The sequence below is a fragment of the Pseudomonas sp. R11F genome (assembly GCF_050312575.1).
In the GTDB taxonomy this organism is placed as follows: domain Bacteria; phylum Pseudomonadota; class Gammaproteobacteria; order Pseudomonadales; family Pseudomonadaceae; genus Aquipseudomonas; species Aquipseudomonas palleroniana.
On record NZ_JBNPJU010000044.1, the window covers coordinates 1 to 93,557 of the forward strand.

The following is a 93,557-nucleotide window of genomic DNA, read 5'->3' on the forward strand; positions in this document are numbered from 1 at the left end:
TTGACTGACACACCGCATTCGCGAGCAAGCCCGCTCCCACATTTGTCCTGCGTCATCCTGACGAACTTCTAAACTCCTTTAACAGTGGCAACACGCCGCACGCCCTGCCGTGCGTGTCGTTGATGCGTGTCATGACAAATGGCGCCTGGACGATGCTTGACAACCCCAGGTCGTAAACGTATGTTTCAAACACCTGTTTGACCGCCACAACAAATCCACGCGGTTGTTCATCCCAGATACATCAGCAGAGGTTTATCGCTATGCCTGACTACAAGGCCCCCTTGCGTGATATTCGCTTCGTTCGTGACGAACTGCTCGGTTATGAAGCGCACTATCAGAGCCTGCCGGCTTGCCAGGACGCTACCCCGGACATGGTTGACGCCATTCTCGAAGAAGGCGCCAAGTTCTGTGAGCAAGTACTGGCACCGTTGAACCGCGTGGGTGACATCGAAGGGTGTACCTGGAGCGAGTCAGGCGTTAAGACCCCTACTGGTTTCAAAGAAGCCTATAAACAGTTCGTCGAGGGCGGCTGGCCGAGCCTGGCTCACGATGTGGAGCACGGTGGCCAAGGCCTGCCGGAATCCCTGGGCCTGGCCGTGAGCGAAATGGTCGGTGAGGCCAACTGGTCGTGGGGCATGTACCCTGGCCTGTCCCACGGTGCAATGAACACCATCTCCGAACACGGCACGCCTGAGCAGCAAGAGGCTTACCTGACCAAGCTGGTTTCGGGCGAGTGGACCGGCACCATGTGCCTGACCGAACCGCACTGCGGCACCGACCTGGGCATGCTGCGCACCAAGGCCGAACCTCAGGCTGATGGTTCCTACAAAGTTTCCGGCACCAAGATCTTCATCTCGGCCGGTGAGCACGATATGGCCGATAACATCGTCCACATCGTCCTGGCGCGCCTGCCGGATGCACCGGCCGGGACCAAAGGTATCTCGCTGTTTATCGTGCCCAAGTTCCTGCCGAATGCAGACGGCTCGATCGGTGAGCGCAACGCCGTGACCTGTGGTTCCCTGGAACACAAGATGGGCATCCATGGCAACGCTACCTGCGTGATGAACTTCGACGCGGCCACCGGTTTCCTGATCGGCCCGGCGAACAAAGGCCTGAACTGCATGTTCACCTTCATGAACACCGCTCGCCTGGGTACCGCACTGCAGGGCCTGGCCCATGCTGAAATCGGCTTCCAGGGCGGCCTGAAATATGCGCGTGATCGCCTGCAAATGCGCTCCCTGACCGGCCCGAAAGCACCGGACAAAGCGGCCGACCCGATCATCGTGCACCCTGACGTGCGCCGCATGCTGCTGACCATGAAAGCCTTCGCCGAAGGCAACCGTGCGATGGTGTACTTCACCGCCAAGCAAGTGGACATCGTCAAGTACGGCACCGACGACGAAGCCAAGAAACAGGCCGATGGCCTGCTGGCTTTCATGACGCCGATCGCCAAGGCGTTCATGACCGAAGTCGGTTTTGAAGCGGCCAACCACGGCGTGCAGATCTACGGTGGCCACGGCTTCATCGCCGAGTGGGGCATGGAGCAGAACGTTCGCGACAGCCGCATCTCGATGCTGTACGAAGGCACCACCGGCATCCAGGCCCTGGACCTGCTCGGCCGTAAAGTGCTGATGACCCAAGGCGAAGCGCTCAAGGGTTTCACCAAGATCGTGCACAAGTTCTGCCAGGCCAACGAAGGCAACGAAGCCGTCAAAGAGTTCGTCGCACCGCTGGCTGCACTGAACAAAGAGTGGGGCGAGTTGACCATGAAGGTCGGCATGGCCGCGATGAAAGACCGTGAAGAAGTCGGTGCCGCCTCGGTGGACTACCTGATGTACTCCGGTTACGCGTGCCTGGCTTACTTCTGGGCCGACATGGCGCGCCTGGCCGCCGAAAAACTGGCTGCCGGCACCACCGAAGAGGCGTTCTACACCGCCAAGCTGCAGACTGCGCGCTTCTACTTCCAGCGCATCCTGCCGCGTACCCGCACTCACGTTGCAACCATGCTGTCGGGCGCCAACAACCTGATGGACATGAAAGAAGAGAACTTCGGCCTGGCTTACTAAGCCTTACCGGGTTCTGCTGAAAACCGCCGCTCCCTCGGGAGTGGCGGTTTTTTATTGGGTGCGATAAAAAACACAGCGCAGCACTCAGGGATTGGGGTTGGCTGCCGTTACAGTGATGGCAATGTGATACAGGTCACATTGAATGTGCTTAACTGTGCGCAGTGAAGGCACTGTGCCATCTTTATCGGCGGGTCGGAGCTTTACCCTTGTCACGCGTGTCCGCTGTACGTTTCAGCCATTTTCTCCCCTCGTTGCTGCTATTGCTGGCCGGGCTCTCGGCTGCGTATGTCAAAGACCTCAATGTCTTCTTCACTTCGCTGTTCAACGTGCTGCCGACCTTGGTGCTGTTGCTCGGTGGTTCGTATTGCGCGGTGTATCGGCGCCAGCGTGAACTGTTCCTGATGATCACGGTGTATATCACCTACTTCTTGCTGGACACCCAGACGGACTTTTACCGCGATAATGGCCGCGTGCGTGAAGATGCCGCCGTGGTGTTTCATCTGTGTTGCCTGCTGTTGCCGCTGTTGTTCAGCATCTACGCGCTGTGGCAGGAGAAGACCCACCTGTTTCGCGACTTCGTTGCCCGGTGTGCGGTGCTGATCGCCGTGGGCAGCGTTGCGCTGGCCCTGGAGCAGAGTTTCCCGCAGGCCTTGCTGAACTGGCTGGCAGAAATTCGTTGGCCGGCGCTGCATGGCAGCTGGATGAGCCTGATCCAACTCTCTTACCCGATGTTCCTGGTCGGCTTCCTGACCCTGGCCGCCCAGTACTGGTACCAGCCGCGTCCGTTGCACGCCGCGCAGTTGGTCGGGTTGTTGGGAATGTTCTGGATGTTGCCGCAAACCTTCATCCTGCCGTTCACCCTGAACATCATGTGCAGCCAGGTGATGTTGATGATTGCCGCCGGTGTGGCCCATGAGGCCTATCAAATGGCGTTTCGCGATGAGCTGACCGGCTTGCCCGGGCGGCGCGCGCTCAACGAACGCATGCAGCGACTGGGGCGCAACTATGTGTTGGCGATGAGCGACGTCGACCACTTCAAACGCTTCAACGACACCCATGGCCACGACGTGGGCGACCAGGTCCTGCGGCTGGTCGCCAGCAAGCTGTCCAAGGTCAATGGCGGCGGGCGTGCCTACCGTTATGGCGGTGAAGAATTTGCCGTGGTGTTTGCCGGCAAGACCCTGGATGAGTGCATGCCGCACCTGGAAGAGATCCGCGAGATCATTGCCAACTACGACATCAAGTTGCGCAACCCGGACCGTCCCCATGACGATCATCAGGGCCGTCAGCGTCGCACAGGCAGCGGGGCGTCCAGTGTGTCGGTGACCGTCAGCATCGGCGTGGCCGAGCGCCAGGCCGAGCAGCGCACGCCGGAAGAGGTGCTCAAATCCGCCGACGAAGCCCTGTACTCCGCCAAGGGGGCGGGGCGTAATTGCGTGGTCGCGGCCGGGCAGACCCGGCGTGGAGCGGTGCGTATGGAGCGCGCTGCCGGTTGAGTGATGGCGCTGTATTCAGCGGTTCTACAGTGATTGTTTGCAGTCTTGGCCGGCAGTAGGTTGAAAGTATCTGCTGCCGGAGACATCGCCATGCCTGACTACAAAGCTCCCCTGCGCGACATGCGCTTTCTGATCGACAACGTGTTTGATTTCCATGGCCACTATGCGGCGCTGGGGGCTACGGATGCCACGCCGGACATGGTCAGTGCGATCCTCGAAGAAGGCGCCAAATTCTGCGAAAACGTGCTCGCACCGCTCAACCGCAGCGGTGATGAAGAGGGATGCCATTTCGACAATGGCGTGGTCACCACCCCCAAGGGCTTCAAGGAAGCTTTCGCCCAGTATGTGGACGGCGGCTGGCACGGCGTGGCGGCCGATCCGGCCTACGGCGGCCAGGGCCTGCCGCCATCCTTGGGCCTGGTGCTGAGCGAAATGATCGGCTCCAGCAACACGTCCTGGGGCATGTACCCCGGCCTGACCCATGGTGCCATGACGGCGATCCACGCCCATGGCACCGACGAGCAGAAAGCCACTTACCTGAACAAACTCACCGCCGGCGAGTGGACCGGCACGATGTGCCTCACCGAAGCCCACTGCGGCACCGACCTGGGCCTGATCAAGACCCGCGCCGTGCCACAGGCGGACGGCAGCTATGCGGTTACCGGCAGCAAGATCTTCATCTCGGCCGGCGAGCACGACATGAGCGCCAATATCATCCATCTGGTGCTGGCCAAGCTGCCGGATGCGCCAGCGGGCACTAAAGGTATTTCGTTGTTTATCGTGCCCAAGTTCCATGCGGACTCGGGTGAGCGTAACGCGGTGCACTGCGGCTCCATCGAACACAAGATGGGGATCAAGGGCTCGGCCACGTGTGTGTTGAACTTCGACGGTGCCAGGGGCTTTTTGATTGGCGAGGCCAACAAAGGCCTCAACTGCATGTTCACCATGATGAACCACGCACGGCTGGGCACCGGCATGCAGGGCTTGTGCAACGGTGAAGCGAGTTTTCAGGGCGCGATCAAATACGCCAACGACCGCCTGCAAATGCGCTCGCTGACCGGCGCCAAGGCACCGGACAAGGCCGCCGACCCGATCATCGTGCACCCCGACGTGCGGCGCATGCTGCTGACCATGAAAGCCTTCAACGAGGGCAACCGCGCATTGACCTACTTCACCGCGCAATTGCTCGACACCGCGCATCTGAGTCACGACGCCGAGCAGCGCCAGGCCGCCGAAGACCTGTTGGCCTTCCTTACCCCGATCTGCAAAGCCTTCATGACCGAGACCGGGCTGGAGGTGACCAACCACGGTATGCAGGTGTTCGGCGGCCATGGCTACATCCGCGAGTGGGGTATGGAGCAATTGGCGCGGGATGCGCGGATTGCACCGATCTATGAAGGCACCAACGGCATCCAGGCGCTGGATTTGCTGGGGCGCAAGGTGCTCGGCAGCCAGGGCAAGTTATTGCGTGGCTTTACCCGGATCGTGCATCAGTTCTGCGCGGCGCATGCCGAACATCCGCAGCTCAAGGCCCATGTGGAGCAACTCGACCAGTTGAACCAGCAGTGGGGCGAGTTGACGATGAAGGTCGGTATGGCGGCGATGAAAAACCCGGATGAAGTGGGCGCTGCGGCCGTGGATTACCTGATGTACAGCGGTTACATCATTCTGGCGTACCTGTGGCTGCGTATGGCCATTGCCGCGCAAGCGCAAGACGACATCGAGTTCGCCAAGGCCAAGCTGGGCACCTGCGACTTCTACTTCAAGCGCCTGCTGCCCCGTACAACGGGCCACCGCGCCGCCGTGGAAGCCGGCAGTGAGTGCCTGATGAGTCTGTCTGCGCAAGCATTTGCATTGGAGTGACTTAAAAATACCAATCAGTCACAAGTGGACCCTATGTGTCTTAAAAGTTGTTCGGGTACACTCGGGGCTCATAAAACCGATCCCTATCGAATCACTTTTCACGTTCTCACGAGGTTTGCCATGGCTGATTACAAAGCGCCGCTGCGTGATATGCGCTTCGTCCTCAACGAAGTGTTTGAGGTCGCCAATACTTGGGCCCAATTGCCGGCATTGGCGGACACCGTGGATGCCGAAACCGTTGAGGCCATTCTCGAAGAGGCCGGCAAGGTGACCGCCAAGTCCATCGCGCCGCTCAGCCGGGGTGGCGACGAGCAAGGCTGCCGCTGGGCGGACAGTGCGGTCAGCACGCCGGATGGATTCCCACAGGCCTACAAAACCTACGCCGAAGGTGGCTGGGTGGGTGTCGGGGGTGACCCTGTCTTCGGCGGCATGGGCATGCCCAAAGCCGTGTCGGCGCAAGTCGAAGAAATGATCAACTCGTCGAGCCTGGCGTTCGGCCTGTATCCGATGCTGACTTCCGGCGCCTGCGTGTCGATCAATACCCATGCCAGTGAAGAGCTGAAAGCCGCTTACCTGCCGAAGATGTATTCCGGCGAGTGGGCCGGCTCCATGTGCCTGACCGAAGCCCATGCCGGTACGGACCTGGGGATGATCCGCACCAAGGCCGAGCCTCAGGCGGACGGTTCCTACAAGGTCAGCGGCACCAAGATCTTCATCACCGGTGGCGAGCACGATCTCACCGAAAACATCATCCATCTGGTACTGGCCAAGCTGCCGGATGCACCGGCGGGGCCCAAGGGGATTTCGCTGTTCCTGGTGCCGAAGTTCATGGTCAATGCCGACGGCAGCCTGGGCGCGCGTAACCCGGTGACTTGCGGCTCGATCGAACACAAGATGGGCATCCAGGCGTCTGCGACCTGCGTGATGAACTTCGACGAAGCCGTGGGCTACCTGGTCGGCGAGCCAAACCGTGGCTTGGCGGCGATGTTCACCATGATGAACTACGAGCGTCTGGGCGTGGGTATCCAGGGCCTGGCGTCCGGCGAGCGCTCCTACCAGAACGCGATTGAATACGCCCGCGATCGCCTGCAAAGCCGTGCACCGACTGGCGCCCAAGCCAAAGACAAGGCCGCCGACCCGATCATCGTGCACCCGGACGTGCGGCGCATGCTGCTGACCATGAAGGCCGCGAACGAAGGTGGCCGGGCGTTCTCCACCTATGTGGCGACGCAGTTGGATATCGCCAAATTCAGCGAAGATGCCGCCGCTCGCGAACGCGCCGATAACCTGGTGGCGTTGTTGACCCCGGTCGCCAAGGCGTTTCTCACCGACCTGGGCCTGGAAACTACCGTACTCGGCCAGCAAGTGTTCGGCGGCCATGGCTACATCCGCGAGTGGGGCCAGGAACAATTGGTGCGCGACGTACGCATCACCCAGATCTACGAAGGGACCAATGGCATTCAGGCTCTGGACCTGATGGGGCGCAAGATCGTGGGCAGCGGTGGCAAGTTCTACAGCCTGTTCGCCGACGAAGTCCGTCAGTTCATCGCCACGGCGAATGCCGAACTGGCCGAGTTCACCCGCCCACTCAGCGCAGCGGTGGATAACCTGGATGAATTGACCGCCTGGGTGCTGGACCGCGCCAAGACCAACCCGAATGAGATCGGCGCGGCGTCGGTGGAATATCTGCACGCGTTTGGGTACATGGCCTACGCCTACATGTGGGCACGCATGGCCAAGGCAGCGCTGGGCAAAGAGGCTGAAGAAGATTTCTACGCCAGCAAACTGGGCACGGCGCGCTTTTACTTTGCACGCCTGTTGCCGCGTATCCACTCATTGAGCGCGTCGGTAAAAGCGGGCAGCGAATCGCTGTATTTGCTGGATGAGGCACAGTTCTAAAGGCTTGGAGGGCGTGTAAGCAATCTCTTACATGACGTGCTGCTATTCGTCCTCTATCGCCAAATTGGATCCACCGATAATCTACTTCACATGGACGTCGCGCAGGAAGCGCAAAGCAACAACACGGACACGTAGGATTCTGCCAGGACGGCGGAGTGAAATGGATGTCAGGGAAACAGTCTGCAAAGCCCCGCTTCGGCGGGGTTTTCTTTTGCCCGCGAAAAAGTCAGGCGCTTGCCTGCGGGGCATTCATCACGCCTTCCAGCAGCGTGCGCAGCAAGGCCACGGTCGCCTGCTGTCGTTGTAGATCACGGCACACCAAGCCCACTTTCAGTGGCACCCTGGGTTCACTCAAGGGTTTCCACAACAAGGCCTTGCTGTTGTGCTCGTCCTGGGAGCGCCCTGGCAGCACCGTGGCCAATTTACTGTGGGGCAGGCTGTCGAGAATGCCCACCATGGTGTTGAGCTCTGCCTGCACTTGCGGGCGCCGCCCGAGGTTGGACAGTTGGCCTTGCCAGATCTGGCGCACTTGAAACTCTTCGCCCAACAGCAACATCGGTAATTCGGCCGCCTGTTTCAGCGAGACTTTCTTGAACTCGCGCAGGGGGTGGTCTTCGGGGATCACCACCTTCAATTCATCCTCATACAGCAGCGTGCCGTGCAGCCCCGGCTGGCGTGGCGGCAGATAGCTGATGCCAATGTCCAACGAACCGTTGAGCAGGCGCCGTTCAATTTCAAGCCCCGTCAGTTCGTAGATTTGCACGACCAAATGAGGCTGCGCCTTGCGCACACGCTCCAGCATTTGCGGAACCAGGCTGGTGTGCACCGTCTGCAGCACGCCGATGGCCAAGGTACGCATCGCCTGGCCCTTGAAGTTGCCCAAGGCTTCAACGGCTTGCTGCATGCCATCGATCAGCGGCAAGGCATGGTTGTACAACGTATGAGCGGCCAGGGTAGGTAACAGGCGCTTGCTGCTGCGCTCGAACAGGCCCACATCCAGGTTCTGTTCCAACTGGCGGATCTGTTGCGACAACGCCGGTTGAGAGATCGAAAGGCGTTCAGCGGCACGGCCTACGTGGCCTTCCTCATACACCGCGACGAAATAACGCAGTTGCTTGAAATCCATAAGACTTACTTATCGAAAAAGCTGGAAAATCGAAATGGCCGTCGGCCCTGCAGACGCCTAGTCTAGCGCCTATTCACAGGGCGTACAGGGCCGGATCGGGCAATGAACAGCGTTTATGTTGATAGCGTTTACATAGGCAAGACAAAAAACCGCAAGGCAGTGTCGGCACCCTGCACCGATCAAGGTCGGGTTGCTATTGGAGGTGAGCTGTGAATCTGTTCCGTCGCCCCGCGCCGAGCCTGGACGATCTGATTCTGGACACTGCCGGCAATGACCTTTCCAGCGCGCGCCTGATGCCCACCGTTGCGCGCCCGCCGCAGGTGTTCGTACGTGGCCAGGGCTCCTGGCTCTGGGACAGTGATGACCGCGCCTACCTCGATTTCAGCCAGGGCGGTGCCGCCAACAGCCTCGGCCACAGCCCGCAGGTATTGATCAAGGCGCTCTCGGATCAGGCTCAAGCACTGATCAACCCGGGTAATGGCCTGTACAACCGCCTGCAACTCAACCTCGTCGACCGCCTGTGCGAACACACCGGCAGCGACCAGGGCTACCTGCTCAACAGCGGCGCGCAAGCCTGCGAAGCGGCGATCAAGCTGGCGCGCAAATGGGGCCAACTGCATCGGGGTAGTGCTTATCGCATCATCACCGCGGGCAACGGCTGCCATGGCCGCAGCTTCGCGGCCATGTCGGCGTCGTCGGGCGGCTGTGACAACCGTTTCGAACCGCAGTTGCCTGGGTTCAGCCATGTGCCGTTCAACGATCTACCCGCCCTGCACGCCGCCGTGGATGCCGGTACTGTCGCCATCATGCTGGAACCTATCCAGGCCGAAGCCGGCGTGATTCCCGCCACCGAGCACTACCTCAAGGGGGTTGAGCGGTTATGCCGTGAGCTGGGCATCCTGCTGATTCTTGATGAAGTGCAGACCGGCATCGGTCGCTGTGGCGCCTTACTTGCCGAACAGCAGTACGGTATACGCGCCGATATCATCACCCTCGGCAAGGGCTTGGGCGGTGGCGTGCCGCTGGCGGCCTTGTTGGCGCGCGGCAAAGCCTGCTGCTTCGAAGTCGGCGAGCTGGAGGGCACGCATCATGGTAATGCGTTGATGGCATCGGCCGGTCTGGCGGTTCTCGATACGGTGCTGGAGCACGGTTTCCTGGAGCAGGTGCGTGAGTATGGCTGTTACCTCGGCGAAGGTCTCGCCCGCCTGGCCTACCGTTACGACCACGGCCAATTACGCGGCCAGGGTCTGATGTGGGGCCTGACGTTGTCGGATGATTCTGCGGATGCCGTCGTAAAGGCCGCCCTGCACGAAGGTCTGATCCTCAATGCCCCGCAACCCAACTGCCTGCGCTTCACTCCGGCGCTGACCGTGAGCAAAAGCAACATTGACGAAATGCTCCTGCGCCTGGCCCGCGCCTTCTCTCGCGTGCGTACCGCACAACTGCAATGCCGCAAGGGCATCGCCGTTTAATCCCTTATTCTTGAACCGTCTCGCGGCCTACGCGGCGCCTCCAGCCTGATTCTTTTGGCTGGGGGCGTTTTTTTGTCTGCGAAATTTTGGGACTGAAATTGTTGATTGAGCATCAGTGAAAACAATGGCTTTTTGGCAAGCGTCGGCAAGGACTGCTGACGAGGGGGCGGAGAGTTTTTGCATGCTCGCGTTTCTAGTCTATACCACTGAGTGGTATGTTTGTGGGAAGCTTTAAGCGCGGCACAAGTCCAGCAACTACTGGACCTCAAGGAGTTTGTGGAGATACGTCATGATCAAAAAGTATGAAAGTGAAGCGCTGGAATCTGTTTATAAATCGGCCCAGGCGCTGCACTCGATAGGGGCAATCAGCAAAACCACTCTACGTGAGTTCGACGAGATGTGCCTTGCAACGGTCCCGGCGCAAATTCCAGCCGAACAGATCAAGCAGCTGCGTGAAAGCAGCCATGTGAGCCAACCTGTTTTCGCGCGTTACTTGAACACCAGTGCCTCCACGGTCAAAAAATGGGAATCTGGTGAGAAACAGCCCAGCGGCATGGCGCTCAAGTTGCTGAGCATCGTAAAGAAGCACGGGTTGGAAATTCTGGCTTGAAGATGGCCCAATGCCAGAACCCACTGAACCCTCGCAAACCCCCACGGTCGATTAGCTACACGGCTCACACGAGCCGATTTCTTGGAGCTGACCCTATGGATTTCATTCGTATCATCATTGCCATCCTGTTGCCGCCACTGGGCGTGTTCCTGCAAGTGGGGTTCGGTGGCGCGTTCTGGCTGAATATCCTGCTGACCCTGTGCGGCTACATCCCGGGCATCGTGCATGCGGTGTACATCATCGCCAAGCGCTGAGGCCGTCAGCCTTTGGCGATGAGTCGTGAGTTGCGCTCGTTGCGAAAGGCCAGTTGCTCAATCGTCTGAGTAGCGTGTTCGGCCTCCTCCCGCGCCTGCAGGATGATGCCGTGCTGCTCGGACTTGCTGCACACCGGGTCGGCATTGCTCGCATCCCCGGTCAGCATAAAGGCCTGGCAGCGGCAGCCGCCGAAGTCCTTTTCCTTTTCGTCACACGAACGGCACGGTTCGGGCATCCAGTCGTAGCCGCGAAAGCGGTTGAAGCCGAACGAGTCGTACCAGATGTGCTGCATGCTGTGATCGCGCACATTCGGAAATTGCACCGGCATCTGTCGGGCGCCGTGGCAGGGTAGGGCGGTACCGTCCGGTGTCACCGTCAGAAAGAGACTGCCCCAGCCGTTCATGCAGGCTTTTGGGCGCTCCTCGTAGTAATCCGGGGTCACGAAGATCAGCTTGCAGGGGTGCCCTTGGGCTTCAAGCTTGGCACGGTATTCGTTAGTGATGCGTTCGGCGCGCACCAACTGCTCTTTAGTCGGCAGCAACCCCACGCGATTGAGCTGTGCCCAGCCATAGAACTGGCAGGTGGCGAGTTCGACGAAGTCGGCTTCCAGCGCGATGCACAGCTCGATGATACGGTCGATCTTGTCGATATTGTGCCGATGGGTGACAAAGTTCAGCACCATCGGATAGCCATGGGCCTTGACCGCACGGGCCATTTCCAGTTTTTGCGCGAAGGCTTTTTTGGAGCCGGCCAGCAGGTTGTTCACCTGTTCATCGCTGGCTTGGAAGCTGATCTGGATATGGTCCAGGCCGGCTTTTTTGAAGTCGCTGATTTTCTGTTCGGTGAGGCCGATGCCGGAGGTGATCAGGTTGGTGTAGAACCCCAACTGGCGTGCCTCGGCGATCAGCTCTGCGAGATCCTGGCGCACCAGCGGTTCACCGCCGGAAAACCCCAGTTGTGCCGCACCCATTTCCCGCGCTTCGCGAAACACCTTGATCCACTGCTCGGTGCTCAGCTCCTTGCCCTGCTCGGCAAAATCCAGCGGGTTGGAGCAATACGGGCATTGCAACGGGCAGCGGTAAGTCAGCTCGGCGAGCAACCATAGCGGCAGGCCGACAGCGGGTTTTTCAGGCAAGGTTGATCCAGTGCTCAGCACGGGCGACCTCCATGAATTGCTCGATGTCTTCACCGAGTTCAGGCACACCGGGAAATTGTTTTTCCAGCTCGGCGATGATGGCCGCGACGTCGCGCTCACCGTCGATCAAGCCACCGATCAAGGCGGCGCTGTCGTTGAGCTTGATCATGCCTTCAGGATAGAGCAACACATGGCCTTTTTGCGCAGGCTCGTACTGGTAGCGATAGCCTTGGCGCCAGGTCGGTTTTTTGCTGCGATCAAAGCTCATAGGGTGATCCCTTTATGCCACACCCGCTGCTCGGTCACGCTGTGATAGGGCGGGCGGTTGAGTTCATAGGCCATGCTCATGGCGTCCAGCATGCTCCACAAAATATCCAGTTTGAACTGGAGTATTTCCAGCATGCGCTCCTGGCCTTCGCGAGTCGTGTAGTGCTGCAGGGTGATCGCCAGCCCGTGCTCCACGTCGCGACGGGCCTGGCCCAGGCGCGTGCGAAAATATTCGTAGCCGGCTGGATCAATCCACGGGTAATGCTGCGGCCAACTGTCGAGGCGCGACTGGTGGATCTGCGGGGCGAACAGCTCGGTCAGCGAACTGCTGGCGGCTTCTTGCCAGCTGGCGCGACGGGCGAAGTTGACGTAGGCATCCACCGCAAAACGCACACCGGGCAGTACCAATTCCTGGGAGCGTAGTTGATCGGGGTCGAGACCGACCGCTTGGCCCAGGCGCAACCAGGCTTCGATCCCACCGTCTTCGCCGGGTGCGCCGTCGTGGTCCAGCAGGCGTTGAATCCACTCGCGGCGGATTTCACGGTCCGGGCAGTTGGCCAGGATCGCCGCGTCTTTCAGCGGGATATTCACCTGATAGTAGAAGCGGTTGGCGACCCAGCCCTGGATCTGCTCGCGGGTGGCGCGGCCTTCATACATCGCCACATGGTACGGGTGATGGATATGGTAGAAGGCGCCCTTGGCCCGCAGGGCCTTTTCAAATTCTGTGGTGCTCATCGGTCTTTCAGTCATAAGAGTTCTCCTGCAGGAGCGAGCTTGCTCACGAAGGTGGTTAACGATGACGGGGGCATTCTGAGTGAGCGCGGTGCCCTTGAGTTTTTTGCGGGCAAGCCCGCTCCTACAGTTCGATGCTCATGCCGTCGTAAGCCACTTCGACATTGCGCCGCACCAACTCGGCCCGCTCGGGGGAGTCTTCATCGAGAATCGGGTTGGTGTTGTTGATGTGGATAAGTACCTTGCGCTGTTCAGGCAACTGCGCAAGCACTTCGAGCATGCCGCCGGGGCCGTTCTGCGCCAGGTGGCCCATCTCGCGGCCGGTGCGGGTGCCGACGCCACGGCGTTGCATTTCATCGTCATCCCACATCGTGCCATCCACCAACAGGCAATCGCTACCGGCCATGATCTCCAGCAACGGCGCGTCGACCTTGCCCAGCCCCGGCGCGTAGAACAGTTTGCCGCCGGTGCGCAGGTCTTCGACGATCAGGCCGATGTTGTCGCCTGGGTGCGGGTCGAAGCGGTGTGGCGAGTAGGGCGGCGCAGCGCTGCGCAGTGGCAACGGGGTAAAACGCAGGTTTGGGCAGGCCGGGATGGTGAAGCCGGTGTCCAGCTCGATGCGGTTCCTGACCAGGCCGCCGTTCCAATGGGTGAGCATGGTGAACAACGGGAAACCGGTGCTCAGGTCCTCAAAGACCATGTCGGTGCACCACACCTGGTGCGGGCAGCCTTCACGCAGGCTCAGCAGGCCGGTGGTGTGGTCGATCTGGCTGTCCATCAGGATGATCGCGCTGATGCCGGTGTCACGCAGAGCACGGCCGGGTTGCATCGGGGCAAAGCCTTGCAGTTGCGCCCGGATATCCGGCGAGGCATTGCACAGTACCCAGTTCACGCCATCGTCGGAGATCGCGATGGACGACTGGGTGCGGGCCTGGGCCTTTAGACTGCCATCACGAAAACCTGCGCAGTTCACGCAGTTGCAGTTCCACTGTGGGAAACCACCGCCGGCGGCGGAACCTAGAATCTGGACAAACATGGTCGCTCCATCAAGCAAAGCTCAAACAAAAACGCCCCGGGCGAACCGAGGCGTTGTATTACCCAGCGGATTAACGGCTGGCGAAGTACATGGTGACTTCGAAACCGATGCGCAGATCAGTGTAAGCAGGTTTGGACCAGGTCATATTCATACTCCTACCAAAGGATGGGACGTTCACTACCAACTACTACATATAGTCCACCTCCTGTCGGAGATGTTCAGATACTGCGTATGAATATTACGCAATTCTTCTCAAGTTAGCGCTGTCTCGAAAGAAAAAGCCTTTTGCAGGCCTGGCAATGATCAGCCTGCGGCTTGCCAGTGATCGCTGATACGTGGGCCGTTGGCGACACAGCGCCAGCCGCCCGAGGCATTGTTGAGTTGCCGGGCGGCCTGCAGTAAATCTTCACGCGTGCGAGTTCGGATGAGTTGTTCAAGCTGCTCCAGATATCCCGACGAATGGCCGGCCAACTGCGCGTGCCAAAGCTGCTCGGCGGCTTGGGCGACAGAAAGTGCCGTGAGCTGCCGGGCCAGGTTCTGGCCCCCCAGGTCGGCGCTGCCCTCGATCAACGACGGCAGTTGTGTCAGAAAGGTTTGCAGGTGTTCGACGATGCCGGCGAGGGAAATGCTTGGGGACTGCACGCCAAACAGCAGCCCGGTTTGCCCGTTGATCTGTCGCACGCCGCTGAATACGGCGTAACCGACTTGCAGCTCGACGCGCAAGCGTTGGTAGAAGGGCCCCTGCAACAGATGCCCGAGCAGGCGCCACGCGGCCTCGTACTCCAGGGATTGTGTGGGTGCCGGGCAAAACAGCAGTAATGCCGCTTCGTCGGACGCCGTTGCCATCGCGTGCCAGAGATGTTGACCACCGATGGGCGGGTGTTGGTACTCGATGCTCGCGGGCTGCCCAGGCAAACGAGCGGCAGCGGTTTTGATCGCGGCTTCGCATGCGGCAGGCAACCCCAGGCCCAACCCTTGCCAGCGTGCGGTGTTCCACGCTGCCGGCGTCACGCGAGGTTCGCTGCGAGCACCGGCACAGCAAGCCGGGAGCGCCTTGAGCAGTGCTCGGATAGCAATCAGCGGCGCTGCGTTGGAGGGCGTCTCGTGGGCCACGGGCAGGTTCAGGTTATGCGCCAAGGCTTCGAGCACGGCCGGCATCGGTTCGTGCAGGCCGGTCATTTTCACCCACCAGTCATTGGCGAGGGTTTCGAACGATAACTCGACGCCCGCCTGATGGGCGTTGTCCCGCAACGGCTGCAATGCGCTTTCCAGCCCGGCAGGTACGCTTGAATCAAACTGCCAATGCAGATAGAGCGCACCTTCCTCGGTGTCATCAGCCAAGGCTTTGCTGAACGTCAGCGCGGAGGCTTCGCGTCGGCCTCGGGAACGATCCTGGGCAAAGGTGCGCAGGCCGCGATGGGCGCTGGTTTGGCCGCGAATCAGGCCGGCGCGTTCTTCTTTGACGGGCGGGCGCAGGAAGGGGTTGCCGGGTGGCAACTGCCAAGTGTGCTGGGCGGGCTTCAGCTGAAGTGAATCAAGCAGGGCCTTCAAGGCACTGACGCTGTGCTCCGACAGCGCTTGGCTTTCGTGCCGCGCCAACGCCAGGGCGCCTTGGACCTGAAGTTGACGCGCCGCCAGCAGGGCGAATTCTTCGCGCAGTGACGTCCAGTCACTGTGGGCGAAAAAGCTCAGCCAGTCGTGCAACAACATCTCTATCAGCGCCGCCGAATCAGCGTGGGTGTCGAGAGCAAAGTCGATATCCAGCAGTGCTTGCCCAGCGAACTGATAAAGCACCGAGGCCTGCAATGTGCTGGCCAGCTTTCGATTTTTCAGTTCAGCCAGCAACCCGCCGGGCGCTGCGCTGTTGAGCCAGGTACAGAGAAACTCCAGGGCTTCGCGTGGTACATCGCAGGCAATGACGTGGTGCAGGTGACCATTGGCAGTGTGCTGATAACTCGTGGCCCGGTCGCGCATCAGCGCCGGCGGAGCGGCCTGTGGGTGGCCAGCCCCGGCGGCCAGCTGTTCGCTGAACCGCCGCGCCAGCGCTTCGAGTTCGTCCCACGGCTGGGGGCCGGCAAGGCTCAGGGTCATCTGCCCACTCTGATAGAAGTCGGTGTGGAATGCCCTCAGCGCTTGCTGAAACAGCTCACTTTCCACGGGCAGGCTGTCGCGATTACCGGCATGAAAACCCCGCAGCGGATGATCATCGGCCAGACCTTCGAGCAGTGCGACCTGCCGTTGCGCTTGGGCATCCTGCGACCAGGCGACGAACTCCGCGTGCAGCACTTCACGTTCACGCAGTTGATCTTCAATTGCCAGGCGTGGATGAGCGAGCATCTCGGCCAGTCGCTCAAGCCCCTCGGCGAAGGTCGACACAGGCAACTCGAAAAAGAAGTCGGTGGTGCGCTCCCGGGTGCTGGCGTTGACCTGGCCGCCGTGACGCTGCACGTACGCCATCAAGGCGTCGCTCGCGGGAAAACGCTCGGTGCCCAGAAACAACAAATGCTCCAGAAAATGCGCCAATCCCGGCCACGCCAAAGGCACATCATGGCTGCCGACGGCCACCCGCAAGGCTGCGGCGCAACGCTTCAAGCGCGGTGCATGGCGTAGAGAAACCTGCAGGCCATTGGCCAGGGTCAGATGACGATGATGAGGGTGGGCCGGGGCAGGCATGGACACTTCCGAAACGTAGGGTGTGGCCATGTTAACAAACCGCCGGCAAACCGGCTGGCTCAGGGTTTGTTCAGCACGCCGTAGAGCTCCGGGCGACGGTCTTGCAGGTAGTGATTGGTGGCGCGGGCCTCCAGGATTGAGCGGCGATCCAGCTCGCCCACAATCAAGGCTTCATCCAGCCCGGCCTGGGCGATTCGCTGACCGTTCGGCGCCGCAATGCTGCTTTGCCCGCAATATTGAATCTCGTCTTCATGCCCGCAATAGTTGGCGTAAGCCACATAGCATTGGTTTTCGAAGGCCCGCGCCCGCACGGTGACGTCGGCGACAAAGTCGAATGGCACCATATTGGCGGTGGGCACCAGGATCAGCTCGGCGCCGGCCAGGGCCAGGCGCCGAGTGTTTTCCGGAAACTCCAGGTCGTAGCAGATCAGGAACCCCAGCTTCCAGCCATTCAACTCCACCACCGGGAAATCATCTTCCCCGGCACTGAACATCGAGTGGTCCAGATCACCGAACAGGTGAGTCTTGCGGTAGTTGCACAGGCGTTGGCCGTGGGTGTCGATCAACTGCACGGCATTGTAGATCTGCCCGTCATCGGCCCGTTCCGGGTAGCCATACAGAATCGCCAGCCCGGCGCTTTTGGCCAGTGCGGCGATTGCCTGTGCCGACGCGCCGTCCTGGGCTTCAGCCAGTGCGCCAACGGCTTCGGCGCCGATGTTGTAGCCGCTGAGAAACATCTCCGGCAACACCAGCACATCGGCGCCCGAGGCCTCGTGCGCCACTTGATGCAGGCGTTTGAGATTGGCGGCCACATCCAGCGGTCGTGGTGGGCATTGGTACAGGGCGACACGCATGCTTGACTCCTTAATCCGCTAAAGCAATCGGCCCGATTTCATCGAACACATCACCCGGGCCTGGGTTTTCCGGATGAGTGCGGCCGCCGAAGTGAGTCATGATGCCCCACACCGCGTTCAGCGAGGTCTGAACCGCGCCTTCCACCCAGGCCGGGGTCCAGGATACATCGTCGCCGGCGATAAAAATCCCACGTTGTTCGGCGGGCATGTCCTTCTGCATGAAGTGCGCATACATGCGCTGGTTGTAGCGATAGTGGCCGGGCAACGCGCCTTTGAAGGCCCCGAGGAAATGCGGGTCGGCTTCCCAGGACACGGTAATCGGGTCGCCGATGATGCGCGCCTTGATGTCGACTTTCGGGTAAATCTTCTTCAGGGCGTCGAGGGCCAGTTTTACGCGCTTATCGATGGGCTGCGGGAGCATTTTCAGCGCGTCGCTCATCCAGGAGTACGACAGGCAGATGACCCCCGGTTTATCGTCGCCATTATCGAACAGGTAAGTGCCGCGGGTCAGGCGGTCGGTCAGGGTCATGCTCATCAGGTCGCGGCCGGTTTCCGGGTCTTTGTCTTTCCAGAACGGGCGGTCGACCATGACAAAGGTTTTCGACGATTGCATGTAGCGGGTGCGGTCCAGGGCCATCCACATTTTTTGCGAGAACAGGCTTTCATCACACTCGATCTGGGTGGTCAACAGCCAGCTCTGGCAGGTGGTCAGCACCGCCGCGTATTCGCGGGTGTCGCCGTAGTTATCCGTGACGGCGAAACGGCCATCGGCGGCGTGGGCAATACGCTTCACCCCGGCCCGTGGCGCGCCCCGATGCAGCGAGCTGAGGCTGGTACCCGCCGGCCAGTGGGCGCAGCGCTCCGGTACATGACGCCAGATGCCCATGGGCACCTGCGCCACACCCCCGACCACCAAGTGTTGGTGATCGTCGCAGTTGGTCATGACCACACGGAAGATTTCCAGCATGGAGTTGGGAAAGTCCGAGTCCCAGCCGCCGGTGCCGAAGCCCACCTGGCCGAAGACTTCGCGATGCAGGAACGACAGCTTGGCGAAGGGCTTGGAGGTGGCGACGAAGTCGTAGAAAGTGCGGTCGTCCCACAGCGGCACGAGCTTATTCCACAGCTCCTTTAGACGCGGCACGTCGCGATCACGGATAGCTTGTTGGATATCACCGAACTGCGAGCCGGCTTCCAGGGCATCGGCCCAGGCGTCGGCAACTTCCTGGAACAGCACCGGCAGGTCGGAGAGTTTTTGCGCGTAGTGGGTCTGGCCTTCGAGGTCGATCACGGTGCTGCCGGAGGCCGGAGTCAGCGGGTTGGGGAAGGGTTTGGTTTCCAGGCCCAGCTTGTCCACATAGTGGTAGAACGCGGTGGAGGACACCGGGAAACGCATGCCGCCCAGTTCGGCGATGATGCCCTCGGCGCCTTCAAATGCTTGGGAGCGCAGGCGGCCGCCCATCTTCGAGGCTTCGTATACCACGGGTTTCAGGCCCAGCTTCATCAGCTCGTAAGCGGCCACCAGCCCGGCAATCCCGGCGCCGACAATGGCGACTTCAGCCCCATGCTGGGCGACGGGAATACTGCCCAGCCCGGCGGGGTGTTCGATCCAGTCGTCAAAGGCAAACGGGAAGTCCGGGCCGAAGATGGTGATGGGCTTTTTGCCGTCTGCAGGGTGGCGATTGGGCTTTTGGAAAGTCTTTTGGTTGGCTTCGTTCATGGCACACCTGGCTGGCGACTCGGCGGGGCACGTCCCGTGGAGTATAGGAAAAGATGGCAGCCAGTTTAGGGAGCTCAGTGTTCGTTAATAAGACGCAAAGTGTCGTCGGATTGAATTGTTTTTAGTCAAAGTGACGAAGCAAGTGGTCAGATTGGCTGGCCGCGGTCCAATTTACTGCTGAGGATGATGGAGGTGGTGGTTTTCTCGACCCCGTCGACGCTGCCGATCTGGTCCAGCAATTGATCCAGTTGTTCCGGCGAATCGGTACGCAGCCACGCCACGTAATCGAACTCACCGCTGACTGCACACAACTGCTGGACCTGCGCCATGGCACTCAGCCTGCGCAACACATCCTTGCCCGAGCGCGCTTGCACGGTAATCCCCACATAAGCCTGCAAACCGCCGTCCACTACCCGCTGGCCCAGGCGCACACCATATCCGGTAATCACTTGGGTCTTCTCCAGGCGTGCCAGGCGCGACGTCACCGTGGTGCGCGCGATACCCAGCTGCCGCGCAAGCATCGCCACGCTTTCACGAGCGTTGATCTGCAGGGCGGCGATCAGTTGGCGGTCGATTTCATCGAGGACGGGCAAAGTGGGCACTCCAGTGCTGAGGGCAGTGGGCTACATGTTACAGACTTCCAGACACACAAAAGCCGCGCAATGCGCGGCTTTTGGAGTTGGTGGGCCCACACGGACTTGAACCGTGGACCAAAGGATTATGAGTTGCCGGGCGAGCTGCTATGCCTAGAGAAATCGTTCGTAGGTGAACGTAGGTTGGCATAGCTGGAGGCCCCGTCGTTACTGGTGTTGAGCGTAATTCTGAGAAGGTTGCTCAAGCTGAGTACTGTACCGTGGTTGTACTGATTTTGCCGAGAGCTTGCCGTTGGCATATGCGTCTCTGACTCTCTGAGAGGTCTGATCCTCGAACCGCAGGAGTTCTGCATGGCTAGAGGCGACTAGCGTTCAGGTAGCTCCGTGCAAAAAAAGCTTAGCTGACCGTATGCTGACAGCCGGGAAGAGGAGATCCGACTGTTTCCAATCGAATCGGACAAAAGCAGTTGTCGGCCAAGCGGCACCTCGTACGGGCGGTTATTTTGGCCGAAACGTCTGTAGGGAAGCTGGGACTATTCAGTCTTCGATCGGTCGGTTGCCTCACCTAGACATCCTCAATGGGGCGATCAGGCTGCAAATCGTCAAGGTTGAAACTGCGCCTGAACTCGTCAGCTTGTGCTTCCTCGAACCTGAACATTTGGGTCACCGAGCCAACAATGTAATTCGGAGGTAGATACTCGACAAACCCGTCTCCATCCCTGAAGCAGTGTATCACCCGGTGGAATAGTTCTGGCTGAAGGGGGATCGCGGCATTTGGATTATGAAACATGTAAATACCGTCGTGCCAGGCTTCGTGGTAATCGGTGCCTTCAACGATGGACTTAAAAGGATGAGGGTTGCCCTCCGCATCCGTACGCACACCGTAGACTGCGGCAATCGATGTACTGCTCTGAACACCTGCAAGACGCCCCATACGGTTGAACTTTGGAATCGTCGCCCCGGTGGCCAGCATAACGGCGGAGATATGCCGGTTTCCTGGCTGAGCGAAGAAGTTTGAAGCGATCGTCCGGCCCTCGTATTCATGGCGCTCAACCGGCACCATCTTGCCGTCGACCAATTCCAGACCATAAAGGAATTTTTGTAGGGAGCCTTGTGAAGTCGCCATCGACATCCCTTTTGAGTAGTCATGGACAGCGATCACGAAGGGATGCCCCTTGGTGTGGGGTAACTCCCAGTAGGGCAGCGCCAGGGGCTCAGGCCGGTGGCGCACCTTCTTGGCCAGCGTTCTCTGGAACTTGAAGGGCATAACTTTTTCAACGTGCTCCAGCAAAGCGGACAGTTTCTCCTCTTCGAGAGGTCGGCCAAATTCTTCTTCTTCGCCTTCCAGCTCAGCGACCGTAGCCGCCTCTACCGAAACGACCATGCCTCCTTTGGAAAGCAGGTAATCCGGCTGAGGATGCGAGTGATCAATTATGAAATCGAGTTCATAGAAAGCAGCCTGAAGGTAAAGCTCGAACAGCCGTGAGTTGAACCCATTGCCTTGTAAGCCTCGGATGAAGATACCATCCGGATCCTCAAACCAATGAGCCAATTCCTCCATTGCAACTCTTGCTGGATAATAGACTGGGTCATTCAAAATCATTTTCAGGTATCGATTTTGCTTGTGAACGGGGACCCTTGAAGCAAAAATAGCGAACGGGCTTTCTGCTTCATCGCCCTGGGGAACCATCCCGTTCACAGCCCTTCCTACGATTCTTTGAATCGTCTTGGTAGCTTCCTGAATTGCCGCGTCGGCGGTGGGAAGTGATACCACTGTCTCCACAGCACGGAAACGCTTTGCTAGGTCTCGCGCCAAGACAATGGCGTTGAAATCATTGTCGATGTGACAGCGCAAAACCACTGCCAGCAGCGTTACCCCCTGTGCCTCACAGGTATACCAATTCACTTCTGTCGTGAAATCCTTTACATGCGGTGAGCGACCATAAAAATAGGTCTCGAACCTGCGCTTGCTGATGGGGGCAAACATCGTGAAATTACTCTTGAAGTGGATGCCAGACGTTTAGACTGGCAGAGGCCGGCTGAATTGGCCGAGCTATGCAGACATCTCTTGACCTCATAATGAAGTCTACGCCCTTCTCTGGCTAGGCCCTCCGCCAGTAGGTGTAGCTGTTGAGCAATACGATTAGGACGGACCTTCTGTTTCCTTCAACCAAATTTTTACAGACGGTCGGTTCGTTCGTAAGCAGCGCGGGCTTGGAAAGGACTGCGTATTAACGTAGTATCAACGGCGCTAGCGTTTTTAAGTTTGGGAACGCTTTGCCTTTTACAGTGGATTCCATCTGCTGTGTCAGGACTCAATGGGGTAGCATAATAAGGAATAATGCGTTCCACATGTATTTGTGGAAAGATGCGGGTTCGATTCCCGCCTCCCCCACCCGGAGTCCATCCAATGAACGACAGTGAAATTCTTGCCATCTATAAGGCACAAAGTCGGAATGTTAGATATCTAAAGCAAGTCATTCAGTCTTTTAAAAGAGACATTAATAGCGATATTCGAAAAAATAAAAATTTCCAGGTTGAAACAAAAACTAAGTTATTGGCTTTACTTTACTCTGCTTGGTCAGAAGCACAATTTGTACAAATTGCTTATACTGAGAAGGGGTTTTCCGGATCTGAGATTAAATCGCTCTTAAATGCTAAAAAAAATGGGATTACCAAAGGCTGGATTGAAATGATAAGTTTGGCTTTCGCAAAAGTAGGTGATCCCAATACTGATATTGAGCTTGGTAATAGGTTAAGTAAGCTCTTGGGGCTTGTTGCGAGTCAAATTACAAAGCCTAGTAGTATTAGAAATAAAATCGCACACGGACAATGGGTTGAGGCACTGAATGGCAGTTTGAATAAGGTTGATTCTGCTATGACAGGAGATTTGGATAGCCTGGACTCAGTCCAGATAATGCGTCAGATTGAAATTCACAACTATCTTGGAAAAGTAATAAGGGATTTGGTGCAGTCCCCAACACTTGGGTTTGGTCGAGATTATTTACGCCATATTACCGCGTTAGAAAAATATGCGATGGAAACACAAGGCTGGTCCGTTGCTACTAAATTAAGCTCATTGGATAAAAAGCCTGTCCGTTATAAACTTTGATGAGCCCTGTGTAGGGGGGGCGACGGAAGTTGGTGCTATTTCCCAATCTCATTTGGTGGTGCTGGCGAAGCCGTCAACGCTATAGTTGCGACGGGCGCAAGCATCCTTTGTCATGTGGCATCTTGCAAAGTGCGATCGCTCTTGTTTCTCACCTCAGTATATATCGATATTATAGTTGAGTTGCCGCGCTTGTTCGGTCGCGAATTAATTAGTCGTTTGCTTGCTGGCCTATTTCGTTAAAAAAAATATAGGCTTATATTTTGGGCCGTAAATATGGGGAGCTCCGTAAGTTCTTCTAAATTCTCGAACTGTGTCTCCAAGTTGTTCTAAAGATAACACCTGGGCCATCGAAAGCCGTCTTAGGATTTCTTCTTCATTCAGCAGTGCGGCTGATTTTTTTTCTAAGTTTATGTTGTTTAGATACTCGTCTAATGAGGGGTGGCTTATATCTATCCATACTATCTTGGGGTCGCTTGATAGCTCCCATATGGTCGATACTACGGGGCAACCCGCTATAGTAGGTATTCCTTTAGCTCTCATGAATTCTTCAAAGGAATAGAGCTCTTGATTTATGGTGATGTATATTTCTTGCGATAGAACTTCAGTTACTTTCGGTCTACGCGGGAAAAGTGCTAGTGCGCGGAAGGTATCACATTGAAAGTCGTATGATTTCTTGCTGAACTCTCTCATCATTGCTGGGTATACCGGTGTTACATACTCATAATGCTGTTTCAGAAGTGTTAGCATTCGCGGGACTAAGCAGTATTCTATGCTGTGTTCACTCATCAAGCTGGTCGCTTTGATTTTTTTTGATTGTTCTTCATGTTTATCCCAGCACAATAGTAGAGGTTTACGCTAGCGACCCATCCGGAAAGTTTTTACTTAGCCCGTCGGGGGCGCCCGTCATTAATCACTATTTCATGTTTTTAAAAAAACGCCATGCGCCGTATGGGGTTCACGACGGCGTCCAGTTCTGGATATTGCATAAATATATATTATCCAGTTCCTGCGTCTTTTTAGCCAATCGACTTGAGTATCTTCCCTATGGGCGTGCTTTGGCTAATTCGGTCGCGATGGCTCCCAGCGGGCCGAGTGGAGCGCGACGCTTGTCGTAAAGCAGCATGGACAAGGGGGTTGCGGTGAGAGTAGCATCAAATTGCTACCTGGCGATGATGCTGGCTCCAGGGCGTCCTGGCGTTGCTCAAGACGCTGGTCGCTCAGACGACCGACCTTTGATCAAGGATGAAGGCTGTGCAAACGAAGGACCTTCTTGCTTCGACCCTTCTCTCTACCGGCATCGCGTTGATGTTGGTGCTAGCTATTCTCCACTTTGCACCAATCAGCGAAATTCTGCTTAGTCACCATCAGTACGTTCCTACTAGAGATATAAAAGAACTAGAGCCGTATGAGCAGATAGTGATAGAAAGAATGATTAAAGAGAAGTCACTAATTTCAGTTGATACATTGTGGTCGCTACAAGTTTCTTTTTATCAAACTATGATTAGTGTTTTAATTGCTTTGAATGCCGTAATCGTTGGGGGAGCCTTTGTGGTTATAAGAAGCTCTTCTAAGGCTGAAGTGGTCAAGGAATCTAAAGCTCATTTTGATGAGTTTTCGAAGGCTGGAGAGCTGACAAGAATTATCGAGAAGAAAGCTAAAAAAGAGCTTCAGAAACTAAATGCTATATATGGAGATATGTTTGATGGGCTTTCTGCTCAAGAAGTTATAGTTTCCGAACATGAAAGTAGAATTAAACTGTCTGAGGATGCTATAATTACGGTAACTAGTCGTTTGGCGGAACTTGATAGGACTGAAAGCTCCGTTGGCGATGAGGGCAAGATTACTGAGTAGGTAGATATGGCCTTTATCCGAAAGAGCACGAAGCCGAAGTTGGTTGAGGATTTTTCACAGGGTGAAAATTTATCGACTGATGAAAGGTTTACTGTTACCCAGCTATTAGAGCTAGCGAGGAAGAATGGAGTAGAAACTTCTCCTCTTGATGTGAAAGCTCTACTTTTGGTTTTAGGTATTGCTTTAATCAGTATCCCTATGAGTGACGAAATTTCAGGGATGTTGACTCTCGCAGATAACGGCAAGGACTGGGTGGTTAAAGTTAATGCGTTGCACCACCCCAATAGACAACGATTTACTATTGCGCATGAAATAGCTCATTTTTCGAGGCATAGATTCCAACAAGTCAAGTTTGAGGATCTTAATTTTTTTCGGAATGGTGAAAGTAATCCAATGGAAGCTGAAGCCAATCGTTTTGCCAGCGAGCTTCTGATGCCGGAGTCGATTTTTAGAGATAAGGTTCGGACGTTTTCTGGCAGTATTGAGGAGGTCGCGCTGTACTTTATGGTGTCAACCTTAGCAGTGCGTGTTCGCGCTAAAAATTTAGGGATGAAAGGGCATGGATTGGAATAGCTTAGTTTATTTTCCCGTTTTAAAGACAAAGGACGCGGAGCTTCGTGCGATCTCGTCTGTAGACGAGTCATACCGGCGGAAAATGCTTCCGGTGTATGAAATAACAAAATCGAGAATTACAAAGAAAAACTCGGTTGGCGATATAATAAAGCGGTTGGATCAGATTAAGAATATCCAGGGTAAGCTGCCTTATATATTGGATGTTACCACAGATAGTAAGCAGAAAAATTCACAAATAGAAAGTATTCTTTCACCTGTGAACGGATATGAGTGTTGGAAGAATTGGCTTGAGATGAATTGTAGCGAGCAGATAGTGCCTATGATTCACGTGAACTTTGAGTTAGATGAAGATTTGGCTGAAGCTAAAGCTTTTGTTGCTGCTGTTACGAGCAAGTACAAAAGAATGGCATTGCGTTTGCCAGCTGATTTGCTAGGCGAAGAGTACGAGGAAATAATAAGTGCTATAGTATCTGAGCTGTATGATACTAGACTCTATGTGATCCTTGATGAAGGTTGTATTAGGGATAGAGTTAAGGTATCCGGCTTGGCTGAAATTACCGATCTCTACCATAAGGCGTTTACCACAATTTCAATGCTGCCGAATGCCGACAGCTGGCTAGAACGAATAGTTTGCTTGTCAGGGTCATTTCCTTACCTCGTTAAAGCGGAAGGCAAGGATGATAAGGGCTGCTTTGAGATTTTTGAACATTCGCTTTATCTTTCTTTGAAACACAATCGGCCTCTGTTGCAGTTTGGAGACTTTGCATCTATCAATGTAAAACAGATCGAAATGCGAGGGGGGACTTTTGTTCCTCGAATAGATTTCTGTACGGATGAGAAATTTTATTACTATCGCAAGCGTAGAGATGCTGGATCTTATGTTTTATGCGCTAAGCAGGTGGTAGTTGATCCAAATTATGTTTCCAACAAAAGCTGGGCGGATGAGGAAATTTCCTGTGCTGCATTGGGTACTCCGTCAGGGATAAGTCCATCCTTCTGGATTTCGGTTAGGGCCTGTAACTACATGATTCGCAGGGTTAAACTATTAAGTGCCTAATTTGTTTGGGGGTAGGCTCAGTGAATATACATCATCTAAAGTGAGAGTTTCGCTCAGCTCGTTTTTGAAATGAGCAGTTTGGGCACTGTATTTATGGATGATGTAGTTTCTGAATGTGTTTTTTATATCTTCGCGCTGTTTGCTTTTAGAGATCTTGTTGCAGATCTCCAGCTTCGAGTTGCCTCTTATTTTAAAGTCTCTGCGCAAGTGATCCATAGGCATGGCATCTAAGGTTGTAATGCTATCGAAATTTTTTATCTGCTTGGCTTTTCGTAGGCGGCTTAAACCGCTATATGCGCATTGATAGATGCCGACTCTTTCAGGGGTGATTTTTCTTATAGCCCCTATATGTTTGCTGTCACATATCACGTAAACATAATCAAATAATTGCGCATATGATTTCAATTGCTCCTCAAGCCTGTCTATACGGTCAAAAGCAGATTTTATCTCGTACCCTATAACCATTCCATCCTCCACAGATATTATGTCTGCACGGCGCCGTCCAAAATGAAATGCATATTCAAAAAAAACGACCTCAGTAGTTTTCTTTTTTAAAAGATAGTGCGCAAACATGCGCTTGATGTCAGTCTCTCTCATTTTATTCTAAGTCTGATCTGGTTGTGGTGGCATTTTAATCTCAAAATTTGCGTGGTGAATGCTTTGGTTTTAGAGCTTGCAATTTGCTTCATGATCTAATAATACAGCAATAAATCTGGTCAGTCAGTAGCTCCCTGCGCTGAAAGCTGATTACTATACAATAGACTAGTAGTCTGTTAGGCAAGATTGAGGGGGTATTGTTAAATCCTAAGTGCTAATCAGTTTGGTGCGCTAAGTGGTGGCGGGCCAGAAGAAATTGGCAGAGCTTATTGCATACATATTGAGTCCTGATTTCGCATAAGTGAAAGTTTATTTAATGCGAATGGCAGCGTCGGATGCACTGTAGTTGTAGAGTTTCACAAAATTATCTCTCGTACTGCGTCGCTTCAAACTTGGCTCTATAGCTCTATAGCTCTATAGCTCTATCGACTGTGGCTGTTTACTCATCAGCGATTCGGAGGCAGCGCTCTATTCGTTCGAAAGACAAGGACACCTGGGCGCCTTCCTTCAGTGACAAGGTATCTAGTTTAGATACAGCCGTCGTTCAGCATCTGGTAGGTCGGTTTGCCTTGTGCATCTCATCCTTTCCAAATCGCGGTCCATGAGCCAGCCCGTCCATACGTGACCTAGCGTGTTTACTGAGTAAAGCCCAGCAGGATAACCATAAGCTAATGGGGCAGTTTGCCTGCGGTCCCTATATGCACGAATCCATCACCTTAGTACTTTAGCCATGATCAAGATTTTGTCTTGAGCGGGTGTGGAAATCCACTTCTAAAGGCGTGTGCGCACATTAACCGGTGGTTGGCCTATCCTGCGGTAGCTCTCACATTTCCAATGGGTGTCGGTTTTTTCGTCATGACGAAATTCTTATTTTCTGCGTGAACCGCATGTCTGTATGACGGAGTTACGGTGCTCTGCCTATCCTGCAGTAGTCCTCCCCAAAGAATATAGTTTCGTCATGACGAAGAAATGGGATGTACGGCACGTCAGGAAATAAAGCCACAATGGGATAATGCGTTTTGCCGATGTATAATATTTTGGTTAATTGAATGAGCGCTGCAACCGCCTCGCTGATGCTTTGCGCATTATGGGCGCGGTCCCTAAAAGACGGGGCCTACACCGGGTAAGACTGGCGCATAGTCACCCCAAGAACGGTACAACCGTGCTGGGTGCGATTCCTAAACAGATCGACAGGCCGGACAGACGGCCCAGTGTTCACCATTTCCAATGGAGAGGTGACTATGGGTTCGTTAAAACGTTTTACGTTCAAAGGCGTCCGGCCATTTAGTTTCGCGACGATGCTCGTGCTAGGGGCCCAGCAGGGGTACGCTCAAATCCCCGTAACCGTTACTACCCAAGTGACGGATTCCCCCATGACTGTTGCCGAGTTCGCGTCTAACACGACTCGCTGGGCCCAACAGGTTCAGCAGATGACATCCCAAATTGATCAGATGAAGCAGCAGTACGGCGCGCTCACGGGGTCGCGTGGGCTCGGTCGAGTATTTGATGATCCGCAGCTGCGAGAGTATCTGCCTCAAGACTGGCAGGCTGTGTATGACGCAGTGAAGCATGGCGGCTATTCAGGCCTGAATGGTCGTGCTGGTTCTATCTATGCGGATAACAAGGTGTTCGATGCCTGCGAAAGTCTGGTTCAGGATCAGCAGCGCGATGTTTGCCGAGTACAGGCGGTGAAGCCGTCGCAAGATAAAGCGTTTGCTCTGCAGGCCTATGACCAGGCCGAGGCCCGATTACGGCAGATTGACCAGCTCATGGGGCAAATCAATCAAACGCAAGATCCCAAAGGGATCGCAGAGCTGCAAGGTCGCATCGCGGCAGAGCAAGCGATGATCCAGAATGAGCAGACCAAATTGCAGATGTTCCAAATGGTCGCTGAGGCTGAGGGCAAGATCCAGGAGCAGCGGCAACGGGAATTGAATGCCCAGGTGCTCGACAAGAGAGGCTACAAGAATCGCGAAGTGCTGAACCTGGGGGGCAACTGAAATGATCTCGTACGCTCATATCCTCCCCTTGGTCATGTGCTTCTTCATCCTCACTTCCTTACGGCGATTCTGGATTTGCATTGGCCGGTTCGGAGCTTTGAAAGAGGTGTCACGACGTGCACCTGAGTTGATCCAGAGCGATCTCCTGGCGGCATCAGCCGCGATCATGCCTTTTGTACTGGCGCTTGCCGATTGGTTGCAGATAGTGCCGCCCCGAGCAACTGGGCCAATCTCCTCAACGCTCGCCGTTTTGATCTCGTTCGCATGTGCACTGGGTTCGTCGCTATTGATTTCGAGGTCCGAATACCGCATCACGGGTAGTTGGGCAGGGACAAGGGAAAGCGCGTTGAGAACGCTTGCAGCACTCCAGATTATCAACGCCGCTGAGCTGGCCTATTCGCTGAAATTTGCTGGGGAATTCCGCACGGAGGCGGAGCATGTGCTGCCTCGTGAAGTGAATGGGGCGGATCAGAATCGGGAGGGCCGGAAATGACAGCCTCTCGTTTCTCAATTGTCGTTTTGTTTCTGCTCACGGGCTGCGGGGCGGATGAACCGGTCCATTCTGTCGATTGGTACAAAGCCCACAGCTCGGAAAGGGATATCCGTATATCGGAGTGTGAGCGACATGCCGGGACTCTGGCCCTTACGCCGAACTGCGTTAATGCCAAGCAGGCCAGGAATGAGCAGCAGCTTGATCAGCGCGGCTATCGGAAGCGTGAAATGCTGAATCTGGAGGGGCAATGACCATGGAGTCCAATTTTTACGAATGGGTAGGTGGCTCAATCGACTCGGTGTTGAACGGCTACGTGCAACTCATGGCACATAGTGTCATTGATAATTCCTCGGGCTTGTTCGTTGCTGGCGGCGGCCTTTTCTTCATGATCCTGGGCCTTTTGTCAGTCGGTGGCTTCATCGAGCATCCTCTCCCGCATGTCTTCAAGCTCATGTTGAAATGGGTATTCATCGGCGCATTGGCACTCAATGCTGATACGTACCTTGGTTGGGTCGTGGAAGCGATTCGAGGCCTGGAGGTTGGCTTGGCAGATGCGTTCTCACCAAACGGCAAAGGTGTAGCTGCAACGTCGGTGTATCAGGTGATTGATAGAGCCATGACCGACGGATTTGATATCGCTTCCGATCTGATTGCTCGCGCGGGACGTCGTGGCATGACCGAGGTAGGCATGATTCTTTATGACTGGCTTATCGCTGGAACGATGCTCATCGCAACATTCCTGATTACGCTACCCGCTGGAGCGATGATCATCACAGCCAAGGTGCTGTTGGCATTTTTGCTGGGGTGCGGCCCGCTCTTCATCGCACTATTGCTGTTCGGTCAGATGACCAGCAAGTGGTTCGATCAATGGTTCGCCCAGGTGATGACCTATATCATTCAATGCGCAGCGATCACGTCAGTGCTTACGCTGGGGATGAAGTTCTTCTCGACAATGCTGGCTGATGTGCAGCCCACTGCTGGAAACGGTCCAGCGACCGACATGCTGGAGATCCTCGCGTTGAGTGGCATCGTGCTCTACATGGTTTATCAGGCTTACTCATTGGGAAGCCAGCTTGCAGGTGGTCTGTCGTCCAGTGCGATCACATTGCGGCAGATGACTCAGGCTGCGTTAAACCCAGCCAAGGCGGTCTTCAATACCGTTAACCCGATGTCAACGCGCCGTGACTTGCAGTCGGGCATGATGACCACTGCAAGAGGTTTGAATCATGTGATCGCAGGAAACAGCGTTTGGAACCCAGCCTATCGGCAGCATGTCATGCAGAACCTGGGCAAGAACTGGGGTAGGGCGAGAGGAGGGAGGGTCGGTAGTTAGCGACCAGATCTCATAATCATGGACCCTGCTGCGCGCCCTGACGGGCTTGCCCAAAGGGGCTCTGCCCCTCTGGACTTCCCGCCCTCGCCGGTAGCAGGGGCTGCTGGGAAAGGCATCCAGCAGCCCCCGCATATAGGATTGGAGGTGCACAGCGTCAAGGGTCCGCTTCGCCGTCATCCTCGCCCGGTCCCGTTTCACGGGCTGCGGCCTCCGGTGACGCCCTTGACCCTTCAGCTTATCAGCGCTGAAATTGTCTTGTTCTACGTCGCGGAGTACTCATGAAACGGGTGAAGAATATGGATGTTGTGGAGTTCACGGATGCAGAGCGGGCGCGGCGGCAAGCTGCAGTCGATTACGCTCGTGCTTCGCTCGCGTTGGAAGGATTTACGATAACTCCTGAGATGGAGCGGTACACTCTCGCTTTCGTAAATGGCGAATTGACTTTGGTCGAGTTTATCTCATTTGGTGATTTCTCGGCCCTTCCTGCTGTTCGGTAGTACTCACTTATATCAGAATCCCCAGCGTTAATCCTTAGATCAGATTTAAGGTTGTGCAATGGGGGTAGTGATTATTTGCTCATTGATCACAAGGAGAGTTTTGGTGCAAAGTAAATGGGAAGAGGTTAAGAGGGCCTATGTTGAAAGTAATCGTGTTTTTGGTTACAAGCGCTTGAGGCTGCATGAGCGTAAGAGAGAGCTTATTCCTCTGTTACTGTCTCTGCTTGCCATGGTCGCCGTATCATCAGCTCTGTATATTTTCGACAACCCCGTTTGGTCTATGAGTGTTATGACGGGTACAGCTATATCTATGCTTGTCTTTTTCAGGTCTCTTGAACGTATGTTGTCAAGAGTTTATCCTGAAGAATACAAGAAATATCATATATCTAAGCAGCGTATCTCCGAGCGGGTTGACTACCTAGCTTATGCTTTTTTTATTGATAGAATTAGAGGTATGGGCTACGCACCAGAAGAGCTTAAAGTTATTTCGGATTACTCTGAAACTCTAAATCCTCCACCCAAACCATTTCTGATTAATCAGCACTTCGTTCCAGTTATTCTTGTATCAACTCTTGTAAGTCTTTTTGTTGCTTACCTTCAGAAAACCCCAGCATGGCCCGTCCAGGCCTCAGCTTATATTTTTGTGGTTGCCGCCCTCGCCGTTGTTGTTTCAATAGGGTTAGACGGTCTACGTGCTTCTAAAATGCGAGATGCTCGAATTCGTTGTTATATAAAAAGAGCGCAGATTGAACTTGAGCATGAAAGAAACTCATGAAATAAAGTGTAGGATGCTCCATCGTTCGTCCGACTCCGATTCTAATTGGGGCATGACTTAGCTGGAAGCTGGGTCAAGGGCATCACCGGAGGCCGCAGCGGAGCGCAGCCCAGAGGGCGAGCACTGAACGGGTGAGGATGATGGGCGTAGCCGAACCCTTGATGCAGCTGTAAGCGACCAAGCCTAGCGACAGGGGAAGGAACAAGGCGAAGCCGCCGGACCTGCCCCTGCCGCCCGTCCGGCAAGGATAGGACGCGGGATGCAACCGAAGGGGTTGCCCAAGCGAAGCGCGGAGTGCTGTGTTTAGTTGGCTACTGGTGACGGTAGCAATCCCTCGCCTTCTGATTCTTTAAGACCTACTGGTTAAGGTCCGACACCTAAGAAACCTCTTACCGACACTTAACGGTAACTGTTCAGAAAGGCCAGGCCACATGCCTGTGGATAACTTCGAAATCGGGTGAGTTATGGTGATAGCCAGATAGGAAAGGGGATGGTTCCGGCCGGAGAAAACTGTTTCGAGGCTGTTTCTTGCGTCTTTGACGCCTTACGAGCGTGGGGAGGCCTGCCGGTTAGGGCTAAGCGGTGAATCGTCCTGCTTTGGCTGTCTTGGCTGTGTAGCGTTGCCTGAGTATCTGGTCAGCTTCGGCGTTTACCTCTGCTGCTGTCTTACCTGGGTTCGCTTTCAAGATCGCTATCGCCAGTTCGGTGCGCGCTAGGGCATATGTTTGAGCGTCAGCACCCGCTGGTATCCGCTGGGGGATTTGTGGCGATCTGAAGGCCGCTGCAAGCCCCGTGGTGCTCTCGGCTACCGTTGGCTTATGGTGGTCACTTGCTGATGTCTTCAAAGGCTTCGGGGCGCTGATACTCCCGATTACCAGCCTGTTGCGGGCCCAGCTGGTCATGGTGCCGCCTGCCTTCTTGATCTTCTTGGCCAGCCGGTCTTTGGCGCGCTCCGTTTCCCTCTCCAAGCGCTTACCAAGGCCAAAGGCAGTGAATAACATCTTGTTCACCGCCTTTACTGCCGCCAGGCCGCGATAAGTGCCGTCTTCATTCAGCTTTCTCGGCTGGCTGCAGGTGATAAGGTTCGCACGCTTCAAGTCGGCCATGGCGCGTTCTGCGCGGCGCATGTGGAGGCCTGTGTATTCGACTAGATAGTCTAGGGTCAGTGACATAAAACCTTGCTTCGTTGGCACGCCGCAGCGTAGCGACACAAGGTCTGTATAAGAAACGATGACTGCCAGCATCAGAAGACAAGCTTCGCGGCGTTCGCTGCGCTGCTGACGGCCTCCGAGGCTGGGGTTTGCGTTGCGGAGTGAGGGCAGGACGGCGGGTTTGCTGTAGTAGCGTTTAACCCGCTCGTTGAGTTCGGTCAAAATGCCGGGCAGGGCTTTTCCAGGGCTCACAACGTCCTTCACCAGCCCCAGGCGCGGGTTCTCCGGCGAGTGGCCGCAGTAGTTACCGCCGTGATTCACACGATGGGTGTGGGGCCTGCTGCGTCTTCCTGGTTGAGCTACGGAGATTGAACCCATAATCCCGCCATTCGGCGGTGAGTGATATAAGCCACGTTCGTCGACTTGTGCGAAGCCGAAGCGCTAGCCATAATCGGCTCACCTTCTTATGTAAATCGAATAGGTTTGCGAACAGGTTTCTACCGTCGAAAGAGAAAACTTGTTCTGAAAGGTCCGAGAAGCCCGGTAACCAAACCGGGCTTCTTGGTTTCTACTGTCTGGTTGCTGTAGCCTGGATGAACATTGAGCCTGATATTGAGGAAGGCTTTATACCGTTCGGTTAGTGATAGTAATCTGGCGTAATATCCGTTGCTGTCATTTATGGTTCCACTAATGGAGCACTTTGCACGGTATTGGTCCAAAGCGATGGTCATCGCTGATTTCCATCTAGACCTAGTGCGTCGTTCACTTGAATTGTGCGGAAAAACACTCGGCGTCCAACTCGAACAACCGTCGGCTTTAGTTTTCGTGATAGGTCTGAATCGGTGTACATCGCGACTCTGAAGCCGTCCGGTGATCTATCCAGCAGGCTGGCCACTTGGGCCATGCTCATTAGAGGACCGAAGCGGTCCAGCAGATATTCTTCGGCAGTCATTTGCTTCTCCATGCTTACGTAAATTAGCGTGCGTTTGTAAGTACGGGTCGAAGCTATCAAGGAAGTTTGGTGACAGTAAAGATGGTACTTTTGGTTTGGGCTGTCACCAATCAGGAGATTTCGCCTTGTTGAAGCGGTTGAGAAAACATATTGGAAAACAAGGCGACAACAAATAGAAAACAAACTGACAACAAGCTAGAAAACAATAATCCGGTTATATCTTTTCGAGGCGGTCGAGCTTATATACGAGATCCTCTGCTCTTAAGTGAGTATAACGCTTGAGCATCTGCATGGATTTATGCCCGCTGATTGCCGAGACTTCTTGGTCAGAGAGACCGCGCTCAACCAGTCTACTCACGGCTTCGTGCCGCAGATCGTGAAAACGGAAGTCCGGCACACCAGCCTTTTTCTTGATGGCACCCCAGATCTTTGTGAAGGCATAGGGGCGACGCTTTCCATCACGCCCAGGCTCACCGAAAAAAACCAGATCGCAGTCAATCGGCCGCACGGAATTCGCCAAGGCTGCGCGGAAAACCTCGGTAGCGAGCTTCGTCAACGGAACGGTGCGAGCACTATCATTTTTTGTATCCGACAGCCGGACGATCCGTTTTTGGACGTCCACCTGTGATCGCCGCAGGCCTGCAATCTCTGATGCACGCATACCTGTCGCCAAGGCTATTTGGACGATCCAGCCCAACATGGGATTGCTGTGCTTGCCCACAGCGGCCATAAGACGCTTCTCTTCATCAACCATCAGGCGCCTGTTACGACCCTCACCAGGGCTCGGTTTTCGAATGTTGAGCACAGGGTTAAAGGTGAGGCCAAGTCCCCATTCCTGAATTGCGACTGTGAATAGGTGGCTGAGGAGGGCAAGCTCCAGCCGTACGGTGTTATTGCTGGTGGGTTGGCCGCGGTTGGTCAGGGAGCCCAAGCGTGTATCGCGATAGTTGGCAATCACCTCGGATGACAGAGCAGCCAGCGAGTATTTCCCCAGGTGCTGGATCAACTGCTGAGCCTTGGTCGCCTCAGCCTTCTGCGTGGTGGGTTTTTTGGTAGGGCTGACTTCGCGCAGATATCGCTGAAGCGCATTCTCGAGTGTCAGTCGCTCGGAACCACTGCGCTGGATATACACACCCCGCACCATTTCATCCTCAGTGCGTCGTGACCAATCCTCGGCGTCGCGTTTGGTACGGAAGGTTTTGGCGTTGGTCGGCCATCCGGTTTTGCGGATGACGGCCTTCCAAGTGCCGGCTGGGGTTTTGACGATTGTGGCCATCTGAAGGACTCCAAAGGCGTGCAAGCGAAGCCGCACTGTACCTAATTTGTACCTTTGGACCATAGGACTGTGTCTGAAGTGGTCCAGCCAGAAACGCGAAAGCCGCGCAATGCGCGGCTTTGAGTATGGTGGGCCCACACGGACTTGAACCGTGGACCAAAGGATTATGAGTCCTCTGCTCTGACCAACTGAGCTATAGGCCCTTAACAGGTCGCGGATTATAACGATGGATTCTCCGCTGTGCCATCCGAAAACTCTGAAACACGCAGGTGAAGGTGGCTTGCGGCAAAAAGCTCGGGCGGCAGGGGTAGGCTGACGATGTAGCCTTGCATTTGCTCACAGCCCTCGGCGGCCAGGAAGGCTTGCTGCGCGGGGTTCTCCACGCCTTCGGCGATGATGGTGAATTGCATGCTGTGGCCCAGGGCAATGATGGCGCGCACGATGGCGGCATCGTGAGGGTCATCGGGCAGGCCGCGCACGAAGGACTGGTCGATCTTCAGGAAGTCCAGCGGCAGGCGCTTGAGGTAGCTGAGCGACGAGTAGCCGGTGCCGAAGTCATCAATGGCCAACTGTACGCCCAGGCGCTTGAGTTGATGCAGGACCTCCAGCGCTTCTTCGGCCTGGCTCATGATGAAGTTCTCGGTGATCTCCAATTGCAGGCGCCCCGGCTCCAGGCGGTAGTCGCGTAGCAGCTGTTCAATGCGCCCTAGCAGGTTGGGATGACGCAACTGCGCGCCGGCGAGGTTGACCGAGAGTGGGCCGAAGTCTTCGAAAGCTTCTTTCCACAGATGCATCTGGCGGCAGGCTTGTTCCAGGACCCAATCGCCGATCTGCAGGATCATGCCGTTCTCTTCGGCCAGGGCGATGAAGTGTTCAGGCGGGACATCGCCAAAGGTCGGGTGGTGCCAGCGAATCAGCGCTTCGGCGCCGATCACTTCTTGCGTCGAAAGGCTGAGTTTTGGTTGGTAGTACAGGCTCAGTTCGTCGCGCTCCATGGCGCGGCGCAATTCGTGTTCCAGCGCCACACGTTCGTTGGCCTGGGCAGTCAGGTCGCGGGTATAGCTTTCGACCCGGTTGCGCCCCTTGGCTTTGGAGCGGTACATCGCAGCGTCGGCGTTCTTGACCAGGGTGGCGACATCAGTGCCGTCCTGGGGGTACAGGCTGGTGCCGATGCTGGCGGTAATAAAGAACTCGTGCTCACCGGCCTGGAACGGTGGGGTAAAGCAGGCCAGCAGCTTATTGGCCAGATGCTCGGCATCGCTGGCTTGCTGTAGGCCGGGCAGCAGGATGATGAATTCGTCACCGCCTAGCCGGGCGACGGTGTCGATATCGCGCAGTTGTTCCTTGAGGCGTACGGCGATGTCCTTGAGCAGCAGGTCGCCGATGGGGTGACCGAGGCTGTCATTGATGTGCTTGAAACGGTCCAGGTCGAGGAAAAGCACCGCGCCCTGGTTGCCGATTTCCTGTTGGGTATTGAGCGCCGCCTGCAGGCGGTTTTCAAACAATGTGCGGTTGGGCAGGCCGGTCAGCGGGTCGTGGTGCGCCTGGTAGTCGAGGCGGGCCTGGGCGTGCTTGAGGCTGGAAATGTCAGCAAACACCGCGACGAAATGCGTGATCAGTTGCTCGCGGTTGCGCACGGCACTGATGGTCAGCCAACTGGGGTACAGCTCGCCATTCTTACGGCGGTTGGAAATCTCGCCCTGCCAATGCCCATGTGCGGTCAACTGATGCCACATCGCCGCGTAGAACGCGCTGTCGTGCAGGCCGGAGGCGAGCAGGCGCGGAGTCTGGCCCAGGGCTTCGGCTTCGCTGTAGCCGGTGATTTCGCTGAAAGCACGGTTCACGGCGCTGATGTTCTGTCGGGTGTCGGTGATCAATACCCCTTCGGCGGTGCTTTCGAACACGGTGGCAGCCTGTTGCAGTTTTTCCTGCATCAACTGGCGCTCAGTGATGTCGCGGGCGATAGTCAGCATGCAGTCTTCACCGCCGATGGGCAGGGGCCGGCTGGATAATTCACATAGGCGAATCAAACCGTCGGCGCGGCGGATGTGGCAGATAAAGTCGCGCACAAACCCGTCACGCTGCATGAGCTCCAGCATGTGCTTGCGTTCGTTGAGGTCGACCCAGATGCCCAGGTCCAGGGATGACTGGTCAAGCGTCGCGCTGGTGAAGCCGGTCAGCCGGCTGAAGCCCTCGTTCACTTCAATCAACACACCATCGCGCTGGCGGCTCAACAGCAAGCCATCTGGAGAGGCATGGAATGCCTTGGCGAATTTCTCTTCAGAGGTTTGCAGTTGTTGTTGAGTTTCTTTGAGCTGGCTGATGTCACGCACCACCACCACCAGGGCTGCGGTGGTGTCGAGTTGGAAGGGTTCGGCCGAGATCAGCCCGGTAAACGCCTGGCCATTGCTGCGCAGGAAGGTCATCTCCAAGTTGCGGATGCTGGTGTTCTGCGCCCTTTGCAGCAGGTCGGGACCGACGCCTTGGACGCCCCAGATATTCAGTTCGGTGGCGGTTTTGCCCACGACCTCTTCGGCCGTCAGGCCAATTTGGTCCTCGAACGCCTTATTAACTTCCAGCAGGCAGCCATCGGACATCCGTGCGATCACCAGGATGTCCGGGCATTGCTGGAACACAGAGGCAAACTTCTGCTCAGACAGCTGCAGCGCTTCTTCGGTGCGCTTGGCTTCGCTGATGTCGATCATCAGGCCGCGCAGTACCGGCTCATGGCCGTGTTCGATCAGGCTGACAATGTCACGCACCCACAGGCAGCGGCCGTCGGCGGTGATCACGCGATAATCCACGCTATGGTCGCGGTTGGCACGGGTTTCGCGGTAGCAATAGGCTTCGGCGCGTGTCAGGTCGGCGGGGTGGATGATGTTGCGCCAGAAGCCGGGGATCAGCCAGTGGGCGCGGGGGTAACCCAGCAGGTCTTCGGCATGGGGCGATACGTAGCTGTAGGTGAAGTCGGTGATGCTGGCTTCCCAGGCAATGGCGGACAGGCTCTCCACCAGGCCACGATAGTGGTATTCGCTGCTGCGTAGTTCCTGTTCAAGGGCGACTCGCCGGGAAATTTCCGAACTGAGCCGACGATTGATCCGAATCACGATGGCCAGGACTGTGCTCAGCAGCAGCACGGCGGGTAGGCCGTACGTCAGCAAGTCGACCCAGAAAGTCCGGTGATCGGCGACGCTGCCTACCCAATGTTGCTGGATCGCGTCGGTTTCATCGGGGCTCAAGTCGGCGAGCACCTTGTCGAGTATGCCCACCAGTATTTTTTCATCCCGTGGTACGCCCATCGCCAGTTGATAGCGGTAGGGCGTTTCGCCGCTGACGTACAAGCCATCAAGCTTGAGCTGGCGCAGGCTCCAGACGCTGGAAGCCAGATCGCCGACCACGGCATCCACTTCGTCGGTGGCCAGGGCCTGCAGTGTCGAGCTGACGTTGGGCATCGCCACCAGGTTGAGGTCGGGGTGGTGGGTACGCAGCAGTTCGTGGGGCGCATAGTTTTCCACCACGGCAATCTTCAGCCCGTACAGACCCTTGAGGTCGCGTGGTTTGGCACCCCCTACATGGGCGAGGATGACGATGGGGAAATCCAGATAGGGGCGCGTAAAGGCCATGTAGCTTTGCCGCTCCGGGGTGGACATGATGCCGGGCAGCAGGTCGAGCTGGTTGTGTTTGGCCTGTTCAAGCACGGCGGTCCAGTTCGCCGGCTCAATCAGATTGATCCGCACGCCCAGGCGGTCCTGGATCAGGCGCACATAGTCGGCAGCCAGTCCCTGGTAGCGACCGTTTTCGTCGCGATATTCGAAGGGGGGCCAAGAGGCATCCACCCCAAGGCGCAGCTCCTGATGGTCCGCCAGCCAGCTACGCTCATCATCAGAAAGAGTCAACGCGCCAGCCGTTGCGGTCCAGGTCAGCAGCGACAGCAGTAACACAGTCGGCAGTCTGGGCATAACGGTCTCGTTATGGCACGGGGAATGTTTCGAGTGTAGACGGGCATTGCGGGGGAGGGAGGAGACAGAGCGTTTTATCTGTAGAAAGCAAAACCCCCGGCCTGGGCCGGGGGTTCTGGTATCACTCGTCGAGGAAGGAGCGCAGATGCTCGCTTCGCGTCGGGTGGCGCAGCTTGCGCAGCGCCTTGGCTTCGATCTGACGGATCCGCTCACGGGTCACGTCAAATTGCTTACCGACTTCCTCAAGGGTGTGGTCGGTATTCATGTCGATGCCGAAACGCATGCGCAGTACCTTGGCTTCACGTGCAGTAAGGCCGGACAGTACGTCGCGAGTCGCTTCTTTGAGGCTCTCAACGGTGGCGACATCGATTGGCGACTGCATGGTCGAGTCTTCGATGAAGTCACCCAGATGGGAGTCTTCGTCATCACCAATCGGCGTTTCCATGGAGATCGGCTCTTTAGCGATCTTCAATACCTTGCGGATTTTATCCTCAGGCATTTCCATGCGTTCGCCCAGCTCTTCCGGGGTCGGTTCGCGACCCATTTCCTGCAACATCTGCCGGGAAATGCGGTTGAGCTTGTTGATGGTCTCGATCATGTGCACCGGAATACGGATGGTGCGGGCCTGGTCGGCGATCGAGCGAGTGATCGCCTGACGGATCCACCAGGTGGCATAAGTCGAGAACTTGTAGCCGCGACGGTATTCGAACTTGTCCACAGCCTTCATCAGGCCGATGTTGCCTTCCTGGATCAAGTCGAGGAATTGCAGGCCGCGGTTGGTGTACTTCTTGGCGATCGAGATCACCAGACGCAAGTTCGCTTCAACCATCTCTTTCTTCGCGCGGCGGGCCTTGGCCTCGCCGATCGACATGCGACGGTTGATGTCCTTGATTTCAGCAATGGTCAGGCCGGTTTCGGTCTCAAGCGCGGTCAGCTTCTGCTGGCAGCGAATGATGTCCGGTTGCACGCGACCAATGGCTTCAGCGTATTTCGCCTTGCCTTTGGCCAGTGCGTCGGACCAGCTTTCGTCAACTTCGTTGCCTGGGAACTGGCGCAGGAAGTCGGCGCGCGGCATGCGTGCATCACGTACACACAGTTGCATGATTGCGCGTTCTTGAGCACGCAGACGCTCAAGTGCACTGCGAACACGTTCAACCAGGCCTTCGAATTGCTTCGGTACCAGCTTGATCGGCATGAACAGCTCAGCCAACGCCAGCAGCTCGGCAATTGCCTGCTTGTTGGTGCGACCGTGCTTCTTCAGGGCCTTGCGGGTGATTTCCATTTGATCGGAAACCGCACCGAAACGCTGGGCAGCGATGATCGGGTCTGGACCGCTTTCGGCTTCTTCTTCGTCGTCGCTGGATTCAGCTTCGTCGTCGTCGGAGTCGTCGTCCGCTTTTGCAACCTTGGCATCGACAGGCGGCGGTACTTCGGCAGCCGGCGGCGCAATGCCGTCGTCCGGGTCGATATAACCGCTCAGGACGTCCGACAGGCGGCCACCTTCGCTGGTAACGCGGTTGTACTCGGAGAGAATGTGGTCAACCGTGCCAGGGAAGTGCGCGATTGCGCCCATCACTTCACGGATACCCTCTTCGATACGCTTGGCGATTTCGATTTCGCCTTCGCGTGTCAGCAGCTCGACGGTACCCATTTCACGCATATACATGCGCACAGGGTCGGTGGTACGACCGATATCGGTCTCCACAGCAGCCAGCGCGGCAGCCGCTTCTTCAGCGGCAGCCTCGTCGGTATCGGCGTCGGCCAACATAAGGGCGTCCGCATCCGGAGCACTCTCGTGTACGGGGATCCCCATGTCGTTAATCATGCGGATGATGTCTTCCACCTGCTCAGGATCTGAAATATCCTCGGGCAGGTGGTCGTTGACCTCGGCGTAAGTCAGATACTTCTGCTCACGACCCAGTTTGATCAACTCAATAATACGAGACTGCTGTTGCGCTTTTCCGGACATAACACCCTATCCACTGAAGGTCTTGGCGGGCAAAAAACAAGCCGAGGATTATACCCGAGCTATGACCTCACACGCCAGCTGAGGTCGGGTTTGATGCGCAAACGTTCTGTTTTAAGAGGTCGCGCATCTGTTTTGCTATCTGAATTTGCTCTTCAGCCGACAATCCCGGCTGCCTTGCTCTTTTGATGAGGTCATCGAGGGTCTGCGTGTGCTGACCCGCAGATAACCTAGTAATGGTGTCTAAAAATTGTTGTTCAAGGTTATCGCCGTCAATTAGCCACTCCTTTTCCGCGAGTGCTCTCAAGAGGCGCCCCTGTTCGGTGCCATGCCAACGAGCCATCAATTGAATTGAGTTTAGCTTGGGATTTTTCTGCACCGCCTCGATCAAGGCGATCAGTACCTGAGCATAGCTGTTGCTTTCATTGGCAAAGTGGTCGGCGCTTTCAACCTTTCCCGCCAGTTGCGGGTGATGAATAAGCGTGCGCAATGCGATAAGCATGGGCGCTTCAACCGCTACCGGAGTACGTGGCGCATAGGCTTCATCGCGGTCGCCGCGCTTGCCGTTCTTGCTCCAGGGTTTCTTGTTGTCCCATTTCTTGCCGCCGGCGCTGGGTTTCTTCGCTGTCCACTCCTGCTGGGGCGTGTAGGCCTCCTGCGGTTGGTGGAAGTCGGAATAATCCGGCATGGCGTCGTAATCCATGCCTGGGTCATAGGCCGGCGGTGCGTCCGGTGGCGCGCTGTGCACCAGCTGGCTGACGGCATCCCCGCTCAATCCGGTGATTTCCAGCAGGCGCATGCGCATCAGTGATTTCAGGTTGGCGCCTGGGACTTTGTCGATCAGCGGTGCCGCGAGGGTGGCCATGTGCGCCTTGCCTTCGAGGGAGCGCGGGTCGGCTTCTTCGGTCAGTTGCTGGAAGAAATAATCCGCCAGTGGCTGGGCGTGCTGATTGATGCGTGCGCGAAACGCGTCGGTGCCTTCGGAGCGAACCAGTGTGTCCGGGTCTTCGCCTTCGGGCAGGAACAGAAAGCGCGCCCTACGCCCATCCTGCAAGCTCGACAGCGTGGCTTCGAGTGCGCGCCAGGCGGCATTGCGCCCGGCTTGGTCGCCGTCGAAGCAGAACAGCACGCTGGGCACGACGCGAAACAGGCGTTTCATATGTTCTTCGCTGGTGGCGGTGCCCAGCGTCGCCACGGCATTGCGCAGGCCTTGCTGGGCCAGGGCGATGACGTCCATGTAGCCTTCAACCACGATGATTTCATCAAGGTTGCGGTTGTGCTTGCGCGCCTCGAACAGGCCGTACAGCTCCTGGCCTTTGTGGAATACCGGCGTTTCCGGCGAGTTCAGGTACTTGGGTTTGTCGTCCCCCAGTACCCGGCCACCAAAGGCGATGATCCGGCCGCGGCTGTCGCGGATCGGAAACATCACGCGGTCGCGGAAACGGTCGTAACGTTTGCCGGTCTCGGCGTTTTCCACCAGCAGGCCAGCATCAATCATGGCCTTTTGCTGCAGCGTATCGCTGCTCAGGTGCTTGTACAGATTGTCCCAGCCGGGAGGGGCAAAGCCCAAGCCGAAATCGCGGGCGATCTCGCCGGTGAGGCCGCGCCCCTTGAGGTAATCGACGGCGGCCTTGCGCTGCGGATGGCTTTTAAGTGCCTGGCGATAGAAGTCGGCAGCGGCGGTCAGCAGCGGGTAGAGCGGTGAGTCGGTGGGCTGTCGGGGTTTGTGCGCGCGGCCACTTTCTTCACGGGGGATTTCCATGCCGGCGGCTTTCGCCAGTTCCTCGACGGCCTGGGGGAAGTCCAGGTTGTCGTGGTCCATGATGAAGCCGAGGGCGTTGCCGCCTGCGCCGCAACCGAAACAGTAGTAGAACTGTTTGTCGGGGCTGACGCTGAACGACGGAGTCTTTTCTTTGTGGAACGGGCAGCAGGCGGTGTAGTTTTTACCGGCCTTCTTCATTTGCAGGCGCGAGCTGACAACATCGACGATGTCGGTGCGGTTCAGAAGGTCGTCAATAAAGCTCTGGGGAATTAGCCCGGCCATGGCGTTCTCGTCATCACTGCGTGTAAATGAGGGTCCATCAAGCGCTCAAGCACAGGGATTCACGGCTTGATCAACAATTGTCTGCTTGGGCTGTCAGGAAGTGTATCTGCCGAGCATTCACTGACGTTAATTTCTATCAGTCTTCGGCTTGGAAATGTTGCCCGGGTTTCCGGTCTTGGCCAATGGTGGGCCTCGGAAAAGGGGCGCAGCCGATACGATTGATCGTCTGTTGAAAAATAAGTGTGCTCGTCAGTAGCCTTGTTAGGCTCGTCAGAAGAGACGTGCACCGCTGGCAAAAGAGCCAGTCCTGACGTGTGAAGCTGTGTATCGGTCGCGTGTGCGGCGTCAACAGTGAAGCATCAAGCGATATCCGCAAATGCCAGCAGCCCGGCTGAAGGCCGGGCTTTGGCAGAAGCTTGCTACGATCGTCTGTGTATTAGTACAGACGAACGGCGCGGCGCTGTTCGCGCTGAACTTTCTTGGCGTGACGCTTAACAGCGGCTGCTGCTTTGCGCTTACGCTCAGAAGTTGGCTTCTCGTAAAATTCGCGGCTACGAACTTCAGCCAGTACACCGGCTTTTTCGCAGGAGCGCTTGAAACGACGCAGAGCTACGTCGAAGGGTTCGTTCTCTTTAACTTTGACGGCTGGCATCCAGAGCTACCTTCTTTCATTACCGGGATCAACGTTCTCGTCGCAAAACATTCGCGGCTGAGGTCGTCGGTTTTTAAGGGTTGCGGATGTTAACCCCTCATTGCCCGGAATGCAAAGCCTCTGATCGAAAACCGCTAGTCGGGAGGGGGAGTGGCGACTATTATGCGCGCCTTCGAATTCAGCCTCTACAAGGCGCAAACCCATGCTAGTACTGGGACTTGAAACCTCCTGCGACGAAACCGGCGTCGCACTTTACGACAGTGAACGCGGGCTTTTGGCCGATGCACTGTTCAGTCAGATCGACCTGCATCGTGCCTATGGCGGCGTGGTGCCGGAGCTGGCCAGCCGCGATCACGTCAAACGCATGCTGCCGTTGATTCGCCAGGTGTTGGATGAGGCCGGCTGTGTGCCGACCGAGATCGACGCAATTGCTTACACCGCAGGCCCCGGATTGGTTGGAGCCCTGCTGGTTGGGGCGTCTTGCGCTCAGGCGCTGGCCTTTGCCTGGGGCATTCCTGCCCTCGGTGTGCACCACATGGAGGGCCATTTATTGGCCCCCATGCTGGAAAAAACACCGCCAGAGTTTCCGTTCGTCGCTTTGTTGGTTTCCGGCGGCCATACGCAGCTGGTTCAGGTCGATGGCATCGGCCAATACACGCTTCTGGGCGAATCGCTGGATGATGCCGCTGGTGAGGCTTTCGACAAGACCGCGAAGATGATGGGCCTCAACTATCCCGGTGGCCCTGAAATTGCGCGTCTGGCCGAAAAGGGCGTACCGGGTCGTCATACGTTCCCGCGCCCGATGTGCGATCGCCCTGGCTTGATGTTCAGCTTCAGCGGCTTGAAAACCTCTGCGCTCAATACCTGGCAGCAAAGCGTCAGCGCCGGGGACGACAGTGAACAAGCCCGTTGCGACATTGCGCTGGCGTTCCAGCAGGCCGTGGTGGAGACTTTGACCATCAAGTGCAAGCGCGCCCTGAAACAGGCAGGGATGAAGCGCCTGGTGATTGCAGGCGGCGTCAGCGCCAACAAGGCATTGCGTATCTCGCTGGAAAAAATGCTCGGCGACATGCTGGGCGACGTGTTCTATGCGCGGCCAGAGTTCTGCACCGACAACGGCGCGATGATCGCCTATGCCGGTTGCCAGCGTCTGCAGGCCGGGCAGCATGAAAGCCTGGCCATCAGTGTGCAGGCGCGTTGGCCGATGGAGCAGCTTTCACCGTTGTAAGGGGGCGGTGCGAGCCGGGTTCATCGACGGCATTTAAAAATGCCGTTCGCGCCCGGCAAACAGGTCGCGTAAATTGCCGCGGTGACGCCAGACAATCAGCAGCGTCAACACGCTCATCGGCAACAGCGCCGCAGGCTCCTGCCATGCGAGCAGGGGCAGGGTGAGCGGTGTGGCGATCAGCGCGGCCAGCGAGCTGGTGCGGGTCAGGTAGAAGGTCAGTAGCCAGGCCAGTACGGCCAGCAACGCAGCCGGCGGGTAGATCCCCAGCAGCATGCCGGCCGCCGTGGCAACACCTTTACCGCCGCGAAAACGAAAGTACAGTGGAAACAGATGGCCCAGCACGGCACACACGCCTACCCAGGCTTGCTGTTGCAGGGAAAGACCGACAAGGCTGGCGATCAGCACGGGCAACAGGCCCTTGCAGAGATCGCCGAGCAACGTCAGCACGGCGAGTTTCTTGCCGGCCAGGCGCAACATATTGGTGGCACCGGCATTGCCTGAGCCACTCATTCGCGGGTCGGGATTTCCCGTCAGGCGGCTGAGCAAAATGGCAAAGGACAGCGAGCCGAGCAGGTAGGCGAGAATCGCCAGTGACCAAAACATGCTAACTATTCCGGGCGAGGACGCCCTGATTCTAACGGGGCATCGCGCCCTTGTCGTGCTGCGGAGAAGAGTGCTTGGACAGAGTGTTTATCGAAGGCCTGGAAGTCGACACCGTGATCGGGGCCTACGACTGGGAGCGCGGCATCAAGCAATGCCTGCGCCTGGACCTGAGCTTCGCCTGGGATAACCGCCCGGCTGCGGCCGGCGACGACCTGACCCTGGCGCTGGATTACGCCAGCGTATCCGCACGTATCCAGGCGTTTGCCGAGCAGGCTCAATTCCAGCTGGTGGAAACCTTTGCCGAGCGCTTGGCCGAAGTGCTGATGAGCGAGTTCCAGATTCCCTGGCTGCACCTCAAACTGACCAAGCCGGGTGCCGTGCCGGCCGCCAAGGGCGTGGGTGTGGAGATCGAGCGCGGATGTCGCTAACTCAGGTTTACCTTGGCCTTGGCAGCAATATCGAGCGCGAAGCCCACTTATGCGCCGGCCTGGACGCGCTGGCGGGTTTGCTGGTCGATATGCGTTGTTCGGCGGTGTTCGAAAGCCAGCCGGTGGGTATCAAGAGCGGGCCGTTCTTCAATCTGGTGGTGTCGGGCTACACCGATCTGCCATTGATGGAGCTGGACCGTCGTTTGAAATTCATCGAGGCCGACAATGGCCGCTATGCGCCTGATCGCAAGGGCTTGCCGTTGGATATTGACGTGCTGCTGTATGGCGAGTTGGTGGGCAATTTCGATGGTTTGATCCTGCCGCGGGCAGAAATACTGAAGAACGCCTTTGTATTGTGGCCATTGTCGTTGATGGCCCCCGATCGTGTGCATCCGGAGGCGGGCAAGCCGTTGGCTGAGCTGTGGCGTGATGCGCGGATCGACCAGGTACTGGCGCCTGTCGGGTTTGAATGGCAGGGCCAGCAACTCACTTCGGACGCTCTTCTGTAAGCGCCGAGCTTGCTCGCGCAAGAGGCGAGTTAATCCAGGCAGTCCGTGTGACGATCCTCACGGGCAAGCTCGCTTCTACACTGAATATTGCTCTTTGTAGTGCTTCAACGCCTTGAGCCGCTCGCGCTTGAGGGCTTCGCCCAGCTCCGGGCCCTTGAAACCTTTCTCCAGCAGGGGCGCTACCGCCACTTCGCGCGCTGCCGTTGCCGCGCCGCGTAAGTAGTCGGCCTGTGGATAACTACGCTGCTCGAAACCCTTGCGGCCGCGCGCATCCATTTCACATGCCACCACAAACTCCTCGAAGCGCTGGGGTCGACGGTACACATCGAAACTTTGCAGCAACTCCAATAACGTCGAGGCTTTCAGCTCAAGTGCACGATGTCCGTGAGTGTGGTACTGGCCAACCAGCAGCGCCAAATCCTGGCAATCCTTCGGCACTTTGAAACGCTCGTTGACCGCCTTGATCAACTTCAGGCCCTTGTGCTCGTGAGCGATATGCTGTGGCAACTTATCCACAGGCGTCAGGCCCTTGCCCAGGTCATGCAGCAGGCAGGCCCAGCGCACCGTCAGGGGTTGTTGATGCCGGGCGGCCTGTGCCAGCACGCTCAAGGTGTGTACGCCGGTGTCAATTTCGGGGTGATGGGCTTCAGGCTGTGGTACGCCGAACAACGCGTTCACTTCCGGCATCAGGATTTTCAGCGCATCACAGTCGCGCAGTACCTGGATAAACACTTCTGGCTGATCCTCCATCAGCGCCCGGGATATTTCCTTCCAGCTACGCTCTGGGGTCAGCGCTTGCAGTTCGCCGGACTCGCTGAGCTGACGCATCAGTGCCAGTGTGTGCGGTGCCACGGTAAAACCCAAATGAGCGTAACGCGCGGCAAAGCGTGCAACACGCAGCACACGGAGGGGATCTTCAGCAAAAGCAGGGGAAACATGACGCAGGATGCGCGCAACGAGATCGCTTTGGCCGCCGTAGGGGTCGGTCAGGTTGCCTTCATCGTCCTCTGCCATGGCATTGATGGTCAGGTCGCGCCGAATCAGGTCTTCTTCCAGCGTGACCTCGGGGCTGGCGTGAAACACAAAGCCGCCGTAGCCCCGGCCGCTTTTGCGCTCGGTGCGAGCGAGGGCATATTCGTCACCGTTTTTCGGGTCCAGGAACACCGGAAAGTCAGCGCCCACAGGCTTATAACCCTTGGCGAGCATTTCTTCGGCGGTTGCGCCCACCACAACGCGGTCGATGTCGGTGACCGATATGCCCAGCAAGCGGTCACGTACCGCACCGCCGACTTTGTAGATTTTCATGAAAAAGCCTCCATTAGCCGCACAGGATACCGCCTGTGCCGGACCAATGGAGGCTTTGCCGTTTCAGAGGTGAACGACGGCCAGGTCCAGGCGGCCGTAGTCGTTGTCGTTGTGATCGGTGCGCGGTGGCACATGGTGAGTCTTCATCACTTGATCGCCCTGCAGGGTTTCCAGGTGAATGTCGAAGCCCCACAGCCGATGCAGATGCTTGAGCACTTCTTCGGTGGACTCGCCCAAGGGTTTGCGATCGTGCTGCTGGTGACGCAGCGTCAGCGAGCGGTCACCGCGCACGTCGATGCTGTAGATCTGCACGTTAGGTTCGCGATTGCCCAGGTTGTACTGCGCCGCCAGGGTTTCGCGGATGGTGCGGTAACCCGGTTCATCATGGATGGCCGGGACTACCAGGTCATCCTTGAGGTCGTCATCGAGAATGCTGAACAATTTGAGGTCACGAATCACCTTGGGTGACAGGTACTGCAGGATGAAGCTCTCATCCTTGAAGCTGCTCATGGCGAACTTGATGGTCGACAGCCAGTCGCTGCCGGCGATTTCCGGGAACCAGCGGCGGTCCTCCTCGGTGGGGTGCTCGCACATGCGGCGGATGTCGCGGTACATGGCAAAACCCAGCGCATAGGGGTTGATACCGTTGTAATACGGGCTGTCGAAGCCCGGCTGGAACACCACGCTGGTGTGCGAGGTGAGGAACTCCATCATGAAGCCGTCAGTGACCAGCCCCTCGTCGTACAGGTCGTTCATCAAGGTGTAGTGCCAGAACGTTGCCCAGCCCTCGTTCATCACCTGGGTCTGGCGCTGTGGATAAAAATACTGGGCGATCTTGCGCACGATGCGCACGATTTCTCGCTGCCACGGCTCCAGTAGCGGCGCATGTTTTTCCAGGAAATACAGGATGTTTTCCTGAGGTTCGGCGGGGAAGCGCGCATTGTCTTTGTCGCTGTTTTTACCGGCACGTTTGGGAATGGTGCGCCACAGGTCGTTGATTTGCTTCTGCAGGTGCTCCTCGCGCTCCTTCTGGCGCAGGCGTTCTTCTTCGGCGGAGATCGGATACGGGCGTTTGTAGCGATCAACGCCGTAGTTCATCAGGGCATGGCAGGAGTCGAGCAAATCCTCTACCGCATCGATGCCATGGCGTTCCTCGCACTGCATGATGTACTGCTTGGCGAACACCAGGTAATCGATGATCGAGCTGGCATCGGTCCAGGTGCGGAACAGGTAGTTGCCCTTGAAGAAGCTGTTGTGCCCGTAGCAGGCGTGAGCCACCACCAGCGCCTGCATGCAGATGGTGTTTTCCTCCATCAGGTAGGCGATGCACGGGTCGGAGTTGATGACGATCTCGTAGGCCAGCCCCATCTGGCCACGGGTGTAGGATTTCTCGGTGCTAAGGAAGTGCTTGCCGTAGGACCAATGGTGATAGCCCAAGGGCATGCCCACCGAGGCATAGGCATCCATCATCTGTTCGGCGGTGATCACTTCGATCTGGTTGGGGTAGGTGTCCAGGGCATAGCCCGCCGCGATACGGCTGATTTCCCGGTCATAGGCCTGGATCAGTTCAAAGGTCCACTCGGAGCCCGTGGATATGGGTTGGCGTTTTTGCTCTTTTTTGGCGGTCATGTCACTAACCTGCGCTGGAAGAGTTCACGGAAGACCGGGTAGATATCGCCGGCCGAGACCAGTTGCTGCTGGGCGAAAGTGTCGGCAAAGGCTTCGCCGATGCGTTCGTATTCGAACCACAGGGCCTGATGCTCACGGGGAGTGATTTCAACATAAGTGTAGTACTGCACGAACGGCATGATCTGGTTGATCAGGATGTCGCGGCAGATTGGCGAGTCGTCATTCCAGTTGTCACCGTCGGAGGCTTGGGCGGCGTAGATGTTCCACTCATTGGCTGGATAGCGCTCGGCCATGATCTCCTGCATCAGTTTCAAGGCGCTGGACACGATGGTGCCGCCGGTTTCCCGTGAGTAGAAAAACTCTTCTTCGTCCACTTCCCGCGCGCTGGTGTGATGTCGAATGAACACTACGTCGATCTTGTCGTAGTTCCGCTTGAGAAACAGGTACAGCAGGATGAAGAAACGTTTGGCGATGTCCTTGGTGGCCTGGGTCATGGAGCCGGACACGTCCATCAGGCAGAACATCACGGCCTTGGAACTGGGGTTGGGCTGCTTCACCAGCAGGTTGTATTTGAGGTCGAAGGTATCGAGAAACGGCACACGGTGAATACGCGCGCTGAGTTTCTCGATTTCCGCCTCGATTTCCTGAATATCGCCGAAGTTGTCTGGCTCTTCACGTTTAAGACGGGCCAGTTCTTCCTTGGCTTCCTTCAGTTTTGCGCGACTGCTGCCCGACAGGGCAATACGCCGGGCATGCGCCGAGCGCAGGGTGCGAATGATATTGATGCGGGACGGGTTACCTTCGTTACTGACGCCGGCGCGCACGGTCTTGAAGGTGTCGGTGCCGGTCAGGTTGCGTTTGACCAGGTTAGGCAGTTCCAGGTCTTCGAACATGAATTCGAGGAATTCTTCCTGGGTGATCTGGAACACGAACTCATCCATGCCTTCGCCGGAGTTACCGGCTTTGCCCGGCCCCTTGCCGCCGCCTCCGCCCTGGGGGCGCTGGATATGTTCGCCGGTGGTGAATTCCTTGTTGCCGGGGTGAACCACGGTCTGCTTGCCGCCACGACCGTGGTGCAGCACCGGTTCGTCGATGTCCCGTCCGGGAATGCTGATTTGTTCACCATGCTCCATGTCGGTGATGGAGCGACGGCTGACGGCCTCTTCAACGGCCTTTTTGATGTGGTCACGGTAACGCCGCAGGAAACGTTGGCGGTTTACCGTGCTTTTGTTCTTGCCATTGAGGCGTCGGTCGATCACATAGCTCATGGGGAGCCCTCCGGGCAGCTTCACGTTACAAGCTTCAAGCCGCGAGCTGGAAGCTTAGAGACAAGCGGTCAGCTGCCAGGCCAAAGGCCTGGCAGTGTGCGCCCGTCGCTGCCTTACTGCGATTTGCGAACCCGCAGGTACCACTCGGAGAGCAGTCGCACCTGTTTGTCGGTGTAGCCACGCTCGACCATTCGTGTGACGAAATCGTTGTGTTTTTGCTGATCCTCCTTGCTGGCCTTGGCATTGAAGCTGATGACCGGCAGCAGATCCTCGGTGTTGGAGAACATTTTCTTCTCGATGACCACCCGCAGCTTCTCGTAGCTGAGCCAGGTTGGGTTCTTGCCATTGTTGTTGGCGCGGGCGCGCAGCACGAAGTTGACGATTTCGTTGCGGAAATCCTTCGGATTGCTGATGCCTGCCGGTTTTTCGATCTTCTCCAGTTCTTCGTTGAGAGCCACGCGGTTGAGGATCTCGCCGGTTTCCGGGTCGCGGTATTCCTGGTCCTGGATCCAGAAGTCGGCGTACAGCACGTAGCGGTCGAAGATGTTCTGGCCATATTCGCTGTAGGACTCCAGATAGGCGGTCTGGATTTCCTTGCCGATGAACTCGATGTAGCGCGGCGCCAGGTATTCCTTGAGGAAGCGCAGGTAGCGTTCGCGGGTTTCCGCCTGGAATTGTTCCTGTTCGATCTGCTGTTCGAGAACGTAGAGCAGGTGCACCGGGTTGGCGGCGATCTCGTGAGGGTCGAAGTTGAAGACCTTGGAGAGGATCTTGAACGCAAAGCGTGTCGACAGGCCGTTCATGCCTTCGTCCACGCCTGCAGTATCGCGGTACTCCTGGATCGACTTGGCCTTGGGGTCGGTGTCCTTGAGGTTTTCGCCGTCGTACACGCGCATCTTCGAATAGATATTCGAGTTTTCCGGCTCCTTGAGGCGTGACAGTACGGTGAACTGCGCCAGCATCTTCAAGGTGTCGGGCGCGCAGTGGGCCTTGGCCAGCGAACTGTTGAACAGCAGCTTGTCGTAAATCTTGATTTCATCGCTGACCCGCAGGCAGTAAGGCACCTTGACGATATAGATACGGTCGATGAAGGCTTCGTTGTTCTTGTTGTTGCGGAAGGTGTGCCATTCCGATTCGTTGGAGTGGGCCAGCAGGATACCGTTGAACGGAATCGCGCCCAGGCCTTCGGTGCTGTTGTAGTTGCCTTCCTGGGTGGCGGTCAGCAGTGGGTGCAGCACCTTGATCGGTGCCTTGAACATCTCCACGAACTCCATCAGGCCCTGGTTGGCCCGGCACAGGGCGCCCGAGTAGCTGTAGGCGTCGGCGTCGTTCTGCGGGAATTCTTCGAGTTTACGGATATCGACTTTACCCACCAGCGCGGAAATGTCCTGGTTGTTCTCATCCCCTGGCTCGGTTTTCGCTACGCCGATCTGGTTGAGGATCGACGGGTAGAGTTTCACCACGCGGAACTGGCTGATGTCCCCGCCAAACTCGGACAGGCGCTTGGTGGCCCAAGGCGACATGATGGTGTTGAGATAGCGACGTGGGATGCCAAAGTCCTCTTCGAGGATCGCGCCATCTTCCGTGGCGTTGAACAGGCCCAAAGGCGACTCGAAGACCGGCGAACCCTTGATGGCGTAGAAGGGCACCTTCTCGATCAGTTGTTTGAGTTTTTCCGCCAGGGAAGACTTGCCGCCGCCGACGGGACCCAGCAGATAGAGGATCTGTTTCTTCTCTTCCAGGCCTTGGGCGGCATGGCGGAAGTAAGAGACGATCTGGTCGATGCATTCTTCCATGCCATGGAAGTCTTCAAAGGCCGGGTAGCGCCGGATCACCTTGTTGGAGAATATTCGCGACAGACGTGAATTGCTTGAGGTGTCTATCAATTGCGGCTCGCCAATCGCCAAGAGCAGGCGCTCGGAGGCGGATGCATAGGCACTGCGGTCCTGTTTGCACAGCTCGAGATACTCTTGCAGCGTGAGTTCTTCTTGCCGTGTGGACTCGAAGCGTTGTTGGAAGTGGCTAAAAATACTCATGACGTCGTCACCTCGCTCGATACGTGGAGCCGACGCCGGATCAATCAGTCGATGCTGGCAGACATTGGCGGACGCCAATGACTGTTTCCCCCCAGAACACCCTGAAACGCTACCGATGACCCGCACGCCGGTGTACCGGCTCTCCCCTGATTTGGATGGCCTGCGCTTAAGGATAGTTCGGAATCCGGGAGGTCAAGGTGAGATGCGCAATTAGTTTGGCTGCGCCGTTCGTCAGAAACGGCGCGAGCCCAAGCGTCACGCGGGGTAGCGGGGTGTGAAAAAAATTATTGCGAATCGCCTGAGGAAATTTCCGCAGGATAGGTCGTACGCCACAGCTCGAAGCCACCGTCCAGGCTATAGACGTCGGAGAAGCCCTGGCTGATCAGGTAGGCGGCGGCACTCTGGCTGGAATTGCCGTGGTAGCAGGCCACGATCACCGGCGCGTCGAGGTCGGCCGCACGGATGAAATCGGCGATGTTGTGGTTGTCCAGGTGCTGGGCGCCCTTGATATGACCCGCGGCGTACGCCTGGGGATCACGGATATCCACGACCACTGCGGCCAGCTCGCGCAACGCCTGGGCTTGTTCGGGGGGGATACGTTTGAATTCGCTCATGGCGGGCTCCTATGGCTTGGCGGCGGTCGGCTGTGTGACGGGCACGGGGGGTGGGCACTGGCAGCTCAGGCGCTCGCCGGTGTCGATGTTCATCAGGGTCATGGCGCCGCCCCACACGCAACCGGTGTCGAGGGCATACACGCCAGGTTCTTCGCACTTGCCTTCCAGGGCTGCCCAGTGACCGAAGACGATCTTCGTGTCGCGGGTCTTGCGCTCCTTATGGGCAAACCAGGGCTTGTACCCAGGCAGCGCGGTATCGACGCCTTCCTTGCTTTTGAGGTCCAGCTTGCCCTCGGCGGTGCAGAAGCGCATGCGCGTGAAGTAGTTGGTGATCACTCGCAGGCGGGTGACGCCGCTGAGGTCGTTGTCCCACTTCACCGGCTCGTTGCCGTACATGCCATCGAGATAGGCGGTGTAGAGGTTGTCATCGGCCAGCGCCGCTTCTACTTCGGCGGCACACTTGAGGGCTTTCTTCAGTGACCACTGCGGCGCGATGCCAGCGTGGACCAAGGCCGTGTTGCGGGCTTCGTCATAATGCATGAGCTTTTGTCGGCGGAGCCAGTCGAGCAGTTCGGCACGATCGGGCGCTTCGAGAATTTCCCGCAGGGTGTCGCTCTTTTTCAGGCGCTCGATGTTATTGCCCGCCGCCAGCAGGTGCAGGTCGTGGTTGCCCAGTACGCATACCAGTGAGTCGCGCAAACGATAGAGGTAGCGCAGGGTTTCCAGTGACTGTGGGCCACGGTTGACCAGATCACCCACCAACCACAGGCGATCATTCACCGGGTCGAAGCCCACTTGTTCAAGCAGGCACTTGAGAGGCTCCAGGCAGCCTTGCAGGTCGCCGACCGCGTAGGTCGCCATCAGTGCAGGGCTCCCGGCACCGCGAGGCGAAAGGGCGCGATGATGGCGTCGAACAATTTCCCATCGGTGGCCTTCATTTGATACGAGCCTTGCATGGTGCCGACCTTGGAGGTCATGACCGTGCCGCTGCTATAAGTGTGGCTGGCGCCGCTGTCGATCAATGGCTGTTGGCCGACAACGCCCGCGCCGCGTACTTCCTCTACCTGGCCGTCACCGTCGGTGATGACCCAGTGGCGCGACAGCAGCTTGGCCGGCACCAGCCCGTTGTTCTTCACCGTGACGGTATAGGCGAAGGCGAAACGGTTGTGTTCAGGTTGCGATTGGTCCGCGAGGAAGCGGGTGACGACGCTGACGTCGATCTGGTAGCGAGGATCGGACATGCGAGAGGCCTTACCTTAAAAGCAAAAGCGGAGGACAGCAGATACGGATCAGTCTAGGCCATGAGGCGGGCACTAGGCCAGACTCGCTGTCTGCGGGAGCGGGTAAACCGGCTCCCACAGAGGCAGGCTTCAGTCTGCGGCGAGCGGCGGTTGGATGGCAAGCTGGTCGGCCAGGCGCACGAACGCAGCCAGGTCCAGTTGCTCCGGGCGCAGGCCGCCATCGACGCCGGCGGCTTCGATCTCGGCGTTGCTCAGCAGCGCCTTGAGCGTGTTACGCAAGGTCTTGCGACGTTGGTTGAATGCTTCACGCACCACGCGCTCCAGCAACCGATGGTCCTTGGCGGGATGCGGCAGTACGGCGTGAGGCACCAGCCGTACAATGGCCGAGTCAACCTTCGGCGGCGGATTGAACGCCCCAGGGCCGACGTTGAACAAGTGCTCCACGCGGCAGTGATACTGGACCATGATCGACAGGCGACCCCAATCACCCCCACCCGGACCTGCTGCCAGACGCTCAACCACTTCCTTTTGCAGCATGAAGTGCATGTCGCGGATGATCCCCGCGTTGTTCAGCAGATGGAAAATCAGCGGTGTGGAAATGTTGTACGGCAGGTTGCCGACCACGCGTAGGCTGTTAGGCGCGGCATTGAGGCTGTTGAAGTCGAACTTGAGCGCGTCGCCCTGGTGCAGGTTGAAGTTGGACTTGCCGGCAAACTGCTGGTTGAGGATCGGGATCAGGTCTTTGTCCAGCTCAACCACGTCCAGTTGAGCGCCGCTGGCCAACAGGCCCTGGGTCAGTGCGCCCTGGCCCGGGCCGATTTCCAGCAGGCGGTCTTCGGGCTTGGCATGGATGGAGCGCAGGATGCGGTCGATTACACCCGCATCGTGCAGGAAGTTTTGCCCGAAGCGCTTGCGCGCCCGGTGTTGGTAGTGCTCAGTCATATACGGGTCTCGGCCATCTGGTAGGCGGTTTCCAGGGCCACGTGCAGGCTGCCGGTATCGATCTTGCCGCTGCCCGCCAGGTCCAGGGCAGTGCCATGGTCGACGGAGGTACGGATTATCGGCAGGCCCAATGTCACGTTGACTGCGGCGCCGAAGCCTTTGTATTTCAGCACGGGCAGCCCCTGGTCATGGTACATCGCCAGCACTGCATCGCAGTGCTCCAGATATTTGGGGGTAAACAGAGTGTCCGCAGGCAGTGGACCACGCAGATCCATGCCTTCTTGGCGCAGGCGCTCTAATGTCGGTTCAATGATGTCGATTTCTTCATGGCCCAAGTGGCCGCCTTCACCGGCGTGGGGGTTGAGCCCGCAGACCAGGATGCGCGGTTGGGCGATGCCGAATTTCTGTTGCAGGTCGGCGTGCAGGATGCGTGTGACACGCTCCACCCGTTCGGCGGTGATGGCGTCTGCAATCTCACGCAGCGGCAGATGCGTCGTCACCAAGGCAACGCGTAGGCCGCGAGTCGCCAGCATCATCACAACTTGAGCGGTATGGGTCAGTTCGGCGAGGAATTCGGTATGGCCGGAGAAGGCGATGCCGGACTCGTTGATCACACCCTTGTGTACAGGGGCGGTGATCATGCCGGCGAAGTCACCGTTCATGCAGCCTTGCCCGGCGCGGGTCAGTGTTTCCAGTACAAAGGCCGCGTTGGCCTTGTTCAGTTGCCCGGCAACCACCTTGGCCGGCAACGGGGTATCCCATACATACAGGCTGTCTTTGGGGGCCGGCACATCAGGCCAGTTGCCCGGCGCCACGTCCAGCAGGTTGACGGCCACACCCAACTGCGCAGCCCGCTCAAGGAGCAGGTCGCGGTTGGTAATGGCAATCAGGGGGTGTGGCTGGGGCTGCGAGGCGAGCAGCAGGCAGAGGTCTGGACCAATGCCGGCCGGCTCGCCGGGTGTGACTGCAAAACGTTGGGGTTTCACTGGCTTGCCTGGTTGGTGCCTGTTTGATCGGCGCCTGGCAGCTTGTTCTCAACGTAGGCTTCGTCACGGATCTGGCGCAACCAGGTTTGCAGCTCTTCGTCGTATTTGCGGTTACGCAGCACGGTCAGGGCTTGTTGCTCGCGAGCCTGGGTGGTGTTGTCGGTGGCGCGACGGCCCAGGACTTCCAGTACATGCCAGCCATATTGGGTCTTGAACGGCTTGGACAGCACGCCTTGCGGGGTCTTGGCCATCACGTCCTGGAACTCCGGCACCAGGGCTTTCGGGTCGATCCAGTTCAGGTCGCCGCCGTTGAGCGCCGAACCCGGGTCTTCCGAGAAGCTCTTGGCCAGGGTGGCGAAGTCTTCACCGCCTTCGATGCGGTCATAGATCTTCTGCGCCAGCTCCTTGGTTTGTGCCTCGGTGCGGATTTCACTTGGCTTGACCAGGATGTGACGAACATGGACTTCGTCTTTCAGCGAGGTCTCGCCGCCACGCTTGCCCAACAGCTTGAGGATGATGAAGCCGCCTGGCGTACGGGCAGGCTGGGTGATATCACCCACTTGCATTGCGCTGAGTTCGCGGTCGAACGGCGGCGGCAACTGAGCGGCTTTACGCCAGCCCATGTCACCACCGTCCAGGGCGTTATCGCTGCCGGATACGGCGATGGCGGTCTGGGAAAAGTCAGCGCCAGCCTTCAGGCGGTCGTAAACGGCCTGGGTTTTTGCCGCGGCGGCATTGAGTTGCTCAGCGTTGGCGCTGTCCGGCGTCGGGATCAGGATATTGGCCAGGTGCAGTTCCTCGGAGAGCTGCATCTTGCCCAGGTCCGAAGCCAGGAAGTTCTTCACTTCCTGTTCGGAAACCTGGACCCGCTCCGCCACACGACGCTGACGCACACGGCTGATGATCATTTCACGCTTGATCTGGTCACGAGCGTCCTCATAGGACAGGCCATCGTGAGCCAGGGCGGCGCGAAACTGATCGATGCTCATGTTGTTGCGCTGAGCGATGGTGCCGACGGCCTGGTTCAACTCTTCATCCGAAATACGGATGCCGGAACGTTCGCCGATCTGCAGTTGCAGGTTTTCGACGATCAGGCGCTCCAGCACCTGAGGCTCCAGAACGCTGGTCGGTGGCACACCGCCGCCACGCTTGGCGATGGTTTGCTGCACTTCCTTGACCCGTTGGTCCAGCTGGCTCTGCATGATCACGTCGTTATCGACAATGGCCGCAACTTTGTCCAGCTGTTGAACGGCCGCGTGTGCCGATACGGTACCCAGGAACAGCGCGCCCAGCACGAGCGGGCGCAGACAATCAGAAAGCTTGATCTTCACGTTCACGATAACCTTGAATGCCTTTGTCGAGGAAGCTCTCTACCTTGGAGCCGGTCAGGCCGCCGAGTCCTTTAAGGACGATCTGGAAGAAGAGCCCGTGGTCACCCTTTTCGTTAAGGGGGGCGATCTGGGTATATTCGTCGTTGGAAACCCAGTAACGATTGATAACGCGCAGTTTCCAGCAGCAGTTGTCGTACTCGAAACCACCGAAGGCTTCCAAGGTACGGTTGCGGGCGTAGTCATACTGCCAGCGGGTGATCAGGTTCCACTGCGGAACGATCGGCCACATCATCGAGAAGTCGTGTTGCTGGATTTTGTAGTAATCCTTCACGAAATTCGGGTCGCCTGGCTGCCCGTAGTCACCACCGAACTGCCATTTGCCGGTCAGCTGGTTGTACACCACCTGGTCGTTGCGATAGCGATAACCCAGGTTGACGACCTTGTTCGGGTTGTCTTCCGGCTGGTAGTGGAACATGGCGCTGCCGGAGCGAGGGCTGTGGCTGTCAGGGTCCCAGTTGTAGTCGGCAGTCGCACGCCAATCGCGATTGAAGCGGAACTCATAGTCCAGAGCGATAGGCGATACGTTCGACTGTGCGTCGGCACGGTCGGCAGCCAAGACGCCGGGCAGTTGGACTTCACGGTCCTTGAAATACAACGCCTGGCCCACGGACACACGTTGACGTTCGAAGCCGTTTTCTTCGATCCAGCGGCTGGTCACACCCAGGGAGAGCTTGTTCTCATCGCCGACCCGATCATTGCCGCTGAAGCGGTTGTCGCGGAACAGCGAGGCATAGCTGAACGAGTATTCGCTGGTATCGAATACTGGGATATCGCTCTGGTCCTTGTTGGGAACATAAAGGTAGTACGCACGCGGTTCCAGGGTCTGGCGATAATCTTTGCCGAACCAATTGGTATTGCGATCGAAGTACAGGCCACTGTCGATACTTGCGACCGGAATTGCACGGTCCTGGGAGCTCTTGTATTCGCCACCGGCATATTGGGTGCCAGTAGCCGCTGCGGCAGCTTGCGCAGCGATGATCTGGTTTTTACCCGTGCCATCCAGATCAAGATCGTACTTGGTATAAACGTACTTGAGCTTCGGCGTAATGAAACCGTAGGTCCAGTTCATTGGGTACTCTACGGCTGGCGCAACGTTCAGGCGTGTGCCGTTAGCACGGGTCAGGCCTGTAACATAAGTATCCAGTCGCGGTGATACGACGCCGTTTTCATCGGTGAACGTGCCATTTTCAAGGCTCCGCTCAAACCGGGCAGCTTCCGTCTCATAGGTGAAATTCAATCCGCCCGGATGATACGGCAACATACCGTTGAAGGTGATTTGCGGTAGTCGATCATACGGCGTGATCTGGGAAATCGTCGCCAATTGGTAGGCTTGAACGTTCAGGCGGGCCTGGTACGAGTCGCCCCGGTACGTCAGGGAGCCTTGCTGGTTAAGGAAGTCACGGTTCTGAACCCCTTCTTCATAGGTCTTGAGATCCTGGAAGTAGTAAGGGTCGCTGATCTTCGTGTAGTCGACCTGGGACGTCAGGCGTGAATCCAACCCACCTTTATGCTGCCAATTGAGCATATAGCGAGTTTTTTCGTAGTCGGTCTGATTTTTCCGCTCGTCGCTGTCATCGTTCAGGTACGCGCCGCCGAACTGACCTTCACTGGACTTGGTGAGGTAGCGGAATTCGCCTTCCATCAACAGGCCGCGCTTGGTCATGTATTGCGGGTACAACGTGGCGTCGTAGTTCGGTGCCAGGTTGAAGTAGTACGGCGTAACCAGGGTAAAGCCAGTCTCGCCACCCGTGCTGAAGCTCGGCGGCAGGAAGCCGGATTGACGACGGTTGTCGATCGGGAAATAAATGTAAGGGGTGTAGAGGATCGGGATGTTCTTGATCCGCAACGTCGCGTTGGTTGCCGTACCGAAACCGGTGGCAGGGTTCAACGTGATGTTGTTGCCCTTGAGCTGCCAGGCGTTGCTGTCTGGCTCGCAGGTGGTGTACGTACCGTCCTTGAGACGGATGATCGCGTTTTCGGCACGCTTGGCGTACAGGGCGTTACCGCGGATGCGCGACTTGTGCATCACGTATTCGGCGTTGTCGATCTGCGCCGCACCGGTATCGAGCTGTACTTGGGCATGGTCACCCACGATCAGGGCGCCGTTGTCGCGCAGGCGAACGTTGCCGTTCAGCTCGCCACGGTTCTCCGCCTGATACAGGCTGGCTTCCTGGGCTTCCATCTGCATGCTGCCCTGGCGCATGACGACGTCACCGGCCAAGGTCGCGATCTGTTGTTCCTGCTCGTAACGAGAAGCCTTGGCGCCAATGAACGTCGGCGCGTCGCTCTTGGCCGTCTTGTCGTTCATGCCAGGACGCATCGGCTCGATGTACGCACCACCGCAATAAGGGCCGGTTTCGGCCAGCTGGGCTGCGGTCAGCTTCTCGCGAGGCACCCAGTCCAGGTGGCTGTAGTCGGCGCTGCGCGAACGCAGGCCACGGCCCTTGGCTTCGGTGACCAGCATGGTCTTGGGTTCGGCGTCGGCGCTGCTGCCGGTTTCGCCTTGTGGCGTACCGTTTGCCGAGCTGACGGCAGAGCCATCATGCACCGGGCGTGGCGGCAATGGGGCTGCGGCGGTTTTCGGCGCGCAATCCCAGGCACCCGAAGCAGAGACTGAGCAGTCATACTGTTCCGCGGCGACCACGAATGAGGTGGCGAAAGGTTGCATGGCCAGCAGACTGCCGGTTACCAGCAACGGAAATTTTCTACGAAACGCGGGGGATTTCAATGCCATCTTATTAGTCCGGGCTTCCTGCGTGCCATCTGCCCGCGGTTTGGGCCGCACGCCTCTCGATGGTCTGAAAAAGATGCGTGATAATAAAGCATGCCCCGCTTGACGGCTAGCGCCGTCGGAGACCCTTGTAATGCCCGAGCAAGATCTACGTTTACAACAGCTGGAAGTCTGGCTGGATGAGCAATTGCCAATCCTTTTCAACGCCCAGGGTTGGGGTGCCGTACCCCCGGCCACATTGACCGCGGCCAGTAGCGACGCGAGTTTCAGGCGTTATTTCCGCTGGGAGGGAGGGGCACATACGTTCGTGGTCATGGACGCGCCACCGCCCCAGGAAAACTGCAAACCTTTCGTCGAAATTGCGCATCTACTGGCGAAATCGGGGATAAACGTACCCAAAATTTATGCAGAAGATTTGCCACGCGGCTTCCTTTTGCTCAATGACCTGGGCAGAAAAACCTATCTGGACGTGATTGACGCCGACAACGCCGATCAATTGTTTGCCGATGCCATCGATGCGCTGCTGGCTTTTCAGCAGTTGCCGATGGATGCGCCACTGCCCAGCTATGACGTTGCCTTGCTGCGTCGCGAGCTGGAATTGTTTCCTGAGTGGTACGTTCGCCGGCACCTGGGTATCGAGTTCGATACTCGCCAGCGCGATCTCTGGCAACGCGTCAGCGAGCAACTGATCGACAGCGCCCTGGCCCAGCCGAAGGTGCTGGTACACCGCGACTACATGCCGCGCAACCTGATGATCAGCGAGCCCAACCCTGGCGTGCTGGATTTCCAGGATGCGGTCTACGGCCCGGTGACCTACGACATCACCTGTCTGTTCAAGGATGCATTCCTCAGTTGGCCCCAGGCGCGTGTGCGCGAATGGCAGCGCGGCTACTGGGAGCTTGCCGTGCAGTTGGGCATTCCCGTGCACGCCGACTTCGAGGCTTTCCTGCGTGCCAGCGACCTGATGGGCGTGCAGCGCCACCTCAAGGTCATCGGCATCTTTGCGCGCATTTGCCACCGCGACGGCAAGCCGCGCTATCTGGCGGATGTGCCGCGCTTCTTTGCTTATATAGAAGCGGTGCTTGCAGACCGGCCCGAACTGCGCGAACTGGGTGAGTTGCTTGCCAGCCTGCGCGAGCCGGTCGAGGCGAGCCTATGAAGGCGATGATCCTGGCCGCCGGCAAAGGCGAGCGCATGCGCCCGCTGACGCTGCATACGCCCAAGCCGCTGGTGCAAGCGGGCGGCAAGCGACTGATCGAGTATCACCTGGAGGCACTGGCGAAGGCCGGTTTCACCGAGATTGTGATCAACCATGCGTGGCTCGGTCAGCAGATCGAAAGTTATCTGGGTGACGGCGCGCAGTTTGGCCTGCGCATCCAGTATTCGGCCGAAGGTGAACCGCTGGAAACCGGAGGCGGGATTTTCCAGGCCTTGCCGTTGCTGGGGGATAAGCCGTTCCTGGTGGTCAATGGTGATATCTGGACCGATTACGACTTCACCCGGCTACGTCAGCCGCTTCAGGGCCTGGCTCACCTGGTGATGGTGGATAACCCGGCGCACCACCCATCGGGTGGTGATTTCTACCTGGACCAGGGTTTGCTTCATGATGCCGCGCCCGGTGCCGATAACCTGACCTTCAGTGGCATTTCGGTACTCGACCCCCAGCTGTTCGCGGGTTGCAGTGCCGGTGCCTTCAAATTGGCGCCGCTGCTGCGGGCGGCCATGAGCAAAGGTCTGGTAACGGGGGAGCACATGGCGGGACGCTGGATTGATGTGGGGACATTGGAGCGCCTGGCGCAGGTCGAAACCCTGCTGACTGCGGAGCGATAAGATGTTGTGGCCAGGGACGCTGATCGGCGCCGGGGCTGGCTTTGCCATTGCCAGCATTCCGGGGGCTTTGTTGGGGGCATTGTTGGGGCAGGCGCTGGATCGCCGCTTGCAACTGCAGAGTTGGGCGCAATTGCGCGAACGCCTGGGTGGCCGGCCGGCGCTGCGCAATGACGAATTGCTGTTTGTGCTGCTGGGCCGACTGGCCAAAAGCAATGGCCGGGTGGTGGATGGGCATATCCAGCAGGCGCGCCTGGAAATGCGTGCACTGGATATGAACGAACCCGCCCAGCGCCGCGCTATCACGGCGTTCAACCGGGGCAAGTCCGGTAGCGATCGGGTGCGTAGCTATCTGCGCGTGCTCAAGGCGCAGCCCCATGCGGCAGAGGGCGTGCTGCGCGCCTGCTGGCGCATGGCCTGGGCCGATGGCAGAGCGGATGACGCCGAGCGCGACCTGATAGACCAGTGGGGCAAGTGGCTGGGTTGGACACCGCAACAACTGCACGCACTGGCGTCCGATTACACCCCCGAGCGCAAGCCGCTGGTGAACCGAGGGGGGGCCTATCAGGAGGCGTTGCGAATCCTGGGGGTCACCGCAACTACGGAGCCGTCAGTGATCAAGCGTGCCTATCGCCGCCTGCTCAGCCGTCACCATCCGGACAAGATTGCCGGCACCGGCGCCAGCCCCGCGCAAGTGCGCGAGGCAACCGAGCGAACCCGCGAGTTGCACAACGCCTATGCGTTGATTCGCGAACGGCGCGATTTCCGGTAAGCCTCAGTCGACGGTTTGCGGGCTCAACCAGCCGCGAACCCGCCGATACAACTGCTCCTGCTCGGCCGAGCTGTTGCCGGGCAGGGTCTTGAGTGACACCTGCTTATAGCCTTCATTCTTCCCACGCTTGGCCGCCTGAAGCCGCGCCAGGGCGTTTTTACGGTCCAGGGCATTGTCCTGATAGAAGATATCCGCCGTCGGCACTTTCAAGGCCGGGGCCACTTGTTGCAGATCCGGTTGGCGGCCCACCGGGGTTTTGCCGGCCACCAGCACCAGCTTCTGAACCTGCGCCGGTTGCTTTTCGCTCAGGTAACGTGCGGCCCACCAGGCGCCAGTGCCGTGGCCCAGCAGCACCACACTGCGCGCGCTCTGTGTCTGGGCAAAGGCCACGGCTGCGTCAATCCGGTCGAAAATACGCTTGGCGTCGGTCTTGTCCTGTTCATCGGCACCCGGCACTACCGCTGGGTCTGTGCCTTCGGCTTCGGCGCTGGCGGCTTGTTCGATGGGCTTGGCGGCCGTGCTGCCGTCTTTGCTGCTGGTGTCGACGGTTGCCTTGGGCGCTTCGATCACCCGTGGCGGCAGGGTGTCCATGCTCACGTCCGGCAGCGACAGGCTGAGGCTGCCCCAGTTGGCATCCGGCAATTTGCGGCGCAACGGGCCGATTGCTTGCGGCCAGTCAGCATTTTCGCCGGCGCCGGGGACGATAATCACCACCCCCTCCGGTTCTGCACTGTTGGCGGGTTTCCATAAGGCCAGGAACGAATCGGTGCCGGCCTGCAATTGTTGCTGTTCGTGTTGTGGGATATTGCGCTCCAGCGCACTGGCCTCTTCCTGGCTGCGCTCGGGCAGCGCTTGGCGCTCCGCAGGTTTTTCGGCGGCGGGCGCGGGGGCGTCAGCGGCCTGAACAGAAAAGGCGCTGGTAAATAGCAGCGACAGGCACAATGCTGGCAGTGCCGAACGGTGGTGAAAGGGCATCGTTAATTCCCGGCCAGAAGTGATTCCAGCAGCCTAATGGGTTGGTCAGTATTTGTCAGTGATGTGAGACGTGGATCATGGGTTTTCGCTGTCTGCTGATTATCGGCGGTTTGTGCTGTGCCTTGATGGCAACGGCCGCGCCTGCGCCCGTTGCGCCGAAGGCACAGCTCAATGCGCAGCAGCGTGAGTGGCTGAGCCAGCATCCGGAGTTGCGCGTGGGGCTGGTGTTGCAGGCACCTTACGCGCAATACGATCGGCGCCTGCAACGCTTGTCCGGGGCCAATGTGGAGTTGATGCAGTGGCTGGCCAAGGCGCTGAATATCGAACTGTTGTGGCGCAATTTTCCCGATCAGGAGCAGTTGGAGGCCGCCGTGCGCGACGGCGAAGTGGATATTGCGCCCGGCCTGCAGCAAACCCCGGCGGGTTTGCGCCTGTGGTTATTCACCGACCCTTACATGCGTGTGCCTCAGCATATTGTCGGCGTCCGCGAAGGCGGCGGCGCAGTGGAGCTGGAGAAACTCGACGAACGATCGCGCATTGCCGTGCGCATGCCCAGCGCCGTGGCCGATTACCTGCGCAGCACCTATCCCAACCTCAACTTGCAAGGGGTGCCCATGGAGCGCCAGGCCCTGCAGTTGCTGGTAAGCCAACAAGCGCGGTATGCCGTGGTGGATGAGGCGCAACTGAGCCGCTTGTCCGGCGAAGCAGAATTTGCGGGGCTGGCGGTGGTCGGTGATATCGGCTTGCCACAGTTGCTGCGGGTGGGCACACGTCGCGATTGGCCGGAACTGGCAACCCTCATGCAGAGCGCCTTGCGGGCGATACCCGCGCGAGACTTGGACCAGTTGCACAATCGCTGGCTGCAACCCCAGTACCCGCGATTGTCGGAATTCCCGGGTTTCTGGAAGAACCTCAGCCTGTTGCTGGGAATCTGCTTGCTGGCCTGCCTCGCGATGGTCGCCTGGCAGCGTCGCCAGCAACGCGGCCTGGAACACGACTTGCTGGCGGCACGGGAAGAAAGCGCCGCCCGCGCTGCCGGTGCCGAAGCCTTGCGGTTGACGCAGTTTTCCATCGATCAAAGTACGGTCGGCATCCTGTGGGTCAATTGGGACAGCCATGTGCGTTACGCCAATCGTGCGGCAGAAAGCATGCTCGGCTACGCTCCGGGCGCGCTGATCGAGCGGCCGCTGGTCGAGGTCGACCCGACCTTGAACATGGATCGCTGGCTCAACCTGTGGCGACGCGCCCGCGCCAGCGAGGAGGGCGGGCAAACCTTCGCCACCGATTGCGTACGCGCCGACGGCAGTATCCTGCCCGCCGATGTGTCTTTGAGTTTCCTGCGTTTTGCTCAGGGCGAATACCTGGTGGTGTACCTCAACGATGTCACCGAACGCCGCCGTTACGTGGCCGCCTTGCTGCAAAGCGAAGCGCAGTTGCGCGAATTGTCCGCCCACCTGGAAACCGTACGCGAAGAAGAGAAAGCCCGCATCGCCCGCGAGGTACACGATGAGTTGGGCCAGATGCTCACGGTGCTCAAGCTGGAAACCTCGATGTGCGAATTGGCCTATGCGCAGCTCGACCCCGGCCTGAATGAACGGCTCAACAGCATGAAGCGCCTGATCGCCCAGCTGTTCCAACTGGTGCGCGATGTGGCCACCGCGCTGCGCCCGCCGATCCTCGACGCCGGCATCGCCTCGGCCATCGAATGGCAGGCCCGGCGCTTCGAAGCCCGCACGCAAATTCCCTGCCTGGTACAGGTTCCGGATAACCTGCCGGCCCTGAGCGACGCCAAGGCCATTGGTTTGTTCAGGGTCCTGCAGGAGGCACTGACCAATGTGATGCGCCATGCCCAGGCGCATACCGTTGAGCTGACCCTGGTGATTGAGGGGGCAGACCTGCGGTTGACCATCAGCGATGATGGCGTCGGTTTCGTCGAAACCCCCGGCCGCCCTGTTTCTTTCGGCGTGGTCGGTATGCGCGAGCGAGTGCTGATGATGGGCGGGCAACTGAGCCTGCAGAGCGAAGTGGGGGAAGGCACCACCCTGAGCGTCACGGTGCCGTTGGATGCCTGACAACAAGAGGAAAAACCTGTGATTCGCGTATTGGTAGCCGAAGACCACACCATCGTCCGAGAGGGCATCAAGCAATTGATCGGCCTGGCCAAAGACCTGCAGGTGGTCGGTGAAGCCAGTAATGGCGAGCAGTTGCTGGAAACCTTGCGCCATGTGGCGTGCGAGGTGGTGCTGCTGGATATCTCGATGCCGGGCGTGAACGGCCTGGAGGCCATTGCGCGCATCCGGGCGTTGGGCAATCCGCCGGCGATTCTGGTGTTGTCGATGCATGATGAAGCGCAAATGGCCGCCCGCGCCCTCAAGGTCGGCGCGGCGGGTTATGCCACCAAGGACAGCGACCCGGCGCTGTTGCTGACCGCTATTCGCAAGGTCGCAGCCGGTGGGCGATACATCGATCCCGACCTGGCCGACCGTATGGTCTTCGAAGTCGGCCTGACCGATACGCGGCCGCTGCATTCGTTGCTGTCGGAGCGCGAGTTCTCGGTGTTCGAACGCCTGGCCCAGGGGGCCAACGTCAATGATATTGCCCAGCAACTGGCGCTGAGCAGCAAGACCATCAGCACGCATAAGGCGCGGTTGATGCAAAAGCTCAATATCACTTCGCTGGCGGAACTGGTGAAGTACGCCATGGAGCACAGGCTGCTCTGACGACATGCCCATTAGCGACACCCTGTAAAACATCACCGAGCCCATTCTTGCCGCTTGCAGCTCACCCCTTGTAGTTGCACCGTCCTGTGCCCGCCATCGCTGTAGGGCGATCCCTACCCCCAACCTTCCAACCGGCTTATGCAATTCTCTCCCAGCCCCCGATTTCCGGGGGCTTGCGGCTGGACTACGCTTGTTCCATTGCGGTCCAAAACACAAAGGTGCGGGTATGAGCGAGGCGGATACAAATGATGTGCTGGTCAGCTTTCGTGGCGTGCAGAAGAGCTACGACGGCGAGAACCTGATCGTCAAAGACCTCAACCTGGAGATTCGCAAGGGCGAGTTCCTCACACTGCTTGGGCCGTCGGGTTCCGGCAAGACGACCAGCCTGATGATGCTCGCCGGCTTCGAGACACCGACCGCCGGTGAAATCCTCCTGGCCGGGCGTTCCATCAATAACGTGCCGCCGCACAAGCGCGATATCGGCATGGTGTTCCAGAACTACGCGCTGTTCCCGCACATGACGGTTGCCGAGAACCTGGCGTTCCCACTCTCGGTGCGCTCGTTAAGCAAGACCGACATCAGTGAGCGGGTCAAACGCGTGCTGAGCATGGTCCAGCTCGACGCCTTCGCCCAACGCTACCCGGCGCAACTTTCCGGTGGTCAGCAACAGCGCGTGGCCCTGGCCCGTGCGCTGGTGTTCGAACCGCAACTGGTGTTGATGGACGAACCCCTCGGTGCTCTCGACAAGCAACTGCGTGAACACATGCAGATGGAAATCAAGCACCTGCATCAGCGTCTCGGCGTGACCGTGGTGTACGTGACCCACGATCAGGGCGAGGCCTTGACCATGTCCGACCGCGTAGCGGTGTTTCATCAGGGCGAGATCCAGCAGATTGCTGCGCCGCGGACCTTGTATGAAGAACCGAAAAATACCTTCGTCGCCAACTTCATCGGCGAGAACAACCGTCTCAACGGCCGCTTGCACAGCCACACCGGCGAGCGCTGCGTCGTGGAGCTGGCGCGCGGCGAGAAGGTCGAGGCGCTGGCGGTGAACGTGGGTCAGGTCGGCGGGCCGGTCACGCTGTCGGTGCGTCCGGAGCGGGTCAGCCTCAATGGTTCCAGCGAAAGCTGCATCAATCGTTTTTCGGGGCGGGTGGCGGAATTCATCTACCTGGGCGACCACGTGCGCGTGCGTCTGGAAGTTTGCGGCAAGACCGATTTTTTTGTGAAACAACCGATCGCCGAGCTGGACCCGGCCCTGGCGGTCGGCGACGTGGTACCGATTGGCTGGCAAGTCGAGCACGTTCGCGCACTCGACCCACTTCTAGAGGCGAATTGATCGCCCCATGGCTTCACCAACCCTGCACGTGGAGAGCACAACAATGTTGAGATCCCTTAAGTATTCAGCGCTGGTTATCGGCTTGTTCGGCGCGACCCAGGCCATGGCCGGCCCGGACCTGACCGTCGTGTCCTTTGGTGGCGCGAACAAGGCCGCTCAGGTCAAGGCGTTTTACGCACCGTGGGAAAGCGCGGGCAACGGCAAGATCGTCGCCGGCGAGTACAACGGTGAAATGGCCAAGGTCAAGGCCATGGTCGATACCAAGAGTGTGTCCTGGGACCTGGTGGAAGTGGAATCGCCGGAGTTGTCCCGGGGGTGTGACGAAGATATGTTCGAACCTCTGGACCCCAAGCTGTTCGGTAATGCTGCGGACTACGTAAAAGGCGCGATCCAGCCGTGCGGCGTGGGTTTCTTCGTGTGGTCCACGGTGTTGGCCTACAACGCCGACAAATTGGCTTCCGCGCCAACCAGCTGGGCGGATTTCTGGGATACCAAGAAATTCCCCGGCAAACGCGGCCTGCGTAAAGGTGCCAAGTACACCCTGGAATTCGCCCTGATGGCCGACGGCGTAGCGCCCAAGGACGTTTACAAAGTGTTGGCCGGCAAAGATGGCCAGGACCGTGCATTCAAGAAGCTCGACGAACTCAAGCCGTCGATCCAGTGGTGGGAAGCGGGCGCCCAACCGCCACAGTACCTGGCCTCGGGTGATGTCGTGATGAGTTCGGCCTACAACGGCCGTATCGCCGCCGTGCAGAAAGAAAGCAACCTCAAGGTGGTGTGGAACGGCGGCATCTACGACTTTGACGCATGGGCCATTCCTAAAGGCCTGGCGAAAGACCGTGCCGAAGCCGCGAAGAAATTCATCGCCTTCTCGGTACAGCCGCAGCAGCAGAAGACCTACTCGGAAAACATCGCCTACGGCCCGGCCAACACCCAAGCGGTCCCGTTGCTGGCCAAGGACATCCTCAAGGATATGCCGACCACCCCGGAAAACATCGCCAACCAGGTGCAGATCGATGTGAGCTTCTGGGCGGATAACGGCGAGCAGTTGGAGCAGCGCTTCAATTCCTGGGCTGCCAAATAACACCGCTTACCCAGTGGGAGAGGCGTTGCTCTCTCCCACCAGGGTTCTGCATTTCCTTTCAAGATCCGGAGTCAGCCATGGCTATCGCCATTCCCAGCCCCACCCTCAAGCAGCGCCTGGCGCGTGCCGAACGGCTCAACCGCTGGAAGGCCCAGGCATTGATTGCACCGCTGGTGCTGTTTTTGCTGCTGGTGTTCCTGGTGCCAATCATTGCGCTGCTCTACAAAAGCGTCGGCAACGAGGAAGTGGTGGGCGGTTTGCCGCGTACCGTGGTGGCGGTCAAGGCCTGGGATGGCCGTGGCCTGCCCGGCGAACCGGTGTATCAGGCGCTGAGCGAAGACTTGGGCGAAGCGCGCAAAAACCAGACGCTGGGCGACTTGTCCAAGCGCTTGAACATGGAGTTGGCCGGCTATCGCAGCCTGCTGACCAAAACCGCGCGGGCGCTGCCCTTTACCGAGGCGCCCGGCTCTTATAAAGAAGCGTTGGAAAGCCTCGATGAACGTTGGGGCGACCCGGCGTACTGGCAGGCGATCCGGCGCAATACCAGCAGCCTCACACCGTTCTACCTGCTGGCGGCTGTCGACCACCGTATCAATGACCTGGGCGAACTGGCCCCGGCTACGCCGGACCAGGCCATTTACCTGGACATTTTCGCGCGTACCTTCTGGATGGGCCTGGTGATTACCTTCATCTGCCTGCTGCTGGCGTATCCCTTGGCGTACCTGCTGGCCAACCTGCCGGCGCGCAAAAGCAACCTGCTGATGATTCTGGTGCTGCTGCCGTTCTGGACCTCTATCCTGGTGCGGGTCGCCGCGTGGATCGTGCTGCTGCAATCCGGTGGCCTGATCAACAGCGCCTTGATGGGCATGGGCTTGATCGACAAACCCCTGGAGCTGGTGTTCAACCGCACCGGGGTCTACATCTCCATGGTGCACATCCTGTTGCCGTTCATGATTCTGCCGATCTACAGCGTGATGAAAGGCATCTCACCCACCTATATGCGTGCAGCGATTTCCCTGGGCTGCCACCCGTTCGCCAGCTTCTGGCGCGTGTATTTCCCGCAGACCTACGCCGGCGTCGGCGCCGGCTGCCTGTTGGTGTTCATCCTGGCGATTGGTTACTACATCACCCCGGCGCTGCTCGGCAGCCCGAACGACCAGATGGTCAGCTACTTCGTGGCGTTCTACACCAACACCAGCATCAACTGGGGCATGGCCACGGCGCTGGGCGGCTTGCTGCTGCTGGCGACGGTGTTGCTGTACCTGATCTACAACCGGCTGGTAGGCGCCAGCCGCCTGCGCCTGAGCTGAGGAGACCTTGCGATGCTGAGCCCTTATATGTCGCCCGTCGAACGCCTGTGGTTCTACAGCCTGCGGATCCTGTGCGGCTTGATCCTGTTGTTCCTGATATTGCCTGTGCTGGTGATCATCCCGCTGTCGTTCAACAGCGGCAGTTTCCTGGTGTACCCGCTGCAAGGTTTTTCGCTGCATTGGTACCAGGATTTCTTCGCCTCGGCCGAATGGATGCGTGCGTTGAAGAACAGCATTATCGTCGCGCCGGCCGCCACGGTGCTGGCCATGGTGTTCGGCACATTGGCCGCGATAGGCCTCACGCGCGGCAATTTCCCCGGCAAGGCGCTGGTGATGGCCCTGGTGATTTCGCCGATGGTGGTGCCGGTGGTGATTATCGGCGTGGCGAGTTACCTGTTTTTTGCGCCACTGGGCCTGGGCAACAGCTTCTTCTCGCTGATCGTTGTGCATGCGGTGCTGGGTGTGCCGTTTGTGATCATTACCGTGTCGGCGACCTTGCAGGGTTTCAACCATAACCTGGTGCGGGCGGCGGCGAGCCTGGGCGCTTCGCCATTGATCGCGTTTCGCCGGGTGACCTTGCCGTTGATCGCGCCGGGGGTGATTTCCGGGGCGCTGTTTGCCTTTGCCACCTCGTTCGATGAAGTGGTGGTGACGCTGTTCCTCGCCGGCCCCGAGCAAGCGACCCTGCCGCGCCAGATGTTCAGCGGCATCCGCGAGAACCTCAGCCCGACCATTGCCGCTGCCGCCACCTTGCTGATTGCCTTCTCGGTGCTGCTGTTGCTCACCCTGGAATGGTTGCGCGGGCGTAGCGAGAAGCTGCGCACTGCGCAGGTATGATGACCATTCAGCTGCTGAATGGCTGACAACCCCGTATAGAGAGCTACTCTTGTGCCAGCCCATCCTTCAATAAGAGGCCGCGCACATGAGTACTTCCTCATTCAAGATCGCCCACAAGTTGCTCACCGGCGCAGGTGCCATCGAGCAACTGGCCGCCGAACTCACACGCCTCGATGTGGATAACCCGCTGATCGTCACCGATGCGGCGTTGGTCAAGTCCGGCACCGTGGCGCTGGCGCTCGAGCATTTGGGCGAGCGCGACTATGAAATCTTCGACCGAGTGCAGCCCGACCCGGAAATTGCCATCGTCGAAGACTGCATGCAGGCCTACCGCGACGGCGGGCATGATGGCTTGATTGGTGTCGGCGGGGGCAGTTCCATCGATATCGCGAAATGCGTCGGCGCGTATGCCGGCTACCACGGTGCGCTGGCCGATCTGTTCGGCATCGACCAGGTGCCACGCAAGGGGCCGCCGTTGATCGCGATACCGACCACGGCCGGTACCGGCTCGGAGGTGACCAATGTGGCGATCCTTTCCGACAAGGTCGCGCAATTGAAAAAAGGCATCGTCAGCGATTACTTGCTGCCGGATGTTGCACTGATGAGCCCGCAAATGACCCTCACGTGCCCGCGCAGCGTGACAGCCGCCAGCGGTGTGGATGCGTTGGTGCATGCCATTGAAGCCTACCTGTCGCTGAATGCGTCGCCGATTACCGATGCCCTGGCGATAGGCGCGGTCAAGTTGATAGCCAACGCATTGCCCAAGGCGTACGCCAACCCGGGGCATCTGCAGGCCCGTGACGACATGGCCACCGCCAGCCTGATGGCGGGCATGGCGTTCGGTAACGCCGGGGTGGGCGCCGTGCATGCGTTGGCGTATCCGCTGGGCGGTCGTTTTCATATCGGGCATGGCGTGAGCAACTCTCTGTTGCTGCCCTATGTGATGCAGTGGAACAAGCTGGCGTGTGTCGAACGCATGCGCGACATCGCCGAGGCCATGGGCGTGAATGTCACCGGCTTGAGTCTGGTTGACGCGGCCGATCAGGCCGTCGCGGCGATGACGCGGCTGTGCGCGGCCGTGGAAATCCCCACGGGCCTGCGCAGCTTCGGGATTCCCGAAGACGCAATTCCGGCCATGGCTGCCGAAGCTGCAGGCATTGAACGCCTGATGCGCAATAACCCGCGCCAGCTCAGCACAGCGGATATCGAGAAAATCTACCGCGCAGCGTACTAGCCATTGAGCCAGGTCACGGTGCGCGCGGCAAAGCATGAGGTATACAATGCGCGCCATCGTGATTTAGCTCAAAAAGGTGCGTCATGCAGCCCTTCGTCATTGCTCCATCGATTCTCTCCGCCGACTTTGCCCGCCTGGGTGAGGAAGTGGACAAGGTATTGGCCGCCGGTGCGGACTTCGTGCACTTCGATGTCATGGATAACCACTACGTACCCAATCTGACTATCGGGCCGATGGTCTGCGCGGCGTTGCGCAAGTACGGCATCACCGCGCCGATCGATGCGCACCTGATGGTCAGCCCGGTGGATCGCATCATCGGCGACTTCGTCGAGGCTGGCGCGACCTACATTACCTTCCATCCGGAAGCCTCGCTGCACGTCGACCGTACCCTGCAACTGATCCGCGAAGGCGGCTGCAAGGCCGGCCTGGTGTTCAACCCGGCCACCCCGCTGAGCGTGCTTGAGTATGTGATGGACAAGGTCGACATGATCTTGCTGATGAGCGTCAACCCAGGCTTTGGCGGGCAGAAGTTCATCCCCGGCACGCTGAACAAGCTGCGCGAAGCCCGTGCGCTGATCGATGCGTCCGGCCGTGATATCCGCCTGGAAATCGACGGCGGGGTCAACGTCAACAATATCCGCGAAATCGCTGCTGCAGGTGCCGATACCTTTGTGGCCGGCTCGGCGATCTTCAACGCTCCGGACTACCAGGAAGTCATCGACAAGATGCGTGCCGAACTGGCGCTGGCGCGTCCATGAGCGGCTTTGAGCGGCTGTTCCCCGGCAAACTGCCACGGCTGGTGATGTTCGATCTGGACGGTACCTTGATCGACTCGGTGCCTGACCTGGCGGCGGCGGTGGACGAGATGCTGCTCAAGCTGGGGCGCAAGCCGGCGGGCATTGATTCGGTGCGCGAATGGGTGGGTAACGGCGCACAGATGCTGGTGCGCCGGGCCCTGGCCAATCATCTCGACGCCGACGGTGTGGACGATGTCGAGGCCGAACACGCCTTGGAGCTGTTTAACGCCGCCTATGAGAGCAGCCACGAACTGACCGTGGTTTACCCAGGCGTGCGCGACACCCTCAAGTGGCTGAGCAAGCAGGGTGTGGAAATGGCGCTGATCACCAACAAGCCGGAGCGTTTCGTCGCGCCGCTGCTGGACGAGATGAAGATCGGCCGCTATTTCCGCTGGATCATCGGTGGCGATACCCTGCCGCAGAAGAAACCTGACCCGGCGGCGCTGTTCTTCGTGATGAAAATGGCCAACATCCCCGCGTCCCAGTCGTTGTTCGTCGGCGATTCGCGCAGTGATGTGCTGGCGGCGAAAGCGGCGGGGGTGCAGTGCGTGGCCCTGAGCTACGGCTACAACCATGGCCGGCCGATTGCCGAAGAGTCGCCGGCGCTGGTGATTGATGACCTGCGCCAGTTAATCCCCGGTTGCTTGGGAGCGGGCGCTGAGATAACGTTGCCCGACGTTGATTCAAACCCTTCTGGAAATCCCATCGTGGTGGTCACTCGCAAACTCTGGATGAAAGTCATCAAGGCCCTGGCCCGCTGGCGTTGGCGCGCCTGACTGATCCTGGCCGCGCTGCGGCACGTTTGCCTATCTGACCGTTTGACCCTCAAGCCACGAGGCACCTCATGATCCGCGAAGAATTCCTGCGTTTGGCCGCTGCCGGCTATAACCGTATTCCCATGGCCTGCGAAACCCTGGCCGACTTCGATACGCCGCTGTCGATCTACTTGAAACTGGCCGACCAGCCCAATTCCTATTTGCTGGAATCGGTACAGGGCGGTGAGAAATGGGGCCGTTACTCGATCATCGGCCTGCCGTGCCGTACCGTGCTGCGGGTACACGACCATCGGGTGAGTATCACGCATGATGGCGTCGAGATCGAAAGCCATGATGTGGAAGACCCGCTGGCCTTCGTCGAGACCTTCAAGGCGCGCTATAACGTACCGACCATTCCCGGCCTGCCGCGTTTCAACGGCGGCCTGGTGGGTTACTTCGGCTACGACTGCGTGCGCTACGTGGAAAAACGTCTGGGCAAATGCCCGAACCCCGACCCATTGGGCGTGCCGGACATTCTGCTGATGGTCTCCGATGCCGTGGTGGTGTTCGACAACCTCGCCGGCAAGATGCATGCGATCGTGTTGGCCGACCCGTCCCAGGCGGACGCGTTCGAACAAGGCCAGGCCAGTCTCGAAGCCCTGCTGGATAAACTGCGCCAGCCGATCACTCCGCGGCGCGGGCTGGACCTCAGCCGTCCGCCTGCCGCTGACCCGGTATTCCGCTCCAGTTTTACCCAGGATGACTACGAGCGCGCAGTCGACACCATCAAGGAATACATCCTCGCCGGTGATTGCATGCAAGTCGTGCCGTCGCAACGCATGTCCATCGACTTCAAGGCGGCGCCGATCGATCTGTACCGTGCACTGCGTTGTTTCAACCCGACGCCCTACATGTACTTCTTCAACTTTGGCGACTTCCACGTGGTGGGCAGTTCGCCGGAAGTGCTGGTGCGTGTCGAGGACAACCTGATCACCGTGCGCCCGATCGCCGGTACTCGCCCGCGTGGCGCGACCGAAGAGGCGGATCTGGCGCTGGAAGAAGACCTGCTGAGCGACGACAAGGAAATCGCCGAGCACTTGATGCTGATCGATCTGGGCCGCAACGATACCGGGCGTGTCTCGGAAATCGGCTCGGTGAAACTCACTGAGAAGATGGTGATCGAGCGCTATTCCAACGTCATGCACATCGTCTCCAACGTGACCGGCGAGCTGAAGGCCGGCTTGACCGCGATGGACGCGCTACGGGCGATTTTGCCGGCGGGCACTTTGTCGGGTGCGCCGAAGATTCGTGCGATGGAAATCATCGATGAGCTGGAGCCCGTCAAGCGCGGCGTCTACGGCGGCGCGGTGGGCTATTTCGCCTGGAACGGGAACATGGACACCGCCATCGCGATCCGCACCGCGGTGATCAAGGACGGCGAGCTGCATGTGCAGGCCGGTGGCGGCATTGTGGCGGACTCGGTGCCGGCCCTTGAATGGGAAGAAACCCTGAACAAGCGCCGCGCCATGTTCCGCGCGGTGGCGTTGGCTGAGCAAACCCCGCAGGGTTGAAGCCAGCTGTAGATCAAAGTGTGGGAGGGGGCTTGCTCCCGATTGCAGAGTGCCAGTTACCAATGAGCTGGCTGATCCACCGCAATCGGGAGCAAGCCCCCTTCCACTTTGGTTTTGCGCCATTTCAAGACTTGATCAGAAGTCCAGGCTCACACCCACACTCACCCCTTGCTGGGTCAGGTTGTCATCCTTTCTTACGTTATACGAAGCTCTCAGCGCCAGCTCTTGTGTCAGCTTGTGGCTGACTCCCAGGCTCAAACGGTCCGAGTTGCTGCGGGGCGTGTAGCCATCCAGTTTGAAGTCGATGCCCGGCACGCTGTTGAGTGAAATCTTCACCTTCTGGGTGTCGTTTTCGAACTCGTGCTCGTGGGCGACCTCGCCAAATACCTGGGTTTGCGGCGTCACGCGGTAGCTGCCCTGCAGGCCGACGCCGAGGCGCTTGGAGTCGCGTTGTTGATCGGCGAAGGTCAGTGCGGTGGAGCGGCTGTCTTTTTCCGAGTAACCCTCTACTTCGACCCGCGAGTAATCGGCGCTGACAAAGGGCGACAGGTGCCAGTCGCTGCCTGGAGCGGCAATGTCATAGCCTGCGCGGCCGCTCAAGGCCCATAGCCAGCCGTCGGTGTCACCTTTCTCCGAGCCTTCGCTGACGCCCAGGGCGAACTTGCGCTTGAGGCTGTCGAAGTCCAGTTTGCCGCCGGTCAGTGCGGCATCGGCCCACCAGTGGTTTTGCTGGTACTGCGCGAAAGCACTGCCCATGTAGCTGTTGAGTTTGTAGTCCGAATCGCGGGCGCCGGCTTCGAGAGTCTGTCGATACAACCCGGCTGCAACGCCTACACGCCAGCTCTCGTTGAGCCGGTAGCTGCCGCCGACATTCACGTTGTAGCCATTGCCGTCACCGCTGGCCGAGCTGCCTTGACGATCGAAGTCCAAGTGCTGGCCTCCCCCCGCCACAATCGCTCGCCATTGGCCCACCGCCTGCCAGTGGCCGTTGTCGGCCTGCCACTGATTGCGCAGTTCATCCTGGTGCGCACGCAGGGTGCCTTGGGCCATCTCCGGCAGCAGGCTCAATTCCCATGGGGCCGCGAGCAGCGAATAGGCGTAGTCGGCGATCAGCTGTTGCCCAGTGATGGTGGGGTGTACCGAATCGTTGTAGATCAGCTTGGTCGGATCGGGGTTGGTGCCGCCAAGCCCATAGGTCGGGTTGGCGCAGCTGGGGTCGGTGAAGCAGGTGCCCGTGAGGTTCTGTCCGGTGGCCAGGCCGAAGCGGGCAGGGTCGGCGAAGGTTTCCTTCAACAGCAACGGGATGTTCAGTGGGATGATCTGGGCGTCGATCTGCGACAGGCGCTGGACCAGCGCCTGGTTGAAAAGGTTACTCAGGGCAGTACTCGCCCCTTGTGCCGGCGTACCGTTAATCGCCGGTGTCAGCCCCAGGTCGGGCAACATCCACACCATGATGTAGCGCGCCCCCGCTTGTTGCAGAGCTTGTGCGCTGTCGGCCAGACGCCCGCCTGCGGCAACGGCTTGGCCGGGGCTGAGTACACGGCCTTGCAAAAAGTCATTGCCGCCCCCGGAGAGGAAATACAGCGCATTGGGGTCGGCTCGCCCGCCGTTGGCCGGTAGATAACCCTGGCGGCTGCGCAGTACGGTACCGCCACCGGCGTTGCCGGGTGGAATCGCCGCGTTGGAGACGGAGGTGATGGAATCCAGAATATTGTCGGTACGGTAGCCGCCGACCGCCCAGTTGTTCCCGTCAGGCAGACCTTGTGCTGCACGAACCGGTGAGGTGGAGGCATTCAGGTCGTTAGGCGCGACACCCAGCCTGGTACCCAACAAGGTCGATGAAACCAGGCCGTAGCCGCCCTGGAACGTCGGCCCGGTGCGGTTGGTAAAGCGCAAGGTGGCGCCGGCGTTGCCATCGGGGAACTGGCCGGCGTCGGCGAGGCTGTCGCCAAAAACCACCATGGTTGAGTAGGGAGAGGAGGCTGCAAACGCCTGCGCGCAGGCCAGTGACAGGAGGCAGCCGGCCAATGGAGCGAAGAAAGTCGGTCTGAACATGCAAAATTCCATTTAGTTATTTTTGTATCGCAGGTGAAACACTAGCAATGTTTTCCGGCTTTTCTTCGACGATTACGGTTTTTTCCTACAAGGAGGCGGTGGTGATGCCCCCGTATTCGTTGCTCCATATTGCACCGCTGGCGAGGCTACGTTACTGTGCCTGAACGTATGAATGAGACCCTCCCCGTGTTGATCATCAGCAAACTCTTGATGCGAGTAGTCAAGGCACACGCCCGTTGGCGTTGGCGCGCCTGACATTTTTCTCTGCCGGCCTGGCCGGACCTGTACCGATTTGCCTTCTGCACCCTCTGTTTGACGCCCTTGCCGGCTCACCCCGGCAACCGGAACGTGCGTCTGGCAGCGGGACACTCTTTTGGAAGGCGGTCATTCGAAATCAGTGAATTCAAGAGGTTTGAACCCACATGTTGCTGATGATTGATAACTACGACTCCTTTACCTACAACGTTGTGCAGTACCTGGGGGAACTCGGCGCCGAGGTCAAAGTGGTGCGCAACGATGAACTGACCGTGGCCGAAATCGCCGCCTTGAATCCGGAACGCATTGTGGTTTCGCCGGGGCCCTGCACGCCGACCGAAGCCGGCGTCTCCCTGGAAGCGATCAAGTACTTCGCCGGCAAATTGCCGATTTTGGGCGTATGCCTGGGCCATCAGTCCATCGGCCAGGCGTTTGGCGGTGACGTAGTGCGTGCGCGCCAGGTGATGCACGGCAAGACCAGCCCGGTGTTCCATAAGAACCTGGGGGTGTTCCACGGGCTTAACTTGCCGGTGACCGTGACCCGTTACCACTCGCTCGTGGTCAAGCGCGAGACGCTGCCCGAATGCCTGGAGTTGACCGCCTGGACCCAGTTGGAAGACGGCTCGGTCGACGAGATCATGGGCCTGCGCCACAAGACGCTGAATATCGAAGGGGTGCAGTTTCACCCCGAATCAATCCTGACCGAGCAGGGCTACGAGCTGTTCGCCAACTTTCTCAAGCAGAGCGGCGGCACGCGCTAAGGACTTTCCATGGATATCAAGACTGCCCTGAGCCGTATCGTCGGCCATCTGGACCTGAGCACCGCTGAAATGAGCGATGTGATGCGCGAAATCATGACCGGTCAATGCACCGATGCGCAGATTGGCGCTTTCATGATGGCGATGCGCATGAAGAGCGAGAGCATCGACGAAATCGTGGGCGCCGTGTCGGTCATGCGTGAGCTGGCGGACAAGGTCGAACTCAATACCCTCGACGGTGTGGTCGACGTGGTAGGCACCGGCGGTGACGGCGCCAATATCTTCAACGTGTCGACGGCTTCATCCTTTGTCGTCGCCGCCGCCGGCTGCACCGTGGCCAAGCACGGCAACCGTGCGGTTTCCGGCAAGAGCGGCAGTGCCGATTTGCTGGAAGCGGCCGGGATCTACCTGAACCTGACACCGGTGCAAGTGGCGCGCTGTATCGACAGCGTGGGCATTGGCTTCATGTTCGCCCAGTCCCATCACGGTGCGATGAAACACGCAGCCGGCCCGCGCAAGGATCTTGGCCTGCGTACCCTGTTCAACATGCTCGGCCCGCTTACGAATCCGGCCGGTGTGAAACATCAGGTGGTGGGCGTATTCAGCCAGGCGCTGTGCCGGCCGTTGGCCGAAGTGCTGCAGCGTCTGGGCAGCAAGCACGTGCTGGTGGTGCATTCCAAGGATGGACTGGATGAGTTCAGCCTGGCGGCACCGACCTTTGTCGCGGAGCTGAAGAATGACCAGGTCAGCGAATATTGGGTCGAGCCCGAAGATCTCGGCATGAAGAGCCAGAGTTTGCACGGCCTTTCGGTTGAGAGCCCGGCGGCGTCGCTGGAGCTGATTCGTGATGCCTTGGGGCGTCGCAAGACTGAAAATGGCCAAAAAGCTGCGGAAATGATTGTCCTGAATGCTGGCGCGGCACTTTACGCAGCGGACCATGCCTATAGTCTTAAAGAGGGTGTCGCTTTGGCCCACGATGCGTTGCACACCGGTCTGGCTCGCGAGAAGCTCGAAGAGCTGGGAGCATTCACCGCAGTGTTCAAGATGGAGAATGAAGGATGAGTGTCCCGACCGTGCTGGAAAAAATCCTCGCGCGCAAAGCCGAAGAAGTCGCCGAGCGCCGCGCGCGCGTGAGCCTGGCGGAGCTTGAGGCTCAGGCGAAAGTCGCCGATGCCCCGCGTGGTTTTGCCAATGCCTTGATCACCCAGGCCAAGCTCAAGCAACCGGCGGTGATTGCCGAAATCAAGAAGGCTTCTCCAAGCAAAGGCGTGATCCGCGAACATTTCGTGCCGGCGGAAATCGCCGGCAGCTATGAGAAGGGCGGGGCGACGTGCCTGTCCGTGCTGACCGATATCGACTACTTCCAGGGTTCCGACTTGTATCTGCAGCAGGCGCGCGCCGCGTGCAAGCTGCCGGTGATCCGCAAGGATTTCATGGTCGACCCTTACCAGATCGTCGAAGCCCGTGCCCTCGGCGCCGACTGTGTGCTGTTGATCGTTTCCGCCCTGGATGACGTGAAGATGGCCGAGCTGGCTGCCGTGGCCAAAAGCGTCGGGCTGGATGTGTTGGTCGAAGTGCACGATGGCGACGAGCTGGAACGCGCTCTGAAAACCCTCGACACACCGCTGGTGGGGGTCAACAACCGTAACCTGCACACCTTCGAAGTCAGCCTGGAAAACACCCTCGACCTGTTGCCGCGTATTCCACGGGACCGCCTGGTGGTTACCGAGAGCGGCATCGTCAACCGAGCTGACGTTGAACTGATGGAAATCAGCGGCGTGTATTCGTTCCTGGTCGGCGAGACATTCATGCGCGCCGAGAACCCGGGGGCGGAGCTGCAACGCCTGTTCTTCCCGGAGCGTGGCGTGACGATCAGCGGTTCGACCCTGGACTGATGATGACCCTGCCCGCAAGGATGACCGTTGAGGCAGGGCTTGCCGCCGAGCAGGCGTTGTTGGCGGCCGTGTGTGCGGGTGAGCAGGCGTTCGGGCTGTTTTTTTGGCAGCCCAGCGATCAAGCCTTGGTCATGCCGCGCCGTTTGAGCCGGCTGCCGGCTTTCGCAACCGCCAGCCAGGTTTCAGCGGATGCCGGTTGGCCGGTACTGCTGCGTGAAACCGGCGGAGAACCGGTGCCGCAGTCGAGTGCGACGGTCAATATCGCCCTGGTCTATGCACCGCCGCGCAGCGAAGGTGACCAGAATCGTATTGAAACCGGTTACTTGCGTTTGTGCCAGCCGATCTGCGATTTACTCAGCGAGTTGGGGGGCGATGCTTCTGTCGGTGAAATCGACGGCGCGTTTTGTGACGGTCGCTACAACGTCAATCTGAACGGCCGCAAAATGGTCGGCACCGCCCAGCGCTGGCGACAAAGTGCTGGCCGCCCGGTGGGGTTGGTGCATGGTGCATTGCTGCTGGATAACGACCGTGAGGAACTGATCGCGGCGGTCAATCGCTTCAATCAAGCCTGCGGTCTCGACCAGCGGGTGCGTGCCGACAGCCATATTGCCCTGCACGAAGCTTTTCCCGCGCCGGATGCGATCGCTCGGCTGGACGCGCTGTACCGTCAAATGTTGGCCAGTTTCCTGCCGGGTTAACGGGTACCGAACACCACCATTGTTTTGCCTTTGACGTGCACCAGGTTGCGCTCTTCCAGGTCCTTGAGCACGCGGCCGACCATTTCCCGTGAACACCCGACAATGCGCCCGATTTCCTGGCGTGTGACCTTGATCTGCATGCCGTCGGGGTGGGTCATCGCGTCAGGCTGTTTGCACAGCTCAAGCAGGCAGCGAGCCACGCGGCCGGTGACATCAAAGAATGCCAGGTCGCCCACTTTACGCGTGGTGTCACGCAGGCGCTGGGCGATCTGACCACTCAGCGCGTACAGAATGTCGGGGTCATGCTGGGCCAGTTCGCGGAATTTTGTATAGCTGATCTCGGCCACTTCACATTCGACCTTGGTCCGCACCCACGCGCTGCGTTTCTGCTCTTTACCCGCCTGTTCGAACAGCCCGAGTTCCCCAAAGAAATCCCCGGTATTGAGGTACGCGATGATCATTTCGCGACCGTCGTCATCCTCGATCAAGATGGTGACTGAGCCCTTCACAATGAAGAACAACGTTTCCGAGCGTTCGCCTGCGCAGATGATGTTGTGTTTGGCCGGATAGCGACGGCGCTGGCAATGCATCAACAACTTGTCGAGATTCTTGATCTTGGGTGTGGGAGTAAGAGCAACCATGGTTGTATCCCGAAAGAACTGCAGGGTGTGATTGGATTTGTTTTTATCCAGCGGTGTCGGCATTGATACACGCTGCACAAAAGATGGCAATGCGCCATTGAATTGGCGCCAGCTTACCAGACGCATTCTGATTCGATTGATGATTTTGCCTGGCAAATGCTGTCATTGATCGCTTTCATGCGGGGCGCTGCTGTTTCGAGGCCCTGTGCTAAGCTGATGACCCTTTTTTAGCAGTGGAGTCTGGATGATGAAGGCACGCATCCAATGGGCGGGCGAAGCCATGTTCCTCGGTGAGTCGGGCAGTGGCCATGTCGTGGTCATGGACGGCCCGCCGGAGGCCGGTGGCCGTAACCTGGGTGTACGCCCGATGGAAATGCTCCTGCTCGGCGTAGGCGGTTGCAGCAATTTCGACGTGGTCAGCATTCTGAAGAAATCCCGCCAGGCCGTGGAGAGCTGCGAAGCCTTCCTGGAGGCCGAGCGTGCCACTGAAGATCCCAAGGTGTTTACCAAGATCCATATGCATTTCGTGGTGAAGGGGCGAGCGCTGAAAGAGGCTCAGGTCAAACGTGCCATCGAGCTGTCGGCCGAGAAGTATTGCTCGGCGTCGATCATGCTCGGCGCGGCCGGTGTGGCGATCACCCACGACTACGAAATCATCGAGCTGGGCTGACGGGACACGCAAAAGAAAAAGGGCGCTTCTATAGCGCCCTTTTTTGTGGGTCAGGCTCTTGGTACTTATAGGCGGTAGGTGCTTTTGGTCATGACCTTGGCCAAAAGGCTCATGCCGAACCTCACCGGCGCCGGGAAGCGGAAACCGCCGGCATCCAGTGCGCTTTCTGCGTGGTGTTCTTCATCGATGCGCATTTGCTCAAGAATGGCTCGGGACTTTTCGTCCTCCGCCGGCAATTGCTCCAGGTGTTCATCCAGGTGTTTGCATACCTGATGTTCTGTCGCTGCGACAAACCCCAGGCTGACCTTGTCGCTGATCAAGCCGGCAGCGGCGCCGATGCCGAACGACAAACCGTAGAACAATGGGTTGAGCACGCTGGGGTGGCTGCCCAGTTGGCGAATGCGCTGTTCGCACCAGGCCAGGTGGTCGATTTCTTCTTCGGCCGCATGTTCCATCGCCGCGCGTACTTGCGGCAGCTTGGCGGTCAGCGCCTGGCCCTGGTACAGCGCCTGGGCACACACTTCACCGGTATGGTTGATACGCATCAGGCCGGCAACGTGGCGGGTGTCGGTCTCGCTCATCTGTGCTTCAGGTTGCACGATGGCGGGCGATGGACGGTAAGGTTGGCCGCTGAATGGCAGCAGCGTGCGCATGGCCATGTCGGCTTGCAGCAACAAACGGTCAATCGGCGAGTAGTGACGTTGGGTAGTCATGCTGACCTCCGGGAGGAATCTCGGCGGCCAGTTTACCGCAAGAGAGGACAAAGCGTTTGTGCTGAGTCAGGGGCATGGGGTCGCAGCCTTGGGCCGCGACCTGTACCGCGAGGCTGATCAGCCCGGTGGCCAGTTCATCTGGCGCTGGCCGAGTACATGCATATGGATGTGATAGACGGTCTGCCCGCCATCTTCATTGCAGTTCATCACCACGCGAAAGCCTTTTTCGCAGCCTTGCTCTACCGCCAGGCGCTGGGCAGTGAACAGGATATGGCCGGCCAGGCTCTTGTCTTCTTCCGTCAGGTCATTGAGCGTACGGATCGGCTTCTTCGGGATTACCAGGAAATGCACCGGTGCCTGAGGCGCGATATCGTGGAAGGCGAGGACCTGGTCATCCTCGTAGATGATCTTCGCGGGTATTTCTCTGTTGATGATCTTGGTGAACAGAGTATCCACAGCTGTTTCTCCATTATGAAAGTGCGAGGTGAGTGTACCCAGGCGGTCAGCGCGGGCAATAGGCCTTGTTGATCGCGCCGGCGATCTTGCGGGTCAGCCAGCGTGGGCTGAAACGCGGGCTGAAGGCCAGCCAGCGGTTGCGTCGTCCGGGAATGATGATGGCTTTGTTCTTTTCCAGTGCTCGCACGGTATAGAGCGCCACTTCCTCAGGGCTCATCAATTGTCCGCTGCGGTCGAGCTTTGCGGCGTCCATTTGCGCGGTGCCGAAGAACGCCGTGCGTGTAGGTCCGGGGCACAAGACTGAAACTTTGATGCCGCAGGTTTTCAACTCTTCGCGCAACCCTTCGGAAAAGTGCAGTACATAAGCCTTGCTGGCGTAGTAGCTGCTCATCCACGGGCCGGGCTGGAAGGCGGCGACTGAGGCGACGTTGAGAATCTGCCCGCCCCCGTGCAGGGCCATCGCGTTGCCAAGGGCATGGCACATGCGGGTCAGGGCCAGGATGTTGACTTCGATCAGGTCTTGTTCGGTCATCCAGTCCTGGGCCAGAAATGGCCCGCTGGTGCCGATGCCGGCGCAGTTCACCAGCAAGTCGATCTGACGTTCGCCTTCTTCCAGTTCCAGCAGGAACCCGGACAAACGCAGGGGCTCGCCCAGGTCACAGGCACGAAACAGCACCTCGACGCCAAAGCGTTGAGTCAATTCGATTGCAATGCTTTCCAACTGATCACGCTGACGGGCCACCAGAATCAGGCTGCGGCCGCGCCGGGCCAGGGCTTCGGCCAAAGCCAGGCCGATGCCGCTGGAGGCGCCGGTGATCAGAGCGTAACGGGTCATGCCTTTCTCCATCGCAACGCCGCCGAGCCTGTGACAGGGACATCACAGGCGGGCGGGCGTTTCTTCACTGTTCTGGAGAGTCTACAGGTTCGGCTGCTTCATCAGCACTTTGCGCGTCTTCTTCATCAACGATAACGCTTTGATCGGCAGCGTCATCGGAGGTGATCGAGCTGTTTTCGTAGCCGCTGTCCATGTTGGCTTCGAGTTGATTCAGGTAACCGTTCATACCCAGCGTAACCACGATAGCCAGCATCACTGGAATAAACGCCAGCCACAGGGTGGCCAGGACTTTTACCGCAGTGGAGTTGCGCGGTGGTGGCGCACCGTATTGGTTGGCGCCAGCGTTCCCCGGCAATACCAGCAACAAGATCGGGAAGACGCTGTTCACCAGCGGCACCAGGTTGAGGAACCATAACCAGCCGGACCAACCCAGGTCGTGCAGCCGCTGCACGGCGATTTGCACGCTGACCCAGAGCATGGCCACGAACAACGCAAAGCCCAGCAGCGAGCCCAGAATGATACCCGCGGTCGGCGAAGCGGTTGCCACGGCAAAGCCGGCAGTGGCGATGATGCCGGAGGCGACGAGCATCGCAACGGTCAACACCAGTGTCCAGGCCAGGTACCGCAGGCGGCCGATACGTCCATGGATGGTGAACACGTTGAGGGGGGCGTATTCCGGCAACTCATCGCCTACGGCTGCGCGCGGAGGGGCATAGGGCGAGGCGGCTGGTTGCGAGAAGTCGGAGGTGTGGGACGATGTTTCGTGGGTTTCTGCAAGACTGAAGGCTACCGGCTGTTCGGCTTCGATACGTGCGTCGACGCCGGCGTTTTTCAGTGCGTTGAGATAGGTTTCTGCGTCCGGGCGGGACAGGTCACGTTTCAGCGCAACGGGGCGGCCGGTGAAGAGTTTCTCGATGGCCTCGACTTCACTCTTGAACAGCTCGGCGAGGTTCAGCTTGGCAGTGGTGCTTTCGACACCCGGGAGCAATGCTCCATCAAACACTATCTTGAAACGGTTGTCGCTCATGCGGGCATCCTTGTCATTTGTAGTGGGAGGGTTGCAGGCCGGCTGCTGCCAGCCGGTCCGGCAATTGTATCAGCGTGGCCAGCGTAACTGTGTCACCTGCTCGCGGGCCTTGCGGTATTCGGCATCCAGGCGAGCAACGAGTTCGTCCACAGTGGGCAAATCATTGATTTCCCCGACACCTTGGCCGGCAGACCATACGGTTTTCCAGGCTTTGGCCTCGTCATTCAACGGCTTGAGCTTGGAGCCGAAATTGACGTCCGCCTTGCCTTGAAGGGCTGCGAGGTCGAAGCCGGCGTTTTCCAGGCTCTGGCGCATGAAACTGGCGGGTACGCCGGAGACTGCTGGAGTGTGCACGATGTCGGCGGCCCGCGATGTGAGCAGCATCTCTTTATAGGCATCCGGCGCATGACTTTCGGTGGTGCCGATAAAGCGCGTGCCGAAATACGCAAGGTCGGCTCCCAACAGCTGGGCGGCGAGGATCTCGTGCCCATGATTCAGGCAGCCGGCCAGCAGCAGCGTTTTATCGAAGAACTGGCGTATTTCAGCGATCAGCGAGAATGGGCTCCAGGTGCCTGCATGGCCTCCGGCGCCGGCCGCCACGGCGATCAGGCCGTCAACACCCGCTTCTGCGGCTTTCTCGGCATGGCGCCGCGTGGTGACGTCGTGAAACACCAGTCCGCCATAGCTGTGCACGGCGTCGACCAGTTCCTTCACCGCGCCGAGGCTGGTAATGACGATGGGGACCTTGTGTTCGATACAGATCGCCAGGTCGGCCTGCAGACGTGGGTTGCTGTTGTGCACGATCAGGTTGACGGCATATGGCGCGGGGTTGTCCAACTGTGCCAGGCCCGCTTCGATTTCCTCCAGCCAGGCCTTGAAGCCACTGCTTTCGCGCTGGTTGAGCGCCGGGAAGCTCCCGACCACCCCGTTGCGGCAACACGCCAGGACCAGTTGCGGGTTGGAAATCAGGAACATCGGCGCAGCCACTACCGGCAGGCGCAGACGTTGTTCAAGCAGAGCGGGCAGCGACATTGGAGGTACCCCGTGTGATGTGAAGTTAGAACGGTTTGACCACGACCAAAATTACGATAGCCAGCAATATCAGAACCGGCACTTCATTGAACCAGCGATAAAAGACATGGCTGCGGGTGTTTTCGCCACGGGCAAAACGCTTCACCTGTGCGCCGCACATGTGGTGGTAGCCGATCAACAGTACGACAAGCGTGAGCTTGGCGTGGATCCAGGCACCCGATTGAAAGATGCCGGGGTTAAGCGCCAGCATCCAGACACCGAATATCAATGTGGCGAGCATCGCCGGCCCCATGATGCCGCGGTAAAGCTTGCGTTCCATCACGCTGAAGCGTTCCTTGCTGACGGTGTCCTCACTTTGAGCGTGGTAGACGAAGAGGCGGGGGAGGTAGAACAGCCCGGCAAACCAGCAGACGATGCTGACGATATGAAAGGCTTTGACCCATAGATAAAGCATTTTTAATTATTCCCAGGTTCACGGTAGCCAAGATAGTAGTGGCTGACGCGCCCGTACGTCACGTTGGCGGTTGTCGCAGGACGATACGGCCCCTATTATCGACGCCTTTCCAGTGGGTTCGTTGAGGGCAGGTTTATGGTCAAGGTCGGTATCGTCGGCGGCACGGGTTACACCGGTGTCGAATTGCTGCGTCTGTTGGCCCAGCATCCGCAGGCAGAGGTGGTCGTCATCACTTCCCGATCAGAGGCCGGGCTGGCCGTGGCCGATATGTACCCGAACCTGCGAGGCCACTATGACGGCCTGGCATTCAGTGTTCCGGATATCAAGACCCTGGGCGCCTGTGATGTGGTGTTTTTCGCCACGCCCCACGGTGTGGCCCATGCGTTGGCTGGGGAACTGCTGGCGGCCGGTACCAAGGTGATCGACCTGTCCGCAGACTTCCGCCTGCAGGATGCCGATGAGTGGGCCAAGTGGTACGGCCAGCCGCACGGTGCACCGCAATTGCTGGAGGAGGCGGTGTATGGCCTGCCGGAAGTCAATCGCGAGCAGATCAAACAAGCGCGCCTGATTGCCGTGCCGGGCTGCTATCCGACTGCGACCCAGCTGGGTTTCCTGCCATTGCTGGAGGCCGGGCTGGCAGATGCTTCGCGTTTGATCGCGGACTGCAAGTCGGGCGTGAGTGGCGCCGGTCGTGGCGCGGCAGTAGGTTCGCTGTACTCCGAGACTTCGGAAAGCATGAAAGCCTACGCAGTCAAAGGGCATCGCCACCTGCCGGAAATCCGCCAAGGGCTGCGCCGTGCTGCCGGTAAGGATGTGGGCCTGACTTTTGTGCCACATCTGACGCCAATGATCCGTGGTATTCACTCCACGCTCTACGCCACCGTGGTCGATCGCTCGGTTGATCTGCAGGCGCTGTTTGAAAAGCGTTACGCCAACGAGCCGTTCGTCGACGTGATGCCCGCCGGCAGCCACCCGGAAACCCGCAGCGTGCGTGGTGCCAATGTATGCCGTATTGCCGTGCACCGTCCGCAGGATGGCGACTTGGTGGTGGTGCTGTCGGTGATCGACAACTTGGTCAAGGGCGCGTCGGGCCAGGCGGTGCAGAACATGAATATCCTGTTTGGCCTGGATGAAAAGCTGGGCTTGTCTCACGCAGGCATGCTGCCTTAAGACGGCTTTGTCGCTGTGCAAAAGGCCCGTTGATCGGGCCTTTTGCGTTTTTAATGGCGCTTGAGCAGATTGATATACCGTAACAATAGTTGACCGCTTTTCTAGGAGAAGCGGATAATGCCGTCCATTACGCATAGGGCGGCGCTACGCCGGGAGATTATCAGCATGAGCGTTGAATCCTTCACCCCCACGGCTTTGCAATTCACCCACGGTGCTGCGCACAAGGTGAAGAGCCTGGTCGATGAAGAGGGTAATGATCGCTTGAAGCTGCGCGTATTCGTTACGGGCGGCGGTTGTTCAGGGTTTCAGTACGGTTTTACCTTCGATGAAGATGTGGCCGACGACGATACGATCGTCGAGCGCGAGGGCGTCAGCCTGGTCGTTGACCCGATGAGCTTCCAATACCTGGCAGGTGCCGAGGTGGATTATCAGGAAGGTCTGGAAGGTTCGCGTTTTGTGATCAAGAACCCCAATGCCACGACTACCTGTGGTTGCGGGTCTTCGTTCTCGATCTGATTGATAGCGCATAAAAAACGCCGCTTGGCCTTGATTGGCCAAGCGGCGTTTTGCTGTCTGCGATTCTCAGTGTCGTCAGGCGGGGTAGATCGCGCCCAGGACCCGAAGCCCGCGTGCACCGGTGACACTCGGGCGGTTGGCGGCGATGCCTTCGAGGCAGCAATGGGCCAGCCAAGCGAAGGCCATGGCCTCAACCCAGTCGGGGCTTACACCGTAAGAAGCGGTGCTATCGACCTGGGTGTTGGGCAGCAGTGCGGCCAATCGCTTCATCAGCGTAGCGTTATGGGCGCCGCCGCCGCAGATCAGCAGGGTCTGCGTTCCGGATTGTGCCGCTTGTAGAGATTCGACGACGGTCAGGGCGGTCAGCTCAAGCAGGGTGGCTTGCACATCCTGAGGCTGGAACGCAGGCAATTGACCGAGATGCTGTTGCAGCCATTTCAGGTTGAACACTTCGCGTCCGGTACTTTTCGGGCCTTTGGTCTGGAAGAAGGGGTCGCTGAGCAGCGCGTTGAGTAACTGCGGCTGGACCTTGCCACTGGCCGCCCATTGGCCGTCTCGGTCAAAGTGGTCGCCGCGTTGGTGATGAATCCAGGCGTCCAGCAATACGTTGCCCGGGCCGCAGTCGAAGCCCGCTACGGGCTTGCCGGTTTCAATCAGGCTGAGATTGCTGAACCCGCCGACATTCAATACGGCGCGCTGACCGGTCTGCTCGCCGAACAACGCTTCATGAAAGGCGGGTACCAAGGGGGCGCCCTGGCCGCCGGCCGCTACATCACGGCTGCGAAAGTCGCTGACCACGGTGATACCGGTCAGCTCGGTGAGCAGGGCGGGGTTGCCGATCTGAACGGTGAAGCCCCGTGCAGGTTCATGGCGGATGGTCTGGCCATGGCTGCCAATCGCACGGATATCCTGAGGCTTGAGATTTTGCTGGTCCAGCAAGGCGTGGATGCCCTGAGCGGCCAGTGTTACCCAGTGTTGCTGGGCAATGGCCGAGCGGGCTATCTCGTCCGGGCCGCTGGCGCACAGGTCAAGAAGCTCGGTGCGCAGCGTGTCCGGCATGGGAATATAGTGGTTGGCGATCAATTTGATCGTCGGGTCTTGTTCGATCAGGGCGATATCCAGGCCATCGAGACTGGTCCCGGACATCACGCCTATATAGAGCGACATACCTTAACGCTTCGCCGAAGCCAGCAAGGTGGACCGTTCCTGATCCATGCGCGCCATCAGCGGCTGGCTCTGTTGCAGGAAGCGTGCGCGCTCGGCCTTGGCGATAGGGTCGGCCATTGGCAGCTTCTGGCCCAGCGGATCTACGTGAACGCCGTTGACCTGAAACTCATAGTGCAAGTGCGGTCCAGTCGACAGGCCAGTGGTACCGATATAACCGATCACCTGGCCCTGCTTCACGTTACTGCCTGTCGATACGCCCTTGGCGAAACCTTGCATATGACCATAAAGGGTACGGTAAGTGTTGCCGTGCTGGATGATCACGGTGTTGCCGTAACCGCCACGACGGCCGGCCAGCAGGACTTTACCGTCACCGGCTGCCTTGATAGGCGTGCCGCGAGGGGCTGCGTAATCGACGCCTTTGTGGGCGCGGATTTTGTTCAGAATTGGATGCTTGCGACCCATGGAGAAACGCGAGCTAATACGAGCGAAGTCGACGGGCGTACGAATGAAGGCCTTGCGCATGCTATTGCCGTCGGCCGTGTAGTAGCTGCTATTGCCCTGTTTGTTGGTATAGCGAACGGCGGTGTAGGTCTTGCCGCGGTTGGTAAAGCGTGCGGAAAGAATGTTGCCGGTGCCGACGACTTTACCGTTGGCGACTTTCTGTTCGTAGATCACGTCGAATTCGTCACCCTGGCGGATGTCCTGGGCGAAGTCGATGTCGTAGCCGAACACCTTGGCCATGTCCATGGTCATGCTGTGGGACAAGCCGGCGCGCGCGGCTGATTGAGACAAGGAACTATTGATTACGCCGTGTACGTAGGCTGAGCGCATTACGGGCTTGGCGGTTATGCGGTTGAAGGTGAAGCCTTTGGCGCCCCGGGTCAGGGCAATGCTTTCCAGGTCGCTGGTGCTGCTGTGCAGGTTGTTCAGTTGGCCGTTTGGCGCCATTTCGAACTCAAGCTTCTGGCCGTGCTTTAGCTGGGTGAATTGCTTGGCTTGTTTATCGCTGGCCAACACCTCATTAACGGTGGCGGCGGGCAAGCCGACCTTCTCGAACAGGGTTGATAGCGTGTCGCCTTTCGCCACGATCACTTCGCGATGCAGTGGGTTCTTGGCAGGGGCGGCTGCAGGCGGCTCCTGTTCGGCCTGTTGAGTCTCTTCAGGCGTGTTTTCTATCTGTGCGAAGGGTGATTCAACTGGTGCATTTGTGGCTTGTTGGGCGTCGGAAGCGTCTTGATCTTGTGTCAGTTGTTCAACTGGGCTTTCCAGGTCAAGGCTCAGGGATGTTCGTTTGGCTTCTACGTCACTGGAAGGGAATACCAGGAGTGCCAGGCTGAGAAGAGCGGCGATGCCACTTGCGGCGAGCAAGTGGGTCTTCGGGTAAAGCGGCGGCGCTTTAGACGGTTCAGTGGTCATAAGTAATTTTGACTTTGAAGATGAAATGGAAAAGATGAATGACATGATGAAGATGAAATAACTGTATAAAATATAACCAAATCATCTGTGGCGCAAGCTCGCGAACGCTGGGCTTGCTGAGTGGTGTCCGTACGTAGGGCAAAACTTGTAATTAGTCACTGATCTTGTATGGTTGGTTCCCTTTTGAATTCGAGCCTTGCGGGTCTGTTATGAAGTCGGTTGAAGAGCAGCTAGCGCTGATAAAACGTGGTGCGGAAGAATTGTTGGTCGAGGCCGAGCTGATTGAAAAGCTCAAGCGTGGCCAGCCCCTGCGTATCAAGGCTGGCTTTGATCCGACAGCACCGGATCTGCACTTGGGGCATACCGTGCTTATTAACAAGTTGCGTCAGTTCCAGGAACTGGGGCATCAGGTCATTTTTCTGATCGGTGATTTCACCGGGATGATCGGTGATCCGAGCGGCAAGAGCGCAACGCGTCCGCCGCTGACTCGTGAGCAGGTTCTCGAGAATGCCGAGACCTATAAGACGCAGGTGTTCAAGATTCTCGATCCGGCCAAGACCGAGGTGGCGTTCAACTCCACCTGGATGGATCAGATGGGGCCGGCGGACTTTATTCGTCTGACCTCTCAGTACACTGTCGCGCGCATGCTTGAGCGCGATGATTTCGATAAGCGCTACTCCACCAATCAGCCGATTGCCATTCACGAGTTCCTGTATCCGCTGGTCCAGGGGTATGACTCGGTGGCGTTGCGTGCGGACGTCGAGCTGGGCGGTACTGATCAGAAGTTCAACCTGCTGATGGGGCGTGAGCTGCAGCGTGCGTATGGGCAAGAAGCTCAATGCATTCTGACTATGCCTTTGCTGGAGGGGTTGGATGGCGTCAAGAAGATGTCCAAATCCTTGGGTAACTATGTGGGTATCCAGGAAGCTCCCGGCGTGATGTACGGCAAGCTGGTGTCTATTCCGGATGCGCTGATGTGGCGTTACTTCGAGTTGTTGAGCTTCCGCTCGATGGATGAGATCAACGCATTGCGTGCCGATGTAGAGGCGGGTGCGAACCCGCGGGACGTCAAGATCAAGTTGGCAGAAGAGATTGTTGCGCGTTTCCATGGCGAAGAGGCTGCGGCCAGTGCTCACCGTGCGGCGGGTAACCGTATGAAGGATGGCGAGCTGCCGGACGATCTGCCTGAGATTGAATTGACTGCTGCAGAGGCGATGCCGATCGCGGCTGTCCTTAACAAGGCGGGCCTGGTGAAGAACTCGGCGGTGGCACGTGATCTGCTGGGTTCCGGCGGTGTGCGTATAGATGGTGAGGTGGTTGATCGCACCTTTATATACGAGCTCGGTGCTACCCATGTCTGTCAGGCAGGGAAGAAGGCATTTGCGCGTATTACGCTCAAGGCTGAATAAAGCTGAAATTAGTGGTTGACGGCGAATTATATCTGTCTATAATTCGCCCCACTTCCGGCGCAGTCGAAACTGAAAACTCCTTGGTAAACAAGAAGTTATGAAGATTCAGGCAGCGAATAGCTTCAGTTCATCGAAGCCCAGAAGGAGTTGGTAGGGCGGTGTTATTTGGCTCTATC

84 protein-coding genes and 2 tRNA genes are annotated in these 93,557 nt (G+C 58.2%); 42 read left to right on the forward strand and 44 right to left on the reverse strand.

The genetic code is table 11. The features are described 5' to 3' along the window. Nucleotides 1-260: 260 nt before the first annotated feature. The 4 genes from ACQRBV_RS11755 to ACQRBV_RS11770 all read left to right on the forward strand — a co-directional run bounded on the left by ACQRBV_RS11755 (nt 261) and on the right by ACQRBV_RS11770 (nt 7,324). Entirely contained in the window at nt 261-2,066 is a 1,806-nt protein-coding gene (locus tag ACQRBV_RS11755; protein WP_060757251.1) for a phenylacyl-CoA dehydrogenase, read from the forward strand. Nucleotides 2,067-2,272: 206 nt separating this feature from the next. Then, nucleotides 2,273-3,562, forward strand: a complete 1,290-nt coding sequence (locus ACQRBV_RS11760) for a GGDEF domain-containing protein (protein WP_060757252.1) — start codon at nt 2,273-2,275, stop codon at nt 3,560-3,562. 90 nt (nt 3,563-3,652) lie between these two features. Next, on the forward strand, nt 3,653-5,425 hold the full coding sequence (locus ACQRBV_RS11765) for an acyl-CoA dehydrogenase C-terminal domain-containing protein (protein WP_411985367.1): 1,773 nt from the start codon (nt 3,653-3,655) through the stop codon (nt 5,423-5,425). A 120-nt stretch (nt 5,426-5,545) separates the two neighbouring features. Then, nucleotides 5,546-7,324, forward strand: coding sequence for an acyl-CoA dehydrogenase C-terminal domain-containing protein (locus ACQRBV_RS11770; RefSeq protein ID WP_090368405.1), 1,779 nt, complete (start codon nt 5,546-5,548; stop codon nt 7,322-7,324). 226 nt (nt 7,325-7,550) lie between these two features. On the opposite strand, the gene ACQRBV_RS11775 is transcribed toward ACQRBV_RS11770, so the two are convergent. Further along, nucleotides 7,551-8,450 (reverse strand): LysR family transcriptional regulator, encoded by a 900-nt coding sequence (locus ACQRBV_RS11775; protein ID WP_090368407.1) that lies wholly within the window; start codon nt 8,448-8,450, stop codon nt 7,551-7,553. Nucleotides 8,451-8,659: 209 nt separating this feature from the next. On the opposite strand from ACQRBV_RS11775, the gene ACQRBV_RS11780 reads away from it, so the two are divergent. From ACQRBV_RS11780 to ACQRBV_RS11790, 3 genes are all read left to right on the forward strand, one after another. After that, the gene (locus ACQRBV_RS11780; RefSeq protein ID WP_411985368.1) at nt 8,660-9,922 is read left to right on the forward strand and encodes an aspartate aminotransferase family protein; all 1,263 of its coding nucleotides are present in this window, start codon (nt 8,660-8,662) and stop codon (nt 9,920-9,922) included. 289 nt (nt 9,923-10,211) lie between these two features. Continuing rightward, the gene (locus tag ACQRBV_RS11785) at nt 10,212-10,532 is read left to right on the forward strand and encodes a helix-turn-helix domain-containing protein (RefSeq protein ID WP_411985369.1); all 321 of its coding nucleotides are present in this window, start codon (nt 10,212-10,214) and stop codon (nt 10,530-10,532) included. 95 nt (nt 10,533-10,627) lie between these two features. Continuing rightward, a complete protein-coding gene (locus tag ACQRBV_RS11790; RefSeq protein WP_003228885.1) occupies nt 10,628-10,786 on the forward strand; it encodes a YqaE/Pmp3 family membrane protein in 159 nt (52 codons plus the stop codon). Nucleotides 10,787-10,791: 5 nt separating this feature from the next. Here the strand turns inward: ACQRBV_RS11790 and pqqE are convergent, their stop codons facing one another. From pqqE to ACQRBV_RS11840, 10 genes are all read right to left on the reverse strand, one after another. Then, nucleotides 10,792-11,922, reverse strand: coding sequence for a pyrroloquinoline quinone biosynthesis protein PqqE (gene pqqE / locus ACQRBV_RS11795; RefSeq protein ID WP_060757258.1), 1,131 nt, complete (start codon nt 11,920-11,922; stop codon nt 10,792-10,794). Then, a complete protein-coding gene (gene pqqD / locus ACQRBV_RS11800; protein ID WP_060757259.1) occupies nt 11,915-12,190 on the reverse strand; it encodes a pyrroloquinoline quinone biosynthesis peptide chaperone PqqD in 276 nt (91 codons plus the stop codon). The genes pqqE and pqqD overlap by 8 nt, the downstream gene beginning before the upstream one ends. Further along, the gene (gene pqqC, locus ACQRBV_RS11805) at nt 12,187-12,939 is read right to left on the reverse strand and encodes a pyrroloquinoline-quinone synthase PqqC (protein ID WP_198762635.1); all 753 of its coding nucleotides are present in this window, start codon (nt 12,937-12,939) and stop codon (nt 12,187-12,189) included. The genes pqqD and pqqC overlap by 4 nt, the downstream gene beginning before the upstream one ends. Nucleotides 12,940-13,045: 106 nt before the next feature. Continuing rightward, entirely contained in the window at nt 13,046-13,957 is a 912-nt protein-coding gene (pqqB, locus tag ACQRBV_RS11810; protein ID WP_060757261.1) for a pyrroloquinoline quinone biosynthesis protein PqqB, read from the reverse strand. A 70-nt stretch (nt 13,958-14,027) separates the two neighbouring features. Continuing rightward, a complete protein-coding gene (pqqA, locus tag ACQRBV_RS11815) occupies nt 14,028-14,102 on the reverse strand; it encodes a pyrroloquinoline quinone precursor peptide PqqA (protein ID WP_003194766.1) in 75 nt (24 codons plus the stop codon). Between the two features lie 158 nt (nt 14,103-14,260). Beyond that, nucleotides 14,261-16,630, reverse strand: a complete 2,370-nt coding sequence (pqqF, locus tag ACQRBV_RS11820) for a pyrroloquinoline quinone biosynthesis protein PqqF (protein ID WP_411985399.1) — start codon at nt 16,628-16,630, stop codon at nt 14,261-14,263. Nucleotides 16,631-16,689: 59 nt separating this feature from the next. Next, nucleotides 16,690-17,484 (reverse strand): carbon-nitrogen hydrolase family protein, encoded by a 795-nt coding sequence (locus tag ACQRBV_RS11825; RefSeq protein ID WP_411985370.1) that lies wholly within the window; start codon nt 17,482-17,484, stop codon nt 16,690-16,692. Nucleotides 17,485-17,494: 10 nt separating this feature from the next. Beyond that, the gene (locus ACQRBV_RS11830; RefSeq protein WP_411985371.1) at nt 17,495-19,201 is read right to left on the reverse strand and encodes a flavin monoamine oxidase family protein; all 1,707 of its coding nucleotides are present in this window, start codon (nt 19,199-19,201) and stop codon (nt 17,495-17,497) included. A 146-nt stretch (nt 19,202-19,347) separates the two neighbouring features. Beyond that, nucleotides 19,348-19,794 (reverse strand): Lrp/AsnC family transcriptional regulator, encoded by a 447-nt coding sequence (locus tag ACQRBV_RS11835; protein ID WP_060757265.1) that lies wholly within the window; start codon nt 19,792-19,794, stop codon nt 19,348-19,350. 565 nt (nt 19,795-20,359) lie between these two features. Next, nucleotides 20,360-21,781, reverse strand: coding sequence for a hypothetical protein (locus ACQRBV_RS11840; RefSeq protein ID WP_411985372.1), 1,422 nt, complete (start codon nt 21,779-21,781; stop codon nt 20,360-20,362). 333 nt (nt 21,782-22,114) lie between these two features. Between ACQRBV_RS11840 and ACQRBV_RS11845 the strand changes: the two genes are divergently transcribed. Together ACQRBV_RS11845 and ACQRBV_RS11850 are read left to right on the forward strand one after the other, a co-directional pair. Next, a tRNA-Thr gene (locus ACQRBV_RS11845) sits at nt 22,115-22,189 on the forward strand. A gap of 15 nt (nt 22,190-22,204) precedes the next feature. Further along, complete coding sequence (locus ACQRBV_RS11850) at nt 22,205-22,906, forward strand: hypothetical protein (RefSeq protein ID WP_411985373.1); 702 nt, start codon at nt 22,205-22,207, stop codon at nt 22,904-22,906. Nucleotides 22,907-23,134: 228 nt separating this feature from the next. Here the strand turns inward: ACQRBV_RS11850 and ACQRBV_RS11855 are convergent, their stop codons facing one another. Then, nucleotides 23,135-23,692: a hypothetical protein gene (locus tag ACQRBV_RS11855; protein ID WP_411985374.1), complete on the reverse strand. Its 558-nt coding sequence runs from the start codon at nt 23,690-23,692 to the stop codon at nt 23,135-23,137. A 456-nt stretch (nt 23,693-24,148) separates the two neighbouring features. On the opposite strand from ACQRBV_RS11855, the gene ACQRBV_RS11860 reads away from it, so the two are divergent. The 3 genes from ACQRBV_RS11860 to ACQRBV_RS11870 are packed head-to-tail and all read left to right on the forward strand — an operon-like array spanning nt 24,149 to nt 26,387. Then, entirely contained in the window at nt 24,149-24,757 is a 609-nt protein-coding gene (locus ACQRBV_RS11860) for a hypothetical protein (RefSeq protein ID WP_411985375.1), read from the forward strand. 6 nt (nt 24,758-24,763) lie between these two features. Further along, nucleotides 24,764-25,330 (forward strand): ImmA/IrrE family metallo-endopeptidase, encoded by a 567-nt coding sequence (locus ACQRBV_RS11865; RefSeq protein WP_313870714.1) that lies wholly within the window; start codon nt 24,764-24,766, stop codon nt 25,328-25,330. Beyond that, the gene (locus ACQRBV_RS11870) at nt 25,317-26,387 is read left to right on the forward strand and encodes a beta family protein (protein ID WP_411985376.1); all 1,071 of its coding nucleotides are present in this window, start codon (nt 25,317-25,319) and stop codon (nt 26,385-26,387) included. The genes ACQRBV_RS11865 and ACQRBV_RS11870 overlap by 14 nt, the downstream gene beginning before the upstream one ends. On the opposite strand, the gene ACQRBV_RS11875 is transcribed toward ACQRBV_RS11870, so the two are convergent. Continuing rightward, nucleotides 26,376-26,984 carry a sce7726 family protein gene (locus ACQRBV_RS11875; protein ID WP_411985377.1) on the reverse strand — a complete coding sequence of 203 codons (609 nt, stop codon included), beginning with the start codon at nt 26,982-26,984 and terminating at the stop codon, nt 26,376-26,378. The genes ACQRBV_RS11870 and ACQRBV_RS11875 overlap by 12 nt on opposite strands. Before the next feature lie 1,241 nt (nt 26,985-28,225). On the opposite strand from ACQRBV_RS11875, the gene virB5 reads away from it, so the two are divergent. The 6 genes from virB5 (at nt 28,226) to ACQRBV_RS11905 (ending at nt 32,082) form a co-directional block, all read left to right on the forward strand. Then, nucleotides 28,226-28,984: a P-type DNA transfer protein VirB5 gene (virB5, locus tag ACQRBV_RS11880; RefSeq protein ID WP_411985378.1), complete on the forward strand. Its 759-nt coding sequence runs from the start codon at nt 28,226-28,228 to the stop codon at nt 28,982-28,984. A gap of 1 nt (nt 28,985) precedes the next feature. After that, nucleotides 28,986-29,477, forward strand: a complete 492-nt coding sequence (locus tag ACQRBV_RS11885; protein ID WP_411985379.1) for a hypothetical protein — start codon at nt 28,986-28,988, stop codon at nt 29,475-29,477. Beyond that, nucleotides 29,474-29,728, forward strand: coding sequence for an EexN family lipoprotein (locus tag ACQRBV_RS11890; RefSeq protein WP_073655100.1), 255 nt, complete (start codon nt 29,474-29,476; stop codon nt 29,726-29,728). The genes ACQRBV_RS11885 and ACQRBV_RS11890 overlap by 4 nt, the downstream gene beginning before the upstream one ends. Continuing rightward, nucleotides 29,725-30,810, forward strand: a complete 1,086-nt coding sequence (locus ACQRBV_RS11895; protein WP_411985380.1) for a type IV secretion system protein — start codon at nt 29,725-29,727, stop codon at nt 30,808-30,810. The genes ACQRBV_RS11890 and ACQRBV_RS11895 overlap by 4 nt, the downstream gene beginning before the upstream one ends. 278 nt (nt 30,811-31,088) lie before the next feature. Beyond that, entirely contained in the window at nt 31,089-31,307 is a 219-nt protein-coding gene (locus ACQRBV_RS11900) for an antitoxin VbhA family protein (RefSeq protein WP_411985381.1), read from the forward strand. 103 nt (nt 31,308-31,410) lie between these two features. Next, nucleotides 31,411-32,082 (forward strand): hypothetical protein, encoded by a 672-nt coding sequence (locus ACQRBV_RS11905; protein WP_411985382.1) that lies wholly within the window; start codon nt 31,411-31,413, stop codon nt 32,080-32,082. A 575-nt stretch (nt 32,083-32,657) separates the two neighbouring features. On the opposite strand, the gene ACQRBV_RS11910 is transcribed toward ACQRBV_RS11905, so the two are convergent. The 8 genes from ACQRBV_RS11910 to rpsU form a co-directional block, all read right to left on the reverse strand. Continuing rightward, nucleotides 32,658-33,611: a hypothetical protein gene (locus ACQRBV_RS11910; RefSeq protein ID WP_411985383.1), complete on the reverse strand. Its 954-nt coding sequence runs from the start codon at nt 33,609-33,611 to the stop codon at nt 32,658-32,660. A 349-nt stretch (nt 33,612-33,960) separates the two neighbouring features. Then, nucleotides 33,961-34,185, reverse strand: a complete 225-nt coding sequence (locus ACQRBV_RS11915) for a DNA-binding protein (protein WP_411985384.1) — start codon at nt 34,183-34,185, stop codon at nt 33,961-33,963. A 214-nt stretch (nt 34,186-34,399) separates the two neighbouring features. Further along, a complete protein-coding gene (locus tag ACQRBV_RS11920; protein WP_411985385.1) occupies nt 34,400-35,461 on the reverse strand; it encodes a tyrosine-type recombinase/integrase in 1,062 nt (353 codons plus the stop codon). Nucleotides 35,462-35,587: 126 nt separating this feature from the next. Continuing rightward, nucleotides 35,588-35,664 (reverse strand) — tRNA-Ile (locus tag ACQRBV_RS11925). Between the two features lie 15 nt (nt 35,665-35,679). Continuing rightward, nucleotides 35,680-39,420, reverse strand: coding sequence for a bifunctional diguanylate cyclase/phosphodiesterase (locus ACQRBV_RS11930; RefSeq protein WP_060757266.1), 3,741 nt, complete (start codon nt 39,418-39,420; stop codon nt 35,680-35,682). 121 nt (nt 39,421-39,541) lie between these two features. Continuing rightward, nucleotides 39,542-41,389 (reverse strand): RNA polymerase sigma factor RpoD, encoded by a 1,848-nt coding sequence (rpoD, locus tag ACQRBV_RS11935; RefSeq protein ID WP_060757267.1) that lies wholly within the window; start codon nt 41,387-41,389, stop codon nt 39,542-39,544. Nucleotides 41,390-41,456: 67 nt separating this feature from the next. Then, nucleotides 41,457-43,430, reverse strand: a complete 1,974-nt coding sequence (gene dnaG / locus ACQRBV_RS11940) for a DNA primase (protein WP_411985386.1) — start codon at nt 43,428-43,430, stop codon at nt 41,457-41,459. A gap of 436 nt (nt 43,431-43,866) precedes the next feature. After that, complete coding sequence (gene rpsU, locus ACQRBV_RS11945) at nt 43,867-44,082, reverse strand: 30S ribosomal protein S21 (RefSeq protein ID WP_002551877.1); 216 nt, start codon at nt 44,080-44,082, stop codon at nt 43,867-43,869. A 202-nt stretch (nt 44,083-44,284) separates the two neighbouring features. Here rpsU and tsaD point away from each other — a divergent pair, with 202 nt between their 5' ends. Then, nucleotides 44,285-45,310, forward strand: a complete 1,026-nt coding sequence (tsaD, locus tag ACQRBV_RS11950) for a tRNA (adenosine(37)-N6)-threonylcarbamoyltransferase complex transferase subunit TsaD (RefSeq protein ID WP_411985387.1) — start codon at nt 44,285-44,287, stop codon at nt 45,308-45,310. A gap of 33 nt (nt 45,311-45,343) precedes the next feature. Here tsaD and plsY read toward each other — a convergent pair whose 3' ends face one another. Next, nucleotides 45,344-45,913 (reverse strand): glycerol-3-phosphate 1-O-acyltransferase PlsY, encoded by a 570-nt coding sequence (gene plsY, locus ACQRBV_RS11955; protein WP_060757270.1) that lies wholly within the window; start codon nt 45,911-45,913, stop codon nt 45,344-45,346. A gap of 74 nt (nt 45,914-45,987) precedes the next feature. Here plsY and folB point away from each other — a divergent pair, with 74 nt between their 5' ends. After that, entirely contained in the window at nt 45,988-46,341 is a 354-nt protein-coding gene (gene folB / locus ACQRBV_RS11960) for a dihydroneopterin aldolase (protein ID WP_060757271.1), read from the forward strand. Continuing rightward, nucleotides 46,332-46,850, forward strand: coding sequence for a 2-amino-4-hydroxy-6-hydroxymethyldihydropteridine diphosphokinase (gene folK, locus ACQRBV_RS11965; protein WP_411985388.1), 519 nt, complete (start codon nt 46,332-46,334; stop codon nt 46,848-46,850). The genes folB and folK overlap by 10 nt, the downstream gene beginning before the upstream one ends. A gap of 75 nt (nt 46,851-46,925) precedes the next feature. Here the strand turns inward: folK and ACQRBV_RS11970 are convergent, their stop codons facing one another. The 11 genes from ACQRBV_RS11970 to ACQRBV_RS12020 form a co-directional block, all read right to left on the reverse strand. Further along, nucleotides 46,926-48,155 carry a multifunctional CCA addition/repair protein gene (locus ACQRBV_RS11970; RefSeq protein ID WP_411985389.1) on the reverse strand — a complete coding sequence of 410 codons (1,230 nt, stop codon included), beginning with the start codon at nt 48,153-48,155 and terminating at the stop codon, nt 46,926-46,928. A gap of 63 nt (nt 48,156-48,218) precedes the next feature. Continuing rightward, entirely contained in the window at nt 48,219-49,784 is a 1,566-nt protein-coding gene (locus ACQRBV_RS11975) for a SpoVR family protein (RefSeq protein WP_060757274.1), read from the reverse strand. Continuing rightward, entirely contained in the window at nt 49,781-51,052 is a 1,272-nt protein-coding gene (locus tag ACQRBV_RS11980) for a YeaH/YhbH family protein (RefSeq protein ID WP_060757275.1), read from the reverse strand. The genes ACQRBV_RS11975 and ACQRBV_RS11980 overlap by 4 nt, the downstream gene beginning before the upstream one ends. A 113-nt stretch (nt 51,053-51,165) precedes the next feature. Next, nucleotides 51,166-53,088: a PrkA family serine protein kinase gene (locus ACQRBV_RS11985; protein WP_104994845.1), complete on the reverse strand. Its 1,923-nt coding sequence runs from the start codon at nt 53,086-53,088 to the stop codon at nt 51,166-51,168. Nucleotides 53,089-53,372: 284 nt separating this feature from the next. After that, a complete protein-coding gene (glpE, locus tag ACQRBV_RS11990) occupies nt 53,373-53,702 on the reverse strand; it encodes a thiosulfate sulfurtransferase GlpE (RefSeq protein ID WP_411985390.1) in 330 nt (109 codons plus the stop codon). A gap of 9 nt (nt 53,703-53,711) precedes the next feature. Then, nucleotides 53,712-54,563 (reverse strand): symmetrical bis(5'-nucleosyl)-tetraphosphatase, encoded by an 852-nt coding sequence (locus ACQRBV_RS11995; RefSeq protein WP_411985391.1) that lies wholly within the window; start codon nt 54,561-54,563, stop codon nt 53,712-53,714. Continuing rightward, nucleotides 54,563-54,943, reverse strand: coding sequence for a Co2+/Mg2+ efflux protein ApaG (gene apaG / locus ACQRBV_RS12000; RefSeq protein ID WP_060757279.1), 381 nt, complete (start codon nt 54,941-54,943; stop codon nt 54,563-54,565). The genes ACQRBV_RS11995 and apaG overlap by 1 nt, the downstream gene beginning before the upstream one ends. 129 nt (nt 54,944-55,072) lie before the next feature. Then, nucleotides 55,073-55,885 (reverse strand): 16S rRNA (adenine(1518)-N(6)/adenine(1519)-N(6))-dimethyltransferase RsmA, encoded by an 813-nt coding sequence (rsmA, locus tag ACQRBV_RS12005; RefSeq protein WP_411985392.1) that lies wholly within the window; start codon nt 55,883-55,885, stop codon nt 55,073-55,075. Further along, nucleotides 55,882-56,871: a 4-hydroxythreonine-4-phosphate dehydrogenase PdxA gene (gene pdxA / locus ACQRBV_RS12010; protein ID WP_244384990.1), complete on the reverse strand. Its 990-nt coding sequence runs from the start codon at nt 56,869-56,871 to the stop codon at nt 55,882-55,884. Before pdxA ends, rsmA begins: the two co-directional genes overlap by 4 nt. Continuing rightward, the gene (locus tag ACQRBV_RS12015) at nt 56,868-58,208 is read right to left on the reverse strand and encodes a peptidylprolyl isomerase (RefSeq protein WP_411985393.1); all 1,341 of its coding nucleotides are present in this window, start codon (nt 58,206-58,208) and stop codon (nt 56,868-56,870) included. The genes pdxA and ACQRBV_RS12015 overlap by 4 nt, the downstream gene beginning before the upstream one ends. Continuing rightward, nucleotides 58,183-60,996 carry an LPS-assembly protein LptD gene (locus tag ACQRBV_RS12020; RefSeq protein ID WP_411985394.1) on the reverse strand — a complete coding sequence of 938 codons (2,814 nt, stop codon included), beginning with the start codon at nt 60,994-60,996 and terminating at the stop codon, nt 58,183-58,185. The genes ACQRBV_RS12015 and ACQRBV_RS12020 overlap by 26 nt, the downstream gene beginning before the upstream one ends. Nucleotides 60,997-61,126: 130 nt before the next feature. Between ACQRBV_RS12020 and ACQRBV_RS12025 the strand changes: the two genes are divergently transcribed. From ACQRBV_RS12025 to ACQRBV_RS12035, 3 genes are read left to right on the forward strand one after another with little or no spacing between them, the layout of a single operon-like run. Further along, nucleotides 61,127-62,152: an aminoglycoside phosphotransferase family protein gene (locus tag ACQRBV_RS12025; RefSeq protein WP_060757284.1), complete on the forward strand. Its 1,026-nt coding sequence runs from the start codon at nt 61,127-61,129 to the stop codon at nt 62,150-62,152. Beyond that, nucleotides 62,149-62,823: an N-acetylmuramate alpha-1-phosphate uridylyltransferase MurU gene (gene murU / locus ACQRBV_RS12030; RefSeq protein ID WP_060757285.1), complete on the forward strand. Its 675-nt coding sequence runs from the start codon at nt 62,149-62,151 to the stop codon at nt 62,821-62,823. Before ACQRBV_RS12025 ends, murU begins: the two co-directional genes overlap by 4 nt. A gap of 1 nt (nt 62,824) precedes the next feature. After that, entirely contained in the window at nt 62,825-63,592 is a 768-nt protein-coding gene (locus ACQRBV_RS12035; RefSeq protein WP_060757286.1) for a TerB family tellurite resistance protein, read from the forward strand. Between the two features lie 3 nt (nt 63,593-63,595). Here ACQRBV_RS12035 and ACQRBV_RS12040 read toward each other — a convergent pair whose 3' ends face one another. Then, nucleotides 63,596-64,567 carry an alpha/beta hydrolase family protein gene (locus ACQRBV_RS12040; protein WP_060757287.1) on the reverse strand — a complete coding sequence of 324 codons (972 nt, stop codon included), beginning with the start codon at nt 64,565-64,567 and terminating at the stop codon, nt 63,596-63,598. Nucleotides 64,568-64,644: 77 nt separating this feature from the next. On the opposite strand from ACQRBV_RS12040, the gene ACQRBV_RS12045 reads away from it, so the two are divergent. The 10 genes from ACQRBV_RS12045 to trpE all read left to right on the forward strand — a co-directional run bounded on the left by ACQRBV_RS12045 (nt 64,645) and on the right by trpE (nt 76,214). After that, nucleotides 64,645-66,639: a sensor histidine kinase gene (locus ACQRBV_RS12045; protein ID WP_198763266.1), complete on the forward strand. Its 1,995-nt coding sequence runs from the start codon at nt 64,645-64,647 to the stop codon at nt 66,637-66,639. Between the two features lie 18 nt (nt 66,640-66,657). After that, the gene (locus tag ACQRBV_RS12050) at nt 66,658-67,287 is read left to right on the forward strand and encodes a response regulator (RefSeq protein WP_198763265.1); all 630 of its coding nucleotides are present in this window, start codon (nt 66,658-66,660) and stop codon (nt 67,285-67,287) included. A 226-nt stretch (nt 67,288-67,513) separates the two neighbouring features. Further along, on the forward strand, nt 67,514-68,626 hold the full coding sequence (locus ACQRBV_RS12055) for an ABC transporter ATP-binding protein (protein ID WP_060757290.1): 1,113 nt from the start codon (nt 67,514-67,516) through the stop codon (nt 68,624-68,626). A gap of 43 nt (nt 68,627-68,669) precedes the next feature. After that, on the forward strand, nt 68,670-69,710 hold the full coding sequence (locus tag ACQRBV_RS12060; protein WP_060757291.1) for an ABC transporter substrate-binding protein: 1,041 nt from the start codon (nt 68,670-68,672) through the stop codon (nt 69,708-69,710). A 77-nt stretch (nt 69,711-69,787) separates the two neighbouring features. Beyond that, a complete protein-coding gene (locus ACQRBV_RS12065; RefSeq protein ID WP_411985395.1) occupies nt 69,788-71,020 on the forward strand; it encodes an ABC transporter permease in 1,233 nt (410 codons plus the stop codon). A 12-nt stretch (nt 71,021-71,032) separates the two neighbouring features. Next, complete coding sequence (locus ACQRBV_RS12070; protein ID WP_060757293.1) at nt 71,033-71,857, forward strand: ABC transporter permease; 825 nt, start codon at nt 71,033-71,035, stop codon at nt 71,855-71,857. Nucleotides 71,858-71,942: 85 nt separating this feature from the next. Continuing rightward, the gene (locus ACQRBV_RS12075; protein WP_060757294.1) at nt 71,943-73,091 is read left to right on the forward strand and encodes an iron-containing alcohol dehydrogenase; all 1,149 of its coding nucleotides are present in this window, start codon (nt 71,943-71,945) and stop codon (nt 73,089-73,091) included. An 83-nt stretch (nt 73,092-73,174) separates the two neighbouring features. After that, nucleotides 73,175-73,849 (forward strand): ribulose-phosphate 3-epimerase, encoded by a 675-nt coding sequence (gene rpe / locus ACQRBV_RS12080; RefSeq protein WP_025857056.1) that lies wholly within the window; start codon nt 73,175-73,177, stop codon nt 73,847-73,849. Beyond that, nucleotides 73,846-74,664: a phosphoglycolate phosphatase gene (locus ACQRBV_RS12085; RefSeq protein ID WP_060757295.1), complete on the forward strand. Its 819-nt coding sequence runs from the start codon at nt 73,846-73,848 to the stop codon at nt 74,662-74,664. The genes rpe and ACQRBV_RS12085 overlap by 4 nt, the downstream gene beginning before the upstream one ends. 68 nt (nt 74,665-74,732) lie before the next feature. Beyond that, nucleotides 74,733-76,214 (forward strand): anthranilate synthase component I, encoded by a 1,482-nt coding sequence (trpE, locus tag ACQRBV_RS12090; RefSeq protein WP_060757296.1) that lies wholly within the window; start codon nt 74,733-74,735, stop codon nt 76,212-76,214. A 135-nt stretch (nt 76,215-76,349) separates the two neighbouring features. On the opposite strand, the gene estP is transcribed toward trpE, so the two are convergent. Continuing rightward, nucleotides 76,350-78,269, reverse strand: a complete 1,920-nt coding sequence (gene estP, locus ACQRBV_RS12095; protein ID WP_411985396.1) for an esterase EstP — start codon at nt 78,267-78,269, stop codon at nt 76,350-76,352. 422 nt (nt 78,270-78,691) lie between these two features. Between estP and ACQRBV_RS12100 the strand changes: the two genes are divergently transcribed. Genes ACQRBV_RS12100 through ACQRBV_RS12115 form a run of 4 tightly spaced genes read left to right on the forward strand, consistent with a single transcriptional unit; the run spans nt 78,692 to nt 81,875 of the window. Continuing rightward, nucleotides 78,692-79,285 carry an aminodeoxychorismate/anthranilate synthase component II gene (locus tag ACQRBV_RS12100; protein ID WP_060757298.1) on the forward strand — a complete coding sequence of 198 codons (594 nt, stop codon included), beginning with the start codon at nt 78,692-78,694 and terminating at the stop codon, nt 79,283-79,285. 9 nt (nt 79,286-79,294) lie between these two features. Further along, a complete protein-coding gene (trpD, locus tag ACQRBV_RS12105; protein ID WP_060757299.1) occupies nt 79,295-80,344 on the forward strand; it encodes an anthranilate phosphoribosyltransferase in 1,050 nt (349 codons plus the stop codon). Next, entirely contained in the window at nt 80,341-81,177 is an 837-nt protein-coding gene (gene trpC, locus ACQRBV_RS12110; RefSeq protein WP_090368518.1) for an indole-3-glycerol phosphate synthase TrpC, read from the forward strand. Before trpD ends, trpC begins: the two co-directional genes overlap by 4 nt. Nucleotides 81,178-81,179: 2 nt before the next feature. Beyond that, a complete protein-coding gene (locus tag ACQRBV_RS12115) occupies nt 81,180-81,875 on the forward strand; it encodes a lipoate--protein ligase family protein (protein WP_411985397.1) in 696 nt (231 codons plus the stop codon). Here the strand turns inward: ACQRBV_RS12115 and crp are convergent. Continuing rightward, the gene (gene crp, locus ACQRBV_RS12120) at nt 81,872-82,516 is read right to left on the reverse strand and encodes a cAMP-activated global transcriptional regulator CRP (protein WP_060757312.1); all 645 of its coding nucleotides are present in this window, start codon (nt 82,514-82,516) and stop codon (nt 81,872-81,874) included. The genes ACQRBV_RS12115 and crp overlap by 4 nt on opposite strands. A 247-nt stretch (nt 82,517-82,763) precedes the next feature. On the opposite strand from crp, the gene ACQRBV_RS12125 reads away from it, so the two are divergent. Next, complete coding sequence (locus tag ACQRBV_RS12125) at nt 82,764-83,186, forward strand: OsmC family protein (protein ID WP_005792019.1); 423 nt, start codon at nt 82,764-82,766, stop codon at nt 83,184-83,186. A 65-nt stretch (nt 83,187-83,251) separates the two neighbouring features. On the opposite strand, the gene coq7 is transcribed toward ACQRBV_RS12125, so the two are convergent. The 6 genes from coq7 to hemJ form a co-directional block, all read right to left on the reverse strand. Next, entirely contained in the window at nt 83,252-83,899 is a 648-nt protein-coding gene (gene coq7 / locus ACQRBV_RS12130) for a 2-polyprenyl-3-methyl-6-methoxy-1,4-benzoquinone monooxygenase (protein WP_060757302.1), read from the reverse strand. A gap of 117 nt (nt 83,900-84,016) precedes the next feature. Further along, on the reverse strand, nt 84,017-84,355 hold the full coding sequence (locus ACQRBV_RS12135) for a histidine triad nucleotide-binding protein (RefSeq protein ID WP_060757303.1): 339 nt from the start codon (nt 84,353-84,355) through the stop codon (nt 84,017-84,019). 46 nt (nt 84,356-84,401) lie between these two features. Beyond that, nucleotides 84,402-85,190, reverse strand: a complete 789-nt coding sequence (locus tag ACQRBV_RS12140) for an SDR family NAD(P)-dependent oxidoreductase (RefSeq protein ID WP_104994834.1) — start codon at nt 85,188-85,190, stop codon at nt 84,402-84,404. Between the two features lie 64 nt (nt 85,191-85,254). After that, complete coding sequence (locus tag ACQRBV_RS12145) at nt 85,255-86,217, reverse strand: DUF805 domain-containing protein (RefSeq protein WP_090368523.1); 963 nt, start codon at nt 86,215-86,217, stop codon at nt 85,255-85,257. A 69-nt stretch (nt 86,218-86,286) separates the two neighbouring features. Continuing rightward, on the reverse strand, nt 86,287-87,249 hold the full coding sequence (locus ACQRBV_RS12150; RefSeq protein ID WP_411985398.1) for an NAD(P)H-dependent flavin oxidoreductase: 963 nt from the start codon (nt 87,247-87,249) through the stop codon (nt 86,287-86,289). Between the two features lie 25 nt (nt 87,250-87,274). Next, on the reverse strand, nt 87,275-87,703 hold the full coding sequence (gene hemJ, locus ACQRBV_RS12155) for a protoporphyrinogen oxidase HemJ (RefSeq protein ID WP_244384996.1): 429 nt from the start codon (nt 87,701-87,703) through the stop codon (nt 87,275-87,277). 135 nt (nt 87,704-87,838) lie between these two features. Between hemJ and argC the strand changes: the two genes are divergently transcribed. Continuing rightward, entirely contained in the window at nt 87,839-88,873 is a 1,035-nt protein-coding gene (gene argC, locus ACQRBV_RS12160; RefSeq protein ID WP_003210935.1) for an N-acetyl-gamma-glutamyl-phosphate reductase, read from the forward strand. Nucleotides 88,874-89,038: 165 nt separating this feature from the next. Continuing rightward, a complete protein-coding gene (gene erpA / locus ACQRBV_RS12165; protein WP_003176443.1) occupies nt 89,039-89,389 on the forward strand; it encodes an iron-sulfur cluster insertion protein ErpA in 351 nt (116 codons plus the stop codon). Between the two features lie 75 nt (nt 89,390-89,464). Here the strand turns inward: erpA and ACQRBV_RS12170 are convergent, their stop codons facing one another. Together ACQRBV_RS12170 and ACQRBV_RS12175 are read right to left on the reverse strand one after the other, a co-directional pair. Then, nucleotides 89,465-90,556 carry an anhydro-N-acetylmuramic acid kinase gene (locus ACQRBV_RS12170; RefSeq protein ID WP_060757309.1) on the reverse strand — a complete coding sequence of 364 codons (1,092 nt, stop codon included), beginning with the start codon at nt 90,554-90,556 and terminating at the stop codon, nt 89,465-89,467. Between the two features lie 3 nt (nt 90,557-90,559). After that, on the reverse strand, nt 90,560-91,972 hold the full coding sequence (locus tag ACQRBV_RS12175) for a peptidoglycan DD-metalloendopeptidase family protein (RefSeq protein ID WP_060757310.1): 1,413 nt from the start codon (nt 91,970-91,972) through the stop codon (nt 90,560-90,562). A 209-nt stretch (nt 91,973-92,181) separates the two neighbouring features. Between ACQRBV_RS12175 and tyrS the strand changes: the two genes are divergently transcribed. After that, nucleotides 92,182-93,381, forward strand: coding sequence for a tyrosine--tRNA ligase (gene tyrS, locus ACQRBV_RS12180; protein WP_161548733.1), 1,200 nt, complete (start codon nt 92,182-92,184; stop codon nt 93,379-93,381). Nucleotides 93,382-93,557 lie beyond the last annotated feature (176 nt).

Bases quoted from the DNA above. Each gene is read 5' to 3' on its own strand.
- ACQRBV_RS11915 (WP_411985384.1), bottom strand. From the start codon at position 34,185: ATGACTGCCGAAGAATATCTGCTGGACCGCTTCGGTCCTCTAATGAGC.
- ACQRBV_RS12020 (WP_411985394.1), bottom strand. From the start codon at position 60,996: ATGGCATTGAAATCCCCCGCGTTTCGTAGAAAATTTCCGTTGCTGGTA.
- ACQRBV_RS11985 (WP_104994845.1), bottom strand. From the start codon at position 53,088: ATGAGTATTTTTAGCCACTTCCAACAACGCTTCGAGTCCACACGGCAA.
- ACQRBV_RS11995 (WP_411985391.1), bottom strand. From the start codon at position 54,563: ATGGCGACCTACGCGGTCGGCGACCTGCAAGGCTGCCTGGAGCCTCTC.
- ACQRBV_RS11775 (WP_090368407.1), bottom strand. From the start codon at position 8,450: ATGGATTTCAAGCAACTGCGTTATTTCGTCGCGGTGTATGAGGAAGGC.
- rsmA (WP_411985392.1), bottom strand. From the start codon at position 55,885: ATGACTGAGCACTACCAACACCGGGCGCGCAAGCGCTTCGGGCAAAAC.
- argC (WP_003210935.1), top strand. From the start codon at position 87,839: ATGGTCAAGGTCGGTATCGTCGGCGGCACGGGTTACACCGGTGTCGAA.
- erpA (WP_003176443.1), top strand. From the start codon at position 89,039: ATGAGCGTTGAATCCTTCACCCCCACGGCTTTGCAATTCACCCACGGT.
- ACQRBV_RS11785 (WP_411985369.1), top strand. From the start codon at position 10,212: ATGATCAAAAAGTATGAAAGTGAAGCGCTGGAATCTGTTTATAAATCG.
- apaG (WP_060757279.1), bottom strand. From the start codon at position 54,943: ATGTCCGATCCTCGCTACCAGATCGACGTCAGCGTCGTCACCCGCTTC.
- ACQRBV_RS11875 (WP_411985377.1), bottom strand. From the start codon at position 26,984: ATGAGAGAGACTGACATCAAGCGCATGTTTGCGCACTATCTTTTAAAA.
- ACQRBV_RS11980 (WP_060757275.1), bottom strand. From the start codon at position 51,052: ATGAGCTATGTGATCGACCGACGCCTCAATGGCAAGAACAAAAGCACG.
- ACQRBV_RS12150 (WP_411985398.1), bottom strand. From the start codon at position 87,249: ATGTCGCTGCCCGCTCTGCTTGAACAACGTCTGCGCCTGCCGGTAGTG.
- ACQRBV_RS12055 (WP_060757290.1), top strand. From the start codon at position 67,514: ATGAGCGAGGCGGATACAAATGATGTGCTGGTCAGCTTTCGTGGCGTG.
- ACQRBV_RS12045 (WP_198763266.1), top strand. From the start codon at position 64,645: ATGGGTTTTCGCTGTCTGCTGATTATCGGCGGTTTGTGCTGTGCCTTG.
- ACQRBV_RS11890 (WP_073655100.1), top strand. From the start codon at position 29,474: ATGACAGCCTCTCGTTTCTCAATTGTCGTTTTGTTTCTGCTCACGGGC.
- ACQRBV_RS12125 (WP_005792019.1), top strand. From the start codon at position 82,764: ATGAAGGCACGCATCCAATGGGCGGGCGAAGCCATGTTCCTCGGTGAG.
- ACQRBV_RS11910 (WP_411985383.1), bottom strand. From the start codon at position 33,611: ATGGGTTCAATCTCCGTAGCTCAACCAGGAAGACGCAGCAGGCCCCAC.
- ACQRBV_RS12060 (WP_060757291.1), top strand. From the start codon at position 68,670: ATGTTGAGATCCCTTAAGTATTCAGCGCTGGTTATCGGCTTGTTCGGC.
- ACQRBV_RS12115 (WP_411985397.1), top strand. From the start codon at position 81,180: ATGACCCTGCCCGCAAGGATGACCGTTGAGGCAGGGCTTGCCGCCGAG.
- ACQRBV_RS11900 (WP_411985381.1), top strand. From the start codon at position 31,089: ATGAAACGGGTGAAGAATATGGATGTTGTGGAGTTCACGGATGCAGAG.
- ACQRBV_RS11855 (WP_411985374.1), bottom strand. From the start codon at position 23,692: ATGAGTGAACACAGCATAGAATACTGCTTAGTCCCGCGAATGCTAACA.
- ACQRBV_RS11765 (WP_411985367.1), top strand. From the start codon at position 3,653: ATGCCTGACTACAAAGCTCCCCTGCGCGACATGCGCTTTCTGATCGAC.
- ACQRBV_RS11920 (WP_411985385.1), bottom strand. From the start codon at position 35,461: ATGGCCACAATCGTCAAAACCCCAGCCGGCACTTGGAAGGCCGTCATC.
- ACQRBV_RS12175 (WP_060757310.1), bottom strand. From the start codon at position 91,972: ATGACCACTGAACCGTCTAAAGCGCCGCCGCTTTACCCGAAGACCCAC.
- tyrS (WP_161548733.1), top strand. From the start codon at position 92,182: ATGAAGTCGGTTGAAGAGCAGCTAGCGCTGATAAAACGTGGTGCGGAA.
- estP (WP_411985396.1), bottom strand. From the start codon at position 78,269: ATGTTCAGACCGACTTTCTTCGCTCCATTGGCCGGCTGCCTCCTGTCA.
- glpE (WP_411985390.1), bottom strand. From the start codon at position 53,702: ATGAGCGAATTCAAACGTATCCCCCCCGAACAAGCCCAGGCGTTGCGC.
- virB5 (WP_411985378.1), top strand. From the start codon at position 28,226: ATGGGTTCGTTAAAACGTTTTACGTTCAAAGGCGTCCGGCCATTTAGT.
- rpe (WP_025857056.1), top strand. From the start codon at position 73,175: ATGCAGCCCTTCGTCATTGCTCCATCGATTCTCTCCGCCGACTTTGCC.
- ACQRBV_RS12040 (WP_060757287.1), bottom strand. From the start codon at position 64,567: ATGCCCTTTCACCACCGTTCGGCACTGCCAGCATTGTGCCTGTCGCTG.
- ACQRBV_RS11850 (WP_411985373.1), top strand. From the start codon at position 22,205: ATGAACGACAGTGAAATTCTTGCCATCTATAAGGCACAAAGTCGGAAT.
- ACQRBV_RS11970 (WP_411985389.1), bottom strand. From the start codon at position 48,155: ATGAAAATCTACAAAGTCGGCGGTGCGGTACGTGACCGCTTGCTGGGC.
- trpC (WP_090368518.1), top strand. From the start codon at position 80,341: ATGAGTGTCCCGACCGTGCTGGAAAAAATCCTCGCGCGCAAAGCCGAA.
- ACQRBV_RS11865 (WP_313870714.1), top strand. From the start codon at position 24,764: ATGGCCTTTATCCGAAAGAGCACGAAGCCGAAGTTGGTTGAGGATTTT.
- ACQRBV_RS11930 (WP_060757266.1), bottom strand. From the start codon at position 39,420: ATGCCCAGACTGCCGACTGTGTTACTGCTGTCGCTGCTGACCTGGACC.
- pqqC (WP_198762635.1), bottom strand. From the start codon at position 12,939: ATGACTGAAAGACCGATGAGCACCACAGAATTTGAAAAGGCCCTGCGG.
- ACQRBV_RS12100 (WP_060757298.1), top strand. From the start codon at position 78,692: ATGTTGCTGATGATTGATAACTACGACTCCTTTACCTACAACGTTGTG.
- ACQRBV_RS11895 (WP_411985380.1), top strand. From the start codon at position 29,725: ATGACCATGGAGTCCAATTTTTACGAATGGGTAGGTGGCTCAATCGAC.
- ACQRBV_RS11860 (WP_411985375.1), top strand. From the start codon at position 24,149: ATGAAGGCTGTGCAAACGAAGGACCTTCTTGCTTCGACCCTTCTCTCT.
- rpoD (WP_060757267.1), bottom strand. From the start codon at position 41,389: ATGTCCGGAAAAGCGCAACAGCAGTCTCGTATTATTGAGTTGATCAAA.
- folK (WP_411985388.1), top strand. From the start codon at position 46,332: ATGTCGCTAACTCAGGTTTACCTTGGCCTTGGCAGCAATATCGAGCGC.
- trpE (WP_060757296.1), top strand. From the start codon at position 74,733: ATGATCCGCGAAGAATTCCTGCGTTTGGCCGCTGCCGGCTATAACCGT.
- ACQRBV_RS11830 (WP_411985371.1), bottom strand. From the start codon at position 19,201: ATGAACGAAGCCAACCAAAAGACTTTCCAAAAGCCCAATCGCCACCCT.
- ACQRBV_RS11870 (WP_411985376.1), top strand. From the start codon at position 25,317: ATGGATTGGAATAGCTTAGTTTATTTTCCCGTTTTAAAGACAAAGGAC.
- dnaG (WP_411985386.1), bottom strand. From the start codon at position 43,430: ATGGCCGGGCTAATTCCCCAGAGCTTTATTGACGACCTTCTGAACCGC.
- hemJ (WP_244384996.1), bottom strand. From the start codon at position 87,703: ATGCTTTATCTATGGGTCAAAGCCTTTCATATCGTCAGCATCGTCTGC.
- ACQRBV_RS12035 (WP_060757286.1), top strand. From the start codon at position 62,825: ATGTTGTGGCCAGGGACGCTGATCGGCGCCGGGGCTGGCTTTGCCATT.
- ACQRBV_RS12065 (WP_411985395.1), top strand. From the start codon at position 69,788: ATGGCTATCGCCATTCCCAGCCCCACCCTCAAGCAGCGCCTGGCGCGT.
- pqqF (WP_411985399.1), bottom strand. From the start codon at position 16,630: ATGCCTGCCCCGGCCCACCCTCATCATCGTCATCTGACCCTGGCCAAT.
- ACQRBV_RS12170 (WP_060757309.1), bottom strand. From the start codon at position 90,556: ATGTCGCTCTATATAGGCGTGATGTCCGGGACCAGTCTCGATGGCCTG.
- ACQRBV_RS11825 (WP_411985370.1), bottom strand. From the start codon at position 17,484: ATGCGTGTCGCCCTGTACCAATGCCCACCACGACCGCTGGATGTGGCC.
- ACQRBV_RS12085 (WP_060757295.1), top strand. From the start codon at position 73,846: ATGAGCGGCTTTGAGCGGCTGTTCCCCGGCAAACTGCCACGGCTGGTG.
- ACQRBV_RS11755 (WP_060757251.1), top strand. From the start codon at position 261: ATGCCTGACTACAAGGCCCCCTTGCGTGATATTCGCTTCGTTCGTGAC.
- ACQRBV_RS12025 (WP_060757284.1), top strand. From the start codon at position 61,127: ATGCCCGAGCAAGATCTACGTTTACAACAGCTGGAAGTCTGGCTGGAT.
- ACQRBV_RS11790 (WP_003228885.1), top strand. From the start codon at position 10,628: ATGGATTTCATTCGTATCATCATTGCCATCCTGTTGCCGCCACTGGGC.
- ACQRBV_RS11770 (WP_090368405.1), top strand. From the start codon at position 5,546: ATGGCTGATTACAAAGCGCCGCTGCGTGATATGCGCTTCGTCCTCAAC.
- tsaD (WP_411985387.1), top strand. From the start codon at position 44,285: ATGCTAGTACTGGGACTTGAAACCTCCTGCGACGAAACCGGCGTCGCA.
- ACQRBV_RS11840 (WP_411985372.1), bottom strand. From the start codon at position 21,781: ATGTTTGCCCCCATCAGCAAGCGCAGGTTCGAGACCTATTTTTATGGT.
- coq7 (WP_060757302.1), bottom strand. From the start codon at position 83,899: ATGACTACCCAACGTCACTACTCGCCGATTGACCGTTTGTTGCTGCAA.
- pqqD (WP_060757259.1), bottom strand. From the start codon at position 12,190: ATGAGCTTTGATCGCAGCAAAAAACCGACCTGGCGCCAAGGCTATCGC.
- murU (WP_060757285.1), top strand. From the start codon at position 62,149: ATGAAGGCGATGATCCTGGCCGCCGGCAAAGGCGAGCGCATGCGCCCG.
- ACQRBV_RS12070 (WP_060757293.1), top strand. From the start codon at position 71,033: ATGCTGAGCCCTTATATGTCGCCCGTCGAACGCCTGTGGTTCTACAGC.
- ACQRBV_RS12145 (WP_090368523.1), bottom strand. From the start codon at position 86,217: ATGAGCGACAACCGTTTCAAGATAGTGTTTGATGGAGCATTGCTCCCG.
- plsY (WP_060757270.1), bottom strand. From the start codon at position 45,913: ATGTTTTGGTCACTGGCGATTCTCGCCTACCTGCTCGGCTCGCTGTCC.
- pqqB (WP_060757261.1), bottom strand. From the start codon at position 13,957: ATGTTTGTCCAGATTCTAGGTTCCGCCGCCGGCGGTGGTTTCCCACAG.
- ACQRBV_RS11975 (WP_060757274.1), bottom strand. From the start codon at position 49,784: ATGACCGCCAAAAAAGAGCAAAAACGCCAACCCATATCCACGGGCTCC.
- ACQRBV_RS12140 (WP_104994834.1), bottom strand. From the start codon at position 85,190: ATGACCCGTTACGCTCTGATCACCGGCGCCTCCAGCGGCATCGGCCTG.
- rpsU (WP_002551877.1), bottom strand. From the start codon at position 44,082: ATGCCAGCCGTCAAAGTTAAAGAGAACGAACCCTTCGACGTAGCTCTG.
- crp (WP_060757312.1), bottom strand. From the start codon at position 82,516: ATGGTTGCTCTTACTCCCACACCCAAGATCAAGAATCTCGACAAGTTG.
- ACQRBV_RS12075 (WP_060757294.1), top strand. From the start codon at position 71,943: ATGAGTACTTCCTCATTCAAGATCGCCCACAAGTTGCTCACCGGCGCA.
- ACQRBV_RS11885 (WP_411985379.1), top strand. From the start codon at position 28,986: ATGATCTCGTACGCTCATATCCTCCCCTTGGTCATGTGCTTCTTCATC.
- trpD (WP_060757299.1), top strand. From the start codon at position 79,295: ATGGATATCAAGACTGCCCTGAGCCGTATCGTCGGCCATCTGGACCTG.